Source organism: Virgibacillus sp. LDC1 (genome assembly GCF_025792345.1).
In the GTDB taxonomy this organism is placed as follows: Bacteria; Bacillota; Bacilli; order Paenibacillales; family Paenibacillaceae; genus Paenibacillus_AQ; species Paenibacillus_AQ lautus.
The window spans coordinates 2133844-2249186 of sequence record NZ_JAOXLZ010000001.1 but is presented as its reverse complement, the minus strand read 5'-3'; the positions used below and the strand labels follow the sequence as shown (position 1 = coordinate 2249186).

The following is a 115343-nucleotide window of genomic DNA, read 5'->3' as shown; positions in this document are numbered from 1 at the left end:
TGACCGGATCCGAAGAAGTGCTGAAGCAGCTTCGGCAAGTGACCAGACAGATGACAGATGATTTTCAGCGTTACGCCTGTGTATTCCTGCCGAACCGGGAAGCGATGGAGGAGAATCTGCTTGTCCATTTGAAGCCGGCTTATTACCGGATCATATACGGACTCGGCCTTGAAAATCCGCTGCTCGAAAATATCCTTTCCAAGTACAGGGAAGTATTCGAGCTGACCCGCCGTTCCGCGGCAGCGTTCGAACAATTGGTTGGACGTCAACTTGATGATAACGAAATCGGATATCTCGCCATGCATTTCGGCGGCTGGCTGCGCAGAGAGAACACGAAGCCGGCCGTACGGAGACAGGCCGCCATCGTCTGCGTCAACGGCATTTCCGCTTCGCGGATGTTGAAATCGCAGCTGGAGAACCTCTTCTCGGCAGTGGATATTACAGCGATACTCTCACTGCGGAATTACGAGTCGTTTGATGAAGAAAATGTTGATTTTATTTTCTCAACGGTACCACTGCCGGATAGCAAAGTGCCCGTTCTCTTAGTGAATCCGATTCTCAGCGACAAGGATAAGGAGCACCTGCTGAATCAGGTCAACATGGTTGCCGGCCGTAAATCAAAGACCCCGGCGTACTCGGTTCAAGCGCTGCTGGACATTGTCCATAAATACGCCGCGGTTAGGGATGAAGCAGGACTTACGGAGGAGCTTAACCACTACTTGTCCGTTGGGAAAACATGGCTGAGTGAAGCACGCAAGCCATCACTATCGGATCTGCTCACTGGGCAGATGATCCAAATGAAAAGAGAAGCGGCCGACTGGCGGAGCGCCATTCGCGATGCCTCCGAGCCCCTGCTGAAGGATAGGCGCATCGATGAAGCCTATATCGATGCGATGATCTCCAAAGTGGAGGCGCTCGGCCCTTACATCGTCGTTGCCCCGGGCATCGCGATTGCGCATGGCAAGCCGCAGGATGGAGTCCGGCGACTGGGAATCAGTCTGCTGCGACTGGAGCAACCCGTCGCCTTCTCAGAAGAAGCAAGGCATCAAGTTCAGATCATTCTGGTACTGGCGGCGATTGACGGCGAATCCCACCTCAAAGCGCTGTCGGAGCTGACCATCCTGCTCAGGGAGAAGGAGAACCTGATCCGTCTGAAAGAGGCCAAGACAAAAGAACAGATCCTGCAGCAATTACACACCGGTCTTTAGCATCGATTAGAATACCGGACTTGGGAGAGATGAGAATGAAATTTTTGGAACCGTCACTAATAGCCTTGGATGTGGAGGCCGAGACGGCCGAAGAAGCCATCCGCTTAGCAGGAGAACTGCTAGCGAAAGCGGGGGCGGCGGAAGAACGTTATGCCGATGCCATGGTCAAATCTTACCGTGACAGAGGCCCGTACTTTGTTCTTGCACCTCATATCGCACTTCCGCATGCCCGTGCGGAGGATGGGGTGAAGGAAGCGTCCGTCTCGCTGATTAAATTGAAGAAACCGGTCGTTTTCGGCCATGCGGCTAACGACCCGGTACAGCTTGTGTTTGCGCTCGGCGGCTCCTCTAGTTCGGAGCATATCGCCATGCTGCGCAAGCTGACCACCTTGCTGAGCAGCCCGGGGAGCATTGAACAATTCATGCAGGCAACTGATGTGGAGACAATCCAACAACTGATTAGGGGGAACGAACAATGAAAATTTTATGCGTATGCGGTCTTGGACAAGGAACGAGTCTGATTTTGAGAATGAATGTGGAGAATGTGCTTAGCGGAATGGGAATAAATGCCGATGTGGAGCATACCGACGTTTCAACGGCATCCGGAACCCCAGCCGAGTATATCATTACAAGCAACGAACTGGCCCAAAGCCTTCAAGGGCATGCGGCCCAAATCGTTATCGTCAACAACTATTTTGACAATAACGAAATCAAACAGAAGCTGGAAGAAGTGCTGTAAACCATTAGAAAGGGAGAGGGCATATGGACGTACTTTTTTGGATTGCCACCAACATTTTTGGAACGCCCGCCATTCTGCTCGGATTTATCGTTCTGGTCGGCCTTCTGCTTCAGAAGAAATCAACAAGTCAGCTTGTAAGCGGCACCTTTAAAGCGATCATCGGCTTCCTCATCATCGGTGCAGGCTCTGATGTCATCGTAAAAGCCTTGAATGTATTCGAGCCGATGTGGAAAGAAGTTTTCGGATTGGAGAGCGGATCCCTCGGTACCTTCATGGGGCAGGAGGCATTCAATTCGAAATTCGGGAGCGCTGTTACGCTCGCCATGCTTATCGGCTTTCTGATCAACGTTCTGCTGGCCCGATTTACCCGGTTTAAATTTATTTATCTGACCGGGCACATGATGTTCTGGACATCAACCGTATTTGCAGGCGTTATCGTTCATGCGGCCAGCGGCATCTCGATCTGGAAGCTGGTTCTGATGATCGCTGTCGTCCTTGGTGTGTACTGGACATTCCAGCCGGCGCTGGTTCAGCCGTTCCTGCGTAAAATTACAGGTAACGATAACATTGCGCTTGGTCACACCTCGGCCTCGGTTGCTTTGCTTGCTGCCTTGTTCGGTAAATTGTTCGGCAACAAAAACAACGATTCCGAGAAAATCAAAGTACCAAAGGGCTTTGAGTTCCTCCGCGATTCCAACGTCATCACGGCGCTCAGCATGGGGGTTTTGTTCCTGATCGGGGCCATAATTCTATCAACGAAGGGCACGCCGTCGGCTGCGGAACTGATGAAACAATCGGGTGACCAGAACTTTATTATCTACTCCATTATCCAATCGTTCACATTTGCAGGCGGAATCGCCATCGTTCTGATGGGCGTCCGGATGTTCGTCGGCGAGCTGGTTCCGGCCTTTAACGGGATCGCTACCAAACTCGTGCCAGGCGCCAAACCGGCACTCGATGCGCCAGTTGTATACCCTTACGCGCCGAATGCGGTGGTTCTTGGCTTCCTGGGAGCTTTCGCGGGAGCGATTATCTGGCTGCTTGTACTTGGCAACACCGTTGCTTACATTTTCGTGCCAACGATGATCGTCTTATTTTTCCACGGTGCTACGGCCGGGGTGTTCGGGAACTCGACAGGCGGTGTCCGCGGGGCCGTTATCGGCGGCTTCATCACTTCAACCGTTGTAGCCTGGGGACAGTTTCTGATGGTTCGCTTCTTCATCGCCTCGACGGTGCCGGATACGGCCATGTGGGCAGCTGATTCCGATATGTTCATCATTGGACCGATTCTGCACTTCCTGGCCAAGCTGTTCTTTTAGCAGGGATTTTTGAATTTTGAACACGCACTTTTTGAACACGCCTTTTTAGAAATCCGGCAGGTTCATATTTTACAGAGAGTGGAGGAGAAACGATATGGGCTTTATTCGTACTTTACATGGAGATATCAGCAAAGAGGAGCTGGGCTTTACGTATTCCCACGAACATATCGTATGCCGTCCGGCTTACTGGCAGGAGCGGGGAGAGGACGATTTGCTCCTGGACGATAAAGAGAAGTCCAAACGGGACGTTCTTGATTTTAAACAACACGGCGGACGCTCGATCGTGGACGCTACAGCCATCGATTATGGACGGGATGTTCAGGCGGTACAGGAAATTGCACTTGAAACCGGCATTCACATCGTAGGAACGGCGGGCTTCAATAAGAGCTTTCTGTGGGACGCCCAAATCAAAGAGGAGCTTAAACCGCTGACAGGCCATTATGAAACCTACGCACAGTGGATTGAAGCGAAAAGCATTAACGAGCTGGCGGATTTCGTCATCCGGGAGGTGGAAGAAGGGCTGGAAGGCTCTTCTTTCAAAGCGGGCCAGGTTAAATTTGGGACAGGCTATAACCGCATCACGCCTCTGGAGGAGAAGACGCTGCGTGCTGTAGCGCGTGCCCATCATGAGACAAAAGCTCCCATTCATTCCCATACCGAAGTTGGCACCATGGCGCTGGAGCAAATTGAGCTCCTCAAGAGCGAAGGCGTGGATTTGTCTTTTTTGAGCCTGGGACATATGGACCGCAATCCCGATCCGTACTACCATGAGCAGATTGCCAAAACGGGAGCTTACATGAGCTTTGACGGGATCGGCAAAATCAAGTACGCACCGGAAAGCACCCGCATCTCGCTAATTCTGGAGCTTGTCCGCAAAGGCTTCGAAGATCAAATTCTCATCAGCGGAGATACCGCCCGGAAAACCTACTACAAGCATTATGACCAGGGTCTCGGTCTGGAGTACATTATTGCCAAATGGGTACCGCGCTTTGTGGATGAGGCGAACCGAAGCGGCTTTGACGGACGAAAACTGGTGGAGAAATTTTTCGTAAGCAATCCGGCCAACTGCTTTTCATTTAAAAAGTAAGGGGTGCGCTCGCTATGAAATTCGAACTCGAAAATTCGGTTGAGGTGAAGGATAAAATTCGCCAACTCCGCGCTGCCATACTTCCTATTGGTGCCGTTGAAGCGCATGGTCCGCATCTGCCGCTGGGCACGGATAACCTGCTTGCGAGCAGACTCGCGGACAAATTGGCCGAGCGGACGGAAAGCTTTGTTCTGCCGACCCTGCCCTATGGCCAAGTGTGGAGCCTGCGCAATTTCCCGGGGAGCATCAACGTCTCAAACGAAGCGCTCATCCGGCTGCTTGCCGATATCGGTGAAAGCTTGTACCAGCAGGGATTTCGCATTTTCGTCATGGTCAACGGCCATCTCGGGAATGCGGTTGCGCTGAAGGAAGCTGCGAGAGTGTTATTCGAACGAGTTCCCGAACTGAAGGTATTCTATTTCTTTTATCCCGGCACGAAGGAAGTAACGGCTCTGGTACGGGAAGCTTCGGCTGCACACGGGAGTTACATGCATGCCGATGAGATCGAGACATCCTATATGCTCTATCTCGCGGGCGAATATGTGGACATGAGCAAGGCGATCGACGGTGCCCCTTATATCCCGATCGAAGCGGATTGCACACCAACACCGTGGGAGGAAATGACTTCCTCTGCCGTACTTGGGGATGCAACGCTGGCAACGAGAGAGAAGGGGGAAAAGATTATCGAGCGCAGCTTGGAAGTGATGGCCGATATGGTTCTCCGGGCTAAAAGAGCATTGTCAACCGATGGTCAACCGGAAGAGAACAGATAGCATTATAAATACACGAACAACGAGGTGAAAGCTACGATGATGAACACCTATTTTGATGTAATTGGCGGGTTGTTGAACAAAGTCCGAACCGAGCAGGCCAAGTCGATCCGTGAAGCGGCGGAGAAGGTGGCGTCCTGTATTCAGCAGGGTGGGATTATTCACTTGTTTGGCTGCGGACATTCGCATATATTGACCGAAGAAGTTTTTTACCGAGCTGGCGGACTCGTCCCGATTCGTCCAATCCTTGTAGAGAAGCTGATGCTTCACGAAGGCGCGGTCCGTTCGTCCGAGCTGGAAAGACAAAACGACCTAGCGGTCGATTTTATGAAGGAGCAGGATATTCGCGAAGGCGAGATTGTATTTGTACTGTCCACTTCCGGCCGAAATCCCGTTCCCGTAGATGTCGCTTTGATGGCCAAGGAGAAGGGTGCCTTTACTGTTGGTATTACCTCTCTGGAATATTCCAAAAGCATGAAGTCCCGGCACAGCAGCGGCAAGCACCTGGCGGATGCCGTTGATCTTGTGATCGACAACTTCTCGGTCAAGGGAGATGCCGTATTGAGCCATCCGGGGCTCCAGGTGCCTTTCACGCCGAGCTCGACGGTCGTTGGGGCCCTCATTTTGAACTCCCTGTTCGCCGAATCTATTGAGATTATGATTGAAAAAGGCTTCAACCCTCCTGTATTTCTCAGCGGAAATATCGATGGTTCCGATGAACACAACAAAGCGTTGGTTGAGGCTTATAAAGGACGGATCGCTTTACTGGCATGATGAGGTGTAGAGTGCGAGTAAAGAAAATATACGAGGTTTGCCATAGAAGAGCTGGATCTTGAACAACAAATAAAACATGCCGCCTGGCAAGGATAGGGCAGATGAACGGCAGGATACGGAAGAGAGCAGCCGTAACTTACGATTTCTGCAATTGAATTGCCTCGGCAGGCGGTTACAGGATGAGGAGGAAAGACATGTTCGCACAAACCGTAACCATACAAAATGAGCAGGGCTTTCATGTCCGTCCGGCTCAGCTTTTCTCGGAAAAAGCAGGACAGTTTGGAGCAGAGGTTCATCTAAAGACTAGCGAAGGACGCTCCGCGGATTGCAAAAGCATGCTGGAGCTAATGACGCTCGGGGTCGAGCAAGGAGCTGTCGTGACCATCGAAGCTGAAGGAGATGGAGAACAAGAGGTAGTCGAAGCTCTGATACAGCTAGTCGAAAGCAAGTTTGGTGAAGCCTGATGAAGAGGCTGCATATTCAAGGAATCGGCGTATCGGAGGGAATCCGGATCGCAAAGGCATACCTCTATAAGTCTTCGCAGGGGGCCAGCAGCGACAGCAGCCCTGATGAAAAGTTTATTCCGAATACCCCGGCCGCTATCGATGCCGAGCTTAACAAGCTCCGTGAAGCCAAAGCCGGCTGCGCGGAACAATTGGAGGCGCTGACGGAGAAAGCGAAGAAAGCCGTAGGTGAAGAACAAGCCGGCATTCTTGCGGGACAGCGGAAGCTTCTGGACGATCCTGCCTTCTATCCGAAGATGGAGGCCCGGGTCCGGGAGAAGCTGGAACCAGCGCCAAGGGCCGTTGCCGAAATGGTGAGCCAGGTCGCTGCCATGCTGGAAAGCATGAACAACGATTATATGAAGGAGCGCGCCGCGGACATCCGCGATATCGGCAGCCGTCTTCTCGCCTGTCTGTCGCCCGGAGAATCGAACGGCATTACGGGAATCACCGAACAAGTCATTCTGGTCGCTGACGATTTGGCGCCGTCGGATACGGTGCAGCTGGACCCTGCCTTGGTGATCGGCTTTATCACCCGGACGGGAGGAGCGACCTCGCATACCGCTATTCTCGCACGGTCGCTCGGAATTGCCGCCATCGTCGGCGCAGGTGCCGGCGTCGATGGCATTGAGGACGGCGACACGCTCGTCCTTGACGGAACAGCCGGGCTATGCATCGCTCGGCCGGAAGAGACGGAGGCCGAGCAGTATCGGCTCCGCATGCAGCAGGACCTCGAGCGCAGGCAGTCGCTCGAGGAGTACGCGGCGCGTCCGGCAGTGACCGCCGACGGCACGCGCGTGGAGCTCGCGGCGAACATCGGCAGCGCCGCGGAAGCCGAGACCGCCGTCCGGCAGGGCGCGGACGGCGTAGGGCTGTTCCGCACGGAGTTCCTGTTCATGAACGCCCCGGCCATGCCGGGCGAGGAGGAGCAGTTCCGTGCGTATCAGGAAGCGGCCCGGATGATGGAGGGCCGCCCCGTGATCATCCGCACGATGGATATCGGCGGAGATAAGGAGCTGCCGTATCTGCAGCTGCCAAAGGAAGCGAACCCGTTCCTGGGTTACCGTGCGATACGGGTAGGGCTCGTCCGCCAGGAGCTGCTTCGTACGCAGCTGCGAGCGGTGCTGCGGGCCAGCGCCTTTGGTACGGTAAAGGTGATGTTCCCGATGATCTCCGGCCTGCAGGAATGGAGGCAGGCGAGAGCCATCCTCACAGAAGTACAGGCAGAATTGAGGCAGGATGGCATCCGGTTCGACGAGAAGATGGAAGCTGGCATCATGGTTGAGATTCCCTCAACGGCCGTGTTGGCGGAACGATTCGCGAGCGAAGTCGATTTCTTCAGCATCGGTACGAACGACCTCGTGCAGTACACGGTCGCAGCGGACCGCATGAATGAACACGTTGCGCACCTGTACGATTATTTCCATCCAGCCGTGCTACAGTTAATCCGCACGGTTATTGAGGCTTCCCACAAGGCCGGTAAATGGACCGGCATGTGCGGCAGTATGGCGGGAGATCCGCTGGCGGCACCGCTCTTACTCGGCTTAGGGCTCGACGAATGGAGCATGGAGGCTAGCGGTCTCAGCCGAATGAAGGAAAGGTTCGCTAACCTGGATCGTCAGGAATGCCGTGAGCTGGCGAAGCGCGTTCTTCGCCTCGATACGCCCCAAGCCGTTCGTCAGGCGCTGGAGGAATTTCATAGCGCCCAAAAGGCTGCGGTATAGATTACGTTTTGACATGGCTTGACCTATATTGCAGGTGTTAAGGGTGTTTCTAGTTGTGGTAAGCCTGCATGAGAGCGCGCACACTTGGGTCAAATAGATGCTGCGAATAAAGAAAAGGCGGTACAGGGAGGGCTCCTGTGCCGCCTTTTCTTTAATTATTTTCAAATATTGAATGACTTGATTTGAGAGTAGTTTCTCATTTCTGAGTCCATTCCCGGAGGCCGTGATAAATGCGTCATTTCCTCCCTCACAAGATCCATTTTACAAAGCGGTTTGCTTAGCCTTTACGACGCAGCGCATTGGCAATTACGCCCACGATTAAGCCCCAAATCGCATTTACTGCAAAGACACTTACCATTGCCAGTGGATTCGTTAAAGGCCCTTGCAATTTTCCATCGAGAAGGGGGGAGGCAATACCACTTAGGATGATTGCAAATAAGGCATAACTCAATCCCGAAAAAACAAGAATGACAACGGGAAAAGCAGCTCTCTTGACAAGAACGATCATGAGCCAGGCCAAGGAGATAAGGACCGTCATCAGAATGCTGCCGAATGCTTGGCCGATCAGATCCATGATCCCGGTCATCTTCATGATGGGTCTGATAAGCGCTAAAGCACCCAGACCGAGAATCAAAAGCAGGTTTTCTTTCACGATATCGGTTGTTTTCATATCCAATCAGTTCCTTTCCGAAGTTGTGGATGATCTACGGCCTGATGAAGTCGATAAGCCACTGCCGATTCATCCCCCAACAAGTAAGAATCATGCCGATGCCCGTGCAGCCCGTGCTTCAACTTCCCCGGCTGCTGTTAACATTAACAAATCGATGTTGTGAACTTATGACGAGACTTTGTGATTTGCGTGAAATTTTTTCGATGGATTTTCCGGTCTCCCGACAGCCATAATATGCTAGACTACCTATATATTACTTTTAGGAGTCCATCATACGATGAAGACATTTACCATCTTGTACATTGAAGACGATCAGGAAATCGGTTCCTGGTCCAAGGATTTTTTAATCGGTCAAGGCTATGAAGTGATATGGAAGTGTTCAGGCCACGATGCGGAAGCAGCAATGGAACGTTGCGATCTTGTCATTTTGGACATTATGCTTCCGGGTCTGGACGGATTCACGGTCGGTCAGCGGCTAAAACGAATCAATCCCGCTGTACCCATCCTGATGCTTACGGCCAGAACCGCTATCGAGGATAAGCTTACGGGCTTGTCTTTTGCCGATGATTATATGACAAAGCCGTTTCATCCGGATGAATTGGCTGCCCGGATTCAAGTCCTTCTCAGGCGTTCTGTCACTGCGGAACCGGAACAGCTCCTGATCCGGCATTTAATCATCGACCGAAAAGGAAGTCGTATATGGAATTCTGAAACTGGGGAAGAGATTGTGCTTACAGGCAAGCAGTTCCATATATTCATGTTTTTCCTGGACCACCTGAACCACATACTGACCCAGAAGCAGATTTATGAAGCCGTTTGGGGCGAACCTCATCTGAACGGAGATAAAACGCTGACCGTGCATATCCGGCATCTGCGCGAGAAGATTGAGCGGGATTCAGGCTCCCCCCAAATTATCGAGACCATCCGTGGGGTAGGATACCGGGTGCGTTCATGAAGATCCGCGGCTCGTTAATGAGCAAATATCTGGTTCTTATTTTGACCGCCTTGCTGCTATGGCCGATCATTCCAGCCATGTTTTATTTACCTGGCTATATGTTTAGCGATCATCCCATGTATCGTCCTGAAGAGATAACCCGCATGTGGCAGCAGGAGGCAGTCAACCTGGACGGTGCAGGTAAGGATAGGATTGATACTAGATTGCGGGAGTTGAACGAGGACTATCCGAGTGCGGAGATATTCTGGGTGGACCCGTCAGGGAGAACGAATGCAGACAGTGACCTCTCGGGAGATATACCTAAGCAGTGGACTTATCTGGATATACTCTCTATTCGAGCGCAAGACCATAATCAAGAAACGCTGGTCTTAACTTCCCTCATCGGAAACGATCCGAAGCAAGGTTTCATGGTGATGCGGCTCCCGGAATCCCATATCCTTGACGCAGAAATGTCGCTCTCGGGAAACTTGCCACTAATCTTTCTGTTTTTGATGATCTGTGGAAGCTTCTTTATGCTGTCATGGCTGTTCTTCATTAAGCTTCGCAAAAGACTGGTCAGGCTTCAATCGGCAATGACCGTAAACGGAATGAAAGAAATTCCGAATGAAGTCCCGATTATCAAGGAAGACGAGATCGGAGAACTCGAAGGCTCGTTTAACCGGATGGTGAAGGAGCTCAAAGAAAGTCAAAAACGGGAGCGGGAGGAGGAGGAATTGCGTAAGCAATTGATTTCAACGATTTCCCACGATCTCCGAACCCCGTTGACTGTCATCCGGCAACATGTCCATACCGTTCGCAAAAACCCTGCTTCCTCCCAGGGGCAGTTTTCACTTTCTGTCATCGAGCATAAGCTGGATGACATCAGTAATCTGATGGATAACCTTCTGTCATACACGCTGTTATCGGCGGGGAAATATCCGATGCATAAACAGCCGATTGATATCGTAGAAGAAGTCCGGAATCGAGTGGCTCAGTGGTATCCAGTATTCGAGGCGAAGGAATTTGAAGTCCTTGTCGAGCTTCCTGATCAGACGTTACTTTGGGATGCGGATCCATTGTGGTTTAACCGTATCCTGGACAATGTGTTTCAGAACGTGGTACGCCATGCGGGAGAGGGTCGGTACATCGGCATTCAAATGATAGATCGTCAGAAGCAATTGATGCTCGTCATCCATGATAAGGGTCCTGGCTTCGACAACGAGTCACCTGAAAAAGGTGCAGGAATCGGTTTGTCCATTGTATCGATGATGGCCAGGGAGATGGATATGCAATGGGAAGTGAAATCCGATGAAAATGGAAGTGCATTTTATATTTGGAAGAGCTCATGTTATTGAAAATATAATATACGTTTGACATTAAAAGACCAGGGAAGAAGCTGCGTACAAGTCGCTCAGAATGACTTATGCGCAGCTTCTTTTTTGAATGTGAACGTACCTATATCGGAAAGAGAGCCGTACTGCTCTCTCGTAAAGGAATTTAACTCAAACTTAAACTTGAGGTCACTTTGCCTTTCGATAAGGGGGTTAGAATGAGGTGTAAGGTGAAGACAGAGTTATTTAAGGAGGTAAGTTTACCAACATGAAGATTGAGCATGAGCAAGTTTCAGCTGATCTGCAGTCACCGCAATGGATGAAGATACGTAGAATTTCTGGTTATGGCGCTGCCATAGCGGTGGCGCCGTATCTATTGATTAAAATGGCATGGACTTTCGGTTACTTCATACCAACCGAGCAAATGGGCGACGCTAGCTGGCGTGCGATCAACGCAGCTACCGCATTGCTAGCGGCTATCGGAATCCTGCTGGCCATGGCGTTCACCAGGCCGTGGGGCGAACGTATGCCTGCATGGCTGATTGCCTTTCCCGTATGGGTTGGTACCGGACTGCTCGTTCCCATGCTGGTCTTGGCGCCGGTGCTAGGACCGGCAGCTATGACTCGGGATCAGGAGGCGGGGGCCGCCGAGGTTTGGGTGTACGAACAATTTTTCGTCATGATTTCGCTGGTCGGCATCGGCATTTGTCTGCCTCTCGCCTTCGCAGGGTATGCGAGGACACGGTGGCCGGAGGCGTTCGGTGATTCGATCGACTATAGCAGGTTACCGGGCAATACTTGGAGATTGCAGCATACATTGTCCAGGCTGGTTGGAGCCGGCTGTGTCCTGTTAGGTATCATTAAGGTGTACTGGGCTGCCGGAGGCACTCTCGGCATTGACCCGGCCAGACTGGACGATCGTGATGTGTGGTGGCATCTGCTGACGTTGAGTACCGGAGCGTGGTCCATCGCGGGGGCGTGGGGATTGCTGGTGCTAACTTCCCGCCGCGGGCCGCAGCGATTTCTGTACCCGATGGCAGCGGCATGGATTTCGTCGGGCATGCTGTTCTCGTATAACCTATTTTCCGCGATTCGCACCGATTCGCAGTTCTCGCCAGAGTATCAGCTGCTGCGGATGCTAACGACGGAGGCCGGTATCGTCTTTGGCGTCATGATGTTCATAATCATTCTGTTCGTTCTGCACGATCGACGACGCGCCTTGTAGGTTTGCTTACCGGACGATCCGTTGGAACATCTTATGAAGTCGCGGTAATCGCGGCTTTTTTTGTTTAGCCGAATCCATACATACAGAATACATACAGACCAACCAGGTGAAATGATTGTTCAAAAGTATGATTTTAACAAAATGAAGGCATTCTATACACGATTGACTCACTTATATGAAAGTAGTGGAGGAAGACTATGCCTATTTTTAAACCATCGCAAATTGCGCGCTCGATTTATGAGATTAACGGAGAAAGACTCCAGCAGGCAGGTATTAAAGGGATAATCCTTGACTGGACCAATACTTTAACGACCAAGAAAGCTGACTCCATAACTGATTCGATGAAATCTTGGCTGACTAACATGCAGTCGAGATATGGAATTAAGGTGATCATCGTTTCTAACAGCAAACCTCCAATGGGTGACCACGGACAGGTCCATGAAATTCCAGCTTTGTTCGAAGCCGGTAAACCGAAGAAAAAAGCATTTTTAGCCGCATTGAATATGCTTGGAACCCGTAGTAACGAGACAGCCGTTATCGGAAACGGCATCATTACAGATTTATGGGGCGGAAACCGTCTGGGGATGTACACGATTTTCATATCTTCTTCATGGGCGAAACCTCGGATTTTAGGGGCTGTAAAACGACTATTCGTAAAGGTACTTCGAGTCTAAACGGACGTGCTACAGAATGAAGAAATCGTTCAAGTGAATATATGAATATATTGAACAATAATTGATGTGAATCGGCGGGGTGAATGGATTGGATTTTTACCAAAGTCAAGAATCGCTGACAACCATGGAATGGATCTTAAGAGGGGTTGTTAGCTTCGTTTTTTTACTTCTTGCAGCCAAATTAATGGGGCAGCGTTCCATTTCTCAATTGAGATTCCTCGATTTCATTTTGGCTTTAACGCTCGGCAATATTATTGCTCATCCGCTTTCAGATGAAGAATTGGGATTAAAGGGATCTATGATCACGACGATCGTTCTCGTCGTTTTATACATTATAGCGACGTGGTTGAGCCTAAAGTGGCCGTTCTTCAAACACTATCTAGATCCATCGCCCATCACACTCGTTAAAAATGGACTCATCCAGTTTCATAACTTATCTAAAGCCAGAATCTCTATTGATTTTTTATTTTCTGAGCTAAGAAAGGAAAAAGTAGAGGATATACAAAAGGTAGCCCTTGCCGTATGGGAACCGGGTGGAACCATATCGGTTTTTATGGACACCCCATACCAACCGGTTACTCCGGCAGATATGAGATTAGAGACGGGGCCGTTTACGATCTCAAGGCCGATCATCATAGATGGAAAAGTCGATATGTCGCTTCTTCAGGAAATGGGTAAGGATTTGGCTTGGCTTCATTCAAAAATAGCACCCGCTAATACGAATATCCACGATGTAATGCTTGCAACCGTTGAGAACGAGAACGTGCGAGTTTTTTCTGAACCCAAGAAGTAGGGGCGCTTCCGCTACGTTCCCTATTCTTATGATTGCGTTCACTACTTTAGATATTTTTAATATTTTCCATACTTTTTTCTTAAGTTATCTTCCCTAAACTGAATGCATCGGGGCGAGTAACATGGAACAGAAATGAAGGACAAACTAAATCGTGAAAGGATGGATCAAGAAAATCATGAAAAAATGGCTCCGTAAGGATGCTTCGGCGGCCATGTTCTTTCTCGTGCCAAGCGGTATCGGATTTGCACTCTTTTACCTTATTCCATTTGTCATGGGCTTGTACTATTCCTTTATGAGCCAATCGATAGACGGTCATTTTGTGGGACTCGATAATTACCTGGAGCTGCTTGGAAGTACCTCCTTCCGCAAGGCGGCATCCAACACGTTTTACTTCAGCGCGGTCAGTGTTCCGCTTATGGTCATGCTGTCACTCGGATTAGCAATGCTGCTCCACAAAAATACATATTTTCAAAAATGGCTTCGGACAGCTTATGTCATGCCGCTTGTTGTGCCCGTCGCCTCCATTATCATGATCTGGCAGATGTTATTTGATTGGAACGGCTCTCTGAACGCCTGGCTGAACAGCTTTGGAATGGGACGCGTGGACTGGATGAAGACGGAATCGGCACGTTTGGTTGTGATCATGGTGTATCTATGGAAGAACATGGGTTACAACGTTATTTTATTCCTGGCGGGTCTACAGCAAATTCCGAAGGATTATTACGAAACGGCCCGGATTGAAGGGGCTGGTCGTTTGCGGCTATTTCGAAGTGTTACGCTGGTCTATCTGACTTCCACGATGTTTTTTGTTGTGATTATGTCCATTATCAACTCATTCAAAGTGTTCCGGGAAACGTATCTGATCGCAGGCGATTATCCCCATGACAGCATTTACATGATGCAGCACTATATGAATAATATGTTCATTTCACTCGACATTCAGAAGCTGACCGCAGCTGCATCCTTGATGTTTGTCTGTATTCTGCTGATCGTCCTGGTGCTGTTTGCGATTGAGCGCAGGCATCGACAGTACATGGAATAGGAGGTGGAGCAAAGTCTGTGCGAGTCGTCAACATATTGAAAAAAAGTATATTAACATTCGTCATGGGTGTTATCGCCATGATCTTCATATCACCAATTGTGATTACATTCACAAATTCATTGATGACGGAACTGGAAATCCAGATCAATTATGGTCTCATCGGTCAAATGAATGAAGTGATTCCAGGTAGGGATGGCTCTTTCGCAAACCTGAAGCTAATTCCGGACAAGGTGTCTTTTGCACAGTATGGGAAAGTGTTCATCGACAACCCGAAGTATCTGACGATGTTTTGGAACTCCGTGTTCATGGTGGTGCCGATCATTGTGGGTCAGACTCTCGTGGCAGCACTGGCTGCTTATGCATTCTCCAAGCTGAAATTCCGCGGCCGGGATTCTATGTTTTTGGTATATGTCATGACGATGCTCATGCCATTCCAAGTCACGCTGGTACCCAACTATATTATGGTCGATAAGCTTGGCATGCTGAATAGTACGGCCGCCATCATCGTTCCCGGCATTTTCGCTGCTTTTGGCGTGTTTATGCTCAGACAGTTCATGCTGGACATTCCCTATGCCTACATTGAAGCTGCCAAAATCGACGGCGCCGGCCACTTGCGGATCTTTATGACGATGATCGTTCCGATGATCAAGCCGGGGTTGGCCGCACTAGTGATCTTGCTGTTCGTTGATTATTGGAACATGGTGGAACAGCCGCTTGTCTTTTTGGACGACCCGTTCAAGCAGCCGCTGTCCGTCTTTTTATCCAGGATCAAGGATAGCGAGCGGGGGATTGCCTTTGCTGCATCCATGCTCTATATGGCCCCGATGGTGATGTTATTTCTGTACGCGGAGTCATATTTCATTGAGGGCATCCAATTGTCAGGAGTTAAGGGCTAACTTTTCAGGGCGCTTTTTAGGAGGAGAAGAAAGGATATGGAGCTAGGAAAAGGGGCAGTTGACCAAAGACGAAAGCGAATCCTTCAATTCGTGTTCATGGGTTTTATGGGGCTGCTGCTGCTCTTTACATTGTTCAGTAACACGCTGCAGTCGCTGACCTTACCCAAGGTGACCACGGAACAGCCGAAAAACGGAGGCATTGCGCTATCGATCGAAGGAAGCGGAATGCTTCAGCCGATCGCTGAAGCCAAGCTCTCCAGTTCAACCGACTGGGAGGTTCAACAGGTTCTCGTAAAAGAAGGAGAACGTGTGAAGAAGGGACAGAAGCTTATCACCTATGACAACTCTTCGGCAAGACAAGAAATCGAACTTGAAGTAACGAATCTGGAAAAGCAAAGAATCGAGCAGCAAAATCTTCAGGACCAGTTTATTCAGTCGTCCATCGAAGAGGATGAGCTTAAGCTGCGCAGCGCAAAACGTGAAATTGAAAAAGGGAAACTTGATATTGCCGCGCAGGAACGCAAGATCAACGAGATGAAAGTACGGCTGTCAAAAGATCAGGTGCTAACCGCTCCGTTCGACGGTATTGTAACGAAGCTGAATGCGGTAGAAGGACTGGCATCTGGAGGTGAGCCGGATGTCATTGTTTCAAACAGCAGCCAAGGATACAGGTTGGAGGTTGGCGCGGATGCAAAGCGCTTGTCCAGCATTGGGATATCTATTGGAGAGCGGATCGAGGTTGAGGTCCATACAGATAAAGTGCAGCAAGCCATTATCATGGACGGCGTCATTGAAGAAATGTCCCATGCGGAGCCCCTTATAGAAGGGGCATCCGAAGGAGCGGAGACGATAACCGTCCCTCAAAAGATGATTCGTATTAAACTCCTCGATGCCAAGCTGAAGGGAGGTGAGCAGGCTCGGATTAACATCGAGAAAAGCTCTCTCGATCAAGGGCTGCTTGTTTCTAATGAAGCTATTCATCAGGACCGGGAAGGCATGTATGTTTTTGTAGTCGAAGAGCAGCCAGGCGCACTCGGTAATGTTTTTGTTGCCCGAAAAGTCAACATAACGTACAGCGAGCGAAATGACAAAGAAACGATGATCCAAACGGATAGCATCTATGAACAAGATAAGATCATTCTGAAAAGCAGCGAGCCTCTGCAGGATGGCAACCGAGTTCGCTTGGAATAGTGAGGCGTTGTAATCAGAACATATCAGGAGGAAATCATACAATGAAAAAATGGCTGCTAGTTATTTCTATGGGAGCTTTAATCGCGAGTTTAACCGCGTGCGGCTCAGGAGAAGGCGGGAACGTGGACAAGCCCGCAATGAAGGAGGGGAAAACGGTGCTTACCCTGTCATTGAGAGAGTCGACTCCATTCTATCAAACGCTCGAGAAAAAGTTCGAAGAGAAATACCCGGATATCGACTTGCAGATCCATGCATATAAAAGCATGGGTGAACAATGGGGACCCGGGGAATTCGAGAAGTATCGCACAACAACGAATACCGCCATGCTATCGGGAAAAGGGATGGATATCCTTCAAGTTGACAGCCTGCCCCTTAAAGAATACGTGACCAAAGGTTTTCTGTTCAATATGAATGATGTGTTCGAGCAGGACCAGACGCTCCATAAAGACGATTTACAAATGAATATTGTGGACGGTCTGAAGCTGAATGACGGGGTGTATACCATCCCGTTGGGATACTCCTTGAGAGTATTGGTTGGTAATGGGGACATGCTGGGTAACGCCAATGCTACGTTCGATGATACGACATGGGATTGGAAGGAGTTCGAGAAGGTTTCGAAAGAAGTGATCCAGAAGGCGAAGGAGAACGGTACGGATGAGATTTATGCATTAGCGTCCTACCCGCCGGAATACCTCTTTCAGGAGATGCTTTATGAGAACTATGCAGCATTTGTTGATTCTTCAGCTAAAAAGGCAACCTTCGACTCTCCGGCATTTGTGAATTTGCTCCAGCAAGCCATGAAAATGAATGATGACAAGATCATTACATCCGACGAAGCAAAGCCGGGCAATCAATTGTTCAGTTCCACCCCGATTAGGTCACCGCTTGATTTTATCGAAGGCCCTTATATGCTTTTTGATCATCCAAAGTTGATGCTGTTACCCCGAGCGGGAGACATCGCAGGCCGAAAAGGTGCGAGAGTTTTTACTTCTACCGAGTTCGCGATCCATGCTAAATCGCCAGCCAAAGAAGAAGCTTGGAAGTTTATCACCTTCTTACTATCCGAAGAAGCGCAATTACTGCAGGAAAGAGAAGGGTTCTCGATGCTTAAATCCGTGAATGAAAAGATGATCAATGACCTTCAGGACAAAGTGGGAAGTGGCGATTATACGCTTCCGAATGGGAAGCCCGCCAAAGTATCTGACGAACAATTCACCGTGTTTAAACAAATTGTTCAATCCGCGGATCAATATGTGAATCTGGACAGTAAGGTGATAACGATTGCCAGTGAAGAGTCTCTGGCGTACTTCAGCGGACAGAAAACAGCAGAAGAGGTGGCGAAGCTGATCCAGAACCGAGTAACCACCTATTTAAACGAATAGGTAGATCATCCAGGAAGCAGCTCACATTCGTGTGCTGCTTCCGATTTCACAGAAGAGGAACGGCGGAGAATAGACTTTTTGATTTTCTTTTTATACAGGGAGGTACATGTATGCACAGGTCAAAAAAGACATGCGCGGTCATCGTGCTCAGCGCCGCAATGTTGAGTCATGGGCTTGCCTATGGCGTGTACGGGGCATCCGCAGCAGACTACTCTGTTTCCATATCTGCTGCAGCCTCGTCCAGCCTGACATTGGATAAACTGGACTCGGTCACTTTGAAGCCAAACGTCAGTGTAAAGCTGACGGGGATGGATATTTTCACTCAGCCAGGCGGAAATATTCTCGTATATACACTTCGTTACAGTAACAACAGTGGCAGCAGAGTAGATCTTATCGATTATTTTTCCAAAGTTACCACGCCAAGCAGCACGACAAAAGGTAAGCAAGTTACGAGTGATGCTGTGAAACGAGCGGTACCAGCGAAGAGCAGTCTATCCGTGACGTACTATGCAAACATTGGAACATCGGATAAGGTGAACGGGATCGAGGTTTCCATGTTCGGATGGGACTTTGACAGCGCGAATTATCAGAAAAAACTGGGGCAAATCAGAATTCCGGCCGAGTACACTTCGGTAGTTCCGGTAGGCAAGAGCCAGAAGATCACGATGAATCAGCTTCCGGTTACGGCCAAGGCGGATACCTTGCAGAGATATACGATCCATGGAAAAGTATATATGCAATTGGGGCTCAGACTCTCGAATGGAGGAACAAAAGTGTTAAGCGACCCCGGATATAAAGCATATCTGAAATCTCCCGGCGGCTCGGTATTCGAACTCATCTCCGATTCAGCCAGCACCGGCTACAAGCTACAGCCTCAGGAGAGCAGCGTCATCTACTATTGGGCGGAGATCCCTCCCGCGATAAAGACGAATGGTATGATACTGCAGCTGGCGCAGGAAGACGAAGCATTGAAGATAAATCTTCCGGTGCAATCGTTCAAGCTTCCGGCGGCAGCGACGGATATCGCCGTGGCAAAGGGCAAAAGCGCAGAGCTGCGGATGAAACAGCAGCCTGTGACGGTCAAGGCGGAAAGTGTGAAGCGAATGAAGCATAATGGAAAAGTGTATATGAGAGTGGGGGTTCATTTTGCAAACGGAGGCAAGAAGGTGCTGAGCGATCCCGGATATAAAGTACAACTGAAGTCGGCCGGCGGCTCCGTATTCGATCTGATGCCAGAGGATGATACAGGGGGCAGCTTCAGGATCCAGCCAGGACAGAAACGAACGATTTATTATCTGGCTGAGGTTCCGTCCCAACTGAAAACAGATCAGATGACGATGCAATTCACCCGGGAAGACGAAGCATTGAACATGACGCTCCCGGTTAAAACCTTCAAACTTCCTGCAATTACCGCCGATGTGCCAGCGGCGGATTATGCCATCAAAAAAATATCGGTGAACCATCAATCGATGGAGACGCAGCTGAAACATGCTTCCGTATATGCAGAGAATGATACCGGCAAATGGAATCTTCAATTCCGCGTGAAAAATCTCGGTGAAAAATCACTGAAGCTGCCGGCTTATGAGCTTTCCATCCTCACGGATGAAGGGTACAGCATCCCGGTGAATGCCAAGGCGTTTGACCATGTTGCGTTGAAGCCGCTGGAGGAGAAACTCATCGATCTCAGTGCAGAAGTGCCATTGCATATGAAACAGAATAAATTGCAACTGCAATTGACAGAGCCTGCTGTGGAGGGGAAAATCAGCTTCCCGACTGCCCACTATAAAATTCCTTATGCTCAGGAAGGTAAAAGTCATCTGGGTGTAGAAAACATCATGGAGAATGCTCATGGAACATTCGGCGTCAAACTGAGCTCATATCAGCGCGTGCCGCAGGGAGAAGTGGATCAAATTGCAGCTAAAATCAGCATTCGTAATACCTCATCGTCGACCGTAGCGCTGCCCGAGTTCAAAGCTGTAGTTAAGGCAGGAATGCGCGATCTCAGCGGTACGGCCCAAATTGTGGTACCGAATGATCAAACAACCCTGGCACCGAATGAAACCATGGAGCTGTATGTACTTGCCCATGTGCCGTATTCCTATCTATTCAATCAACTCCGAGTTGATCTGCAAGAAACTTCAGGAGAGGACGTTCACAAATTTCTGTCGCTGAATACCCATTCGCTCAACAATGTCATGAAACAGGTCGCTGCCGGCGAATCTTATCTTATCCATACGCCGGGCAAGAAAGCGGAAGTCCGAGAACGTCTGACAACTGTTTACCAAGACAGCAGTTCCAATCTAATATATACGGAATTGGTGATGGCGAGTCAGGAAACACGCCAATCCAAACAGGCGCAGCTTTTAGCTTATTATAAAACACCGGAAAACGAGGTTTTTGAGGCAAAGATCAGTCAATCCGCCGATAAGACAAGTCCGAATGGGAAGAATCTGGTGACCGTTTGGAGCAAGCTTCCGCAGCATGTGAATCCTTCGCAGCTTGTATTGTATGTGGGGGAAGGGGTAGCAAACGGAAAGATGACAGATGTAGGGGAAGAATCAACGGGATCTATCAATACCGTGGGTTTAGCACTTAGCCCTAGAGTTGCACAACCAGCAACGAATCTGCAAAATGTGGAGTTGTTTCCGTACCATCTCACCATTACGAGAGGAGAAGGTACGCTTAGCGCAGGGAAAGATTTACTCAATACCGTTATTCACTATAATCTCTCGAAGAATGGGGATTATGAGACAGGTTCTTATGACCATAAGCTCATTATGGAGCTGATTGACCCGACCGGCCAGTCCACAGAGAAGGTACTAACACTCGGTACGGATTTGACCATTGGCAACAATAAATCATACTCCATTAACTTGAACAGCAACTTCAGCAAAATCGTAAGTGGAGGGGCGGTTCGAATCCATCTGTATGATGAGTTCCAAGGGCGGAGAATGCTGCTCGGAAGTCAAAGCTATCCATTTACTTATGAAGAGGACCCGGCCAAAAGAACAGATAGCGATTAATCGTACCAGCGACATACAACATACTATTATAGGACTACAACCCTGAAGATATATTATCTTCGGGGTTGTTTTATAAGGAGTGCGAATCCATGAGACAATCACTCGATCCTACATGGGCACGGCTAGGCTTTTCAGAAGCTCCGGATTTTACAGAATCCGGGAAGAACATTGGTATCGTCATCATTGATACAATTACCCCTCATCCTGCAATTCAGCATTTGGGCCATCGCCTAAAATACGTCACCGTTCATGACGACTTCTCCGTTACATGCCAAAATATTGCATTAGAAGAACCCGTTGAAAATGAAGACGCAAGTGGTGAGCACTAATGTGTTGGTGTGCGCTGCTGTATGTGGTGTGCATCTGATGTATGCGGACAGGAGGTCCGCTATTTCCCAACAACTGTGCCAAATTCAAGATTTCGCGGACACAGAATCCGTTATTCTCGGATTTTTCCCCGTTTTTAGTGTGATTTGCCGGCCATAGCGGAACCTGTGTCCGCTTAACCTTATGTTTAGCACCTTTGCTTACAAATAGCGGAATCACGGTCCACACGGCGTGGGTCGTATAGCTTCTTGCCCATAAAATCCCTCTAAGAATCATTGGTTTCCCATATGGGTTTCCAACAATGTCTACTCTAAGGGGGTTCACTTGTTTCTTCAGCCTCTGCTTCTATATGATCCCCGTCAGTAGTTTCGTCTTCGCCATGAATCCCCATCAACAGGAATGCTAAAACGCAGCTTATATGAGCAAAAAAATAAAACCGGCACAAGATGTGCCGGTTAATTCATATTGACCTAAAAAAGCCATAGATACATAATAGTTTATAAAAAAATTCAATATAAGTCTATTACTTTTTTTGGATAAATTGTATGTTATATAAGCGACCGCGGCGCAAAAACGATCAACCCAAGATACTGAAGGGAGAAACCTTGCATGATTACTCTCAGGAAAATCACGTTAGAAAACCGACGTGCCATATTTAATCTGGAGGTCTCAGAAGATCAACGGCGCTTCGTAGCGTCCAATTTGTCGAGCGTGGCTTCGTGTTATGTCCTTGCAACCAATGAGGGACATCCATTCCCATTTGCCATATACGCGGATGAACAGCCAGTCGGTTTTGTTATGATTACTTATAGAATCACCGGATACGATCTCCCGACAATCGCAGACGACAGCTATTGCATTCTGCGGCTGATGATTGACAAGCAATACCAGAACAGAGGTTATGGTCGGGAAGCCATGAAAAAAATCCTGGAATTTATCCGCACCTTTCCGGCAGGGCCCGCACAATTCTGCTGGATTCCTTATAAGGCTGAGAACGCGGCCGTCAAAAAGCTTTATGAAAGCTACGGCTTCCGTGACAACGGCGAAATTATCGAAAACGAGCAAATAACCGTTTTACGACTTTGATTCACTGCTTCAATGGATCAACCTTTGAAAGCCGCATGTTATGCGGCTTTTTTGCAATCGCAGAAATGGAATTAATGATGTTGGTTTTTTGCTCCCCACTCACATAACTGTTCCAAAACGGGTAATAGTGTTTCCGCTTTATCTGTAAGACTGTACTCGACTTTGGGGGGAACTTGAGGATACTCTTTCCGTGTCACCAGACCATCCGCTTCCAATTCTTTGAGTTGTGCGCTCAATGTTTTGTAAGTAATCGCTCCAATTTGTCTCTTCAGATCATTAAATCGAACCGGTTGGTTTTCTGCCAAGAGGTACATAATAACCATCTTCCACTTACCCCCAATAATCGAAATGGTATAACCAAAAGGTGTATCTTGAACATTCTTAACTTTACCTTTATATTCAGCCATACTCATACTTTACACTATCCTTTCGGGTAGTACCTATCATAATTGTGCGTACTACTTTTTTATTTGTGCTCAGTCTATACTAAGCTTACTTTGATGTAAAGGAGAGAAACAAATGACTACAAAAACAATACGACTGCTAATGCCACAATGGCAAGGAGGAAACAACCCGAACTACTCTTTTGGAGCCGAGCTGCTTGCTTGGCTAGCTCCCGAAAGTGATCAACCCCTTATCCACGTACCCGTTCAAGCTTATGATGGAACTCCGCTTGAAAACGAGAACGGCATGAATGGAAGAAAGCAGCTGCTTGAACAGCTAGAGGCTGCTCATCATCTTATTGAGGCTCATAAGCCGGATCGCATTGTTATGTTTGGTGGTGATTGTCTGGTTGAACAAGCTCCGTTTGCCTATTTAAACGAACGGTACGGCGGGGAGTTAGGTTTAATATGGATCGATGCTCACTCTGATTTGGTCAATTATGTCGGGTATGATAACGGACACGCATTGCCTCTCGGGAATCTTTTGGGTGAAGGAGATGAGGAGTTCGCAAAACATGTGAAAACCCCGCTTAAACCTGAAAACGTCTTTATTGCAGGATTAGCGGCTCCTACAGAAGAAGAAGTTGCAGTGATCTCAGAAGCGTTTCAAAGACTAGGTGTTGCACCTACAGAACCAGACACGGAAATGATTCAAAGACTTGGTATTCGAACGGCTGGAACGAAAGAGTTAGCGAGCAGCACTGAATCTATAAAAAAATGGATCAAACAAAGCGGCATTAAGCACCTGGCTATTCACCTTGATCTAGACGTGCTTGATCCAAATGCATTCCGTTCTTTATTATTCGCCAACCCTGAAGAACCCTTTCATTTATCTCCTAAGGGAACCATGCAAATGCCTCAACTACTGAGTTTGATTAAGGAATTATCTGAAGTGACAGATGTCGTTGGGTTAGGTATAACAGAGCATTTGCCGTGGGACTCCATCAACCTGAAGAATCTCCTTGGAGAAATACCTATTTTAAATAACTAAAGGCATCGATAAAATTTAATAGAATAATGAACGGCAAAATCATAAAAAATACACCCATGCATTTTAGGGTGTATTTTTATGTGGTGGAAAGAATATTGGAACTTTTTCATGATTGATGCGATTGGAGGGAACTTGAAAGTAATCCGAGTCTAACCTACCGTTAGTCCCAAAACGATGAGAATGCACGCAGCGCTCATCAAGATCCCGCCAGGATGAGGGCGGCGAATGGCCCAATGAGAAATGATCGCACCATACAAAAAAGAACTACCGGCAAGCAGGCTAATCACGAGCCTTGCGTCCTGTTCAATCCAGATGGCTGCGGCGATTAAGGCGAGTCCGCTCAGCAACCAGTTGAAAGTGCTAAATTGTAATAGCAGTGCCACAAGCTTTTGCAGCGGTCCAGAGATCCGCCCATTCGCTGCAAAATTCGCCTCGATTGGCCTGATAATAAGCCGTTTCATCAATATACCGTGAATCACCGCCGTGACGCCGCCGATGGCACCGGCCGCTGTCAATAGAATACTATTCAAGTCCATATTCATACACCTCCAGCATCCCATTAGTACGATTTCGTAGTAATTTACTGGGTTCAATTTACCATCCGATACGAAAGCGTGTCAATGAGGAATTTTGCCTGCCTGTCTGAATGCTTAATCACGTGATGCAAAAGGTGTCGATGCCAAGCTATTACTTGGTTCAAGAAAAAAATCCTATAGGTTATTGAAATTAATACGAAATCGTATTAAAATGGTCGCAGAAGTATTATTACGAAATCGTACGATAGGGAGTGACCGGTATAAAACACCTATATGACCTTTTCCTCAAGACCGGTCTGCGTCCGTTTGCTTTTATGACCGATACGCTTCAACTTGAACAAAAAGTGACTCGTTCAGATATGTCAACACTGCTCATATTGCTCCTCCGAGGGGATTTGACCATGTCTGAGTTGGCCGCCGAGATGGGGGCACCACTAAGTTCAATGACAAGCATTGCTAAGCGGCTTGAACGTAAAGGCTTGATCGCACGAGCTACGTCTGCACAAGACCAACGGGTTAAGCTCGTCACGCTGACGCAGGAAGGTCTGCAGCTGGCGAAAGAATGGGAGCAAATCATGATGGCGATGCTGGGCAGATTGGAGGCGGCATTTACGCCGGAAGAACTGGAGCAATTCACAACACTCCTGTTCAAGGCAGCCAGGGTTTTCCAGGATGGGGGACCTGTTACACCTCAAGAAGTAAAGCGCCTTCCCATAAAGATTCAGATTGAGGAATAACCGGTTTTAAACCGGATTTTTTCCGGCGAATTACTACGAAATCGTACTAAAAGGAGCGGGTGGACATGAGGATCATTATCTACACAGGTAAAGGCGGCGTCGGCAAGACGAGTATTGCGGCGGCAACGGCAGTGAAAATGGCAGAACAAGGAAAAAGAACTCTTATTCTGAGCACAGATGCGGCACATAGTTTAGCGGATTCGCTGGCGGTACCGATCGGGCCGGATCCCGTCCAAATCAGCGACAACTTGTGGGGACAGGAAGTGAACGCCATCCGCGAGACGGAGCGCAATTGGGGAACCGTCCAAGTCTGGCTCACCAAATTACTCGACAAAGCGCAGCTGAAAGATGTCACGACAGAAGAAATGCTTGTGTTTCCAGGCATGGAGGAGCTCTTCAGTTTACTGAAAATCAAGGAATACGCGGAAAGCGGACAATATGACGTAATGGTGGTGGATTGCGCCCCGACCGGAGAGACGCTTCGTCTGCTAAGCTACCCGAACGTATTGAATTGGTGGCTCGAGAAAATATTCCCGACCGAACGCAAATTGATCAAGCTTGTGCGGCCGGTAGCCAAAATTGTAAAGGATATAGAGCTTCCTTCAGATGACGTGCTGGACAGTATCGAGCGTTTGGCACGCGGTTTGGAGGATATGCAGCGGCTCGTTCTGGATCCGGAGATCACGTCGGTTAGAATCGTGCTGAATCCCGAAAAGATGGTTCTTGCCGAAGCGAAGCGCTCCTTTACATATTTGAATTTGTTCGGGTTCAATACGGATGCGGTGATCGTTAATCGGGTGCTGCCGGATGAGGCGGGAGAAGGATTTTTCGCACATTGGCGGGACATTCAAAAGAAATACGAGGAAGAAATCGTATTGAACTTCCAGCCGCTTCCGATTCTGAAAGCACCTATGATGCAAAAGGAAGTTATCGGACTCCCCATTCTTAAAGAATTAGCGGATATCGTCTATGTGGATCGGGATCCTTCTGCAATGTTTTACCATGGCATAACGGAGACAATTCGGGAAGAGGAGGGAGAGATGCTGTTGGAGCTGATGATTCCCTTTATCGATAAGAAAGATCTAAATCTAATGCAGACGGGCGATGAATTGACGGTAGATGCCGGTGCTTATAAACGCAAGGTCATTTTACCAAGAACGTTGATGGGACGCCAAGTTGTAGGCGCGAGGTATGCGGAGGATCGGCTTAGCATTCGTTTTGGCAAGCGGGAATTGGAAATGAGTGCGAAGGATCAATGAAAAGCGAGTGCTTAGGAGGGAACGAGTGATGGAAAGAATGCCTCGATTGGAGTTTTTATTGGAGAACTTGGAGCGGCATCAAGCCAAGAAGCATGTAAAAAACGCGGTTAAGGAATGGCTGCTTGCTTCGCGATCCGTGATCGACAGTGTCATCGACACGATGGAGGAGGAAAAAACTACTCCTGTTGCCCGCAAAATCAATATATCAAAGGAATAGCGATTGCTCGTAAAAAAAAGCAGATTCAAATGAAGGCCATTCCTTTGCCTTGGGGATGGTCTTCAACTTGCCGAGTCAAAAATAAAAGTAAAGCATTTCTTTGTCATAAGGAATGCTTTTTATTATTGTCAAAAATCATTGGGACATCTTTATAACAATATAAATATAATAAAAAACATCAAATATTTATTGCAAAACGATAAATTAGTTGATAAAATCAAATTCATAAATATCAAGTGAGGTGCTTTTTTATGAAACGAGGATCCACACTCTTTTTAAGGATTGCTGTTATTCTGATTGGGATTCCAGTTCTTGCTTTGTGCGTATTTGTGGTACCAGAGATAGCGAATTTTATGGCAGAATTGTATCCAGATCATACTTATTTGAAATATCTCGTTTTCATCGATTTGTATGCAACGGCGATACCTTTTTACTTTGCTTTGTATCAAGCTTATAAGCTTCTAGGCTATATTGATAAGAACAAAGCTTTCTCGGAATTATCCGTACGCGTTCTAAAGAATATAAAAAACTGTGCAGTCATAATCAGCAGCTTGTTTGTGGTAGGCATGCCGCTCTTCTACCTGATCGCGGAGAAAGACGATGCCCCAGGTATTATACTCATCGGAATGGCCCTGATCTTTGCGTCCATGGTGATTGCCGTTTTTGCTGCTGTTCTTCAAAAGCTTCTAAAAGAGGCAATTGATATAAAATCTGAAAACGATTTGACGGTCTGAGGTGATAACGATGGCGATTATAATCAATATTGATGTCATGCTGGCTAAACGAAAAATGAGCGTAACCGAACTTTCGGAGAGGGTTGGAATAACCATGGCGAACCTTTCTATATTGAAAAATGGAAAGGCCAAGGCCATTAGGCTTTCAACTTTAGAAGCCATTTGCAAAGCGCTGGAATGCCAACCTGGAGATATTTTAGAATACCAAAGTGAAGAGAACACGTAAGGATCATCATAAAGCAGGGATCTAAAAAAGTCGCCATTTTGGCGATTTTTTTTTTGCGATTCATAACCGATGGGATGGAGGTCTGATGAGAAACAAAGCTGGCAGGCCGTTTAGTTTGCTAAGCAGGCCAGGATCACGGTTCCTAATATGTGGTAGAATGGTTGTCGAGAACAACAGCTATCATGTGTACATGAGGAGGGTAAGGTGTGATGGGCGACTGCAATGAGGGAAATACTCAGGAAAATAGTGAGAATGATAATGATCAATGGCTCAGCGAAGTGGATCAGCTTCTTCACAAGATGATTGACAAGTTAGGTGTAGCATATGGCATCGTTAGGGAAAATAAGAACCTTGAGGAGCCATCGTCCTGGAATATTCGGATCGAAGATCATAAAACCGTACTTACCTCAGTTATTCTACTAAAATATATGAGCCGGAATAAAAACATAAAGGAAGCATTGTCCCTTTTTATGTGCGATCGGTTTCCGCACTTTACTTAAGGAGTGCATCCATGTGTAAAGATATTCAACTAACGGTTAGGAGAGCAAAGGAAAATTCAACTTTGAACTTATGGAGATGAAGCTCGTCATATAATGAAGGGGGCGAATATGATGATTCTTTTAAGAGGTATATTGATTGTACTATTCGTATCTTTAATCGGGTGTCAGCAAAATACAACGCAAACAGAAAACCTCACTACTGATTCAGGTCTAGATGGTTTTGTGGAGCCGGAACCTTCGGATTGGGTGAAATACATAACGCCAGTCAGAGAGTACATGTATTATAGAACACAAGCCGTGCTTAACAAGGATATTCATATTCTGTGGGATCATTACCCAGATCTAAAAGAGAATATGGACCACAAACAAGGAGTCAATGTTGAGAAGAATGAGGTTGAATCCTTAAATCAACATGTTCATTTGTTGGATGCTAATTATAATATTGAAGGTTATGAACGAATGAAAGTGAAAACGATAAACGATAATGAAGTGGAAGTTCTTATCCATGCAAGTATGATTTATTTGAGAGATGATTTTGATGAGTCCGGAGGAGAATATTTAATAAAGGTCTTCTTAGAACGTAAGAATAATCATTGGACCGTCGTAAAAACTGACGAATATACTTTACCAGAATACAAAGAATGGATGAAAGAAAAGGAAAAGATATAATCCCTTGTTAAGCAAACTAAGCTAATGGAAACCATTACTGAAGAATAAGTTGAAGGCAGCCGGGGCAGTATGATGGGCTGCCTTTATTTTAGGTGTGTAGATCGCAAAAAGCAGTTACTTAAACCCACTCGCCGAAGATTGTTCGAGCCTTATTCCAATCCACGCCCAGACTGCCTTGCCAGCCAGCCCAAGGCATCTCCATGTCGGAACGGCCCTTGGTGTTGTCCAGACTGAACTCGGCGTTGATGATCGACTCCATGTTCGTCCAGCGATCGGGGGCAAGCTCCAGGACGCGGTTGGGGAGCACGCCGACCATAGCTAACGCCTGGAGCATACCACGGCGTATGCCGCTATGCCCTTTGATGATTTTCTCGGACGTGAGCCGTTTCTCGTATTTCCCTGGTGTTTCGCCCGCTTCCGCCCGGTCCAGACTATGCAGCAGGTGGCTGAAGGCCTGCTTGTCTTCTTCCGTTGGTTGAATAGCGTCTTCCTCCAGCAGATTGACGAACTCGGTCATGTCTACATACGCGCCGAAGCTCGATCCGCTGTAATTATTGCCCAGATGCATCGCATAACGGATGTAGGACAGGTTGTCCCAGCCTTCGTCACGATGACTGAATGCGCACACCCTGCAGGCAAGAACTCGCTCAGATTCCTCATACGCATGCGCTCGAGCGTGTATCATGGAATGGTAACTGGCCAGCGAGGATATGGCTCGCGGGTAACTCCCGCCAACCCCGGCGACAAAGGCGCTGCCAACGCTGCTCCAGGAAAGGATGGGGTTTGACTGGAGCTCGATCAGCTTGTCGATGATCTCGTCATGACGGATGTATTGCAGATCGTTTGGGACCCACCCGCTGGCGTGGAGCAGCTCCTGCTCGGCCGGAGCAAGTGTATCCGTCTTATAGATGGAAACCTCGCGTTCCGGGTCATAGTTATTATTCGAGTGGTGGTACAGCTTTTTCAAAACGCGTATCAGCTTGTTATTCATGGATAACTCCTTTCAATCGAGCCGGGAATACACCCACTCATCTGACAACCTTGGGTTGCCATATTCCATTATAATAGTAACGGGAAACGTACTATATTTCTATTCTTGTAAGTCGCTTGTGGATCAGCCTCAAAAGTACATTAAAATATAGCAGGGGACTGGATCGGACGTTACTCCAAGCTGACCAGCATTCATCATCACTAGAAGCGCTTTGGTCTGCGTCCACGAGGATGAATTTCATGAATGAACAGAGCCGAGGAATGACAATATAAGAAAGTGGTATACATTTCATTTTCCAAAGGAGGATTTCTGTCATGGCTCACCAGAAGAGAAGGAAAGAAGCTGCCTGGAAGTCACGAAAGCAAGAACAGCATCCCCATGGTAAAATCAAATCGCTCAAGGAATTGTCCAGCGAATAGAATGAAGCGTATACTACTTGGAAGCGAAAGACTGTCGGTGTAAAATACCGGCAGTCTTCTTTCTTGTAGAAATCATTAGATATTGTGATTTACTTTCTACTTGCCCACAAAATATCTCTAAGCTTCTTGGCCGTTCGCCAATTAATTTGAGCATACATAATCAATGAAGGGTAATACTCATTGTCTTAATAAGGCAAAGGATGATCCTGGCGATTGCAATTGAATTTCACTAATCACGCATGCAAGCATAATGGATTCTTGTAGAGAGCTTTGCCGAATATCACCTAAATCAACGATCGTTGACCAGCCGAGATCGTGAAGAAGTACCTTGACCTGATCTTTGGAAGGTGCATGGTTTCCGGATACGAACATGATCGGTGAACCTTCTTTATATTGGGGATGACTCATGACTTTATCGCTAACTGTATTCAGTGTCTTAACAACATGACTCTCTGGTAAAATGGATTGGATGACTTCTCCTGCTGAAGTATTTGTAAGGAGCAAGCGCGGGCCATTGTCAAAATGGACGGCATTGCTTACATCAATAACCGTTTTGCTTTTTAGATACACAGGATCGATGGTTTCAATCACTTCTATCATACTGGACCAAGGGAGAGCCGCAATAATAACCTCGCCAAATTGAGCTGCTTCAGCAAATGATGCAATATCCCCCGCATCACCTACCTCGTGTTTCCAAAGATTGCGTTTCTCGCTATGAGGTGTTCGACTACTGATGAGAATTTGATGACCTGATTTCGCAAGTCCTTTTCCTAATGATTGACCTACATTTCCCGCTCCGAGGATTCCAATTCGCATGGATATCAACTCCTTTTTAAGTGTGATTGTATTCTCTTTTAAATATCGATAACAATTAGGCACTTTTTTGTATCCAAGCTTTAACTTAAAGAACCATGATACACTATGGATAAAAATGGAGGGGAAAACGAATGCCTGTACAACGAAATGAATGTCCGGTTGAAATCGTAATTTCCATGTTAAGCGGGAGATGGAAAATTCCAATCTATAGATATTTGTTTAAAAGCTCAATACCCGTTCGGTATAGCGAATTGCAACGGCATTTACCAGCCATTTCGAAGAAAATATTGACTGAGCAGCTTCGAGAGCTTGAGCGAGATGGAATCATCGATAGAAAATCGTATCCGGAGCCTCGGCCTAGAGTCGAATATACGCTGACACCGAAGGGACGAACCATGATTGAATTTCTAGATACGATGAGCGAGTGGGGGAAAAAGCACATCCTATCCGAAATGTGAGATACAGGCGCAAAAAAAGACAGCAACATGGCCTCGAGCTTGATTGAAGCTATCAAGCGCTCGCCAATAAAGGGACGCAATGGTTTAAACTGCTGAACAAAGAAGAGAGTCCGATCGAGATAGATCGGACTCTCTTCTCTATATAACATTAGAGTCACTTAGAAGGATTTTATTTTTCAGAAGAGCAAGTGAATGGATGAGCGAGGATCCGTTTCAGTCGAAATGGGCTGACAAATGAAATGTGTCGAAAGATAAATATAGAAAAACATCTTGACATTGGAGCTTACTCCAATGTTACTTTGAATTCATGGAAAAACTTTATTCTATACAAGAGGTTTCGCAGTTACTTGGGATTCCAAAGGATACGCTTCGGTATTATGACCGGATTGGAATCGTATCGCCGTCCCGTGAAGACAATCGGTACCGCAGGTATTCGAAGAACGATCTCATCGATTTGATGAATATTCAAATCATGCAGTATGCAGACTTCACTCTTGACGAAATCAAGGGAACGTTTGGATTCCACAGAATGGAGAATGTAGACCCTGCTTATTGCCGTGAGGTTGCTTCGTTCCTCGATGCCAAGAATGCAGAAACGCGTAGGAAAATGGCCCATCTGGAAAAGGTCAGTCAATTGCTCGACGTAGCAGCCGAAACGCTAAGGGACTTTAATCAAGAAAGCGACCAACGGCTGGCAGAAATCGTTCGTGAGCTTTACCGGTCTATTCGCAAGAAGGAACCAGGAATATCCGAGGAGGGATGTCATGGGCATCAAGGTTAGGAATTTTTATTTTCTGATCGCTGGCATTCTGGCGATACTGTTTGCCTTTACGCACGCATGGAACGGGCAAACCGCTGTACTGCCGACGCTTGATGTGAGTGCGATCACGTTGGACAACCGAATAGTATTCATGTATGTCTGGCATATCATCACGGCGGAAAATCTGGTCTTCGGCATCGTGTTCATTTTCATGTCATTCCAAAGCGAGCGATTGAAGATCCGGTATGCCGCATGGACCATCGTGTCGCTTCTAATCATCCGGTTGATCGTCATTCTTGGCATAACAGCATTACAAGACGTATCGGCACTCACGGATACGCTAATCGATTCGATTGCGATCATAATCTATGTCATCTTCATCATTATGGGCATAAGAAGGAAGCCAAAGGGGTTCGGAGATCAGACGCCGCAATCCGGTCAAGTGGAGTGAAGGGTACCAAGCCGGGAGAAAGCTTCGCTGGCAGCTATCAGCCGTGGATGGAAAAGACCGTGATAATCCATTGAAAAGACGATCCTTTCCCGGGTGGTCCAGTGAAAAGGATAAAGAGATAACTATGTTGAAGAGAAAGACTGTCGGCGAAATTCCCGGCAGTCTTCTTTATTGTAATAATCTTTTCATCTTGGCTAATCATTTTCGTCCTATTCCATGTTCGGTTATTAGTTCCTAAAATTGTAAAATAATCTAGATATCATGTTTAATTTGCTAAGTGTTATGTAATCGCTATCATCCTATAATTTACTTAGAAAGGAGGTAAAAGGAAAAAATAATTCAACAATATGAGGAGGTAGATTATGTTTAAGTTCAGTAGGAAAATGATGACGGTTATTCTTGCAGCTACCATGAGTTTTGGTTTGTTTGCAACAACCTCAAGTGCAGCAACCGACTATTGGCAAAATTGGACCGATGGCGGCGGAACGGTTAATGCTGTAAACGGCTCCGGCGGTAATTACAGCGTGACATGGCAAAATACCGGGAATTTCGTCGTCGGCAAAGGCTGGAATACCGGATCGCCTAACCGAACAATTAACTACAATGCCGGCGTCTGGGCGCCTTCCGGCAATGGGTATTTGACTCTCTACGGATGGACGAGAAACGCACTCATTGAATATTACGTCGTGGATAGCTGGGGTACTTATCGGCCTACAGGGACACATAAAGGGACGGTGACAAGTGATGGGGGCACATATGACATCTATACGACCATGCGATACAACGCGCCTTCCATTGACGGAACTCAAACGTTTGCCCAGTACTGGAGTGTTCGACAATCGAAAAGAGCAACCGGGGTCAACTCCTCCATTACGTTCAGCAACCACGTGAACGCATGGGCTAGCAAGGGAATGAATCTGGGAAGCAGCTGGTCATATCAGGTGTTAGCTACAGAGGGTTATCAAAGTAGCGGAAGCTCTAACGTAACAGTGTGGTAACCAATCGCCATCAGTAAACTCAACCAAGGGGCACGGTGGGGAACGTCTTTCACGATAAGCCCGGTTCGAGCGACCGAAATGGTTTAAACGAATCCAGCGAGTTGGAATCAGCAATCCTTGACAGGGAAACAGTCGGATGGACCGTTCCCCTCTGTTCTCCGCGTTAGTCCGGATACGTTGCGGGCCGTTATTCGCCAGACGAACGGCCTTCGACGTAAAGGGGAGGCGGGTTAAATGCCGTTATGGCCTATCATTTTCCCTATCAGCTTAAAGGAGATATACCAATGAGGAAGCTATGCATGTTCTTTTTAATAGCAACAATGGTGGTGATCGGCGCTTGTTCGCAAGATAAGCCTGAGAAGAAAGATGATTTTGTATTTGTGGAAGGCGGGACCTTTAAGAACAACCAGTCTAACTACGCTGAAATAAATGCAACCGTATCAAACTTTTACATCGGCAAATATGAGGTCACTCAAAAAGAGTGGGTGGAAGTCATGGGCAGGAATCCCTCTGCATTCAAAGGCGACCATTTGCCGGTGGAAATGGTGAGTTGGTATGACGTTGTGGAGTACTGTAATCAAAGAAGCATTCAAGAGGGCTTAAAACCGTATTACAACATAGACAAGGGCAAAAAAGATCCGAAGAATAGAAATGATAACGATCAGATCAAATGGACCGTTACGATCAATGAGGGAGCTAACGGTTACCGATTGCCTACAGAAGCGGAGTGGGAATATGCTGCAGGCGGAGGTCAGAACAGCAAGGATTACATCTACAGCGGAAGTAATAATGCCGACGAGGTTGCATGGTATTGGAAAAACGCCGGGGACAAATACCTATCTGGGGATTGGAACTGGCCTATCATAGAGAGCAATCATAATAGAACAAAATCGATCGGTACCCAGAAACCCAACGAGTTGGGAATTTACGATATGTCTGGCAACGTAAGAGAGTGGTGCTGGGACTGGCATGGCGACATAGATAGTCAAAGCGGTTCTTTCCGAGTAGTAAAGGGCGGCGGGTGGATCGGCGACGTTAGCAACAACGAGATATCCTTCCGAGGCAAGTTCGATCCCAATGGCTTTGGCCCCGATCAAGGTTTTCGTGTCGTTCGCGGAGAAATATGACATTTAATAGTCATATTTCTTTTTTTATTTTTATGCTTTGGATGAAATTCATAACAAACAATAGAGAGAATAAAATGTACGGTCAATGGCATGATCAGGGACGCCTACTAGATTACGAAGATGCGAAAGATGGATTGGAGTTAAATGGTTTGTGATCGTGTGGGAGTGAGGTACTAAATAAATGGAGGCGGAAATCATTGCAAACGAGGGTTGAATCATTTAATATGGATATCATATATCCATAAATAAGAGCGATCTTAAGAAGGAAGGAGAGAAAACATGCTTTAATTATGGATAATATAGATCCATTAAAGTCTTTTAAATCACCAATACTGGCGATTATGGCGGCTCGGCGGGCTTCTCGCCCGCAACCAGAAACTATAGCGGAAAGCGAGATGAAGGTTATGAACGATTTTTTTAATGAAGCGATTTGGGAAAAGGCTTGGAAAGAACATGGCGATAGCGTTGTGGACAAGATGAAAAAGGCCGGAATCAAACCGACCCGCGCCTTTGATCATAAGGCGAAGACTTTCAACGAGCAATCGTTTAATGAAGAGGGAAGAAAACGGACCACACGAATCATGAATTGGCTTGAAGGACAAGGGGTTCGATTCGACAACGCCTCTGTGCTGGATATTGGCGCCGCTTCGGGCGTATTTTCGGTGCCGTTTGCAGAGCGGGGGGCCCGCGTAACGGCCGTAGAATCCTCTCCACCGTTGATCGAACTGCTGAAGGAAAACATCGGAACATTCGCCGATGACCAGGTGAAGATTGTGCCTGAACCTTTTGAAGATATTGACGTGGCGGCCAGAGACTGGAGCAATGCCTTCGATCTTGTCTTTGTCTCAATGTGTCCCGTCATTCTAGATTGGGATAGCGTCGAGAAGGTACTACAATGCGCAAGGGATTATTGTTATATCAGTATGCCGGCAGGTTCCACGGAGCTCAGTTTGGTAAATGAAATCTGGCCGCTTATCACCGGTCAGCCCTTCAAATCGAAACACATGGAATTCGGATATTTGCTTCATTTGCTGTATCTCAAAGGCTATTCCTATGAGTCCCTTATAACACGGGAAACGAAAACGACGGAAGTCTCAAGAGAAGCGGCGTTACAGGAAATGATGAACTGGCTTCGCAGTCACGGTCTTCCTGCAGATGATCAGAATCGGAAGTTAATTGCAGACTATTTAGAGCAAGCGTACCCGTCCGGTAAAGTAATCATCCGGCAGAGTGGTCGTTATGGTAAAGTACTGGTTCGATTGCAGGATCAAAGCATGTACACAAGAAAAATTTGAATCAGGAATATTGCCGAAATATATCTTGAAGCAGCACACCGGCTCTAATTGAAGGAACAGAATGATAACTGTCTTCATGAATAGAAAAGAGATCTCAAAGGGATGACAATATGCATGTCTGGATATCGAGCAAGAGGTGCCTTTATTAATAGAGAAAAGTCAATTCCAAATTCGTCGTGACTTCAATGATGACCTCACTGTAATATAAATATGTACAGATAGGAGATGAGAAACGGTGTTGAAATTAGTAAAGGCTTTGCTGGTGGGATTGAGCATGATTGTATTTGGTGTAGATTCTGGAAATGTGCAATCTTCCGTCGTATCGGCAGCCGGTGCTGAATATTATGTGGCCACCGACGGGAGTGATTCCAATCCGGGGACGATCCGTGCGCCATGGAAGACGCTGCAGCATGCGGCTGACAAAGCTGATCCGGGCAGCATGATTTACGTTCGGGACGGCGTATACAATCAGAAGCTCAAGATAACACGCTCCGGTACAGCATCACAAGGTCCCATTACTTTCACGAGCTATGGTTCGGAGAAACCCATCATGGATGGTACAGGACTTTCAGTCAACGGGATTGAAGGGCTTATTGAGATAACCGATGTTAGTTACATTACCATTCAAAGCTTGGAGATTCGCAACTATGCCACTTCTTCCAGAAACGCGGTGCCAGTTGGGATCTATGTTCAAGGTTCAGGCGGCTTTATTAATCTGAGCAACAACAAGATCCATGATATCCAGAGTACGGCCACGCCAGCCGGCAGTGATTTGCTTGGAAGAGATGCTCATGGTATCGCCGTATACGGCACCAAAGCTCCGGAATCGCTTCACGACATTACGATTCACGGTAATGAGCTGTACAATCTTGTCCTGGGTTCCAGTGAAACACTGGTACTGAATGGTAATGTAGATACCTTTGCGGTGACGGACAATCTCATTCACGATAACGACAACATCGGGGTGGATATTATCGGTTTCGAGGGGACTGCTCCGGAAGAAGCTTACGACCAGGCACGTCATGGCTTGGTGAAAGGTAATCGGATATACAATATTTCTTCCAACCACAATCCTTCTTATGGGAAAAGACTTCCGAATAACAGTAATGCAGCCGGTGGTATTTATGTTGATGGCGGCAAAGACAGCATCATTGAACAGAACTACAGCTACAATAATGACATCGGCATTGAAATTGCCTCGGAGCATGCGGGTAAATCCACCAGTCATATTACGATCCGAAGTAACATGGTGCACAATAACCGGTTGACGGGCATCGCCATGGGCGGATACGACGACGAGCGGGGGTCAACGGTGAATTGCAAGGTAGTGAACAACACCATTTACAATAACGATATGATAGGCGAGGGTAGCGGCCAGCTCTATGTCCAGTATGATACGCGTAATAACGTGGTCAAGAACAATATCTTTGTGGCTAGTTCCACGGGCGTTCTGATCTACAATGAATATACAAAAAATTCAGGAAACGTCGTGGATTACAATCTATATTTTTCTCCAGGTGGTAGTGCAGATGCATTTTGGACATGGAAGAGCAAAGACTATACTGGCTTTTCCGCATACAAAGCGGGATCCGGCAACGATGCGCATTCTTTGTTCATGGATCCTAAATTCGTAAATGCTCCCGGAGGCGACTTTCATCTTCAGTCTTCGTCCCCAGCGATAGATGCTGGTTCGACGGATAACGCGATCATCGGGACGCAGGACATTGACGGGAAGCCAAGAGTGCAAGGGGCCGATGTAAACATCGGGGCAGATGAGTAAAAGCAACCCTTTTTTAGAAACGGGTAAAAAATAAAGCCGAAATATTAAAAGAGCCTCATAAGAAGCTGGATCGGCAGCAATCGGAACGTCCTTATTTTGGAGTACTTGGTATATATATTTTGAGCTGCAGCTTCGAACGCATTCATCAAAGAGTCGCCATTTTTGGCGGCTTTTTTGATATCAGGGAACTGACCCTGCCTAGGTGTTTGTATTGTAACGAGGGATATTGGATATCGACTTATCCAACATATAGCCCGAAGGAGCCATTTTCATATATAGACAATTAAGAGAAAATGAGAAAATCATGTAATAATACCGGTATCGTATGGTGGCTAGAGCAACAAATAGAAGGGAGGTTATTTGAAAGATGAATAAAACGGGAGTTTGGTTGTTTTTTGCATGGACTGTATCCGCTGTGGCAACAAGCGGAAGTTTGTTTCTTAGTGAAGTATGGCATTTTACGCCATGTGTCTTATGTTGGTATCAAAGGATCTTCATGTATCCATTAGTCATTGTCTTAGGAATCGCAGCATATCGGCAAAAGACGCACATCGTCCCATATATCCTCCCCCTAGTAATCATTGGCGGAGGCATATCCACATATCATAGTATCATTCAAAAACTCCCTAAAGATTCGGATATTGCCGCTTGCGGGCCAGTGTCCTGCTTGAATGACTACTTGAATTGGTTCGGCTGGTTGACCATTCCGATGCTGGCATTTGCCGCGTTCGTGCTCATCGCTGTGGCTCTATTGCTGGCGCTGCGCTCGCAGAAACAACAAACAAACCAGTGATGTAGCTGCAACTTATATTTGAATCGAAAAAAGGCCGGACTGGTTAACAGCCGGGCTTTTTTACTTTGTATAATAGCTATGCCGAATAGCTATGACGGTTTTGCCGTAATGGGTTATTGGGTCGCCAACTTGAGTATTACAAAATTTGGATATAGGTTATAATAGCCCGAGTACCTGTGCAGCCTGATGGTTTTACCTACCTGGCGAGAACGTTAATCGGCCAACAGCTTTCGGTCAAAGCCGCCGGAACGATTTTCCAGAGGATAGAACGTCTATGCGGGGGGATTACGCCCGATTCCTTCCTGTCTGTAGCAGAGGAGAGCTTACGGTCAGCGGGATTATCCAAGAACAAGCTAGGCTATATCCGGAACGCTGCTGAACAAACAAAAGAGGGAGTGCTTAATTTTCAAGCGTTTGCCAATATGGAAGACGAGGAAGTTGTTCGCTTGTTGACATCGGTAAAGGGTATTGGCCGGTGGACAGCGGAGATGTTCCTCATTTTCTACTTGGGAAGACAGGATGTTATATCTTTTGGCGATCGTGGACTTAACCGTGCTGCTGAATGGCTTTATGCAACAGAGAATAGCAGCGGTTCTTCTCCATTACTTTTTAAACATTTAGATTGGAAGCCTTACAATACGCTTGTTTCCTTATACCTATGGGAAGCCATTAATGTCGGCTTGGTTCAAGCTGGACCGTCTATAACTCAATTTGAAGAAAATAATGCATAGCTTAACGGGAATGGTCTGTCCATGTGGCTCCATGAGATTATAAGTGATCCCAACCTTTCTCCAACCATACAGGAGTTGGTTTTTTCTTTATGATTGCTTATTTGGACTTATAGGCGATGCATATCCGATTATTCTAGACGCAGACAATCCCATGTCTGTGTTTTTTTATTATTTCTGCAAGGGGAGGATGGCATTGACAAAACAAAATCGTATTTAGTTCATTACAGGGGCAAGCAAGGGACTGGCATATGCCTTCGCCCGTGCTGCTTCTTACTAAATGATCTGTAACAGCCGGCCTAAGGTTCGGCTGTTTTTTCCATCAACAATGAATGGTAATGATCAAATTTTTTATATCTTGCGGACTTATTCCATATCCCTATGCTTCAACAAGGAGCTTATGATACATTACTTAAAAATCATGATGAGGAGATGGAATCCGTTATGCACAAAGTAATCAATCCGAAAATCCATTACTTCGGGACTTCGGTCGTGTTGATCAGTACCATCAACGAAGACGGCACCCCCAATTTGGCTCCGATGTCCTCCGCCTGGTGGCTCAATCAATCATGTATGCTTGGTATGAGCAGCAGGTCCCAGACTGTTCAAAATATGATTCGTGAAGGCGAGTGTGTGCTTAATCTCCCGTCGATTGACTTGATTCCCGCAGTTGATCGTCTGACCCTGTTAACTGGTCGCAACCCAGTCCCAGAGTCGAAAGCATCGAGGGGATATAAGTTCGAGGCGAATAAATTTGGTGTCGCAGGGCTAACTCAAGTTCAGTCCCATGTTGTTCAAGCGCCGCGTGTGAAAGAATGTCCCGTCCATCTGGAAGCCAGGTTGGTAAAGCTCCATCCTTTTGAAGAACCAAGTTCGCTTGTAGCCATCGAAGTGCGCATTGAAAAAGTTCATATCGAAGATGAACTTCTTATGGACCCCAAATCAAACTATATCGATCCTTCGAAATGGAATCCGATGATTATGAATTTTTGCGAATATTTTGGTCTAAGCGAGCAATTGTCCGCATCAAAATTAGCGCCGGTATTCGGACCTGGTTCAGTAGAAAATATGAATAAGAAATGAGTGGTGTGGAATATAAGAGTATGCCATGTGTATCTAGCTTTGGTTTGAACTCAACAAGCATGCAAAATTAAAGCGACAGAATTCAACCTGCCGCTGGCCTCTATTCTTAATATTCGCACACCTTCATACAATGAATGGATGCGTGATCCTATGAAGAACGGCATATAAGGTGCGCCGGGAAGGGGGATGGAATGCTTCGTCGAGAGAAATTACGTATGTGTGGGAAATCGGAAGTGGCTGGAGTAAGGCTTGGACAGAAGCTGAAGCAAAAAGCAGAAATTCGAATGGCAGCCAGCTCTTTACTGGATGCCGGTCATTCGCTTGGACCCCAGTTATCGGTACAACGGGTTTTAAGAAAATGGCCTTAACGGGGAGCGGATTACTGTTAGTAGCACTGACAGGCTTGATGGGGGCGCCGCATTGCCTGGTGATGTGCGGGGGGATCGTTTCTTCTCTGGCCCTTCGAACCATCGTCTCCCCGCTTGCTTCTACGTTAGCCTACAACGCTGGGAGAGTGACAACGTACACGGTGATCGGAGGCTTTATGGGGATGGTTGGCTCCTTTCTGGATGTGGCTGGCAGCTTTGTAGGCTTCCAAGGAGCGGCCAGCATCATTGGCGGACTGCTCATACTGCTGTGGACCTTTCGCCGGTACACATTGCCCATTTATAACGCGCATCTGCCGAGACATTCTTTTTTTCACCTGAAATTGGAACGGCTTGGTCAGCGGCATGAGCTGTTTGCGACTTTTCTAACCGGCCTTCTGCTCGGTTTTCTTCCATGCGGCTTGACCTATGCGATGCATATGAATGCAGCGGCATCCGGTTCTGGTCTGCAAGGCCTCTTGATCATGCTGGTATTTGGACTTTCGACTTTTCCCATTCTGCTCCTAACGGCGCTGTCTGCCGGCAGTCTAACGAAAAAGTGGCGCAGAGGAATGCGCAAATTCGGCGGTTTTCTGGCCTTTTTAATGGGGATGCTGTCTATATTAAAGGGACTAAGCGCCAACGGATGGATTCCGGGTATTCACCCCTGGTTATGGTAAGTAAGCAGGACTAACGAACTTTGAACAAGGTCCTTACCGTGACATGCTGATTCTCCCAACGAAGGACCGCTTCCGCCTGCCAAAGTCCTTGCATAACAGGTACAGCCGTTGCGGTATATACACCCGGCTTTGATTCGACAATTGCTGCGGGGAATACACCACAAAACATATCGGGCATAGTAAGGTTGAGTTCAATATCGGCGTTTATAACAGGCTTCTCAGGTAGCTCCGTAATGATAACCTGAAAGGATGTCTCCTTCATGGGTTTTGCAACAGATTGAACGGATTCTATTTCCATACGAAGCTGCCCATCCGTATAAAGATCTTCTGCTTTGGAACGATCATGAACCTGTCGGTACAGAATCAGAACCACAATCATAAAGAGCAACAACAAAGCAATGCCCCATCTTGTCTTCATGATATCCCTTCTTTCGCCTGAAAACATGAGTATTCTCTCATAGGTATGTAAGAAAAGGTCAGAACATGCACATATTGATGTGGCTCTAGTTCCGAAATAGCGCCCGAACTCTAATATGGGCAAGAAATTCGTACCGAAACTAAATCCCCTCTGCAACCTTCTAGGGATATAGGAACTTCCCTGTGACATGGTTGTGGAGTTTTTTTGTGCAATCAGCATAAGTTATATCCCGGAATATAGACACTTTTGAATAGGAGTGGCTGTTTTCCCGGTTTGTTTGGGTTTTGGCATGGAATATTATGATGAATGGTAAGCATTTGTCTAATTTTTATAGGCATGTTAGGATATCCAATATTATTGTACGGAAAAACAACAATACATGAATGCCTGAGAGGTCTGAACATGTCAAAAAAGATACTGATGGTGAAAGAGGAGCCATATGATATGGAAATCAAGATGGATGCCTCACTCCATAACCCATTCCGAAGATTTGAGGAGCAGCCATGAAAAGAGGGATTGTTCTCAAGCTGTTTCTATTAACGACCGCATTATGCATGCTCATTATAGCTGTTATTTTCATTGGACAAACCCTATTCTTTAAACAATTCTATGTGCATCAAAAGGTGGGAGATGTGAAGGCGGCTCTCCAATCTTATAAAAAGGACTACCTGAAAAATGCCACGGACGCACAGACTGCTTCCAGACTCGAGCGCGAATTTGATCAAACGTATAACACCTGGATTGCGGTATTGGACTCCAAGGGTAATTTGCAGAATACCGAGGATTATTTCATGACGATCAGGCTGGACCGTATGGACGACAATCCCGAGTTTTCTGGACGTGAGATAAAGATCCCGCTATATAAGTTCATGAACGTGGAAGATTTTTATAGTGAGAATACGTTTATCTATCCATGGATCAAGGAAGGGGAACCCATCGTTGTTGAAGGTCTGAATATGGACAAGCAGCTGGTTATTCAGCGGATGGGTAGGAGTGTCGCTAATCTTCGACAGGAAGACCAACTGGAGAATCGACAGATGGTGAGCAAAGAGTACGAGGTTGTCCCCCGATTTCCAAGCCCGGTTCAGTACCACGAAAAGTATCCCAACGTCCTGGCCTACGGAACGGTTACGGACTTACATATACCGGAAGGCGCTGAAAGCTCGCGATACACGAATCACTTGTTTCTTGACCGTATCAAGGCTTTTCAGGCTGAACTGCTGTACGGCGACTATGATCATGCCAGGAATGCGAATCACATGATGGATTATGAAGAAAATCACTTGAAATACAAAATATTCGTGAACCATATCGAAGACATAGACGGAAATCCCGCATACCTTTTCGCGATGACATCGATGCAGCCTGTAAGTGAAGCCGCCGGGGTCATGCGACATTATTATGTCTACGTTGTCATCGTCACCCTGCTGCTCGTGCTGCTGGCATCGTTCTATTATTCCCGTCGGATCGCCAGGCCGCTCCTGCGTATCAACCGTACGACGCAGCAAATGGCAGGCCTTGATTTTTCAGAAAAAATTCCGGTCACGACCAAGGATGAGATCGGTGATTTGTCGCGCAACATTAACGAACTTTCCGAGCGGCTGCAATCCCATATCCTCCGGCTCAATAAGGACATCGAGAAAGAAAAGCAGCTGGAGCATACGCGAAAAGAATTTATATCCGGTGTATCGCATGAGCTGAAAACACCGTTAAGCGTCATTCAAAGCTGTCTTGCGATTGTGAAGGACGAGGTTGCAATTCATAAACGGGATTATTATTTTAAGGCTATGGAGGACGAAGTTAAAAGGATGGATCTGATGATCTCGGATATGCTGGAATTGGCGAAGTATGAATCGGGAACTTATCAAATGCACACGGAGTCCTTTTATATTGATACCGTTATCGAACGGATATGCGCAAAATTGGCTGTGGATATCTGGGACAAGCAATTGCATCTGCATACTTCACTTGAACCTGTGGAAGTGGTGGGGAACGAGCTCCGAATTGAGCAGGTCATTGTCAATTTTCTCACCAACGCGATTCGTTATACGCCGAACCAGCAATCCATTATCGTAACAACGACGGAAGAGAGGAACAGCGTTAAAATTTGCATTGAAAATAAAGGAACACACATTGAAGGCGAGCAATTGGAAAAGATCTGGGATCGATTCTATCGTGGCGAAGCTTCCCGCCAACGGTCGACCGGAGGAACGGGGCTTGGACTCGCCATTTCGAAACAGATTCTGGAGATGCATGGCGTATCTTATGGGGCAACCCATTCACCGGATGGGGTCATCTTCTATTTTTATTTGAATAAAAAAGCATAGACCTCGAGGCTGCAGTAGATTTAAAATTTTGCCTGAAATGAATGAAACGAGACATTACTTGACAACGTAATAACGAAAGGGAGTCATGGAACAATCAAAACTGGAAAAAACCTCTGGTGTTTTAACTGGAGATTACACGTTTTTAGCCAGAAGTTGAACTATGAACATTCTCACATAAGAGAGGAGAACTACTGTTGGAGTCAATTTGGTTGGAGTATGCATGGGCATTACTAATTCTTATTGGATTGGAAGGTTTACTATCAGCGGATAATGCCCTTGTTCTGGCAGTTATCGCGAAGCACTTACCGGAGGACCAGAAGAAGAAAGCGATCAATTATGGGATCATTATGGCTTTTGTTTTTCGCTTCGCTGCTCTGTTTGCGATATCGTTTATTGCGAACGTCTGGCAAATACAGGCGATCGGAGCTGCTTATCTTCTATACCTCGGCTTAAAGCACATAATCAAAGCACGGTTCGGTAAGGAAAACAAGAATATTCGCGAGGACATAAAGAAAGATGCTGCCGGTAAAGGCTTTTGGCCAACGGTAAGCAAAATTGCGATTGCGGATCTCGCCTTTGCGATTGATTCCATTCTTGCTGCAGTGGCTCTGGCACTGGGTCTCCCGGACTCACCGCTACCGGATTTCGGTGGTATGGACGGAGGACAATTCTTGGTTGTCGTGCTTGGCGGAATCGCCGGGCTCGTTCTGATCAAATTTGCAGCCACATGGTTTGTAAAGCTGCTTGCTCAACGACCGGCACTCGAGACCACGGCTTATGCCATCGTGGCATGGGTTGGTGTCAAGCTTGCTGTGATTACTTTGGCCCATGAAGATATCGGGGTGTTAGATCATGATTTCCCACATAGCACAGTCTGGACCATTATCTTCTATGGTGTCTTGGTGGCGATAGCCCTTCTCGGTTGGTTTGCGCCTGGGAAAAATAAACAGTCACAGACGGGTCAACTCTAATTCCGTTTTTTCCATCATTCCTGACAGATGGCCTTCCCGTAAGGGAGGGCCATTTTGCATGCCGGGTTATGGGATCAGTTGTTTTTTTAATAGTCATAAATAGAAAGAATTATCCTAAATGCGTCCTTGATAATCTAAAAAATCGGTGATCAGAATTAACAGTAATCTTGTATTATTTAAGTGGGAAAACGGTGAAACATCATGAAATGATTAGTTGTACTAGCATTATTAAAAGTGTCTTCATCGTGGGTTAAGAAAGGAGGGAGTTCGAGTATTCAACATTTAACGCGCGGTTTCTTCGTTATTCCCAAGCGGTGGCTAAAATTTCACAATTCAATGAATTTCATGGTGTTTTTCACATAAAAGTACTTTAAATAAAGGCGTCATGCTGGGGGCGGTTAAAGGAAGAGCGAGCTTGTTGAGGTAAATAAAATCGGATATGAGGTGGCAATAAGATGAATAATGAACCGAAATATGTAGCCCATCGCGGCTTAAGTATGCACGCTCCTGAGAATACCATCGCAGCCTTTGAGCTGGCGGGCAAATCGGGCTTTTGGGGCATTGAATGCGATACCTATTGCACAACGGACGGCCGCTGGATAGTCCATCATGATCGTACCGTTGACCGCATGACAAACGGGACGGGGAAGACAAAGGACTTCTCATTTGCGGAAATCCGAAGCTTGGATATCGTTGCAGGGAACGGAATTGGCGACTATCCCGGTCTGCAAATTCCGACGATGGAGGAAGTGCTAGATGTCTGTTTGTCCTATGGTATGCACGCTTTTATCGAAATTGAGGAATATCATCAAGAACGGGATCTGGAAGTGCTGGTTGAGCTTGTTCGCCGCGCTGGCATGCTTGAGCAAAGCAGTTTCATTTGTTTCAATGCCAATGATCTGCTCAAGGTGCGAACGATTGACGATCGGGTGCCGCTTGGGTTTCTCTCATCCCAATCACCAACCGCTGCAGATCTGGAGCTAATCGCCCGGTTACAGCCGGCCTTCCTAGATTACGATTATCACGTGACGACACCGGAGGACATACGAAACATCAGGAGAGCCGGAGTGGAAGTCTCTCTTTGGACCGTTAACGAACGGGAGATTTCGCGGCCGTTTGAAGCGGCGGGGGCTGCTTACATCACGACGGACACGATCTTGTGGAAATAATGGAGCCAGGGTGACCTTGAAGAGTACCTCCAATAAAAGTTACGAGTTGACACGACACTAATTAGTTTCCTATAATCATTGCGTCACTAAATGGTGTCCAATTTGGATGGAGTCATTTGCAAAGAAATTGGGGCCTGAATAAGTTTCGCCTGAAACAAGTGCTTGGGCCGATAGTTATCCAGTGCCGGAAACTCCGCCAGTTATAGATGAGCAAGCGCAGGCATTTTCACTGAAATGACGGGCGCAGCTGCATCACAACATTCGTGTGAGACGACAGGGCCTATACATACCATATATTCTATCAGCTCTTGCTTGGGCTCGATCGTTGAACCATGAACCGAATCAACATAAACCGGCTGCATGTCTCTTGCAGCTGGTTTATGTCTCCTTAGAACATCTCGTAACACATCTGGTCAAGTATGGGCATCCTAATTTGTTCTGTATAAACCATTTGAACAATGAATCAAGTAGAAAATAACTCGACCGGAAGGATGTTAGCCATGAGCGAATCGAATCAGGAATATATCGTCATCTCGGCTGCGAGGGAAAACAATCTCAAGAACGTATCCCTGCGCATTCCCAAGCGGAAGATCACGATATTCACCGGGGTATCCGGATCCGGCAAGTCATCAATCGTCTTCGATACGATTGCCGCAGAATCCACGCGTTTGCTGAATGAGAACTTCAGCATGTTCGTGCGTAATTTTCTTCCTCGCTATCCGCAGCCTGACGCGGACGCGATCGAGAACCTGAGCATGGCTGTAATTGTTGATCAGAAGCGGCTGGGCGGCGGTTCCCATTCCACAATGGGCACGATTACCGATATTTCTCCCATTCTCCGTCTTCTGTTCTCCCGGGTTGGGCAGCCCTATGTCGGACAAGCGAACATGTTCTCGTTTAACGATCCCCAAGGCATGTGTCCCGAATGCAACGGGATCGGTCGCAAATTAGGCGTTGACATGAGCAAGGCGCTGGACATGTCAAAGTCGCTCAATGAAGGGGCGATTATGCTGCCGGACTATTCGGTGAACGGCTGGGAGTGGAACATGATTGTTCAGTCGGGAGACTTTGATCTCGACAAGAAGCTGAACGACTATTCCGATGATGAACTGGAGCATCTGTTGTACGCCAAGGCAAGGAAAGTGAAGATGGATTTCGCCGGCAAGGCAACGAATATTACCGTGGAAGGCGTCATTGAGAAGTTCACGAACAAATACATCAAGCAGGATGTGAAGACGAAGTCCGAACGCACGCAAAAAGCTGTTGCACCTTACATCTCCGAGGGTCCCTGCTCCAGCTGCCGAGGTGCCAGATTAAGTCAGGCAGCCCTTAGCTGCAGGATCAATGGACTCAACATTGCGGAGATGTCCTCCATGGAGGTCGGTCAGCTCATTCGTGTCATGCGGGAGATTGACAATGCGATCGCCGCGCCGATGGTCAAATCTCTGACGGAGCGGCTGCAGCATCTGGTAGACATTGGACTCGACTATCTGACGCTGGACCGTGAAACAGACACATTGTCCGGCGGTGAGTCGCAGCGCGTCAAGATGGTGAAACACCTGAGCGGCAGTCTGGTGGATGTCACGTACATCTTCGATGAGCCAAGCGTTGGCTTACACCCTCGTGATGTACACCGGTTAAATGAATTGCTTCAGAAGCTGCGCGACAAGGGCAATACCGTGATTGTTGTCGAGCATGATCCCGATGTGATCAAGGTGGCGGATCATATCATTGACGTAGGGCCTCACGCCGGCAGCCGCGGCGGTACGATCGTGTATGAGGGAAGCTTCCAAGGATTACTGGAATCAGGTACGCTGACCGGCACCCATATGAAGCGGCCGCTGCAGCTGAAGCACGATTGCAGGCAGCCCACCGGCAAGCTGCCCATCCAGGATGCCTCACTTCATAACCTTCGGAACGTGAGCTTAGATATTCCAACCGGCGTACTGACTGTCGTTACAGGAGTTGCCGGCTCGGGCAAGAGCACGCTGATTAACGAAATATTCCTCAGCCATCATCCGGATGCGATCGTCATCGACCAATCGGCGGTAGGCGTGTCAACACGCTCGAATCCCGCGACTTATACGGGCATTATGGATGATGTGCGCAAAGCGTTTGCTTCCGCAAACAAGGTCAGCCAAGGCTTGTTCAGCTTCAACTCCAAAGGGGCTTGCGAGAACTGCCAAGGGCTGGGTGTCGTTTATACAGACCTTGCATTCCTCGAGAACGTGAAGCTGCCATGCGAAATATGCGGAGGCAGACGGTTCAAGGAAGAGGTGCTCGCGTACCAGCTGAACGGCAAATCCATTGCAGAAGTGCTGGAAATGACAGTGGAGCAGGCATTGGAATTTTTTGAACTAAAAGAGGTTGTACGCAAGCTGCAAGCGATGAGTGATGTAGGATTGAACTATATTACACTCGGCCAGCCGCTCAGCACGCTCTCAGGCGGGGAATGTCAGCGGATCAAGCTGGCAAGCGAGCTGCATAAGAAAGGCAGCATCTATGTGATGGACGAGCCGACGACTGGCCTGCATATGTCAGATATCGGTGACCTTCTAGGGATCATGAACCGTCTCGTGGATGCCGGCAATACGGTGATCGTCATCGAGCATAACCTCGATGTGATCAGTCAAGCGGATTGGATCATCGATATGGGACCGGACGGAGGAAGCAGGGGAGGCCAAGTGGTATTCGAAGGCACACCTTCCCAGATCATCCAAGCGGAGCAGTCGATTACGGGAAAATACTTGACGTAATCTACATCCACACGGGGATTGTTAAGTCAGCGAAGGCTTACCTGGATGTCGCCTCGTCATCGGATGCCGAACGACCGAGACAAGCCTTTTCACTCGAGAGGTTTTATAGTATGCTAACCATAAAAAGGAGGAGTGGAAAATTATGGTGAAACAGCTGATCGTTGGTGACGCCAGCCATGAGCTGGCAACTACACGCCGCATTCTGGAGCGATTGCCCGAGGAGCATATGACGTGGAAGCCGCACGTCAAATCCATGACGCTCAGTGGACTTGCCACGCATCTGATCAACATCCTAAACTGGCAAATCGCAATTTTTCTGTACCCTGAATTCGATCTTTCGTCTGTACCGCTTCGGCGGGAAGCCTTAGCAAGACGCGATGACGTGTTGGAGGAATTCGACGCTAACGTTGTCAAGCTTGAAAAACTGTTAGCCGAATGCGACGAGAAAACGCTCGGCGAGGAATGGACCTTACGGAATGGCGACCATATCATCCTGCGCCAACCGCGGGCGATCGCGTTTCGCACCTTCGGATTAAGCCACATGGTCCACCACCGTGCGCAGCTCGGAGTTTATTTGCGTCTGCTTGATATTCCGGTGCCGGGCATCTACGGTCCCTCGGCCGACGAGGAAGGTAAGTGAACGAAAAACGCTGAAAAGTCTCAAGGCATTGTCAGAGAACAAAGATATATACACAAACCAAGTCGCGGAAATCGCGGCTTTTTTTGTCAGCCGATACGGGCAAGAGGTTATTTTACTAACCGTTTAATTAATACTCTAATTCCAATCGATCTTGCCAGCCAAACATGAAGATAACGGGTAGTTTTATTGAAGGCATTATTAAGGTAATCGGCGTTTCCGGATGGAATGGTTGAATTATTCAAGAGAGCAATCTGTAAGAAATCAATGCATGATTCATTTGCTATGATTGAAAAAAGGAGTAGTCAATAACTCAAATTCATTTTGGAGGGCTGGACATGAACCAGAATAACGAAACAAGCGAGACCGCAACGCAAGTAGGTGAATGCGAGTTTGTGGTCACCCGTGTATTTGATGCTCCACGGGATCTTGTGTTTGATGCTTGGACGAAAGAGGAGCATCTGTCGAAATGGTGGGGCCCTCAAGGTTTTACGATGACTATTCACCAGTTTGACATGAAACCGGGCGGTACATGGGAGTTTATCATGCACGGTCCTGATGGCGTTGATTTTCCCAACACTAACGTCTTTGTTGAGATCAATAAACCCGAGCGGATCGTTTTCAAACATGCTGTGTTCCTTGCTGGTTGAATGAGATGGTACTTAATGTCATAAGCAGTTCGAATATTGTATATGTAATTTCAGTCTTAAGGAGGAGGTCAACGAAGATGAGGTCCGTATAATAAGGATTGGAAAGGAGAGACATACCAATACTCAAGATGGGCATTTTTTAAAGACTAATTGGAGGTTGAAAAGATTGAATAGGCACGACAAAAGCACAAATGCACCAAGCCTTCTTCGCAATCGGTTCCTGCAGACGATTTTATTATCAAGCGTGCTCCTGCAGATCGGCATCTGGGTACGTAATTTCGCAATCCTCCTGTACGTTGCGGATAGAACAAACAATGATCCATACGCCATTTCGCTAATCAGCGTAGCAGAATTCGCACCTATTTTTGTTTTTTCGTTCATCGGAGGTACATTTGCGGACCGCTGGAGACCAAAGCGAACGATGATCTGGTGCGATTTATTATCCGCGGTATCGGTATTCGTGGTGCTTCTGACCATACATTACGGTTCTTGGCAATCCGTCTACCTTGTCGCATTCATCTCGGCTATTCTTTCGCAGTTCTCGCAGCCTTCAAGTATGCGGTTGTTTAAGTATCATGTGTCCGAGGAACAACTGCAGCAAGGGATGGCTCTATTCCAATCGCTGATGGCCATATTCATGGTGCTTGGACCTATGCTGGGCACCTTCGTATACAGCACGTTTGGCCTTGAAACATCGATCGCTGTAATGGGCGTTGTTTTTCTGCTTTCCGCACTCGTCCTGGTTCGACTGCCTGAGGATAATATGAAATCTCAAACGGCCGCAGTAAAAGGCCAATTCCGCAAAGATTTCGTTGAAGGCTTTCGCTATGTTTGGCAAAGCCAAGTGCTGCGTATGCTCGGACTCGCGTTTATTCTCGCGGGACTCGCTGTTGGCGTAGCCCAAGCTCTCAACCTGTTTATCGTAACGGAGCGATTGGGCAGGAGCGAGGAATTCCTCCAGTATCTGCTGATGGTGAATGGCGCAGCCATGCTGATCGGCGGCGGGATCGTAGCTGTTTTTGCAAAGCGGGTTCCACCGCAGCTTCTTCTTGCCATAGGCATGCTTGCAGGCGCGGTCTGTACAGCCATCGTCGGGTATTCGACGAGTGTTCCTGTCACGCTGACCGTTCAATTTCTGAATGGGCTTGTTTTCCCTTGCATTCATATCGGGATCAGCACCATGATCCTGAAATGGTCACATGCTTCCATTGTCGGTCGGGTGAATGGAGTTCTGAATCCGATGTTTGTTGGCATGATGGTCATTTCCATGTCTTTTGCTGGCGCATTAAAGGACGCCTTTTCGCTGAGTACGATCTATAGCGGAGCCGGATTCTTATTTCTTCTTGGCGCAATGGTCATGGTGCCGATCATGAATCAAAAAGCGCCGGATAAAGTACTTACTGCACAAGAAACATAATCTCGCGATTTCTATTTGACTATAATGCAGAAGAGCAGGCAATGAATAATTTGTCGGTTCTTCTTCTGCATTCCTAGTGATAAAACCCAGCAAAATACCAGTAAGAATAGGGATGGTTATGATATATCCACATCCGAAGTCGCGGAAATCGCGGCTTTTTTTTGATTTAACGATGTAAGTTTCCTGTTCCCATTTATGGGCCAGAACTTACTGGACAAGAACTTATAGCAATCGATTTCGCAGGCCATTAAGATATGGGCAGCATGGCGTGATTCGCAACCTATCCATCGTTCAAAACCGCCATTATAATCAGAAGATTGCAGCTGTCCATTTTGTTATAATCATAGCTAATAGGAGCCTGCTTGATTTCGTTCAAAAAATGAATGTGAGGTGGTTGCATGGAAAACAAATTATATAATCGCATTAAGGGTGGCCTGTACGGAGTGGCTGTTGGAGACGCACTTGGGGGAACGACGGAGTTTATGAGCGAGCGGGAGATCAAGGAGAAGTATGGCTATTTGACGGAGATCGTTGGCGGCGGGGTGTGGCAGCTGGAACCGGGGGAAGTGACCGACGATACGATGATGACGCTTTGCGTGGCGGCAGGGATAATCGAAAATCCTGAGGAGCCTATGGAGGCGATCGGGCGTTTCTTTATGGAATGGTACCAATCACGGCCCAAAGACATAGGGAATATCATCCGTCATGTTTTTCAAAAATACGAGGGAGACTGGTTCGAAGCCGCCTTTGTTGCGCACATGGATATGGGGCAAAGCGGCGGGAATGGATCCCTCATGCGATGCCTGCCGGCGGCACTGGCCTACAAGGACCCAGCGGACATTGACCGAGTGACAATCATGCAGTCACGGATGACGCATTATGATCCAAGGTGCGCCGAAGTCTGTGTCATGTACAACCGAATGGCGCAACGCCTTCTACAAGGCGAAGATTTAAGAGCAGCCATCATGGCCGAGGTGATGGGAAGCGAATACGAAGGTAACATTGAAGCTCAGCCGGATTGCCCGGCAAGCGGTTTTGTGGTGCATACCATCCGGTGGGTACTACATATTTTGCTCCATACGTCAGATTTTGCAGGAGTCGTACAGAAGGCGGCAAATCTAGGAGAGGATTCTGATACGATCGGCGCCATCGCCGGTGGATTGGCAGGCATTTACTACGGATATGAGGGCATTCCTGCCCGATATGCGGAAGCGATCCTCATCCAAGAGAGACTCGATCGGATAATTTCGCAACTGTATGCATTCAAAACTTCATAGAGATGTTTGTCACCCTGCAGAGGTTGAATGTTGGCCATCATCATATATAAATTCGTAATCCTGCACCGAAATCTGCAAACTAAGGTTTCCATTTGTAATTGATACAAATAAGAAAATAGTGTATTTTTAAGGAAGTATAAACCTCTTTTACCATATACGAGTAATTGTAAAAAATCTGTATGTTAGTCCTGAGTGATACTGGCAGCTATTTTAGAGAGGGGTGACTTTAGAATGCTCATTATGAGTATCATTTTGTATGCGATCGTATTCGTCTCCGGGTACTTATGGATCAAAAAAAAGCTGAAGGTATCCCACGATTCAGATAAGCTGCTGTATAAGCATATCAATCGATTTCATCTAATTGGTGAGCTCATCCTCGTAGCTGGTTCCCTTATCGCCATTTACTATATGAGATTTGTTTGGGAATGGAGAGTGGAGGCATATCAGGACGTTATTCTTGTGACAGCTGTTCTACACGCTTTCCGATCTGTTATTGAAAGACGCTACAAGAAGGATTCCAAACAATACCTCCTCAGTGCTTATGCAAGTGTTAGCGGTTTGCTCCTTTTCCTTGCTCTTGAGTTATTTGTGTGACCACACAAGAAGAACGGAAGTTCTATAAGAAACGGTTCATCTAAAACAAACCAATCATAAAACAGATTAAGCTTTTTATAATCGCCCGAACGGGTGACTATGGAAAGCTTTTTTTATCGGCTTCCGGAAATTTTATAAATCCAAGTTCTTAATGATTGCCGTGCTGGAGCTAAAATGCTGGAATAGAAAACAAATGGGATATGTGTGTTGCATGCGAAAAAAACAGTTGTCATATTCAACTAAATGCAGATAAAATGTATATAGTTGGTTATTGATACTATTGGAGTTGAATAAGATGAAAAGACATGAATACCAGAACGAATCGTATGGAAAAGAAATAACCGCGATCAATCGTCATTTACATTTGTTGCTAACTCCGCGGCTTGCGACGCATCGCTTGGGATTTGGGCAGCATATGTTTTTGCTAATGCTTTCAATGAAAGAGGAGGTGAATCAGAAAACATTAAGCGAGCAACTGATGGTCGACAAGACAACGACGGCAAAGGCGATCCGCAAGCTTGAATCTGAAGGTTATATTCGCAAAGAGATTGACCCCATCGATTTACGGAACCAAAAGATTTATTTAACTGATGCTGGAAGGGCTGTCGTTCCTAAGATTGAGGATGCGCTAGCAGAAGTGATGGATATTGGAACGGAAGGCATCTCAGCAGAGGAGTACCTCGAATTAATAAGGTTGTTAAAGATCGTATTAAACAATTTGAACAAGCATATACAAACTTCAACTCGCCAGTGAGTCTAATGAGTAGGGGAGATGGATATGAGAATAACCGTCATCGGTTCAACCAGCCCGACAGGGCTGGAGGTTCTAAAATACGGCATGAGACGTGGACACAAACTTATTGCGTTTACAAGACGTCCGCAGTTGTTAAATATGGATCAAGGCTTAGACAAGATTGTAATTGGAGACGGACTTCATAACTCTGACGTTCTTCAAGCGATTGACGGTACGGATGCAGTTATTGCGATTATAGGCGGGAAAACCGATGTAGCTGGCGTTACGCAAACGATTATCAGAGCGATGCAGGAAGCCAAAACCCGGCGCTTCATTTTTGTCAGCTCTTATTTGCTTGAAGCCAAACACCCCAGGATCTTCTCATCCGTCGCTAGGTGGATCTACCGTCACGAATTGACGGAACTTGATAAGGCCGAAAAACTCATCCAGGAGAGTGATCTTGATTGGAGTATCTACCGCCCAGCTCAACTAAATAATGACTCTGCAACCGGGAAGATAAGAGTCCAGGAGCAACGCCATGGTTTCCCTTTTGGTCCATATCAAATATCTAGAGCAGACTTAGCTACGGTATTAGTCGACGCTCTTGATAACGATGCGAACTTTAGGCGAGTATTTTGTGTTACTTGGAGCAAGGAATAGAGGAGGGGATGATGAGATGCATTACCTTTATACATCATTGTTAGTCTTCCATATACTATCAGCGATTGTTGGAGTTGGACCCGTGTTTCTGTTCAATATGATTTTGAAGAGGGCGGCGTCGGTGGAACAGCTGAAATATGCTCATCATATCGTTGAAAAATTGAACCGAAATGCCAATTTTTCTTTTGGCGTTATCCTCCTATCAGGATTATTGATGGGCTGGATGAACCCTTACTTGTTTCAATCGGAATGGTACATTGTTTCGCTAGTTTTGTTTTTTATCTCAGGAATGTATGCGATCTTTGCGGTTGAACCGATCCTGAAACAAATGCAAGGAATCGCGTTGAATCAGTCAGTGTCTAGCGAGATTTCCTCAGAATATAAGATGTTATTTCAGAGAAAACAATCCCGAGATATGCTGGCAAACCTAATTGCAGTCATTATTATCCTTCTTATGGTGATTAAGCCTGTATTTTAAGATATGTGCATACAAAGTCGCGGAAATCGCGGCTTTTTTTATATGGAGGAGGAGAATCAAGTTTTGCTTTTTCAATATCCAGCGCGGAATTGTGAATCGTAACTCTAAATCGATCCATCGCTTTATAGAACAAGCGGATTGCTCGTTGGCAGCGATTACGGTAACGTGCACCAGCACCGCTTTCTCTGACCTGGCCATTAAATCTATATCTAATGTACTTTTATATAACAAAAATGAGCTTTGTCGCAAAAAGAGGAAGAGGATCATGATAGTAAATTAAATGAGCAGGTCGTCATATGACAACGAAGAAGTCGGATAAACGGTAGATCGCACGGATGGAAAGAGGTAGAATATCGTCACCGAAGAAGCGTTAAGGAGAGAAGCATATTGATTTTGAAAATTGTAAAATGGATGCTGTCCATCATGGTTTTTGTTATTATAGGAGGGCTTCTGCTAGTAAATCTGACTCCCGTTCCATTTATCTATTGGCTTCGCAGCCAGCCAGAGGCAGAGCCCGCTGCACCTTCGAATTGGGCAAAGCTTCAGCAGGTGGTAGAGGTTCATAAAGACCTCACCTATCCTTCGACGTTCAAATCCAACGAAATGGACATATATCTTCCCAAAGATCATGCCGGCAAACTCCCGACGATCCTATGGGTTCACGGCGGTGCATTTGTGTCAGGGGATAAATCGGGTACCGCCTATTGGTCTACGATGATGGCCAGCAAAGGCTATGCAGTCGTCAGCATGAACTACGAGGTGGCTCCTGAGGCACGATACCCGGCACCTGTCCTTCAAATGACGGAGGTCTATCGGCATCTGAAGGAACTTAAGGGCTACCCGTCCTTAGATTTGGATCGCCTTATTGTCGGCGGAGATTCAGCTGGCGCCCAAATTGCATCCCAATTCATCGCAATTCAGACCAATGCCGACCTCGCGAAGCGAACAGGTATTTCACAAGTGGTTCCGGAGGATTCCATACAAGCGGCGCTGCTATATTGCGGTCCGTATAACGTCAAACAGCTGGCCAGCGTAACCGGCAGATTGGAGAAGTTTTTTCTGAATCAGCTGGGGTGGGCCTATATGGGAACACGGAATTGGAAGGATGGGACCGAAGTGGAAGATGCTTCAACAACAAACCATGTAACGAGTGATTTTCCGCCAACCTTTATTACAGACGGCAACACCGGTTCATTTGAAAAACACGGTAAGGAATTGGAAGCACGACTTCAAGAAGCGAACGTACCCGTGAAGTCATTGTTTTACCCGCTGTCTCATGGCGTAGTGCAGCACGAATATCAATTTCAGCTTAACACCCTAGAGGCCATGGAGTGCTTTGATATGACGTTATCCTTTTTAGAGGAGCAATTGTAAAAGCCGGGATCACCAATGACAAAGACTGGTGCTTCAACACTTGACGGGAGAAGTAGTAAGATGGGGATAGCTCTACACCAGGGAGAGGAGTCACATCATGTACAGCCATATCAAGGCAATTCCTTGGAATTCGATTCGCGTCAAGCTCGTGCTTGGCCTTCTGGGCGTGTCCATCCCTTTAATCGCCTTACTGATCTATATGAGTTATTACAGTGTCAACGTCATTCATAACCAGGTAGCGGTCTCCAATAAAAATATGATCTCCATCCAAATGAGGCAGATCGATAACCAGCTCTCGGAGATCGAGCGGCATCTGGTGAATCTGTCCAGATCGGAAGTCAGTGTGCTTACGATGAAAGATGCTGTGCCGGACAATACGTATATGATGGCCAAAAGCGATGTTTCCCGAAAACTGTCCTCTGATCTTTCGGTTTACCCTTACATCGACGGGCTATTCGTATATTCTTTGCCGCGTCATGATTTTGTGGAAGCCTACAAAGGGTCCATGACCTATAATGGATTATTAAAAATGCGAGAATACCTTCAACAGAGCAGTACGAGCCAAAACCGCTTCTACGGAATGGAGGCGTACTGGCAGCTGCAAGAGATTGAAGGGACCTATTATGCGATCAAAGTGCTCAGGGATGACAATATCAGTATTGGATCCTGGGTGTCCCTCAAGACATTGATGTCGCCGATGTCCGTACTGAACACGGGTGAAACCGGAGCGATGCTGTTCGTTGACGGCCATGGAAAGCGGCTCTATAGCACGAAGCCCTTGGAGGATGAAGCGTTGGATTTCACCCATGGTTTCAACAGCTATTACATGTCAGGTAAGGACAAAGACTATCTCGTCGTGGGGGAGACTTCAAAGAAAGCGGACCTCAGCATGGTCGCCGTTATTCCGGACAAGTTGACCCTCGAAAATCTACCATATCTCAAAAAGACGGCCGCCATCCTCTCCGCATTCGCTATTCTGCTTCTGCCGGTCAGCTTGTGGTTCCTGCGAAAGGTGCTGTTACGGCCGCTGCAAAAGATCGTTCAATTGATGCGGAGAATCGGGGAAGGGAACTTCAATTTGCGAATCGAGAAGATTCCGTCCGCTCCCGAGGAGTTTCAGCTGGTATACCGTACCTTTGATCACATGGTGTCACAAATTGAAAAGCTCAAGATCGACATCTATGAAGAGCAATTGAGCAAGCAGCGGGCGGAGCTGAAGCAGCTTCAACTCCAGATCAACCCGCATTTTTTCATGAATTCCCTGAATATTTTGTACCATCTGGCACAGGTGAAGCGATACGAATTGATCCAGGAGATGACGCTGTGTCTGGTTCAATATTTCAGGTATATGTTCCAGAGCAATAACCAGGCGTTGGTTCTATTAAAGGATGAGCTGCAGCATACGAGAAATTATTTGCGGATTCAGCAGCTGCGGCTTCCCTATCAATTCGAAAGCGAGATTCATGTTCCGGATTATCTGCTGGAAACCCCTGTTCCTCCTCTGATGCTTCAGACGATTGTAGAAAATACGATCAAGCATGCCGTAAGGGCAGATGTACGGACGATGCTGATCATTGAAGCGGTCCTCGACGATCTGGCGGAAGAGCCGATCGTTTGCTTGACCGTTCGAGATACCGGAGAAGGATTTTCGGAAGAGGTATTGGAGGCGATCCGCTGCGGCGGACAAGAGGCAGACGCCGGGAGAGAGCATATAGGCTTGTGGAATGTAAGAGAACGGCTGCGCCTGCAGTACGCGAATCGGGCGACGATGGATTGCTATAACGACGATCCCCACGGGGCGGTCGTCGAGCTGGTCATACCGTTAAGCCCTGGACAGGATGGGAAGGAGCTGAGCACCTATGCGTCATTTACTGATCGTGGATGATGAAGCGATTGCTGTAGAGGGGTTGAAAGAGGGTGTAGAATGGGCGCAACTGGGTATTTCCACGATTTTCACTGCGCATAGCGCCGGCCAGGCCATGGAAATCATCCGGCGGGAGCATGTGGATCTTCTGTTATGCGATATTGAAATGCCTCAAGGGTCCGGCTTGGAGCTATTAGAATGGGTGCGGGGATATAATCCGGATATCGTTGCGATTTTTCTTACCTGTCATGCCGACTTTCAATATGCCAAGCAGGCCATTCAGTTGGGCAGCTTTGATTATTTACTGAAGCCCGTCCCATTTGCCGATCTTGTATCCGTTGTACGGAAAGCGATCAAGAAACTCGAGCAGAAGCGTGAGCAATCCGAATTTAGTCAGTACGGGAAGTATTGGATGCAGCATCAGCCCCTGCTGGTCGAACGATTTTGGCTTGATATCCTCAATCAGTCGATCCCGAGCGGCTCCGCTGCCATTAAGAAAGAGGCAGAGGGTCGGAATATTCCGTATTCGGAGGATATGATCTTTACCCCCATACTGATTCAGATTCGGCGATGGTATAAGGAAGTCACGCTGCGGGATGAGAAAATTATTGAATACGCGATACGCAAATCTGCTGAGGAGCTCATCCAGGAGCGGTCCGAGCATGGCATGCTGGTGCCGTTGGAGAAAGGACGATGGCTCGCCTTGATCAACAGGGATCCGACATCGGCGGATGATGAGACAAGCAAGGGCAGGTGCGAAACGTACATCGAAGCTTGCAGGAAATACTTCTATGCTGGGGTTTCCTGTTATATCGGGGAGTCGGCTCATGGCCATGACGTTGCCTCGATGTATATCCAATTGGATCGGATGAACGAAAGCAACGTCGCTTACGATCATCATGTCTTTATGTTAAAGGACGAGAAGCCGTCATATGCCTACCAGCAAATTCTTCCCGATATGAGCATGTGGGCGGTCCTCTTAAAAGAGGGGGCGAGCGGACAGGTGTTGAAGGAAGCGGAAGCCTACATCAGCGCTCAGGTCGAAGGTAACCTGCTGACATCGGATTTACTGAATCAATTCATTCAGGATTTTCAGCAAATGCTCTATTATGTCCTCCAGTTGAAGGGCATCCAGGCGCATCAGCTTCTGAGGGACAGTCGTTCCCTGGAGTTATATGCCAGGTCAGCGCGCTCATCTACGGATTCGTTGGCCTGGATCCGCCATATCGTTGAAAGGGCGATGGATTTTGCGTCTTCGGTGGAGCATTCGCCGAGCGTAGTAGAGAGAGTAAAAGTTTATATTCGCGAGCATTTATCTGAGGATTTGTCGAGGGAGGATATCGCGAGCCATGTGTTTTTAAATCCTGATTATTTGACCCGAATCTTCAAGAAAGGGACCGGCATGTCCATCTCGGATTACCTACTCCAGCAGCGATTGAGTATGGCGGCCGGGCTGCTCGCGAATACCGAGCTGTCCGTCAGTTCGATTGCGACCCGGATCGGTTATGCCAACTTCTCTCACTTTTCCCGCATGTTCAAAAAATATATGGATAAAAGTCCATTGGAGTACCGACAGGAGCATTACGCAGCGCAAGCTCTAGGTGAAAGTCGGTAAAGTGACAGCGAAAAGTCGTTAAAAGAGCAGTGCATGAACTCGTCCCCTCTTACAATAGAGCTAGAAACACATAAATGACAAAGGCGGGGGAACAGATGAAAAAATCATTAGTTGGACTATCCTCGATGCTCTTGAGTGCCGTCCTTATATTGTCGGCATGCGGGGGCGGTAAGGCAGCCGACCAAGGCAAAGAGACGACCGGCGAACAAAAAGACCTCACGGAGCTGACGGTTGTGCTGCCCGTGGCAGGCTCCATTCCGAAGGATATGCAGCAGGTGGAGGAAGCCATCAACAAGATCACGGTCGAGAAAATACAGGCCAAGGTGAAATTTGAGCATATTTCTGTCGGAGACTGGGAACAGCAGACCAATCTGATGTTTGCAAGCGATGAGAAAATGGATCTTCTGTACTTATCCGGCTATAACTTCAGCAACATCGTCGCGAAAGGTCAGCTGAAACCGCTGGATAGCCTGCTTGAGCAGCATGGTCAGGGGATTGTCGACTCCTTGGGTAAGGAATATTTACAAGCAACGCGGATCGGTGGCGAGATATTCGGAACGCCGACGGTGCGGGATTTGGCGGCAAGCTACGGGCTGACCATGAGCAAAGACTTGGTTGATAAATACAAGATTGACGTTGCCTCGATCAAGTCGCTCGATGATGTGGAAGCCGTGCTGCGAAAGGTTAAGGAAGGGGAAGGACCCACGATGACTCCTCTGGTTACTGGTGCGGCAGGGCAGTCATTCCGAGAAAATTATGTAAACTATGACAGCTTGAACGATACGATTGGTGTGCTTCCGAATTATGACAATGACCTTAAGGTTGTCAATTATTACGAAACGAAGGAATACGCCGATTTTGTCAATAGAATTCGCGGGTGGTATCTCGACGGATTGATTCCGCAGGATATGGCAACGACGCAGGCAACACGGTTTGATATGATCAAAGCCGGAAAGGCCTTTGCCTATATGGCTATGCAAAAACCGGGCTTTGCGGAGAGCGAGAAGAAGTTATCCGGGTTGGATCTGGTTACTGCGGAGCTCGTGCCTCCTGTAGGGACGACGAGCACAGTAACAGGCGCGATGTCGGGCATTCCAGTCAATTCCAAAACCCCTGAGAAAGCGATGGAATTTTTGAATCTGATGTACACCGACAAGGATATCGTGAACCTGTATGACTGGGGGATCGAAGGCACGCATTATGTGAAGGTGGACGGCTACGACAATGTGATCGATTACCCTGAAGGCGTTGATTACAACTCGGTAGGCTATAAAATGCCGCTGGGCTGGCTGTTCGGCAATCAGTTTCTGTCCAATGTCATGAAAGGCGACGATCCGGAAATTTGGACCAAGATGGATCAATTCAACAAGAGCTCCAAACGCTCGAAAGCCATGGGCTTTCTGTTTGACGCCTCTCCGGTGAAGACCGAGTACGCAGCCGTAAGCAATGTCATTACACAATATAAAATGCCGCTGGAGACGGGCAGCGTAGACCCGGAACAGATTTTGCCGGAGTTCATTTCCAAATTGAAATCGGCCGGAATTGACAAGATCATTGCGGAGAAGCAGAAGCAATTGGATGAATGGGCTAAAACCAACGGCGTGAAGTAAGCTCTAATGCGAACGGTCACGGATAGCATTCGAGTCCGCCTCCGTTGTGGATGATGCAGAGGAATCATAAAAATATCGATAAAGTTAAAAGCATAGCAGCAGGCCGCTCAAGGGTTAATCCTTGGCGGCCTGCTTTTTTACGTGCAGGAGAAAAGCTTCCGATTCAATTGAGATATTCCATTACAACTTCCCGTCCCTTGGTTCTACTTTGATGCCGGTGAAGTCGGGAAAGCACAAATGTGAAGTCGTCTAAGCGGTAGTGCCCCGGCGGCATGCTCTTTAAAATGAAGATATAGATTCGGCTATTAGGCCACAAAGGGGGGAAGTGCGGTGACAAGTACAACACGTAAGGGACGGGGATCCCTTCGGAAGTACATTCCGCTATACATCATGATGTTGCCGGGTCTCATCTACCTGCTCATCAATAATTATTTGCCGCTGTTCGGTCTTAGCATCGCTTTTAAGGATGTGAACTACAGCAAGGGGATATGGGACAGTGATTGGATCGGCTTCAAAAACTTTGAGTACCTGTTCAAAACGGATGATGCGTTCATCATTACGAGAAACACGATTCTATACAATGCCGCGTTTATTGTGCTCGGCTTGATCGTTTCGGTCGGTATCGCGATTTTGCTGAACGAGATCCGCAACAAAGTAGCGTCACGCTTTTATCAAAGCGTGATCATTCTGCCGTTTCTTATCTCCATCATTATCGTCAGCTACCTGGTATATGCCATGTTCAGCGTGAATACGGGAATGGTGAACAAGACGCTGCTCCCGGCACTTGGGCTCGATCCAATCTCATGGTATACCGAGCCGAAATATTGGCCTTTCATTCTGACTTTTGTCCATATATGGAAGGCGGCAGGGTATTCCTGCATCGTGTATCTGGCAGCCATCATCGGCATCGATCCGGAATACTACGAGGCAGCGAAGCTGGACGGAGCCTCCAAATGGATGCAGATCCGCAAGATCACACTGCCGATGATTACGCCGGTGATCACCATATTGACACTGCTCGGCATCGGACGTATTTTCTATTCCGATTTCGGATTGTTCTACCAGGTGCCCATGGATTCAGGCGCTCTATTCTCGACCACCAATGTTATCGATACCTACGTATTCCGCGGGTTGATGCAGCTCGGAGATATCGGGATGTCCTCGGCAGCGGGATTCTACCAGTCGCTGGTCGGCTTCGTTCTCGTGCTGGTATCCAATTATGTCGTGCGGAAAATTGATAAAGACAATGCTTTGTTCTAAGGAGCGATCCATATGAAAAACGAATCTCGAGGCCTGCAATGGGCTGCACACATCATCATGATCATTTTTTCCCTGGCGTGCATTCTTCCGTTCATCCTGCTGTTTATCTCATCGATCACGGATGACCACACGATTGCAATGGAGGGCTACTCGTTCTTTCCCTCCAAGTTTAGCCTGGGCGCTTATGAATATTTATGGAGAGAATCGGCGCAGATCCTTCACGCATACGGGATTACCATCCTGATCACGGTGATCGGCACGAGCGCCAGCCTTGTCATGACTTCACTGCTGGCGTATCCGCTCTCCCGAAAGGATCTTCCCGGCGGCGTTGTACTGTCGTTCATTGTATTCTTCACGCTGCTGTTTAACGGGGGATTGGTTCCGACCTATCTGGTCTATACCCAGCTGTTCGATTTGAAAAACACGCTATTTGCCCTGTTGATCCCTTGGCTGCTCATGAATGGCTTCAATGTGCTGCTGATGCGGACGTTCTTCGCCACCACGATTCCTGCGGCGGTACTGGAATCGGCCAGCATGGACGGAGCCGGCGAGTTCAGGATGTATTACAAGATCATTCTGCCGCTGTCGCTTCCGATTATGGCCACAGTCGGCATGTTTCAGGGGCTGGCATACTGGAACGATTGGAATAACGGATTAGTGTTTGTAACGGATCCGGAGCTGTTCAGTCTTCAGAATCTTCTGAACCGGATCATGAGCGACATACAGTATTTGACTCGCAACAGCAGCATGAATTCAGGGAATGCATTGGAACAGCTGCCGAGCGAGACTTTCCGGATGGCGGTGGCCGTCATCGGCGTGGTGCCGATCCTCGTTGCCTATCCGTTCTTCCAGAAATACTTTGTCAAAGGCATGACCATCGGTGCGGTGAAGGGCTAAATCTAACCGTATAAAAACACGATGATTAAGAACAGGAGTGAAGCAGATATGATAGGCATTTGGCATTGTATGATTGACAAGCCGCGAATGAAGATACAGTTTAAAATCAGCAAAAAAGCTGCCTACACCCTCGATGCTGTAATGGAGCCCCTTCCGGTTCCACTCTCATTCCCGACGGTTACGGTGAAGGGCAACCGAATACGGGGATTGGGCAAGGTGTTTTGGAAGCCGGATGAGGATCTTTCCGTAGAGCTGGCGTTCGACGGGGATTCATTCACTGGCGAGCTCCGCATCCCATCCTTCGGGAGCTTCCCGCTTAGGGGCAACAGGGGGCGGGGGCCTTATCTCGCACAATCCTTGATAGAGGAAGCAGCAGCGTACCGAAAGGGCGGGATTCGGGAACGCGCGGATGAAGAAATCGCAGAGTCTGTTGAAGCTTTGCTTGCCGACATGTCGCTGGAGGAAAAGGTCGGTCAAATGTGTCAATGCCAGGCCTCCAATTTCTCCTTCGGGAATGCGGTGGAATCCGACCTGCCGGAGAAGCTGATTGCCGAGGGCAGAGCAGGGACGGTACTGGGAGCCTTCGACATTACAAGAGTATTCGAATTGCAGAAAATAGCCGTCGAGCAATCGCCGCACGGGATTCCGCTGCTCTTTCATGCGGACGTGATCCACGGCTCGCAGACCATATTCCCGATACCGCTGGCATGGTCCTGCAGCTGGGAATTGGAAGCGATACAAGAAGCGTGCGCGATTGCTGCTAAGGAGGCCAGTGCTTCCGGTACGATATTCAATCACGGCCCGATGATCGACATTACCCGTGACGCCCGCTGGGGCAGAGTGTCGGAAGGAGCGGGCGAGGATCCGTATTTAGGGGCGTTGATTGCCACAGCTCAAGTTGCAGGGTACCAAGGAGAGTCCCTGCATAGTGAAGAGACGCTGGTTGCCTGCCTGAAGCATTTCATTGCCTACGGCGCCGCGGAAGCCGGCAGAGATTACAACAGTGTGGATATTTCGGAGGGGACTCTGCGCAACGTATACCTCCCGCCGTTTAAGGCTGCCCTGGAAGCGGGAGCCGGCTCGGTGATGAATGCCTTTAATATTTATCAGGGAGTTCCGGTTGCGTCCAATACGTTCGTACTGAAAAAGCTGCTGCGCGAGGAGCTGGGATTTGACGGGATCCTGATTTCCGATTACGGCTCGGTAGACGAGATTCGGGTTCATGGACACGCGAAAGACACAAAGGAGGCTGCGCAAAAAGCGGTTCATGCCACGATGGATATTGAGATGGTGACTCGCGCTTTCGATCATCTGCCCGCGCTTGTCCGGGAAGGTAAGGTGACCGAGCCGCAGATCGATGATGCCGTTCGCCGCATTTTATATTTGAAGTACAAAACAGGCATCATGGACGACCCGTTTCGATATATTCGACCAGAGAAGGAAATCGAATATCACTTTAACGCAGCACATCTTCAGGCAAGTCGGGAGCTGGCACAGAAATCGATTGTTCTGCTCAAAAATAATGGCGTGCTCCCGCTCGTAAAGGAAGCCGGCAAGGTCGCGCTGATTGGTCCGTTTGCCGATAGCAAGGACCTGCTCGGACCGTGGCAGTTCTCCCGATATGGTCATGAAACCGTGACCCTGTATGAAGGAATGCTGGAGAAAGGCATCGCTGCGGAGCGCCTCCTGTACGCCCAGGGGAGCGGCGTAAATGAATCGATAGACGGCGGAATCGAGGCAGCGGTCATGCAGGCCCGCAAGTCGGACTTCGTCGTTCTGGCACTAGGTGAGAGCAGTGATATGTCGGGTGAAGCGGCTTCCCGTATGGATATCGTCATCCCCGAGGCGCAGCAGCGGCTGGCGGAAGCCGTGATCGCGGAAGGCAAACCGACGGTTCTTGTTCTGACGAACGGCCGTCCGCTGGTGCTGGACTGGTATGAGCAGCATGTCGATGCCATTGTGGAAACCTGGTTCCTCGGCTCGCAGGCAGGTCACGCCATCGCAGATGTGTTAACCGGGGATTACAACCCGTCAGGCAAGCTGACGATAAGCTTCCCTGCCCGCATTGGACAGGTGCCGGTATATTATAACGGCTTTAACACCGGCAGACCGCTTACCGAAACGAACCGAATGGATAAATTCATAACCAAATACTTAGATGGCCCGAATGACCCGTTATATCCTTTCGGACATGGGCTGAGTTTTACGAGTTTTGAGTACTCAGGGATCACGCTGGACCGCCGCGAGATGACGGCGGACGATACGATCACGGTATCGGTGAAGGTGACGAATACGGGCGCTGTTTCCGGGGAGGAAATCGTCCAGTTATACATTCAGGACTGCTGCGGGACTATCGTGAGGCCGGTCAAGGAGCTGAAGGGCTTCCGGAAAGTATCGTTGGCACCGGGAGAGAGCCGGGAGATTACGTTTAAAATTACCGACGAGGAATTGACGTTCTGGTCGCCGGTATCCGGCTACAAGGCTGAGCCCGGCACATTCAAGGTGTATATTGGATCCAGCAGCCGGGATGTATCCGATGGCATGGAGTTTGAATTGCTGGATCGATGGAATCAAACGGAGGGGGAATGGAAATGAGTGAGCAGCGGGATATCAAAGCATTGATTTCGCAGATGACCTTGGAGGAGAAGGCGAGTCTTTGCTCCGGCCTGGACAATTGGCATACGAAAGGGGTGGAGCGGCTGGGGATTCCATCCGTCATGGTGACGGACGGACCGCACGGGCTGCGTAAGCAGCGGGCCTCGTCCGACCATCTGGGCTTGTTCGACAGCGTGCCTGCAACATGCTTCCCGTCGGCGGCGGGCGTAGCGAGCTCATGGAATCGCGACTTGATCCACCGGATGGGCGAAGCGCTGGGCATAGAATGCCAAGCGGAGAATGTAGCCGTACTGCTGGGGCCGGGAGCGAATATCAAGCGTTCCCCTTTATGCGGCCGCAACTTTGAATATTTCTCGGAAGATCCTTATCTATCTACGGAGATGGCGACTCACCACATCCAAGGGGTGCAGAGTCAGGGGGTAGGGACCTCACTTAAGCATTTCGCGGCCAACAACCAGGAGCATCGGCGAATGACGTCGGACTCCGTGGTCGACGAACGGACGCTGCGTGAAATTTACCTAGCCAGCTTTGAGGGAGCCGTCAAACAAGCACAGCCATGGACCGTTATGTGCTCATACAACAAAGTGAACGGGGAATTCGCTTCCGAGAATGAAACCCTGCTGACCGATATTTTGAAAAATGAGTGGGGCCATGAAGGCTTTGTCATTTCGGACTGGGGTGCGGTCAATGAGCGGGCGAAGGCGCTCGCGGCAGGCATGGAGCTGGAGATGCCGTCAAGCCACGGCGAGGGGGATGCAAAAATTGTGGAGGCCGTCAGAAGCGGTCAGCTGCCCGAAGGTAAGCTGGACGCGGCGGTAGAGCGTCTGCTTACCGTGATCTTCAAAGCGGTGGATCAGCGGAAACCGGATGAGGCGGCCTTTGATCAAGCGGAGCATCACCGTTTGGCGCGCGAGGTGGCTCAAGAGAGCATGGTGCTGCTTAAAAATGAAGGCGGGATGCTGCCATTGGCCCGAAGCGGCCGTATCGCCGTGATCGGCGCATTAGCTCAGGAGCCGCGCTATCAGGGCAGCGGCAGCTCCAAGATTCGCCCGACACGGGTGGACGATATATTGGAGGAATTGGAAGCATCGTCCGGCAATGCGCAGATCCAGTACGCGCCTGGCTATAAACTGAACGAAGAGGACAGCGACCAACAGCTGCTACAGGAAGCGCTGACCATCTCATCCGACGCCACCGTTGCCGTTGTATTTGCCGGCTTGCCGAGCCGCTATGAATCGGAAGGATTCGATCGGAAGCATCTGCGGATCCCGCCGAATCAGATCGCGTTGATCGAAGCGGTAGCGAAGGTCCAGCCGAATGTGGCTGTGGTGCTCAGCAACGGCGCACCGGTGGAGATGCCGTGGCTTGGAGAAGCCAAAGCGGTGCTGGAAGCGTATCTGGGCGGTCAAGCGCTTGGCGGAGCAATCGCTGACATTTTGTTTGGTGACGCGAATCCTTCAGGGAAGCTGGCGGAGACATTCCCGGTTGCGCTGAGTGACAATCCTTCCTATTTGTTTTTTCCCGGGGAAGGCGACCGGGTGGAATACCGCGAAGGCTTGTTTGTCGGGTATCGTTATTATGATTCGAAAAAGCTGAATCCTTTGTTTCCGTTCGGACACGGGCTGAGCTACACCACATTCGAATACTCCAAATTAACGGTCGATAAGAAGCAGCTAAAGGATACGGAGAAGCTCAGCGTTTCCGTGGACGTAAAGAACACCGGTACTCAAGCAGGCAAGGAAATCGTGCAGCTCTATGTTCATGATAGGGAGAGCAGCGTGATACGGCCGGATCAGGAGCTGAAGGGCTTTCACAAGGTGGAATTGGCACCAGGAGAAGCCAAGACCATTACCTTCGAGCTGGATCACAGAAGCTTCGCCTATTATGATATCGAGCTGAAAGACTGGGTCGTGGAGAGCGGCGAATTTGAGATTCGAATCGGCAAGTCTTCCCGGGATATCGAGCTCACAGAAATCGTTGAGCTGCAGTCCACAACCGAGCGGCAGATTGTATTCCATCGCAACTCCACCGTATCCGATCTGAAGAAGACCGCTAAGGGCGCGGCTTTTGTAGAGGATTTTATCGGCAAGCTCCCGTTTGCATCGGCGATTGAAGACAAATCCCATGCGGAAATGTTCAGAGCATTTCTGGATGCCATGCCGCTGCGCGGCTTGCTGTCGTTCAGCGGGGGCAAAACAACAGAGAAGCAGCTGAGTGACCTCATTGACTTCCTGAACAGCTGACGGGTGACTTCAACTTCAAGCAGCTGAATCAAAAGTTTGACAGTGGGACGCGATAAAGGTCGTGATAGAACACAAGATGAATACAGTTAAGCGCGATGAAACACAAGGGAACGCGAGGAACAGAACAGCAATGAAGCGAGAATTTCCCGTAGCCTCAACCACCATACAAATTACAAAGTGTTATTCGCGTATCGGATTAGGGGAAAGGAAGTGTCTATTCAATGAAACAAGAGCAACTCATGCCGTTGTATCCACAGCCGCGTCTTGTGAAATGGCTGGGTGGGGAGAAGACTTGGTCAGCCAGCGTTACGTATGACATTCAGGAACGAGCAGTTCCAGCCGTGGAGCAGGTGAGACTGAACACTCGATTGGTGCAGGCATTGGCAAGCTCTTCTCAGCATGGTGCCTCCACAGATTCGTCCATTCATATAGGGGTCTCTTTACGGGAGGGACTACACCCGGAAGGCTATGTTTTGCAATGGGATGAAGAGGGACTCCGAATCGAGTACAGTCAACCGCCCGGATTGCATTATGCAATGGTTACCATGGAGCAGCTTCTCATTCGCCGAGGCCTTACATGGAGCTGCTTTCGGATTGAAGATGAACCCGACTTTCCGGTACGCGGCTTGATGCTGGATATCGGACGCAGCAAAATTCCGAAGCTGCCCGAACTGTTCCAACTGATCGACCAGATGGAGAGGTTAAAGCTGAATCATCTGCAGCTGTACATGGAGGGATACTGCTTCGAATATGAGCAGCACAAGGAAACGTTCCCGGAGAGCACGCCGATGACAGCAGAAGAGTTCCGCAGGTTGGATGCTTACGCCGCAAGCCGATTTATCGATCTGGTGCCGAATCAGAATTGCCTGGGTCACATGGGAGAATGGCTGAGTAAACCGGCGTACCGTGAACTTGCGGAGCATCCTGACGGAATGGCGATCGAATCGCCGCATTCGTTGACGTTCCCACCCACCACTTTGAACCCCGTGGACCCGCGTTCCCTGGATTTGATTCGGGGGATGTTGGACGAATTGCTGCCTGCGTTTACATCCGATTGGGTTAACATCAATATGGATGAGCCTTTTGGTCTTGGAACCGGCAAAAGCAAGGAGCGATGTGGTGCGATCGGAATGGGCCCGCTATATATGGAGTATACGGAGGGCGTGATGGACATTGTTCGAAGTCACGGGAAGAAAGTGCTGATGTGGGGAGATGTAATAACCCGCCACCCGGAGGTGGTCGAACGGATTCCGGGTGATGTGACGGTCCTCGACTGGAATTATGACAGCAGCATTTCTTTTGCGGAGCACTGCAGCATGCTGCAAACGACTGGAGTATCATATTACGTCTGTCCTGGAACCAGCTCTTGGTCCTCCCTTTCCGGGCGTACTGACAATATGCTGAACAATATCACCGACGCAGCGGTCCAAGGTCGGAAATATGGAGCCAGAGGACTTATCGTGACGGATTGGGGAGATAACGGACATTGGCAGGTTCCGGCCATCAGCTATCCTGGGTATGCCTATGCAGCCGGTTTAAGCTGGTTTACGGAAGGCAACCTGAATCGGGAGGGTGAAATGGAGAGCTATCTGTCGGAGTACGTATTTAAAGATGCCAGCGGCGAGATCGGGCATTTCCTGATGGAATTGGGACGGTACTACCATTTGGAGAACAGCTCGCTTGATAACGGCACCTATCTGACTGCTTTACTGACCCGCGGATTGAAGAGCCGGGAGAGGCTGGAGGAAGAGCTGAGTTTATTTTTGCGGATTTTTGCAGAGCTCAACCGAACGACTGTCGGCTCATTTCAGCTGGATTTTCAATATCATGACATGCTGGAGTGGCTGAAGAAGCGTAAAGAACAGCTTGCAAGGCTTGATCTTCAAACTCCCGATGCGGATGTAATTACTGACGAACTGCGGAATACCCTTCGGTTGATTGAACAGGCGGTAGGCATTCACCGATATATGTGCCGGATTGATATGTCTAATGAGGAAGATGAGTTCAACTTCATCACGGATCTGGAATCTCAGCTTAAGCAGGCTATTGAAGAATTTAACCGATTATGGCGGATCCGAAATCGGGAAGGTGGTCTTGCGGCCAGCAACCAAGCGATGTACAGGCTGCTTGACCAATACGAAGGAACTCGGCGACTTAAGTAAAGCTTTAAAGCAGCAGTCTGCGAGTGGGTTCATTAGCAACCATGAAAATCCTCGTCAAAATTAAAAAAAGAGGTTGTCCTACAAGTCACCAAACGTGACTTCGGACAACCTCTCTCTCATTTTATGTGGTTTGAATGTGATCTGAGGTGTATTGATATAGGTGGTTAGTCATGAGAATTTTATTTCATGTTGACCTTGAGTTAACTCCAGGTGATAGACTAGATTTAAGGAGGGATGTTCATGGAATATGTGAAGCTAGGGAATACCGGACTCGACGTATCCCGCATCTGTCTTGGATGCATGGGATTCGGCGTAGCAGAGCGATGGATACATCAATGGGTGCTTAATGAGGAGAACAGTCGTCCCATTATTAAAAAGGCATTGGAGCTCGGCATTAACTTTTTCGATACAGCAAATGTGTATTCAGACGGTACGAGTGAGGAAATTGTAGGCCGCGCATTGAAGGATTACGCCAACCGGGATGAAATCGTCCTCGCGACTAAAGTTCATTTCCGTATGCACGAAGGTCCGAACGGCATGGGGCTGTCCCGGAAATCCATCATGAGTGAAATCGACAAGAGCCTCAAGCGTTTGGGTACCGATTATGTCGATCTGTACCAGATCCATCGTTGGGATTATGATACGCCGATCGAAGAAACGATGGAGGCCCTGCATGATGTGGTGAAAGCCGGAAAGGCCCGCTATATCGGAGCTTCGGCCATGTATGCATGGCAGTTTCTCAAAGCGCAGCATGTCGCAGAGAAGAATGGCTGGACCCGGTTCGTTTCGATGCAGAACCATTACAATCTCATATACCGCGAAGAAGAGCGCGAAATGCTGCCGCTGTGCAAATCCGAAAAAATTGGCGTGATCCCATACAGTCCTCTAGCATCAGGACGATTGACACGCGATTGGTCGGAAACGACGCACCGTTCCGAAACAGACATGACTCAAAAATCCAAGTATGATGCCACTGCCGATGCCGATCGGGTAATTGTGGAACGGCTTGCAGTCATTGCAGCAGAGCGAGCCGTTCCCCGCTCGCAGGTTGCTCTTGCCTGGCTGCTGCAAAAACAACCGGTTACAGCTCCCATTGTCGGTGCGACCAAAATGTCGCATCTTGAAGATGCGGCAGCCGCTCTCTCGGTCAATCTCACCCTGGAGGAGATCGCCTCCCTCGAAGAGCCGTATGTACCTCACCGGGTAGTGGGCGCGTTATAGCCTAAGCATATCAGGAAACGGTATTGAAAGAAGAGAAGGTGAATCAAGGCATGGCGGTGACGATTAAAGAAATCAGCGAAAGGTTCGGGCTTTCCCAGGATACTCTTCGCTACTATGAGCGAATTGGGCTGATTCCGCCTGTAAACCGGAATCAAAACGGTATCAGGGAATATACGGAGGAAGACATCAAATGGGTCGATTTTATTAAATGCATGCGTCAAAGCGCGGGGCTTCCGGTCGAGGTGCTTATCGAGTATGTTACGCTCTTTCAACAAGGAGACGACACGCTCGAAACACGAAAAGGGCTACTGATTGAGCAGCGCAGTCGGCTTGCGGACAAAATCGAAGAAATGACGAACACGCTGGTACGGCTCAACGATAAAATCGCAAGATATGAACAGACCATTATAAAAAAAGAAAAAGCACTCAGAAAGCCGGCGGACTAACATTTGACAAAACCGGGTTGGGGAACCTCTTCCCACAACCCGGTTTTTTTTGCGTTAACGATAGCTTGACAGTGGATACCATCGGAATCCAGAAATAAAATCAACTTGTTGTAATTGATGTGAGAGGAGGGGACGAGCGAGTTTGTATTCTACGGGAAAACAAAAAAACTTGGCAGATATGCCAAGAAAAAAATGATTGAACGAGAAAAAGCGCCGTGATATAATCGGTAGCGCGATTGAAAAATCATATTAAGCTGGTATAATAATTACTTTTCCTAATTTTATTTTACACCAGTGATTTCTGATTTGTCAATGCTCTTTTTTTCAGACCAGATTGAAAAGGAGTGTGTTCAGGAAGACATGGAAGCGAAGGAATGGCGGACAGAACAAGAACGGCTGGATCAGGTAAGGGAAAAGCTGAAGGCGAGGATCGACGAGTTGGAACCGGACGTTACCGGGCTGCGCGATCAGGCTGCTGAGATTCGCAGGCGATTCTGGGAAGAGGTTACGGTCAACACGAGCTCGGACGAAGATTTTGAAGAAACATTTTATACGATTAAACAACAGGCTGCGGTGTTATCTGAACGTGAGCGCCGTCATCGGCTTCTGACGCAACAATGGAGGAGCTTACATCGGCTGTTGCCTTCACCCTATTTTGGGCGCATCGATTTTTTAGAGGACGGCCTGAACGTGAGCGAGCAGATTTATATCGGCGTATCTTCCTTCATTGATGAAGATGGATTGAGCTTCCTGGTGTATGATTGGCGCAGTCCCATCGCGAGTCTCTACTACGACCACTCCCCCGGTGCGGCCTCTTACGTCACGCCGGTCGGGCAGATCACGGGCACGATGGAGCTGAAACGGCAGTATCAGATTCACAATGGACAAATTCTTCATATGTTTGATGCGAACGTAACGATCGGTGACGAGCTGCTCCAACAAATGCTGGCCAAAGGCGCGGACTCGCAAATGAAGAGTATCGTATCAACTATCCAGAAGGAGCAAAACGCCATTATCCGAAACGATCATAGCCGGCTGCTTATCGTGCAGGGGGCGGCTGGGAGCGGGAAGACCTCCGCGGCCTTGCAACGTGTAGCGTATTTGCTGTACAAAAACCGCGATTCGCTTAAGGCTGACCAGATTGTACTATTCTCACCAAATCAAATTTTTAACAGTTATGTATCTTCCGTTCTTCCTGAGCTCGGTGAGGAGAACATGCAGCAGACGACTTTGCAGGAATATCTAGAATATTGGCTGGGTTCATCCTTGCGTCTGGAGGATCCCTTCGATCAGATCGAATATGTGCTGACTGCACAATCCTCTCCCGAATATGGAGCTCGCCTTCAGGGGATGAAGTACAAAGCTTCCGAGGCCTTCTTGAGAGCCCTGCAGAACTATGCGCAGTGGCTGGGGCGCGAAGGCATGCTTTTCAAAGGCATTCATTTCCGGGATCGTGATCTGATCACCGCGGAGCAAATGAGATCGCAATTTTACAGTTATGACCCTTCCTTGAGCTTGGCCAATCGTGTCGATCTCCTGCAGAAGTGGCTTTTGAAGGAACTTTCACTATTGGAACGCAAGGAGCGCGGGGCGTCCTGGGTTGAGGAGGAGCTTCATTACTTGGACAACGACCAATATGCGGAAATTTTCAGCGAGCTGCATAAAGATAGGGAAGTGTTTGACATTGCCGAGCGTTACGCCGAAGTTCACGAGAAAATAACCAAAAAGCGCCGGGAAGATGAAGGTGACTTTGACTTCGCCGAGCGGGAGGAGGAATTGCTCAGCCAAAGGATCGTGAAGATGAGCTTCAAACCGATAAGACAAAGCGTGAGGAAATTATCGTTTATCGATGTCCAAAGCCTATACGTCCAATTGTTTGACGATGAAGCGGCTTATCAAGAGAAGACGAAGGAGACCGAGATCCCTGTTCTATGGCCTGAAATCTGCAAGCAGACCAAAGAAAAGCTGGACCGGCTCGAATTATTCTATGAGGATGCGACTCCGTATTTGTATTTAAAAGAACTGATCGAAGGCGTTCGGACGAACACGGAGATTCGGCATGTCTTTGTCGATGAGGGGCAGGATTACTCGACGTTTCAATATGAGTATCTCAAAAAACTATTTCCTCGTGCCCGCATGACGGTACTCGGCGATTTCGGGCAGGCGATTTTTACGCAGTCTACAAAGCTGCAGGAGTCCGATTCGCCGCTGGTTCAGCTTTATGGTGAAGCCGAAACAAGCTTGATCCGCCTTGTGCGCAGTTATCGTTCAACTCGTGAGATTGTGGAATTTACGAAAATGCTGCTCTCTGATGAGTCGGAAATCGTCCCCTTTGAAAGGAGCGGACCGAAACCTCTTCTCGCTAGGTTAGAAGGTGGGGAGAAGCGTGACGCACGAATATTGAAAGACATCGCGGCACTGCAAGCCGAAGGCTTTGAATCTATTGCCGTCATTACGAAGACTGCGGCTGAAAGCCGCACAGCCTTTGAATCATTACGGGAGCAAGGAAGCGAGACATTGCAGCTCATTACGAAGGAGACGGTCACCTTTGATAAAGGAGCGATGGTTATTCCCGTGTATCTCGCGAAGGGTGTTGAGTTTGATGCGGTTCTGATTTATGAGGCTTCACCTCAAGCTTACAGCCGGGAAAATGATCGCAAACTTCTGTATACAGCATGTACAAGGGCCATGCATCGGCTTCATGTTTACACGACGGGCGATTGGTCGCCGTTCGTGCAGGCATTGCCTGTTGATTTGTATGAGAAAGCAGCATACTAACGGATCGGGAATGGCGCTCTTTCGCGATTAGCTGCAGCTCATGATTCAGCAAATCTTCGAGAATTGATCCATGTGTTCTTCAATTATCATTTTTATCCAAACACAACTCGACGAGAAGTAAGCAGGATCATGTCAGCTCCTATGCAACAATTACGCCGAATTGCTCGTAGTAAACATGCAAACAGCCTTGGCCGTTCGTCGGCCAAGGCTGTTTTTTACTGCATGTTAGTCTGTGCAGTACGCTTTATAAGCACAAGGGACTTTCATTGCCGGCACGGCTCAGTGCGGCTTGTCGTTAGACGACATAGCTCATTGTCTTAGCCGACGTTAAACGCTGACGGTAGGTTCAACTGTAGTAATTCTATTATTGACTGAATCGAGATTCACGGTTGCGCCAATCGGCAAAGCGGCTTTATAAATACCATGTCCTGTAGCCAGGTTCGTTATAAGCGGCTTACCGAGAGGGACCACAAATTCGTTGATTACATCTTCATAGGATTTGCCATAAGCCGCCTGGCAGCCCGAGCATTCCCCCATAATAATGCCGATGCAGTCACGAAATTTTCCGGCAAGCTTCAGATCATTCAAGTACCTGTAAACGGTATTGGTAGGTTCATGTGTTTCTTCGAGAACGAGAATTTTACCGCGTGTATCGATTTCAAAAGGCGTGCCTAGCGTATCGACAAACGATGTCAGATTACCGCCCACAAGCTGCCCCGTAACGTTGCCCGGAACACGGCTTATCAGCGGCATCCCCGGCGGATTCAAGATTGACCGCGTTGATGAATATACGGATGTTGCGGAAAAAAACTGATCGAAATTATAGGCGGGCGTTTCAGGCTTAAAGTCAATAAGCAGCAGACTATGGAATGTTATTAAATCCACATATTGATGCAGTGCATTTAGTAGTACCGTGATATCGCTGTAACCCGTAACGATTTTTGGATTATTTCGTATCTCATTATAATCAAGGTACGGAAGAATTCCGGCCACTCCTGTACCGCCTCGTGTGGGCAGTATCATTTTAACCTGCTCATCTCGAAACATCATCATTAAATCGGCTGCCCGCTGCTCGTCTGTGCCGGCAAGAAACCCGTTTTGCGCATATACATATTGACCCAATACAACATTAAGCTCCATTGCTCTCAAATATTCGATTCGTGCATTAATGATGTCAGCAGCGAGCGGGCTACCCAAGGTGACGATTCCAACGGTATCGCCCCTCTGCAAGATTGGCGGACGTATCGGCATATCCTTTTCTTCCTTCCCTGATTATAGAAGAAGCCATCATGATCATGTCTATAAAATATATTGACAAAGTCCGCAGTACAGTACTAAAAAGTAGCTTGTTTCCTTATTTATGAAGACTTCGATTGTTGGATAGCTGTTTCGATGTAGGCTCTCAAAGTCTTGATGAAGGTGCGCATGGCGTATCCGACATACCTATCGCTGCGGTAGATCAGGCAAATGTCTTGAGAAGGCGTAGGGTTCCTCAGGTGCACCACCTTGATGTCTGGATTGTGCAGATTCTCCAGCAGAAGTCGCGGCAGAACACAACCGCCAACTCCGCTCTGTACCATTTGAAGGAGGGAAGATAATGTTGTCGTCACCATATGCGGCTGTAGAGAAAACCCGTTGTCCATGCAAAAGCGATCGATCAGCTTGCGGCATTGGTGGTCTGCTGGAAACATGACCATCTTTAAGGCTTGCAGTCTGTTCAAGGGGATGAAGTTCTCCGTGGCAAGAGGATCATTCATACTCACCGCCAATGAGAACTCCTCATGAAACAGGGGAATTGACGTGACACGTTCATCGATAACAGGTCCAATGGTTACGCCGACATCGATGCTTCGATCCAGAACTTGTTCTGTTACTTTCGTGGTCTCCAAAAGGGACAGCGAGATAGTGGGATAGGTCTGATGGAAGTTTAGCAGCATGGCGTTGAACATGAGATCCGCGTCACCGGGCAAGACCCCGATCGAAAGGGATCCGCCTTGCATTTGCTTCAGATCTGCGATGGCGTCGCCCGCTTGCTGCAGATGCGTGAATACGGCAGCACCATGTTCACGAAGAATCGCTCCAGCGTCTGTAAGGACAATTGTTTTTCCCACACGATCGAACAAAAGAACCCCTAATTCTTCTTCTAATCGCCTTATCTGCTGGCTGATGTTGGGTGCGCTGACTCCCATTTTTTCGGCTGCTCTCGTGAAATGAAGCTCTTCACAAATAGCCATGAAATATTGCAGTTGTTTTAACTCCATCGCTCACACCTGCTTTCTATTGCCTGTTTGGGTGAATGTTACAGATTATTGTTACTTCATCTTCCTTATCCTGTCAATGCATCATCATTAACTTATACTTAACGTTCCGGTAACGCCCACTGCATTGATGGAAAGTTCCAAGAGACCTATATTAAGAATAGTTCAAGTGTTTCTCATGAAAAGGAGGAAATCAACATGTCTGAAATGATGATCAACACGGCAAAAACCGCACGTCAAGTGCTACTGCAGCAGGTGCAGGCGATCCCTGAGGAACTGTTCGACGTTCAACCGGCTGGTTTCAACAATACAATCCGTTGGAATGTTGGTCATATGATTTATTGGATGGATAAGTACTCTCCCTTGATCTTCGGCTCACCATCGGGCATACCGGACTTGTATGATACGCTGTTTAACTCCGGAACAAAGCCTTTGGACTGGACGTTTGCTCCTCCATCGAAGGAAGAGTTGGTCGAGATGTTAACCGCGCAGCTTTCCCGCTTATCGGAGTTGAAACCTGAAATGCTGGGCGAGAAGCTTTCAACTCCGTTTGCCTTGGGACCGTTCCAATTTAACTTCTCTGGTGAGTTGTTAAACTTCATTCTGTTTCACGAAGCTTTTCACCTTGGAACGATAGCGAGCCAGTTAAAGGTTTTGTCGCGCTAACCTATGAATAGCTAGAGTCCTTTATCTTGCCGGCCTCACCAATCCAAACGACTTGATGGAAACAGCGACAGCGACCAGTCAACCATAATGAGGAGGAATCTTTCATGGAAAAATCCTTTAGCTCGGTCTCATCCCGAACTAGCGAAGCGTTTGATGCTTTTAGGCAAGCTTTAGAAACAGGGCATACAGAAGATTTTCTTAAGAAAGTTACGGAAGATTTCCATTTCTTCGTTCCGCTTCCCCTAGAGGGGTGGAATCACGAGCAGAAAGGCAAAGAGCGGTTCGAGGAATTGATCCGGTTCGAGCGCTCCGTATTTAAGATGCAGCTGACTCCACTCATCGTGCTTGAGAACGAGGACCACGGGGTTGTGGTATTTCGCTCGGAAGGTTTGCTGAATGGGCGGCCTTTTCGCAATGAGCTTGCAATCGTCTTCGAGTTTGAGGCAGAGCGGATCCGATCCTTCCGTGAATATGTAGGTATGCCGTTAAAAAACTACGAGACACCATAATCGATACTACCGTGAAAAAGTTACGATTCATTTTATTAGATCTATAAATTGATTCGTTTCTATAATAGAATATAAAAAACCATCAGTGATCATCATGATGGTTTTTTTATTAATGAATGGCGTTACTAGAAGTTCCGGAGTTGCTGAATAGGCCACTAGTCGCCTCATTCATAACCGGAGTGTATCTATGCAGGTTAAGAATATATTATATTTATGCGGCGGCTTCGAATACAATGAACGTATAGCTAAGCACGAGATCACGTATGAAGCAAGCGATCCGTCCTGAACGCTTTAGAGCGCAACCCGGGCGGTGTTCACGCGTGAATCGAACGCAATACAAGTTCATCGGAGGGGATTCGAATGGGAAAACAATTTCCGGCCATGCTCCCCGAGCATACGGACTTTATCCGAAAGCAGCACCTGTTCTTTGTCGGAACGGCGCCCATGTCGCGGGATGGGCATGTCAATCTGTCGCCGAAGGGATATGACACGTTCCGGATTTTATCCGATCGTAAGGTCGCGTATTTGGATTTGACCGGGAGCGGCAATGAGACCAGCGCCCATCTCGAAGAGAACGGCCGAATCACGATGATGTTCTGCGCATTCCAGGGTCCGCCGAACATCCTGCGCCTGTACGGAACCGGAACGGTTATTCTGCCGGGGGACAGCGAGTGGGAGCGGGTATACGGAATGTTCGAACCGCTGCCTGGAGTCCGGCAGATCATTACGGTCGATATACATAAAGTCCAGACGTCCTGCGGTTATTCGGTGCCATTCATGACGTACGAGAAGGAGAGGGATACGCTCCAGCGGTGGGCGGAGCACAAAGGGGAAGAAGGCTTGCACAGTTACTGGCAGGAAAAGAACTTGAGCAGCCTCGACCGATTGCCGACGTCTCTAGGGAAACGTATAAGGACATAGCAGTAGTATCTCGCGTTGGGCGATGGAATAAGTGAGGAGGTTGAAGATGGAATATGGAACATCCCCAAATCGTACATACAATCCTTGCGAAATTAGGAAATGAACGTTTGATTAAGGAACTGACGACAACATTGTCGCATTCGGAAATGACGACGCTTCTTCTCGCGCTTTCAAAAGAAATTACGGCTCAAAGTTCTCCCGTCGATTTGCTCAACAAATATACAACGAATCGTTTTGTAAAGCCTTCCGAACTCAGTCCCATAAAGCTGAGGAAAATAGAGCTTGATATGCTCGAATTGGCTGAACATGGTGGATTTACCACACTGGAACTTTCTCCAGCTAGCCCGCTGGGAAGCTGTTCGGTGATTGCGAAGGTAGATCAAAACAAGGTGATTTCAGCGACAAGAGGCGTCGAATTGATGTCGGACAGCACCAATATGCTTGCGATCTATCTGGCGAATGGCATAAAGAACAAAACAATAAACAACAGCGTCAGCGATGTGCATGTTTGCGCGGCCAGCAGAGTCACTCGAGGGCAGTGGTTTAAAAATGCCAATGTCCTTCCTCATTTCGGTTTATTTACCTTGGTTAGTTCAGGAAAAGATACCGGTTCTTATCGCTTCGAAAAAGATTCGCTGACCCGGCATATCGATTTCTATCTCAATTATTACGGCGAGAAACTAGGTAAGGAGATTAAGGTATTTCTTCATATGCGGAAGGGCTATACCGATTCAGAAGGTTTGTTGGATAGATTGGTCGATCATTTGAATGTAAAGTCTCCCTCCTGCTTATTGATTGAAGACAGGGTAGATAGCACCAACCAGTATTACAAAGGCCTGAACTTCGAAGTGTATGTGGATGGAGTGAATATTGTGGATGGCGGTTTCGTGGATTGGACCCAGCAGTTACTCGGGAACAAGAAGGAACGATTGTTAATTAGTGGAACGGGTATGGATTTGCAGCTGATCACAGGACTGATCCAATGAACGGGTCAGTTACGATCAAAAACGTTTCCGATGCTATTGAAAATTGACCTAGCGTTAACAGAACCGAAGCTGTGATTGGCGACAAAAACACATCGAAGTGACGATAGAAAGTCGTAGGACAAGAGCATAACACATACAAAGTCGCTGAAATCGCGGCTTTTTTGTTTTAACCGATGTGAGCTCTTGTCCCGAGCTGAGGACAAGTACTTGCATTGTTAGTCGAAATGGGCAAGAACTTATATTCACCTCCGATTAGATGACGCTCTAATCAGTTCATTCAAATTCTGTAACAAGATATTTATAGCAATTGCCATTAATTGAGACTCATGAATGTTGTCCTATTGTGAAAAAATAACAAAGGGTTGCGGGGATAAGCTTGGTTTTAGATTTCATCGTTTCCTTTGGAATATTAGCTTTTATCTCTATCGTAAACTACACGAATGTTACATAATACGGAAAAGGTGAATTCTATGGATGACAACATCAATCTGAAAGTGATGTCCTACAGTATACGGCATGGAAAAGGATTAGATGGGAAAGCCAGTTTGAGCCGCATAGCGGAAGTAATCACAAAAGCCCAACCGGATATTGTTGCATTGCAAGGGGTGGACCGTTTTATGCCCCGAAGCGGCTTTCGAGATCAGCTGAAAAGGCTGGCTAAACTGCTCGGGATGCACGCTTGTTTCTCTCCTAGCGTTAATCTCATTATCCTTCAATATGGAAACGCCATTTTAAGCCACTATCCGATAATTTCAAAAGAAATTCAGTATATTGGCGGGTCTAAAGAGAGAAGGAGCATCTTAATGGTAAAGCTGCAAATTAATGATGCCGTGGTCACAGTAGTAAATACCCATTTGGGAGTACATATGAAGGAACGGATGAAACAGAACCCCATTCTTTGGAGTGCTCTAGAGAAACTGGAACAACCGGCGATCCTGGCTGGGGACTTTAATATGGATATGGACGATCCATTCATGAAACGGTTGAGCTCCCGATGGACAAAAGTCACTCTTCAGAACAACCTGCCTACCATGAAGAACGGTATGGAGATCGATCACATCTTTGTAAACATGCCGACAGAACGGGCCACAGCCAGGGTTCTTCCTTACGACGCTTCGGATCATTATCCGGTCATTGCAGATATTCGCTGGCAGTAACTTATGGACTTTATGGAGAGTAAAATGGGGGGGATGGTGGCTCTAGAATATGTTGCGCTTGAATCAACTTCTAGGGGATAATGAAGAATGATTTTAACAATATCTATGGATTTTCAATTCAGGAGGGGGATCTTGATGATCAAAGGTGAGAGGAATTCAAAGATTGATCCTTATTTTAACAAGCTTAAGAAGTGGAAGGAAGAATTCAAGCTGCTGAGAGAAATCGCTCTTGACTGCGGGCTGACCGAGGATTTTAAATGGATGCATCCTTGTTACACGTTTGACAATAAAAACATCGTTTTGATTCATGGATTTAAGGATTACTGTGCGCTTCTGTTTCACAAAGGCGCATTGTTAAAAGATCCCCAAGGGATCCTAATCCAACAAACCGCGAATGTTCAGGCAGCGCGTCAGATCCGGTTCACCAATGTTCAAGAGATCGATGAAATGCAACTTATCTTGAAAACATATATTGATGAAGCCATTGAAGTTGAGAAGGCCGGTTTGCAAGTGACCTATAAAAAGAATACGGAATACATCATACCGGAAGAATTAGAAAATAAATTCGTGGAAATCCAAGGCTTAAAGACGGCTTTTGAAGCATTGACGCCGGGACGACAAAGAGCATACCTTCTCCATTTTTCTACACCCAAGCAATCCAAAACCCGAGAATCTAGGGTTGAAAAATATATCCCGCATATCCTAGCTGGAAAGGGATTAAATGATTAATAAATGTTATCTCTGTGGAACGATTAGATTATACATAGACAATACTGGCGACAGTCCATATTTTTATATCATGATGGAGACGCTGCAAGAGAGTAATTCATCCATCAGATATTAAAACATACTCATATAAAGAGTCTGTAATTGGAGTAGAGGATTGTCGGAGGATTAGAACATATACGCATAGGAAGTCGCGGAACTCGCGGCTTTTTTGCTATTACGATGTAGCGACATGTATATATTCAGAAAGACAATATGTGTTCAAGTGGCGATACATGTAGTTGTTTTTTACCAAAATAAAAAATTTCGATTGCACCTAACGTTACGTCATCTTTTATACTTAATCTACCGGTACATAGTTAGCGCTAACAAAGGAGCACTTATGAAACGAAATTGGAAGGTGGGGGATCTTGCCAAACAAACGGGACTCACCGTGCGGACTTTGCGATTTTACGATCAAATCGGTTTGTTCTCGCCATCGGGCAAGACGGAGTCCGGACATAGGCTGTACGATGAATCTGACCTGTCACGCCTGCAGCAGATTATATCGCTTAAGGAATTAGGCTTATCTTTGGAGGAGGTCAAGTCCGTCCTGAACGACGAGCAGATGAGTCCAGTAGAGATCGTCAACCTGCAAATAGCCCGAATCAAAGAACAAATCAAGCTGCAGCAAATGCTCCTTGAACAGCTTCATCATGTATCCAAGTCGATGCAGGGGAAGGCTCCCTTAGCAGTGGAAGACTTCACCGATCTCATGCAAGCGATTAAAAAGAGCCATGAGAAGTTAGTGATCGAGCGGAGAACGAGCTGGGAGCACCATCTGGATTTATTGGGTGATTTCATTGCCGAGGAAGAGATAGAATCGAAATTTAGGGAGGAATAACCGTGAACGAACGATTTGTCAAACATGCTACCTTCGTTGTGGAGCGGACTTATACAGCTTCGCCTGCAAAGGTCTATCAAGCTTGGGCCGATCCGGCTGCCAAAGCAAAGTGGTTCTCAAAACCCGATATTTTCGAATTCCATGTCGGAGGACGCGAATACAGCAGAGGAGGCCCGCCAGAGGGTCCCATCTTTACCTTTGACGCATGCTACCAAGAAATTGTGCCGGAAGAGCGCATCGTCTATAGCTACTCCCTGGATTCGGACGACATTCGTATGTCCGTTTCACTCACAACAGTCGAATTCATCCCGACCGAGGGCGGCACAAAGCTGGTCTTCACCGAGCAAGGGGCATTTTTCGACGGGTATGATACGCCGGAAGTGCGTGAGCATGGAACGAATGAAATGCTTGATACACTTGGCAAAACACTCGAATAGGAGGTATACCCATGAAATCTACTATGGGTGAGAACGAAATTATATCTTCGCGAGAATTCGATTTTCCGCGTGTGCAGGTCTTTGAAGCCTGGACCAATCCGGATCAGTTGGCATGTTGGTGGGGACCGAATGGATTCACCAATACCTTTCATGAATTCGATTTAAGGCCGGGTGGTACATGGCGGTATGTCATGCATGGGCCGGATGGTGTGGACTATCCCAACCATAACGTTTTTGAGGAAATCTTGCCGTTGGAGCGAATCAAACTCAGGCATTTGTCAGGCCACGAATTTCAGTTGACGGCTACTTTCGAGGAACTGGGCGACCGTACAAGGGTCATTTTTCGCCAGCTATTCATGAAAGCGGCGGAGTTCGAAGAAGCTAAGCAATACTGCGTCGTGGCCAATGAACAAAACTTAGATCGGCTGAACGCTGTGCTGGAAGAATGAATGGTGTAGATTTTGAGAATATGCAGAAGGTATTTCTTTTCCCCAACAACCGAAAGTAGTTATTACCAGAATACGTCGATGAACATGTTAACCCCCACTGATCAACGAAGAATCAGTGGGGGTCTTGTATCTTGAGAAGAGGAAATCGACACCTTCTCGCATAATTACATTTGAAGACAGAGCCAGCTAGAAGGATTATCCATTAGGTTCCTATTACTCTTTTCGACTTACAAACTCATTCGGAACATCTTCGCCATCCGGGTTATTATTTTTAATTTGGCTAAGACGTCCATTGCGATACTCCCCACCATGTACTTTGTTCTGCCGCTGATCATTATTATCCGTATGATCATGCTGATTATGATTATAGTTGTTGTTATTTGCCATTTCACATTCCACCTTTTTTCTAAGCTGTACAATATAGAATGTGTATTGAGATCGGATTTATGCAGAAAAGGGATGGGAGAGTTGCTGACAAGGCAGCTGCGTATTGATACGGAACCATGCAGTGAAACGGGAAGAGGACAAATCAGCCGCATCATTAGAGGCACCCAAACAAGAGAAGCAAATAAGGAACGCAAACAGATTCGACTTCTTTCACAGAATACGGATAATGGAACAGGTTGGTCATTAGGAACGGCTGCTTTTTGTTAAAACTTACGGCCAGTATAGTTTAGTTAATAACGAATCTTTACCAGTCATGATCTCCAACATTTTGGTATTCTATGTGATAGAACATTTTATCGCGGAGCTTTATTAAAGGGGGATGAAAGATACGATGGAGCACTCTGTAGTTATGCAAGCAGAACGAATTACAGGCGATTTTCTGCTAGAACAACCGAAAATGTCATACCAGATCATAGGTAAAGGTATCGTAAATCAGGTTTGCGTAGTGGAAACAGAGAGTCATAAAGTCGTCGTCCGCATGAACGATAAAGATACATTTTCAAGCTTTATCAAAGAAAAATGGTGTATCGAGCAAGCAGCCGCAGTTGGCATTCCTGGGCCTGAGGTGTTGTCCATTGGTATCGTTGATGAAACAGCATATATGATTCAAACATTTATACATGGCGACAACGGATTAGACAGTACGGTATCCAAGTCCGAAGTTTGGAGGCAGCTTGGCGAATATGCCAAGCTTATTCATTCGATTCAAGTGAAAGGTTTTGGAGGGAATCTGATTGATCCAGTCCATGGTGAGTTTCAGTCACCTTCTCATGCAGGATCAGATGGCAGTTGGCACGGGTACGTGCAGTATAATATCAATAGTTTGACAGAGCATGATCGCTTGATTAAGCTTGGCGTAATTTCGCAGGTGGAATCGCAGAGAGTGAGAAAGCTGTTCGAGAATTTGAAGAAAGAAACGTTCCGCTTCGGTTTAAATCATGGAGATATCTCTTTAAAGAATACGATGGTCAATCAGGCAAACCAAGTTATATTGCTGGATTGGGGCAATGCAGAAGTAAGCGCGGTACCGCATGCAACTGTTACTCAATTGATGCAGTACCAAATATTAGGACTAGAAGAAGGCCCGAATATTAAGGAATTCAAAGCGTTTTTAGACGGGTACGGGATACGTGAACAAGACCTTGATGACATGAGGCATTTGCTGCTATTAAGGGCTTTCGATAACCTCAGGTGGGCTATCGATCAAAGTCCTGATCTGATCGAGCCCTATGCTGCGTTTGCGAAACAAGTCGTTGACATGATTTTGGATTAGCAGAAATTGATCCGTGTTTCTGTGTCTCAATTCAGTTTACGAAACATGCGATTTCATTTGATATTCGCTTGACCTTTATGCTTTAGGCTTTTAGAGGAAAAAAGCATAAAGGAGGAGCACATGAAGCGAAAATGGATCGCCGGATTATTATCCGGCATACTGATCAGCAGCAGTTTTTTTGAGCTTACGCTTGCAAGCACTCCGGCCTATGCCGCCCCATCGGGAGCGATGCCGGTGTTGATCTCGGAGATTTATCCCGATGACCGGTCGAATCAGCAAACGATCGAGGGGGCAGGCGGAGCCGATCTGTTCGAATATGTTGAGCTCTACAATCATTCGGGGGCGCCGATCTCGTTTAACGACGAGTTCAACATTCGTTACGACTACAATACGGGTATGAAGACGTTAACGGTGACCGACACGGTTTACGGCAATCCGGATGGGGCGGTCATCCCAGCGGACAGCCCGGCCGTGCTCTGGGTAGAACGCACAAGCTCGTCCATAACCGGGGCAGCCGCAGCCTTGAAGGAATCCGATTTCCGCCTGTACCACTCGGTTCCCGACCACGTGCCGGTATTCAAGCTTCGGGGGCAGGACGGCCTCAACAACACAGACCGCGGCTTATACATAACCCGAAAAGGCGATGACGCCGATGTAATCAGCGGCTTCTATTATACCGCCGAAGATGTCGGTGACGGCAAGAGCGTGCATCTCCAGCCTCCTAATGGCGGCTTGGACATGATCCCTTATGCCAGGGAAGCCTTGCCTTCCGCTGGAATCATCGACCCGGGGCAGCTATTGCCGCCTGACAATCACGTCCCGGAAATCAGACACACGCCCGTCGCCTCGGACGAACGGACGCAGCCGCTGACCGTAAGCTCAAGCGTCTATGACGCCGACGGAGATGCGCTAGAAGTTAAGCTGTATTATAAAACGGCCGTCAATAGCCCCTACAGCATGATCGACATGATCGATCGCGGGGGGAACCAATTCGATGCCGTCATTCCGGCCGATCAGCTGACCGGCGATAAGCTGCACTATTATATAGAGGCAGCAGATGGGCTTCAGCGGTCGAGATCCAGCGAGTATGAAACGGCGTTAACCGGAGGAACCGCCGGCGGGGACGTTCCGCGTATCCTAATCACTGAGATTCTTCCGAACCCGGCCGGGGATTACCGCTGGGGTAGCGGCAACCAGTATGAATACGTCGAAATCTACAATAATTCGGATCAGATATTGGATCTCAAGGATTACACGCTTTCGTACCTATATCCGGGTACAACAGCGCCTAAGCATTGGACGATACCGGACCATACCTCGATCGAACCATACAGCGCTGCCGTGATCTGGTTCGCGAAGGAAGCGGTTGCGAACGGAAAGGGATATACCACGACGGGCGACTTTAATCTGCATTTTAACAGCACGCTGAAGGATAATGACATCATTTTCTACGATAATTCGAAAGCATCGGATTTCAATCTTCCGAATTCGCTGCATCGCGGGATTGCCTTGTCCGCGCCGGGACAGGCCAATTCGTACATCGTGCAGGCCTGGTACGATCCGAGCACGCCGGACAGCCCGGACAGACTGGTCAACGACGTCCGCAATGCGGTCGTACGATATGCTTACCCCGATGCAGGAACAACCATGAGAAGATTGGATAACCGGATGTACGCCAATCCCGGCAGCATTGATCCCGGTCAGGTGCCGCCTGTGGCAGGCGTCGACATGATCGCTCCAGTACTGCAGCATGAGCAGACCGCCTATAATATGGGCAAGAGCCAGGCTTATCCGATTTCCGTGATCAGCGATGAGCCTCTTGCTTCCGTAGAAGTACTGATTGGAGCGGCTACCGAGGAGCCGACGGTGTTTACGGACAAGCATGCGCTTACGCTTGCATCCCAGGATAACGGCCGTTACGTCTACCAAGGCTCGATCACGCTAAATGAGATCGGCGTTTATCGTTATATCATCGATGCGGCCGACGACAGTGGCAACCGCACGCGGGTACCCTATAATTCCAGGGGGGGCCTCCTAACGGTTAACAAAGAAAGCACGGGAACGGAACTGCCGGATCCGGGCCTATCCTTGGCAAACGGCAGCATGCTCAGCGGGAAGGCATTCTTCTACGCATACGGCTCCCGGGCCGAGGATGATATCGAAATCCGCTTTGACGGCAATCCGCTGCCGCTTCGCAAGGCGCTGCCAGGTAAGGTGCAGCTGGGCATGCAGACCCGTGGCATCGATCAGATTTACCAAGCGTCGGCAAGCGCGCTGGACGCAAGCGGGGAGACGGTATTTTTCGGACGCATCCTGCCCAAATACATGGACGGCGCCTGGTCGATGTTCGACATGACTCCAGAGCTTTTCGTGACCGGTACAACCGTTTCCGTGCATACCGGGAATGAGAATGCGCCGTATCAAGTCAAAGATCACGACAAAGTATTCGGCAAGAACAACCATGACGATTTCGAAGTGATGAATCTTCATCTCGTGCTGCCGGACAGCTCTGTGGTCAAACCGGACAAGGTGCTGAACTACCTGGGCAACCTCGGGCAATCGACAGTGGATTACCGGGAGGATACGTATTACGGATTCGGGGACGCAGATTACGGCAGCAATCCGAACAAGCCCATGATCAGCGATTTTCATTTTCCGATTCCGCAGGACAAGTTCACGGCGAGATATTCCGAGCTCGACACCGATTCGGTAGAGGACGGGATATATTCCCTTAGCATGTTGATGAACGGACAAGACTTCCAATCTATCGACGTGACGGTAGATAATACGGCTCCCGAGATTGAGGGAATAACGTATGGGGAAGGGCAGCTGTTGGCGGATGCCATGCAGCTCAAAGGGCCTTTCACACTGGATGTGGTCGCTTTGGACAATTTGACCGGCGTAACCGACATTACGGCGGAGCTTGATGGCGAGCCGATCAAGTTTCCTTACGAAACGTCTTCTACGCAGCTTGCGCCTGGCGAGCATATTCTGAAAGTGACCGTTCATGACGGCGCCGGCAACTCGGCGGATATCTCTCGTACTTTCATGATTGAAGACGAGAAGCCTCTTCTTCCGGGCGAAGTTTCCCCAGCCGATTTCGCGGAGAATGTAAATTTGAATCCGAGCCTGAGAGCGCGACTCAGCGATCCGAGCGGAGATTCGATGGACGTTCGCTTCTTGGAAGGGGATAAATACGATTTTGCCCGCGAAGACGGGATCGAAGGCCACATCAACGTTGCAGACCGGGAGCCGCCGCTTGTGCTGGAGCCGGACGGCGAGAAGGGGATCGGCAAGGAGGATGCAGACAAAATTGCATACCCGGACGGTGAGTACCTTATCACGGATACGGATTCCGGATTCCCTTATCATCGATTCGAAGTCCAGCTGGACGAAGCGTGGTCGCAGCGAGATGCGGTAGAGCTGCACTGGCAAGGGCGCACACTTCCGGGGCGCATCGTGACGCTGTATGCTTGGGATTATGAGACCGGCAAGTGGACGGGGCTGGAGTCGGCCACCGGCAACGAAACGGAATCCGATATCACGCTGTCTGCCGAAGTGGAGCCAAACCGTTTCGTACGAAACGGTAAAATTCAGGCCATGGTCCAAGATGAAGTGAAGAGCGCGAACGCGCCGTTCAACATTTTATGGTTTACGGACACGCAGTATTATGCGGAGTCGTACCCGGACATTTTCGATAAGCTGGGCGATTGGATCACGGAAGAATACAAGAAGGGTTTGTTCAGTTATGTGATTCATACCGGCGACATTGTGAACGTGGCCGACGACGAGAAGCAGTGGGCGGTAGCCGATCGCAACCTAAAGAAGCTGGACGAAGCAGGAGTACCGTATGGCGTGCTTGCGGGCAATCACGACGTCATCATTGACGGTGTGGATTACTCCTACTACGGAAAGTATGTCGGGGCTGACCGGTACAAGAACAATCCGTGGTATGGCGGCGAAATGGATAACAACCGCAACCATTACGACCTTTATTCGTTTGGAGGCCATGACTTTATTTTCCTGTATATCGGCTTTGGACTGGAGGATACGCCGGAAACGATTGCTTGGGCCAACGAGGCGCTGAAGAAGCATGCGGACCGCATCGCGATCGTGGGCATGCACGCTTATCTGGAGAGCAACGGCACTCTGTCCAATATGGCGCAGAGCGTTTTTGACCAGGTCATTGCACCGAACAAAAACGTGCAGCTCGTGCTGAGCGGACATTATCATGCTGCCAACCGGGTCGTGAAGACGGTGACACATCCGGATGGATCGTCAAGACAGGTCATCGAAATGCTGGCGGACTATCAGGGAGGACCGAACGGAGGAAACGGTTATCTGCGTCTGCTGAAGTTCGATCCAACCTCCGGAACGCTGGATGTGGATACGTATTCGCCTTACTTAGACGACTATAATTTCTTTGACGACGCAATCGAGGATTTTACTGAGCCGTTTGCGTTCAGGGACATTCAAAAACGGGTGGCAACCGATTATTTTGCGGTCAACGTGTACAAAGACACGCTGATCGGCGAGCAAAAAGAGGTGAAGTCCGGAGAAATCGCCTCTGCCGCATGGGATGGACGAAAAGTCGGTGAGACGTATTACTGGTATATGGATATTACCGATGAATTCGGCGCCAAGCGGCTTAGCCAAATCTATCGCTTTACGACCTCAAAGAAAACCTCTCCTCCGGGCGGCGGGAATGACGGAGGAGGAAACGATGGCGGAGGCAATAACGGCAACAATGGAAATAACGGAAACAACGGAAATAATGGTGGCAGCAGCAATCAACCGGGCCAAGGCAAGCCTGGGGGTACGCCGCCGACTACGGGTCCTTCCAAACCGGGAACGATTACGGTCGGAGTCACCATAAGTGGTCAGAGGGCTCAGGCATCAGTCAGCGATTCGGATCTGAGCACTGTCTTCGAAAGCGTCGCTGCTGACCGGAGAGGGATCAAGACCGTAACCATTCAAATGGACGATAATGCCCGTTCGTTCAACGGCGAATTTGTCATCCAGATCCCGTCGGCTTACTTGAACAGAAATCACGCACAGGAGCGGATCGAGATCGTGACCCCGCAGGCAACCGTGAAGCTGCCTTCCGATATGCTGAACCAACTGCCGGAAGCAGGGCAGTTCACGGGCCTCGTGATTCGGCCGGGCAACCGCAGTGGACTTTCCGCGGACCGACTTGCCGGGATCGGGAACCGACCGGTCGTGGAGCTGCTTCTGCAGATCGACGGCAAGATGGTGGAATGGACGGGAAGCGGAACGAATGTAAGGCTATCGCTCCATTACGATGCGGAGGCGGCCGAACGCTCGGACCAGCTGGTTGCGTGGGAAGTCGATGCAACAGGATCGGTACCCGCCATGATGAACGGATATTACGATACCGGGCTTCGCGCCGTGACCTTCGATACGAACAAGCTCGGGACCTATGCAATCGCCTACGCGCAGGTGTCCTATCGGGATGTGGAGCCGAGCAGCTGGTATGCAGACGCCGTACATTTCCTCTCAGCCCGAGATATTGTAAAGGGTGCAGGGGGAGGGCGATTCCTCCCGCAGGAGGAGATCAGCCGGGCCGACTTCCTGGTCATGGCCATGAACGCCTTCGGCATGAAACCAGGGAACGCGGAGGACGACGGTAATTTTGCCGATGCGGGCAGCCGGTACTACACGCCGTATTTGTCTGAGGCGAAGAAGCTTGGGCTGGTCCATGGGACGGGAGATAACCGGTTTAGGCCGGAGGACTCCATCACGCGTCAGGATATGGTCGTCATGCTCCATGCGATGATGGAATCGGCCGGGAACGAGCTGCCGGGCGGAGGGAATGGCATCGATCACTATTCCGATACGAAGGACGTATCCGGTTATGCGCGGGAAGCGATGGACATCATGCTGGATACCGGATTGATTAAAGGCACCGGTGGAGGCAAGCTGTCTCCGAAGGCTGTTACCAATCGGGCCATGGCAGCAGAACTGATGTACAACTACCTGGTGAAAATCCGGGAGACATCGTAAAAATGAGAATCAAGCAAGCAGATATCATTTAAGCGTACTCACATCATTAGAGCGGGAGAAGCCTCCCGCTCTTTTAATTGCGCGGATGTGTGGTGCAGATATGTAGTCGATTAGATTATCTAATGCAACAGATTTATGGCATGTCATTTTTGATCAAGATGGTAAAATATGATTCATTTTTAGGATCGAATCAGATATGGATCAACAATATCATTATTGGTGATTTACGAGTGGGAGAATTTGGGCTTAACATAACATGAGATCCATTTTTTAAAATGAACCATGTCTGACTATGTCTTACAATGGACAAATATAAAACATTTCAATTAAAAGTGCCAGGTAACCACTGCAGCCCCTACGAATCCAATTCATACGAGCCCTTCATAAAAATATTTTTCAGGTTTAAAACGCAAATAAGCTGACGCCACCTGATGGCTCAGCTTATTTCGTAATAAGCAATGTGCGCCGATTTTCGAATAACGGATGAACAAGAAAAAGGATGTTTTCAAACTCCCGGTGATCTGTTATAACGGCAGGAGAATTGATTATCGTTCCGAAAGGAAATAACTTAGGTTTTTTTTGATGATCAAACGAAGGGAGGCTAACGACAGTAGAACCATTCAATATTTCCCCAGTTTCAATATTTCTTATAATGCTTTTATAAAAAACTCATACATATGAAAGCGCTTTACTGATTTGTGTTGATTCTAGTACAACCAATTAAAGGATGGAGGGGTCCAATGAAGCGAATTCCGATGATGATGCAATTGGCATTGATCCTATTTTGCATCATGGCCATTCCGATGGCAATTTTAACCTGGTACAGCAGCTCTCAGATTCTACGGAATTCGGAGCATGCCTTCGCGGAAACTTCGCTTGCAGAACTAAATGCCAATCGCGAGCTAAACGAGAACGCTCTTAACAATTTGTCACAGAATACGGTACGCCTTGGCGGCACTGATATCTTTGATCGAATCCGCCCGTTTAAGTCCCTTGCCGGGCTCAAGAAGGATTATATGAATGTGAGCAAGGCGATGGCGGTGCTCAAGGAATTGTTAAATCTGAATCAGAGCGTCGATGGGGTCTATTCGTCTTTCTTTTACCTCGACGATGCGAATTACGTGATTTCAACGGATAAAGGCATTACGAGTTTGGACAAATATGAATCCATCGACTGGCTGAACGAGGCGCTTCTTGAGCAAAAAGGGATCCGCGGCGTGTGGTATCCGCGCAGGCTTGATTCGGGAGTGAACGTAATATCGTTTGCGCTGCCTCTAAACCGTCTTTCAACCGCTACTCGCGGAACGATTGTGGTCAATTTGAAGGAGCGTCAAATCGAGCAGTATTTGCGATCAACGAAATCGGGGAAGCAAGGCTATTTGCTCATGAAGCCAAGCGGTGCCATAATCTCCCATCATGACAAGAATTTGTTGCTCAAGAACGCCTATGAGGAGGCGTTTATTACCGAAATCGCCAGGCAAGAATTGTCTGAAGGCTACATGTTTCGGGAGCTCAGCGGTGAACGATTGCTGTACGCGTGGTCCCGTTCGAACGAATTCGGTTGGACGAACGTGAGTATATACTCGGTCGACGAACTGATGAACAAACCCCACTCTTTGCAGAGAGGTATCATCTTGCTTACGATTGTTATTATTTTTGCGGGATCCATACTGACCGTATTTATTGCAACATGGTTGTCCAAGCCGGCCAGAGAATTGGTCCGAACGATTCGCGGACGCGTCAATCCAGGGGTACAGGATAAAAATGAGCTTGTATTCCTCGAGGCGGCCTTCAGACGAATGCAAGAAGAGGAGGAAGGACTTTATAAGCTGCTCAGCATCCGCGAGCAGGATGCCCAGAGCCACGCCATTCATAGTTTGCTGCGGGGGGAAGTGACGCCTCAGGCCGAAGAAATCTTCCCGGCTTCGCACTTTCTTGTTGCCGTCGTTTCTATTGATGGCTATCGAAAGTATATCAGTCGGAACAATCCGGAAACTCGCAGCTACCATCGCTACCTGCTTCTCTCGACGTGTGATCATTTGTTTCCGGAAGAGGTTTATGCGCGCTGCGTCTATCATGGTGACGGTCACTTTGTAATTCTGATCAACTACAGACAGGGGGAAGATGACAACCATAGAATCGGCATTCATAACGCTCTGAATAGGATGAGGAACACTGCGGACGAATTGCTGGAGTACTCCGTAACGATCGGCGTAAGCAGTCCGGCAGATTCGATCCGTCTGGTCTCCGATCGACTGGGGGAGGCCTTGGAAGCGATCAAGCAGCGAATGATCGCCGGCAGCGGCGGCATCACATACTGGAGGGAGGAGGAAGCACGGGACAAGAAATATATCTATCCTGCTAACAGTGAAAGGCGAATTCTCAACTTCCTCGGACATGGCGATCTGGACAATATTATCGAAGAATTGAGAATCATTCGTGACGAAATCCGTTCTGCCGAATACGTGTCCTACGATAATATCTTGTTCATCTATCATCAATTGGTTGGCGTGACCATTAAACACCTTAGAGAGAATAATGTCAGCACAGCGCGGATATTCACGAGGCGGGGGAACATTTACGCTGCCTTGGCTTCTTTTGATACGCTTGATGAGCTTGAAGAATATGTTATTGGATTTTACAGCGAGATTGTTCATTACCTTACGCGCTCGCCGGGCGCATCCAACAGATACGCCGAGCGAATTATTCATTATTTGAATGAGCACTACCGTGAAGAAATCGTATTTGAAGAGATGGCTAAAGAAATCGGAATCAGTTACTCCTACATGCGAAAAATTGTCTATGAACAAACGGGGAAAAGTATATCAGACTATCTCAACTTGCTGAGAATCGAGAAGGCAAAAGAGCTGCTTCTGAACAGTAACCTGTCAATCGCGCAGATTGCATCCGAGGTAGGCTGCATGAATGTACGAAGCTTCAATCGTCTGTTCCGAAAATTTGAAGGGATGCCGCCGAGCAGCTATAAGATGCAGAGGTCCAGAACATCGTGAAGGCTCAACCAATCCAATTTCACAGGTATAGCGAAGCGATATATATCGCAACATTTGATTCGATTAGTCAATACTGATTCTTGCACTCACTTGAATATCGAATCGGCTAAATATGGAATCAATCATGACGGAAATGTATCAATATTCGGCGTTTACCTGCGGACCATCGGGGCGATATGATAAGTCCAACCTCGAGGTCACCGAACTAGGGAACCGAGTCGGGGAGATCGTGAATGGAGGAGGTGAGATTTTGAAAGGTCTAGTCACTGCATCCAAAAATGAAACCGCTTCAATCTCCTTAACAGATAAGAAACTGGGGGTTCTCTATTATCTTCGTCGGGATTGGCAGCTCTACTTCCTGCTCCTCATTCCTCTATCGTTTGTGTTGGTGTTTAAGTACGCGCCGATGAGCGGTCTCGTGCTTGCATTTAAGGATTTTAAGATTGCCAAGGGATTCTGGGGCAGCGAATGGGTCGGATTTGAAGTGTTTCAAGACATATTCGCAAAATCCGAATTCAGTCGCGCAATTCGCAACACGCTTCTGCTGAATGTATCGGACCTCTTATTTAGCTTTACAATGCCGATTGTGCTCTCATTATTACTTAATGAGGTCAAGAATGTTCTATTCAAGCGCGTAAATCAGACCCTGCTCTATTTGCCGCACTTTCTGTCCTGGGTCATTATCGGCGCAATCGCCTATCAACTATTGGGTGAAGGAACCGGTATGATCAATAATCTGATCGCGCATCTGGGTGGGACGCGCATCCCGTTCCTTCAAGAAGACGTCAATTGGCTGATCAGTTATGTCTTCATTGGCGTATGGCAGAGCATGGGGTGGGGGACGATCATCTATCTGGCCGCAATAAGCGGCATTAACCCAGAGTTGTATGAAGCGGCGGTCGTGGATGGTGCAGGCCGGTGGCGGAAAATGTGGAACATTACCCTGCCCTCGATCCGAGTAACGATCGTGACATTGCTGATTTTGAACTTGGGCCACGTGATGGCAGGTTCCTTTGAGCGTGTCTTTGCCTTAGCGAATAAAGCCACTACGGAGTTCACTACAACCATTCCCGTTTTGGTATATCGCTGGGGCATTGAAGGCGGGAACTTCAGCCGAGCAACCGCTCTCGGGTTGTTCCAGGCTGTCGTGGGGCTCGTCCTTATATTAATTGCTGATCGGGTTGCCAAGAAACTGGGCGAAGACGGTGTCATTTAGAAAGGAGGGAAGCGATGAAAACAACCGTTAGCAGCTATGCCGTTCGCCGTACCAGGAAACTGGACATATGGGATATCCTGATCCGTCTCTTTCTTGTTGCTGCCTCACTTGCTTGTTTGCTTCCATTCGTTCATGTCGTTGCAAAATCTTTAAGCGAAGACGCTTACGTCATTGCTAACAAGGTGTTTCTCTGGCCAGCGGGTTTCACTCTGGAGGCCTACGGCAAAGTTTTCGCTGATCAGAGTATCCTGAGGTCTCTTTATGTAAGCGTTGTTATTACGGTGCTGTTCACCATGATCGGCATGATCGTCACCATTTGTGCGGCATACCCGCTATCGCGAAAGCAGCTTAAGGGCCGTTCTTTTTTTACCTTCGTTTTTATGTTTACGATGTTTTTTGGCGGCGGCATGATTCCCGAATATATGCTGATCAACAGCCTGGGGATGCTCGATACGATATGGTCCCTCATCTTGCCGCTGTCCTTTAGCGCGTTCAACCTGCTGATATTGAGAACTTCGATCTCCAGCAATATTCCGGTCAGCCTGGAAGAGTCAGCTCGGATGGATGGGGCGGGGCATTTCCGGATCCTGTTCAGCATCGTACTGCCGCTCTCAAAGCCGATTCTGGCGACACTTTCCCTTTTTTACGCGGTCGGACGCTGGAACGCTTATCAGGATGCCCTATTCTACATTAAGCATAATGTCGATCTGAGGCCCTTGCAGTTGAAACTGTATTACTTGGTTGTTCAGGCAAGCGAGAGCTTTCAACTTGAGATGACGCAAGTCTCGCTGAGCAATCCGGAAGTACTGAAAGCAGCATGTGTTGTATTTGCGACATTGCCGATCATTTGCGTCTATCCGTTCATTCAGAAGTATTTTGTCCAGGGAGTCATGCTTGGGGCTATCAAGGAATAGTGCTCGAGATGCTTTTGCAGCGATAGGATGAGATTTAAAAAGGGGGATATACGATGAGCAAACGGAAAATCATGTCTATGTTCATGGCTTTACTATTCATTGCCGGTCTTATGGCCGGCTGTACGGGGAATAGCACCAATAGCTCGAAGGAGCCTTCTCCATCGGATGAGGGTACCACCCCAAACCAAAACGCCGCAGGCGGCTATCCCGATTATTCGCAAGGTTTCCCGGAACGAGTTACCATGGAAATTCCCGTGTATGAGCGTGCATTCGAAGGCTGGAACGTAACCGATAACTATTACACGCGCTGGATTCAGAAGGAATTCGGCGACAAATATAATATCGAAGTGAAGTTCACCCCGATCGCCCGCACAAACGAAGTTACGAATTATCAGCAGCTGCTCGCAGCTGGCAAGGCGCCGGATATCATTTTCCACTATGACATGCCACAGGCGCTTGCTTACTACGGAGAAGGTGTTATGCAGGAGTTGGACTGGAAAGAGATTGAACACTATGCGCCAACCTATTGGAGCAATATGAGCGAGACGATTCAGCAATATGGCGTCGTTGATGGAAAAAATACATTTGTCTTCGGTAAGCGTCCGGACTTAAACAACTATGGCAACTTTGTTAATATCATTCGTAAAGACTGGGTGGAGAAAGTGGGGATGAAGGTCGAGGACTTGACCTCGCTCGAGAAGTACAATGAAATGCTCATGAAATGGAAGGAAGCAGGAATCGGCGTTGCCGGGGCCGGTCTGACACGAAATGTGTTCAACTACAGCTATGGCTTCCGGGATTGGCCGACCGACCCGAAGGTCCACGCACTTTATGCAGATCTATCTGTTGCGGACTTTACGACCTCGGCTACCGAAGGATGGTTGCGTAACTTAAGTTATCAATATCATAACGGACTTATTGACAAAGAGTTCTATCTTCGCGACGATGATAACAAGCTCAAGGCCGAGTTTGTTGCGGGCAATACAGGCACGTACGGACTTTACATTACCAACAACACCGACGTGTTTGCAGCTACACTGAAGAACAATCCGGGAGCTGAATTTGCCGTCATTCCTCCAGGGACTGGCGTGCCGGAGGGCAATGTGCCGCAAGGCCGCGCCGACTGGACGTTTGGCTTGATCATGGGCATCAACCATGCATCAACGGCGGAGGAGCGCGCAGCCGTATGGATGTACCTCGAGTGGATGAGCCAACCGGAGAACCTGATGTTCCTGCAGAACGGAGTAGAAGGGGAAAACTATACGCTTGATTCCGATGGCCTGCCGGTAAAAGACCCGGATTTCAAGGGCGAATCCGTACTATCCCAGAACAATAACAAGGACTATTGGGCGCTTATTACGGAAGCGCCTACATTTGAAACGCCTGAACTCACGCTTAAAGCCAACAAAAACAACTGGACGCCTGCCGGTTACGAGCAAATTGTCGAAGACATGATAAAATATCGGCAAGAAATAAAGCCGTATCAGATCCAGGACCCGCTGTTCACCGTAGTTCTTGAGAAAGTAAACGAGTATAAGGCAGATTTAAACAACCTCTTCCAGGAGCTGTATCTGGACATTGTCCTTGCGCCGGAAGACCAGTTTGATGCGAAGTACGAAGCGGCCAAGCAGAAATTCCTCGATGCCGGCTATCAAGAAATCTTGGACGAGAAGCAAGAAGCGATTGATGCCGGCCAATTCCGGTAATCGCGATAATCCTAACTAAAACTTAGGGGCTCCTGCCGTAAGCGGGGGCTCTACATAAAATGGAGGGTATGATGAAGCTGAAAATGGATATCACTTCGGAAGATTTAAAGCAAGCCGCGAAGCGCGTTGCCACCTATACGTTCGGGATGGATTTGACATGGGACTGGCCGGGCGGTGTCGCATTTTATGGCGTCAGCCGTATGTTCGACGTGACTGGCGAGCATTTCTACCTGGAACGGATGATCGATTGGGTCGAGGAATACATGGAAGCGGGCCTGCCAGAAGGATGGACCGTGAATAGCTGCGCGATGGGGCACATGCTGCTTACCCTTTATGAACAGACGAAGGAACAAAAATACCTGGATATCATTTTAAGTAAAATCGATTATCTGGAACATCATGCTTTGCGGTTCGGAGACCGGGTGCTTCAGCATACGGTGTCGGCTAACAATGATTTTCCCGAGCAGTGCTGGGCGGATACCCTGTTCATGGCGGCATACTTTGAGCTTCGGGTCGGCGTGCTGCTAGGGAAGAAGACGCTCATTGACGACGCCTTGCATCAATTCGAGCGGCATATTCATTACCTGCAAGACGAGAATTCCGGTCTATGGTATCACGGCTACAACCACGTTAATGAGGATCATATGTCCGGTATCCATTGGGCGAGGGCCAACGCGTGGGCGGCCTATACGATGTCGCGTGCAGCAAGGGGGCTGCCGGAAGGCTATCTTTATCCTCCAATGATGCACATATGGAGCTCTTTACGCGATCAGCTCGCGGCGATCAAAAGGCTGCAGAAAGAGGACGGCTTGTGGGGCACGGTGCTCGATTACCCGGAAGCCTACGGCGAAGTATCGGCGACAGCGGGTATTGCGGCAGCGATGGTGATGCAGGGCAATCCGCTTCATGCGAAGCATGTCCGGAAAGCATTAGACGGCGTCCTTGCCAATATTGCTGACAACGGGCGGGTCTTGAACGTGTCCGGGGGAACGGCTGTCATGAACGACATTGAAGGATATCTCGGTATTGACCGAAAGTGGGCACAAGGATGGGGACAAGGATTGACACTTGCGTTCCTGGCTGCGGTCATCCAAGTTGTCGAATCGCAAGAAAAATCGCAAGCATAACATCGGTAGCGATCCAATCGTTTAAACGTCGAAGAAGTCGGGAGGCAGATGGACACTCAATGCAAAATTCAAAAAATACCGAATCTTTGTACGGATATCTGATCGTTCATTTTACCGGTGAGCAGGAGGACGGCGAGCAAATTTATTTCGCTCTGAGCCAAGACGGACTCCATTGGAAGGATCTGAACCGGAACCAACCTGTCTTGCGATCTGTTGTTGGGGAACAGGGAGTTCGTGATCCCTTTATACTTCGGAGCGTGGACGACAGTTGTTTCTATTTGCTTGCAACCGACCTTAGTATTTATCATCGCGGCGGTTGGCAGAATTCCCAGGCCACGATAACCGGCAGCCGCTCGCTGATCATCTGGGAATCACCGGATTTGGTGCACTGGTCTGAACCGCGCATGGTAGAGCTGGCTCCCGAGGAGGCGGGCTGCGCTTGGGCACCGGAAGCGATTTATGATGAGGAAGAAGGCGATTATCTGATATTCTGGGCTTCCAGCCGGGACGCTCGCGCCGGTGATGGCCGCGGGATGCATATTTATTGCTGCAAAACGCAGGATTTCCGTACGTTTACGCCGGCCGAGCTTTATATAACCCGCGGTGAACAACGTACGATTATCGACACAACGATGATTAAAGCCGGCGACAAGTATTTCCGTGCTTCCTGCGACGGGCAGATTACCATCGAGACAAGTGACCGACTAATGGGAGATTGGAAAGTGATTTCGACGCTAGAGTCACTCGGGCTTACGCTGACGGGAAAGGATGTCGAAGGTCCGGAGTTTTTTAAATTCAATGGCGAGGAAAAATGGGGGCTACTCGTTGACCAATATTCAACTAGCGGAGGATATTTGCCAATCATAACGACGGACATCGGCGAGCCGACAGGAGCATGCTGGAGGAAGCCTGAACCGGAAGAATATGATTTCGGCATCCTAAAAAAACGTCACGGTTCCATTCTGCCGATTACCAAATCCGAATATGAAGCTATCCAGTCCAAATGGGGATCCCAGCAGTAAGCGAGGTCTATAAGTTCTTTCCCGAATCATAATTTACTACAATTTGGAATTATGATACCCTATGTGAAAGGAGATGTACGAAAGGAGCATGGACCGAAATGGGAGATATCCTTTAATGGTTAAGGAGTTGAATGGATTTGTTGATCCCTTTTTGATTGAAGGGGTCATTTGGCCATTTTCAGTTAAACCATTATAGGATCGCTGGGTTCATGTGCTATAAACACACCGAGCGAATGCCTTTTTTAGGGTGTTCGTTTTTTTGAATGGTGAGCATACATCTCCGTTAGCACGTTGTTCAGCGTTTTTCGCGAGGAGATGCTTTTAATGAAACGATTAATGAATAAGATCGCGATTGTTACTGGAGCTAGCCGAGAAAAGGGTATCGGTACTGCAATATGCCGAGCATTAGCCAGAGAAGGCGCAGACATTTTTTTCACGCATTGGTCAAAGTATGATCGTGGTATGAACTATTTTATGGATCATGACGCAGACTGGTCGCAACATCTTATGGAGGAGATCCGCAGCTATGGAGTAAGGTGCGAATCCATGGAATTGGATCTTTCACAATCAGAAGCACCGAGTATGCTGCTTGATGAGGTTCATGAGAAACTAGGTTCCCCATCCATTCTTGTGAATAATGCAACGCATTCCGTTGACGTAGATTTTCGTTCCATCAATGCAGATAACCTCGATGCTCATTATCGTGTGAACATTAGAGGAACGTTTCTTTTGACGGTTGAGTTTGCTCGTCATATAGAAGGAAAACATGGTGGTCGAATTATTAACATGGTATCAGGTCAAGACAAGTCGCCTCAGCCTGGGAATTTGGCATACGTAGCAACAAAGGGGGCTGTTTCTACTTTTACGAAATCCGTTGCAATTGAACTAGCGCCGCTTCACATTACGGTTAATGCCGTAGATCCTGGACCAACGGATAGTGGATGGATGAACAGTGAATTGAAAGAATACTTGTTACCAAAATTCCCGATGGGGCGAATCGGTGAACCTAAGGATGCTGCAAAGCTAATCGTTTTTTTAGCAAGTGAAGAATCCGAATGGGTTACGGGACAAATTATTCATTCAGATGGAGGGTTCTGGTGATATAACCATTGTGATTGCCAGAGCTCACAAAGGAAAGCTGCCGATCCATGGTTGACTCGGCAGCTTTGCCGCGTTATAAGAAAGCGCGGCGAACAAAAAAGGAGATAGCAAGATGGTAACCAATCAAACGATTCGTTTGGCAATCGAAGAATCTATACGATTTCTTGAATCCACTTCGCAATGGGAAACCGCCCACGGTGAGCACACCCGTCGAAAATGGGATGGAGCCTGGTGGCATATGTCTGTGCTTTATGAAATGGGAGAAGTGAGGCAGATTCCTGAGTCTGTGATCGCCAAAGCCAAACATTTACTCGAAACTCAGGTGTGGCAGACCTTCGTCATTTCCGTCGATGACCAGCCAATCTCGGAAACCGATAAGATGAAGATGGATTGCTGCCATTGCGAACTTGCCGTATTTTATAAGATTCTCATGGCGCATGGCTGTGATCTGGACAGAGAACTGCCATGGATTCGCGAATGGCTTCTAAAGCATCAGCTGCCTGACGGCGGACTGAACTGCGAGCCTGATGCTAATACATACTCCAGAAAGAGCTCTATCGTTTCTACGCTTCCTCCGCTTGAGGCGATCTTATGGCATACCGACCAGGAATATACCGAACAGGAAGCCGCATTCTTGGATGAGGGCGCCCGTTATTTAATGGAGCATCGTCTTGTATGTTCCAAGCAAACGGGGAACGTCATCGATAAGGAGTGGCTGAAGCCTTGCTTCCCGAGATTTTTCGAATACGATATATTGCGCGGCATGTCCTATTTAGCAGCATGGTCCCTGCGGAGGAACAAAGCGCTGCCGGTCGGTCTGCTTGTTGAAGGTTTGGAACGATTAAACTCCTCGATGACAGCAGAAGGCTTGCGAGTCGGCAGACAAGTCTTTGATCCGCAAGGTCCGTGGGGCGGGCAAACCTTCCCATTGTTAGAAGCAGTGAGCGGGCTTGGCGAAGTTTCGCCTTATCTAACCCGGCAATTGGACCGAGTTCTCGAACGATTGGGTCCGCAGCATGCCGACGTATAAAAACAGCCACATAGTAAAAGGCATAGGTGAGGTGCAACGAACCTGTCTATTCGTTGGGTATAGCTGGATAGTCCCTACCCCGGGAGACAATAACTTTATACATCCAAGAAGTCGCCAATCGGTGGCTGTGGCGATGCGTTTACCCCGCGATATTATGTCATGAAATACGGCGGAGCTTCAAGGCTTATCGATAACCCCGATGGGAGTAACAAAACTTGAAATCCCGTGTTATTTTATTATGGGGAATATGACTACATGATTTCAACGAATGCAGCAAAAACGTATTTCCACAGCATGGATGCTGATTTAAAGGAATTTATCGCTTATGAGCAATCCGCACATTACCCTCAATTCGAAGAGAAGGAAAAATTTTATCAATGGATGACCGAAACATTTATAAATTGAACCGCCTCTCATGGAAGTTTAATCATAAGGGGAATATCGTAAGAAAACCGGCTTGTTGTTAATATGACATAAGATGACATATTGATGGTCTATAATGAGTGGTAAATCCCGAAAGGAGTAACAAACCATGAGACGAAAAATCATTTTAGATTTAGCAGTTACATTAGATGGCTTTATTGAAGGGAAAAATGGGGAAGTAGATTGGTGCATTATGGACTCTGAGATGGGGTTTATAGATTTCTTAAATCAAATTGATACCATTTTATATGGAAGAAAAAGTTATGACTTATGGGGGCAATTCACTCCAGAAATAGATCATACGGATACTGAAAAAGAATTATGGCGAATCGTTCATAGTAAAGAAAAATATGTGTTTTCCAGGACACAGAAAGCGACCGATCATAAAGCAATATACATCAATGATCATATTATTGAAGAAGTAAATGCGTTAAAGAATAAGCCTGGCAAAGACATCTGGCTATATGGTGGAGCAAGTCTTATTACAACTTTTATTCATTTAGAGCTTGTTGATGAATTCAGATTATCTGTTCACCCTGTTGTTCTGGGAGAAGGAAAACCGTTGTTTATGGATATTAACAAAAGGTTGAATTTAAAACTGGTTAATACAAGAACGTTCTCCTCTGGCGTTGTGCAGCTAATCTATCATTCGAACGGGAAATAAGTTACCCGCGTTTCTTATTCGTACGATTACGATGTCACAAATCAGCGCCTTATATTGTTTTATGTGCAAAATGTAAAGGAGCTGAGGAATGATGAACGACTTGACATGCATCATTATTGGAGGCGGCCATGCAGGGCTATCAGCGCTCAAAGCAATAAAAGAAACGACCCGGGGCCTGGCGAACGGACGGCGGATTCGGTTTGTTTTATTGGATAAGCAGCCCGGACATGTGCGTAAAATGCTGTTGTTCCGGCCGGCCGTAGGCGAGGAAGAGATTATGATTCCCTGGATGCATTATAGTTTTTCACAAGGAGTCGAATTCGTGCAAGGTACGGTTACGTCTGTCGATAGCGGGAGGAAGCAGATTCAATATAAGGATGCAGAAGGAAATGAGGCCTGGACTCGTTATGATCTTTTAGTTGTGGCGGTCGGTAGTGTCGCTCGGCGCCCTGATCCTGATCGGGGTGGCATTTCTTTAACCGATCTGCAAACCGCAGCAGTCATCCGGGAGCGCTGGCGCGCCAATCTACGGCAAGCTGTTGGCGAGACAAATCCTAAAGAACGTAAGCGACTGATGACCGTCGCAGTTGCGGGGGCGGGCATCAGTGGCGTTGAGACATCCGCTGAGCTGGTAATTGAGATGCAGAAGGAAGCATCTTCACTAGGACTTAATTTATCCGATGTTTCCGTCTATTTGCTGAATGCAAAAGAGCGGCTGTTCCCGGAAGCGCCAGAGAAAGTTGGATACAAGCTGGAACGGACGCTCAACAAATGCGGAGTGACAGTGCTTCACAATCGTAAGGCGATCAGAGAGGAAGCGGGAATGGTGACGGTCAGCAATGGTGATCGTATGCCGGTTGGTCTGTGCATATGGACGATTGGTCTGATTCCGAATCCGCAGCTTCGCAGTATGGGCTTGCCACTAACTCCGGACGGTCAAGTGCTGGTGGATGGATCTTATCGCGTTCAAGGGGCACCGGGTGTATACAGCATCGGCGACTGTACGAGAATCGTCGATCCGAGAAACGGCAAAGCAGATCAAATGACGTGCAAAGAAGGCGGGCTACAGGGGGATCGACTGGGGAAAATTGTCTTGGCCGATTTGGAGGGACGCCCCGCCCCGATTCACAAGAAGGTTCCCTTGGATTTCTTCTGCATTGGACTTGGGGAAAACCGCGGATTGGTGTGGGGACGCAAACAAGGGTTTAATATGATCATAACGGGAAAGCTCGCGTGGAAATTCAGGAATATTGCATGGAAAGCAGGCAGTAAACTTCTATAGAAACAAGGAAGAGATCTAGCTTGCAGCTAAGAGAAGGTGAGACGCCGAATGGAAGAACTGTACGATCAATATAAAGCGCTGTTATTCACGCTGGCCTATCAGTTAACTGGATCTGCGGCAGACGCGGAAGATGCGGTGCAGGACGTGTTTGTTAAGGCGTACGACGTACATCCCGAACGTCTTGCAGAGCCAAAGGCGTATTTATGCAAAATGGTAACCAACCATTGCCTCAATCAACTAAAATCGGCGCGGACGAAGCGGGAAATATACGTTGGTCCGTGGCTCCCCGAACCGATTCGGACGCCTGAGGCGGATACGATCGAGACAACCGTCGTCCGTTTCGATCTGCTGTCTTACGCCATGCTCGTATTGCTCGAGCGGCTGACCCCGACAGAGCGGGCGATTTTCGTCCTGCGTGAAGCGCTCGGCTTCGATTATTCCGAAATTGCCGACCTGATCGGCAAGCGAGAGGCAAATTGCCGCAAGCTGATGAGCCGGGCAAAAAACAAGATGGGGATTTCCGAGAATGAGTCCGTAAGGGCCGATGGGGACGAAAAGGAATGGATCAGTCGCTTCCTCATGTCCCTTGAGCAAGGTAATATCGATCATTTGTTGTCTCTGCTCACCGAAGACGTCACATTCATCGCCGACGGAGGCGGCAAAGCCCAAGCATACAAGCGCCCAATTCAAACGCGCGATCACGTGGCCTCAGTATTGCTCGACGGGTTCCAAACTATTCAGGGCAAGTTTCAATTTGAGCCTGCACCACTTAACGGTGAAATTGGCTTCGTAATCCGTTCGGGGGACGAAATTTTGGCCGCGATATGCATACAGCTCCGACACGGAAAGCTTGCCAGAATGTATGCTGTACGAAACCCGGATAAGCTTGCTCGTGTTTAGGGAGTCGATTGTAAATTCAATCTAATGACCATTTCGATGAATCAGAACATTTCACTGAAATGGTCATTTGTTCATGTATGGAGTCTAAAAATGACGTACTCTTCTCAAACCGAGGTCAATGCGCACATAAGTCAAGTGAATCAATGATATCGGGGGAGTCAATGCATGGAGGGAATTCTGCGTGAGATCGGAATGATCGCAAGGGCATTAGATTCGATAAGCAATATCGAATTTAAAGAATATGATCTGACAAAAGGACAGTACTTGTACCTTGTTCGAGTATGTGAAAAGCCAGGAATCATTCAAGAAAAGTTAGCTGAGATGATAAAAGTAGATCGAACAACTGCAGCCCGAGCTATAAAAAAGCTTGAACTTCATGGCTTTATTGAAAAGAAAGAAGATCAGTTTAATAAAAAAATCAAAAAACTCTTTCCAACAGAGAAAGGGAAACAGGTTTATCCTTTAATAAAAAGTAGAACATGATTATTCCAATAGGGTTGCATTAGAGGGTTTTTCCGAAAGCGAAGCGGAAACTATGTTGAATCTCTTGCAGAGGGTCAGAAAAAACGTTGAAAAAGATTGGGAGTTTGTAAAAAAGGGGAACAAGAGGTTGTATTGAATTACACAAGGGAGGAGAAGCCAATTGACTTTAGAAATAAGAAAGTGCACATGGGGGATGAAGAGCAGAAGGACTTTATCATGACCAAAACATGTATGCAGCAATGAAATGGCGTTCCGGATGCCTCACCCGGTTCGTGGGAATACATATATCACTCGGCAGTATCTTGAAGCGAAAGGATTTCCTGTGCTCGAGTTGAGAATTCTTAATTCCATTCCACGTCGCTATTGCTCTCTTCAATTTGGTAGCGTAGAACTTCAAGTTCTTCGCTTTTTTTATTATCACTGTATTTTTTAAATTGTATGAAAAAAAACTTATTTTTAAAGAAAAAAAATTATTGACATTATAGGGTAGGGGGGTATACTATAAATACGAAACTCACCGGTAAATAATGGATTGAAATTAACTTAGTCTCTAAGGCGGCCGTCGAGAGCGTTAATTTATCGAATCAAAAGAACCTGGTGATATGTAGCTAAAGGAGGTTGAATATATAATGTCAAAACAAGGGCAGGTTCTTTTACAAGCAGATCCAAAACGATGGTTCGCACTAGCATTGTTGTGTCTTGCGAATTTTATGGTGATTATGGATACATCGATTATCGGAGTTGCATTGCCAGCAATCAAAGAAGCGCTTGGATATACTCAGGAAAGTTTACAGTGGGTCTTTAATGCTTATGTGATTTTCTTTGGTGGTCTATTACTACTCGGTGGCCGATTATCAGACCTCTTTGGACAACGGCGCATGTTCATGTGGGGCTTTATGATCCTTACAGTAGCATCCTTACTCGCTGGTTTTGCATGGAACGAAGAGTCACTAAACATCGGTCGTGCACTGCAAGGATTCGGTTCCGCATTAATAGCACCTTCAGCTCTAACCATCGTGATGATGTTATTCAGCGGTAATCCTAAAGAATTGGGTAAAGCATTGGGGTTCTGGGGTGCTTCGGCAGCTGCTGGAGGATCGGCAGGGGTATTTCTGGGTGGTGTTATAACGGAGTGGTTAAGTTGGCAATGGACCTTCTTAATTAATGTACCTGTCGGGGTAGTCGCCTTACTTTTATCTCCTGGTCTTTTAGCAAAAGGTATACGTAGAAAAGGAAGCATTGATGTCGCAGGCTCCATCTCAGTAACAGCATCATTGGTTCTAATCGTTTACGGTATCGTAACGGCAGAACATAATGGATGGGGAGCAGCAATCACCCTGTGGACACTTATCGCTGGGGTAATACTGTTTATCCTTTTCCTCATTATTCAGCTAATCAAAAAGGAACCGCTTGTACCTCTTCGAATCTTTAAGGTGCCTAATCTGGCCGCTGGTAATATCGCGCTCATCATGTTATCTGGCGGTTGGATACCGTTATGGTACTTCCTAAACCTGTATATGCAGCAAGTACTCAAGTTTTCAGCTTTCGCTGGAGGGGTCGGACTGCTTCCGATGACGATTTTGATTGCCATCTTCATGATTGTTATTACGGGCAAATTGATCGGTAGATTCGGTATAAAAGCTAACATCGTGATTGGATTGACTGCCCTCGGATGTTCAATGCTTATGTTCTCGACCAATACGCCTGTGGATGGCAGCTTCCTTATTCATGTACTTCCAGCTTCACTATTAGGTGCTCTCGGAATGTCTTTAGCCTATATTCCTTCTATGATGGCCGCTATGTCGGGAGCTAAGCCTGATGAAGCGGGGCTGGCTTCCGGACTTGCTAATACAAGCTATCAGATAGGATCAGCCATAAGTCTTGCTATCATGGTAGCGATCGCTGCATCAACGACTGCTTCCATATCAGATTCTAATCCTGTAGCAGCACTTAATCATGGTTTTCAGCAAGCTTTCCTTTGGTCTGGAATCGTTGCTTTTGCAGGTGCGATATTAGCCTTGATGTTTATCCGTTCGCCTAAACAGACAGACTCAAACGTACCGAAAGCGATGTAATCGTTGTTCAACAAAACGGAAGAGATGGGTATCCAGAGAAATGGCTGCTGTTTTTCAACTTATGCGTAAACAGCGGGACTGTCGCAAACCACTCAATAGTTCAAAAACAAAAACGATGACTTTATGGCATCGTTTTTGTTTTTGAAGTTTGAATTTATTCAACCGTCGGCAAACAAAAACTAATGTACCTGCCGATTAAATGTGCTTAATGTTGAATAGCTTTGGTCCGCTCGATAGGCAGCTTCATTGATACCAAGGCATTTTTTTGTATATCGGCGGGTTCCATGCTTTAGCAATCGTGGATGATTTACCAGCCTACACGAATGATCAGGCCTTTCGGATCGCCCACTTCAAGGTAAGCAGCCTGACCGTTGACATCGTCATATGGAAACCCGTAGGCCAAGCGGTTCATGCTGTGGTCGTGCCAGAATTTAGCGTAATAGTTAGCAGGTGCGGCTTGATAGTAATTCGACACGTTATTCCAGTCGTTAGTCGTATATACGTGACGATTGATGGCTGCACAAGTTGTCGCATCCGTTAAAGCGCCGTCGCAACGGAAAATATCCTGTGTACTGTATGGAGCGTATCCGCTGAAATAGTTCGCATTAGCACCACCCTGGGCGAAAGAACCGTGAATCGGCGCGACGATGCGATAAGGCGCTTGAATCGTGGCCAGTGATTTGAAAGCACCAGGAACTTCCGCCTGGAATTTGGTGAAGATTCCGTTTCGGGTTTCGGATTCGAGCTCACCCACGGTCTGATCGAAGGAACCGGATATGTTGATCAGTCGATGCTGGAGGGGAAAACCGAATCCGTCAACCCGGGTCGTATTGCCGTGATAGCCCGCCGCGTCAATCGTGAATTCGACGAAATCGAAATAGATGTCGCGGTTGGGATCGGTCGGATTGTTCAGATCGGGGCCGGCGAACCCATCGTTATAAGTCTTCATGTACATTGGAGTGCCAACGCTAAGGAACATTCGGCCCGACGTGATCCGGGGTAAGGTGATCCAGGAAGCATCGCTGGCCTTGTGATAAATGTTGGCGTAGCTGATACCGTTCTTGGTTAGATGTCCCGGCGCATCATTCAAGGCGCTGGAGATGGGGATCAGATTGCCATTGAGGTCCAGATAGCTCCACTGATTGTTGACGGGATTGATACCGAGAACGCCCCAGTATATTTGCTGGTCGGTATAAGCGCCATGGGTACCGTTCAGGATCTTCACCGAGACGGCGCCGTTTGGCGGCATGGGAATTGAGGATGGATGAATGTCATAAATGGAGCCGGAAGAAGAGGGAGGTGGCGTGGAATCGGCGGTGTACGTAAAGACACCGGTGTCGTAGGCTGGGGTTCCATTATTGTAAGTGAAAGAATACGTAATCACGTGGCCTGCTGCAATGCCTGAGATGGCCTGTTCGTATCGGGATTTGCCAGCGTTGTAAGCCATTCTGAAATTTTGCTGTACGCCGTCGTTCCCTTTATAATGGACATCGACCCAACTCGTGTTAACGGTGGATTTGAACCATACAGTGGCTACGCTTCCGGATAATTCGACGCCCTGCGTATAGTCCGCAGCCTCTGCCTTCGTACCGAAGAGGGTGCAGCAGGTCAACAGCAACGACAGGATCAGCAGATAAGGTATTCCCTTTCGCATCATCAAAGTTCCTCCTTTAGAATGGGGATAAAAGCAACTTCGTAATTGGGTTTGAAACAGCATTCCTCCTTTGTGTTGACGGCTGTATTTGGCTGTCTGACATTAGAATCCATGTGATTACAAAAACGATTATAATCCGTTTTACCAAAATATAGGAGTATTGGAATTTCGGGAAGGGGTTCGCAATTTCGGATGAGGGGGCCATCTCTTGTAATTATCCAATAGAGCACAGTGATGTGTTTTACACATAGGTTGTTTAATAGGAAGGGCGCGGTCATCGCGAAATAATGTCAATTGAAGGCAAACCTAAAGGCAGCCAATCCTACGGATTAGCTGCCTTTGTTTTCTCCAAACACCCCTGCCTCCTGGACGTATATGGCGAGAGAGAGGATTAATCCATAACCACGACATCATCGTGCAATCTGCGCAGGCGGTAAGCGTTCATGGCGAATTCGTTGAGCTCATCTAGAATCGTGTAATTGGCCCATGCGCCTGCGATAGCGCCGATCCCGGGAACCATCTGCAGCATTTTCCGGAAGTCAATGGCGTCGCGATACTCGATCTGAAATGTCTCCCAGTCCATATTTCGGGAGTATTCGGCGTCGGAGAGCCATTGTTCCTTTTCCATATGCCAATGCTTGATGGAATAGAGCAACCTGGCACGGTTTTCCGGTCCCGAAAACGTCATTTGAAAAACCTTGAGAATGAATACCCGCTCGGAGAAGTGTTTGGTGTCATAACCGTAAACATGCGCCAGCTCGAACAAAAATTTCATCTTGATCGCAATTAAAGCTGGAAAGTCTACCATGCTGAGCATTATGCCGCCAGCTCCCGTTCCAGCGCCTTCGGCAACCGCGATTTTTTGGTATAGGGCAAACAACTCTTTCGCTTCTCGATCGGCAGACTCCAGTTCCAGAGTATGCTGCACCGAACGGCTGGGCGTATATTCCGCACCGAACAGCGCCGTGCGCACGATCGATCGTATGGTGGTCGTAATCATGCTGTGCACCTTCGGGGGAATCAAATGATTAATTCGATTGCCGATGGTTTTCGATGTTTTTTCCAGCCATCCCGGCGGTTTGAACATTTTTTGTTCCCAGTTGGCAATTTCCCTCTGCACTTTATGTGCGTAATTCATGATCAATCGCTCCTCCAAAAGTCTTTGCTATATTGTAACGAATTTCTTCGTGAATCGGAACAGACTACGGCAGGTAGTGGACCTCGACTAAAGTCCAGTATCGAACATACAGCCCTTAGAAAAGGTGATTTGAATATACTGTTGATCAACCAAGAGCGAGTAATTGGGAGAAATTCGCTATAATCATTTTTTGATTTGTAGTCATATGTAAAAAAGGGTTATTCTGTAAGTGTGTATTGAATTGTTAAAGGAGAGATGCTATGAATTATAACGAGGTTGTTAACATCGGTGATACATATTTACTTCCATTAATATCAGAGTTGTACGGGTTGGAGGGCTATGATATCCGGCTGATTCCGCCACATGAAGGAGGAAGGAATGTCGTATATACCTGTGAGAAAGAAGGGAGCCATTCAAAAATACTCCGAATCGCTTTTTTACCTGACAGGAGCCGGAATGATTTTCTGGGTGAGGTGAAATATGTTCGGTATCTATTTGATCATGGAGGCAGTGTCTCCAATGTAATCAGCTCCCGAAAGGGGAATCTGCTGGAGGAGATCACTCACAATAATCATACCTTTTTTATCTGCTTATTTGAAAAAGCTAAGGGGAATATGCTTGTAGAAAATCATTACCGGTACCGGGAAGGTGCTCCCATTACCGAATATTATTATAATTGCGGTAAAGTCCTGGGGAAACTGCACCAAATCTCGAAAGGGTATACTCCTGTCCATCGCCGGTTTCATTTCTTTGACAGATTCAATGCCGAATATATCGATAAACTAATACCCGACTCTTTATCTATGCTCAAGGAGAAGCTGACAGAGCTCCTTACTACCTTGGAAGGCTTGGACAGAAACCAGGAAACTTTCGGTATGATTCATTTTGATTATAACGATGGGAATTATTCGATAGATTATGATACCGGGCAAATAACCGTATATGATTTCGATAATTCATGTTTCGGTTGGTATATGTTTGACTTGGCCAGTATCTGGGGAAACGGGGTGGGCTGGATACAATTCGAACCAGACGCTGGTAAACGCAGAAAGTTTATGGATGATTATTTTGAAACCGTCCTCGCGGGTTACAGATCCGAGACCAAGATCGAAGAATCGATGTTGGATATGCTGCCCTTATTTATCAAAGTAACCCTCATGGAAAATATTGTCGATACATTCGAGGTGATGCAGAACCATGGTGAGGAACCGAAGTGTGACGAGGAGTTATCGTATCTCATAAAATGTTTGGAAGACGATATCCCGTATAAAGGATTTTTCCATGAGATTTACTCGAGTGAAGAACCCTTTGAGTATGAGGAACGAACGATTTAGTCTTTTAGCAAGCCTTTGATAATATACGGTGTCCGATATTTAGTCAGACTAAGTCAGAAACCTCTGTAAATAGGGATGGAGAGCTAAGTTCACATGAGGTTACTAATTTGCTGCTTGGTTGGCTCCGCCGTGAAATAAATTTCGTTATATAACATGCACTTTGTAAACTTCTTTATGACCTCACATTCGTATTGCCCTTTTTGAAATAAATTTAGGTAACTAATCTCGCCGCGGATGTATTTCCCATCATCGTACCAGTTCATAAATCGATTGTTAAATGTTCTGTTCATACAAAAATACGGCTCCATGACGATAACCTTCCCACCCGGTTTCAAAACTCGCTCAAACTCGATCAAATATGAACGAATCTGATCATCTGATATATGATGAAGAACAGCTACGACAAAGATATAGTCAATGGTGTTATTCTCTATAGGGATCTGGTATTCATCAAATATTTCAAATTTATGGTTAGGGTACAGCCTTTTGGCGAGACGAACCCGATCCATATTGGGTTCAATGCCAAGATACCGATCTGCATGACAAAGAGAGCAATTGGCTCCAGTACCCGACCCAAAATCAAGAATGAACTTATTCTCCAATTGGAAATGGTTTTGGATATGGTCATGGATGTATTTTTTTGTAATCCATTGGGGACGGACAAACCAGTGATACAGGCGCGGGGATAGAGGCATAGTGTAAACAAGTCACCACCTTATTTTATGTAACTCAAAAGTTAATTTAACTCATTGAGGCATTCGATATACTTAGAAAACATAACCGGTTTCCTTCGTTTTAAGAAAAGCAAACCGTTTGATAAACAAAGCAGCCGGAGTTTTGAATCCGACTGCTTTATTCTTTTTACTGTTCAAGAAAATTATTGAATAGACCTCAACATTCGACCCCAAGCATTTCTATTCGACCTGCGTCTATATGCCATCCCAATGAGTGTGGCACCGACACCTACAGCTAATAAAGACATGACGGTTTTCTGATTATTGATTTTGAAAGGGATCATCCGCTGCATACTATTTCACTCCTTTTTCTGGGATATTTGTTCGGGCTCCGAACTATCGTATTATGGGTAGGTTTTTAACTCTTCATTCAGAAAAAGTATGGTTAGTGGGTATTAATTGGGATATCATTTGACAGTTGCAGCGGTCGATGTTAACATACGACTATTATTGAAGAGGAGGATTGCGATCAATGGTTCACTCCATGCGTTTATGGTAAGCAAGCGATAAAAAAGCGGATTTCCACTGAGGTGGGCTTTTTTTGAGCTGCTTATTTTACGTATGAGGACATTGATTGCGACCCGGACGGCATTTTTGCTGTGTCTTGTTTCGCTCTGTTCTGGCACGTAATTCATGCAGATCCAAGCCCACTTGTGGACTTGGATCTGCATTTTTTATTGCTATCGTGCTTGGCACGTAACGATCAAAGTCATTTATTTGAAAAGGAGGCATGACGATGCAAAGGATACACTGGTACTTCTTTATATAATCCTCCCTTTGCGAATCGCGGGTCAACCTGCGAACGGAACAACGGAAACTGCGATTTTCGAAGGAGGATAATACATGTTATTAATAAAAGCTAAGGA

At 47.6% G+C, this 115343-nt stretch carries 101 protein-coding genes and 3 pseudogenes (2 of these 104 only partly in view); 92 read left to right on the top strand and 12 right to left on the bottom strand.

The annotated features are described in order from the left end of the window. From OHJ21_RS10060 to ptsP, 9 genes are all read left to right on the top strand, one after another. Positions 1-1208, top strand: the 3' portion of a protein-coding gene (locus OHJ21_RS10060; RefSeq protein WP_486021027.1) for a BglG family transcription antiterminator. Its footprint begins 907 nt before the window's first position; 1208 of the gene's 2115 nt are visible here — the last part of the coding sequence; its start codon lies off the left edge, out of view; its stop codon occupies positions 1206-1208. A 35-nt stretch (positions 1209-1243) separates the two neighbouring features. Then, positions 1244-1687, top strand: a complete 444-nt coding sequence (locus tag OHJ21_RS10055; RefSeq protein WP_100537506.1) for a PTS sugar transporter subunit IIA — start codon at positions 1244-1246, stop codon at positions 1685-1687. Continuing rightward, positions 1684-1947 carry a PTS sugar transporter subunit IIB gene (locus OHJ21_RS10050; RefSeq protein ID WP_486019982.1) on the top strand — a complete coding sequence of 88 codons (264 nt, stop codon included), beginning with the start codon at positions 1684-1686 and terminating at the stop codon, positions 1945-1947. Before OHJ21_RS10055 ends, OHJ21_RS10050 begins: the two co-directional genes overlap by 4 nt. Positions 1948-1970: 23 nt before the next feature. Continuing rightward, entirely contained in the window at positions 1971-3266 is a 1296-nt protein-coding gene (ulaA, locus tag OHJ21_RS10045; protein ID WP_486019981.1) for a PTS ascorbate transporter subunit IIC, read from the top strand. 94 nt (positions 3267-3360) lie between these two features. Further along, positions 3361-4353 (top strand): phosphotriesterase family protein, encoded by a 993-nt coding sequence (locus OHJ21_RS10040; protein WP_486019980.1) that lies wholly within the window; start codon positions 3361-3363, stop codon positions 4351-4353. Between the two features lie 14 nt (positions 4354-4367). Then, complete coding sequence (locus OHJ21_RS10035; protein ID WP_486019979.1) at positions 4368-5126, top strand: creatininase family protein; 759 nt, start codon at positions 4368-4370, stop codon at positions 5124-5126. 36 nt (positions 5127-5162) lie between these two features. Beyond that, positions 5163-5897, top strand: a complete 735-nt coding sequence (locus tag OHJ21_RS10030) for an SIS domain-containing protein (RefSeq protein ID WP_100537501.1) — start codon at positions 5163-5165, stop codon at positions 5895-5897. A 194-nt stretch (positions 5898-6091) separates the two neighbouring features. Next, positions 6092-6361, top strand: coding sequence for an HPr family phosphocarrier protein (locus tag OHJ21_RS10025; RefSeq protein WP_486019978.1), 270 nt, complete (start codon positions 6092-6094; stop codon positions 6359-6361). Then, positions 6361-8124 (top strand): phosphoenolpyruvate--protein phosphotransferase, encoded by a 1764-nt coding sequence (gene ptsP, locus OHJ21_RS10020; RefSeq protein WP_486019977.1) that lies wholly within the window; start codon positions 6361-6363, stop codon positions 8122-8124. Before OHJ21_RS10025 ends, ptsP begins: the two co-directional genes overlap by 1 nt. Positions 8125-8401: 277 nt before the next feature. On the opposite strand, the gene OHJ21_RS10015 is transcribed toward ptsP, so the two are convergent. Next, on the bottom strand, positions 8402-8794 hold the full coding sequence (locus OHJ21_RS10015; protein ID WP_100537498.1) for a hypothetical protein: 393 nt from the start codon (positions 8792-8794) through the stop codon (positions 8402-8404). Between the two features lie 277 nt (positions 8795-9071). On the opposite strand from OHJ21_RS10015, the gene OHJ21_RS10010 reads away from it, so the two are divergent. From OHJ21_RS10010 to OHJ21_RS09955, 12 genes are all read left to right on the top strand, one after another. Continuing rightward, positions 9072-9749 carry a response regulator transcription factor gene (locus OHJ21_RS10010; RefSeq protein WP_486019976.1) on the top strand — a complete coding sequence of 226 codons (678 nt, stop codon included), beginning with the start codon at positions 9072-9074 and terminating at the stop codon, positions 9747-9749. After that, positions 9746-11083 (top strand): HAMP domain-containing sensor histidine kinase, encoded by a 1338-nt coding sequence (locus OHJ21_RS10005; RefSeq protein ID WP_486019975.1) that lies wholly within the window; start codon positions 9746-9748, stop codon positions 11081-11083. The genes OHJ21_RS10010 and OHJ21_RS10005 overlap by 4 nt, the downstream gene beginning before the upstream one ends. Before the next feature lie 244 nt (positions 11084-11327). Further along, positions 11328-12284, top strand: a complete 957-nt coding sequence (locus tag OHJ21_RS10000; protein ID WP_326120457.1) for a hypothetical protein — start codon at positions 11328-11330, stop codon at positions 12282-12284. Positions 12285-12481: 197 nt separating this feature from the next. Further along, positions 12482-12958 carry a YqeG family HAD IIIA-type phosphatase gene (locus tag OHJ21_RS09995; RefSeq protein WP_326120459.1) on the top strand — a complete coding sequence of 159 codons (477 nt, stop codon included), beginning with the start codon at positions 12482-12484 and terminating at the stop codon, positions 12956-12958. Between the two features lie 88 nt (positions 12959-13046). Continuing rightward, entirely contained in the window at positions 13047-13751 is a 705-nt protein-coding gene (locus tag OHJ21_RS09990) for a DUF421 domain-containing protein (RefSeq protein WP_100537494.1), read from the top strand. Positions 13752-13926: 175 nt separating this feature from the next. Then, the gene (locus OHJ21_RS09985; RefSeq protein WP_394055389.1) at positions 13927-14793 is read left to right on the top strand and encodes a carbohydrate ABC transporter permease; all 867 of its coding nucleotides are present in this window, start codon (positions 13927-13929) and stop codon (positions 14791-14793) included. 77 nt (positions 14794-14870) lie between these two features. Continuing rightward, positions 14871-15689, top strand: coding sequence for a carbohydrate ABC transporter permease (locus OHJ21_RS09980; RefSeq protein WP_486019974.1), 819 nt, complete (start codon positions 14871-14873; stop codon positions 15687-15689). A gap of 36 nt (positions 15690-15725) precedes the next feature. After that, a complete protein-coding gene (locus OHJ21_RS09975) occupies positions 15726-16880 on the top strand; it encodes an efflux RND transporter periplasmic adaptor subunit (protein WP_326113396.1) in 1155 nt (384 codons plus the stop codon). A 41-nt stretch (positions 16881-16921) separates the two neighbouring features. Next, positions 16922-18262: an ABC transporter substrate-binding protein gene (locus tag OHJ21_RS09970; RefSeq protein ID WP_486019973.1), complete on the top strand. Its 1341-nt coding sequence runs from the start codon at positions 16922-16924 to the stop codon at positions 18260-18262. Between the two features lie 110 nt (positions 18263-18372). Then, positions 18373-21285, top strand: coding sequence for a hypothetical protein (locus tag OHJ21_RS09965; RefSeq protein ID WP_486019972.1), 2913 nt, complete (start codon positions 18373-18375; stop codon positions 21283-21285). A gap of 89 nt (positions 21286-21374) precedes the next feature. Further along, positions 21375-21614, top strand: coding sequence for a hypothetical protein (locus OHJ21_RS09960; protein ID WP_486019971.1), 240 nt, complete (start codon positions 21375-21377; stop codon positions 21612-21614). Positions 21615-22221: 607 nt separating this feature from the next. Beyond that, complete coding sequence (locus OHJ21_RS09955) at positions 22222-22698, top strand: GNAT family N-acetyltransferase (protein ID WP_486019970.1); 477 nt, start codon at positions 22222-22224, stop codon at positions 22696-22698. A gap of 71 nt (positions 22699-22769) precedes the next feature. Here OHJ21_RS09955 and OHJ21_RS09950 read toward each other — a convergent pair whose 3' ends face one another. Next, on the bottom strand, positions 22770-23111 hold the full coding sequence (locus OHJ21_RS09950) for a winged helix-turn-helix transcriptional regulator (RefSeq protein WP_486019969.1): 342 nt from the start codon (positions 23109-23111) through the stop codon (positions 22770-22772). 106 nt (positions 23112-23217) lie between these two features. Between OHJ21_RS09950 and OHJ21_RS09945 the strand changes: the two genes are divergently transcribed. Further along, entirely contained in the window at positions 23218-24132 is a 915-nt protein-coding gene (locus OHJ21_RS09945; RefSeq protein WP_326120469.1) for an arginase family protein, read from the top strand. 149 nt (positions 24133-24281) lie between these two features. On the opposite strand, the gene OHJ21_RS09940 is transcribed toward OHJ21_RS09945, so the two are convergent. After that, on the bottom strand, positions 24282-24668 hold the full coding sequence (locus OHJ21_RS09940) for a class I SAM-dependent rRNA methyltransferase (protein WP_100537485.1): 387 nt from the start codon (positions 24666-24668) through the stop codon (positions 24282-24284). A gap of 314 nt (positions 24669-24982) precedes the next feature. On the opposite strand from OHJ21_RS09940, the gene OHJ21_RS09935 reads away from it, so the two are divergent. The 7 genes from OHJ21_RS09935 to OHJ21_RS09905 all read left to right on the top strand — a co-directional run bounded on the left by OHJ21_RS09935 (position 24983) and on the right by OHJ21_RS09905 (position 29010). Continuing rightward, entirely contained in the window at positions 24983-25405 is a 423-nt protein-coding gene (locus OHJ21_RS09935) for a MarR family winged helix-turn-helix transcriptional regulator (RefSeq protein WP_326113741.1), read from the top strand. Positions 25406-25470: 65 nt separating this feature from the next. Further along, entirely contained in the window at positions 25471-26664 is a 1194-nt protein-coding gene (locus tag OHJ21_RS09930; RefSeq protein ID WP_486019968.1) for an ArsA family ATPase, read from the top strand. 28 nt (positions 26665-26692) lie between these two features. Beyond that, positions 26693-26881 carry a hypothetical protein gene (locus OHJ21_RS09925; RefSeq protein WP_326113405.1) on the top strand — a complete coding sequence of 63 codons (189 nt, stop codon included), beginning with the start codon at positions 26693-26695 and terminating at the stop codon, positions 26879-26881. Positions 26882-27132: 251 nt separating this feature from the next. Next, positions 27133-27615 (top strand): DUF2975 domain-containing protein, encoded by a 483-nt coding sequence (locus OHJ21_RS09920; RefSeq protein ID WP_100537481.1) that lies wholly within the window; start codon positions 27133-27135, stop codon positions 27613-27615. Positions 27616-27625: 10 nt separating this feature from the next. Then, positions 27626-27841 (top strand): helix-turn-helix domain-containing protein, encoded by a 216-nt coding sequence (locus OHJ21_RS09915; RefSeq protein WP_127593026.1) that lies wholly within the window; start codon positions 27626-27628, stop codon positions 27839-27841. A gap of 209 nt (positions 27842-28050) precedes the next feature. Next, positions 28051-28341, top strand: coding sequence for a hypothetical protein (locus tag OHJ21_RS09910; RefSeq protein WP_326113406.1), 291 nt, complete (start codon positions 28051-28053; stop codon positions 28339-28341). A 111-nt stretch (positions 28342-28452) separates the two neighbouring features. Next, the gene (locus OHJ21_RS09905; RefSeq protein WP_486019967.1) at positions 28453-29010 is read left to right on the top strand and encodes a hypothetical protein; all 558 of its coding nucleotides are present in this window, start codon (positions 28453-28455) and stop codon (positions 29008-29010) included. A gap of 118 nt (positions 29011-29128) precedes the next feature. On the opposite strand, the gene OHJ21_RS09900 is transcribed toward OHJ21_RS09905, so the two are convergent. Then, positions 29129-30001, bottom strand: coding sequence for a hypothetical protein (locus OHJ21_RS09900; RefSeq protein WP_486019966.1), 873 nt, complete (start codon positions 29999-30001; stop codon positions 29129-29131). Positions 30002-30315: 314 nt separating this feature from the next. Between OHJ21_RS09900 and OHJ21_RS09895 the strand changes: the two genes are divergently transcribed. Further along, entirely contained in the window at positions 30316-30420 is a 105-nt protein-coding gene (locus tag OHJ21_RS09895; protein WP_015735743.1) for a DUF6254 family protein, read from the top strand. A 177-nt stretch (positions 30421-30597) separates the two neighbouring features. On the opposite strand, the gene OHJ21_RS09890 is transcribed toward OHJ21_RS09895, so the two are convergent. Further along, positions 30598-31236, bottom strand: coding sequence for an NADPH-dependent F420 reductase (locus OHJ21_RS09890; protein WP_394055410.1), 639 nt, complete (start codon positions 31234-31236; stop codon positions 30598-30600). Between the two features lie 131 nt (positions 31237-31367). On the opposite strand from OHJ21_RS09890, the gene OHJ21_RS09885 reads away from it, so the two are divergent. The 11 genes from OHJ21_RS09885 (at position 31368) to OHJ21_RS09835 (ending at position 41754) form a co-directional block, all read left to right on the top strand. Beyond that, complete coding sequence (locus OHJ21_RS09885; protein WP_100537475.1) at positions 31368-31694, top strand: winged helix-turn-helix transcriptional regulator; 327 nt, start codon at positions 31368-31370, stop codon at positions 31692-31694. A gap of 307 nt (positions 31695-32001) precedes the next feature. Then, entirely contained in the window at positions 32002-32475 is a 474-nt protein-coding gene (locus tag OHJ21_RS09880; RefSeq protein ID WP_100537474.1) for a MerR family transcriptional regulator, read from the top strand. Beyond that, positions 32459-32905, top strand: a complete 447-nt coding sequence (locus OHJ21_RS09875; protein ID WP_486019965.1) for a hypothetical protein — start codon at positions 32459-32461, stop codon at positions 32903-32905. Before OHJ21_RS09880 ends, OHJ21_RS09875 begins: the two co-directional genes overlap by 17 nt. A 362-nt stretch (positions 32906-33267) precedes the next feature. After that, a complete protein-coding gene (locus OHJ21_RS09870) occupies positions 33268-33903 on the top strand; it encodes a glycoside hydrolase family 11 protein (protein WP_394055415.1) in 636 nt (211 codons plus the stop codon). Positions 33904-34187: 284 nt separating this feature from the next. Beyond that, entirely contained in the window at positions 34188-35030 is an 843-nt protein-coding gene (locus tag OHJ21_RS09865) for a formylglycine-generating enzyme family protein (protein WP_486021026.1), read from the top strand. Between the two features lie 404 nt (positions 35031-35434). Beyond that, positions 35435-36325, top strand: coding sequence for a class I SAM-dependent methyltransferase (locus OHJ21_RS09860; RefSeq protein WP_100539409.1), 891 nt, complete (start codon positions 35435-35437; stop codon positions 36323-36325). Positions 36326-36560: 235 nt separating this feature from the next. Next, positions 36561-38105, top strand: a complete 1545-nt coding sequence (locus OHJ21_RS09855) for a right-handed parallel beta-helix repeat-containing protein (protein ID WP_207797467.1) — start codon at positions 36561-36563, stop codon at positions 38103-38105. A 367-nt stretch (positions 38106-38472) separates the two neighbouring features. Then, positions 38473-38898, top strand: a complete 426-nt coding sequence (locus OHJ21_RS09850; protein ID WP_100537471.1) for a disulfide oxidoreductase — start codon at positions 38473-38475, stop codon at positions 38896-38898. 176 nt (positions 38899-39074) lie between these two features. Further along, the gene (locus OHJ21_RS09845; RefSeq protein ID WP_165789650.1) at positions 39075-39629 is read left to right on the top strand and encodes a DNA-3-methyladenine glycosylase family protein; all 555 of its coding nucleotides are present in this window, start codon (positions 39075-39077) and stop codon (positions 39627-39629) included. Between the two features lie 441 nt (positions 39630-40070). Beyond that, positions 40071-40709 (top strand): flavin reductase family protein, encoded by a 639-nt coding sequence (locus OHJ21_RS09840; RefSeq protein WP_486019964.1) that lies wholly within the window; start codon positions 40071-40073, stop codon positions 40707-40709. 358 nt (positions 40710-41067) lie between these two features. After that, positions 41068-41754: a sulfite exporter TauE/SafE family protein gene (locus OHJ21_RS09835; protein WP_486021025.1), complete on the top strand. Its 687-nt coding sequence runs from the start codon at positions 41068-41070 to the stop codon at positions 41752-41754. A gap of 10 nt (positions 41755-41764) precedes the next feature. On the opposite strand, the gene OHJ21_RS09830 is transcribed toward OHJ21_RS09835, so the two are convergent. Next, positions 41765-42172, bottom strand: coding sequence for a FixH family protein (locus OHJ21_RS09830; protein WP_486019963.1), 408 nt, complete (start codon positions 42170-42172; stop codon positions 41765-41767). A gap of 503 nt (positions 42173-42675) precedes the next feature. On the opposite strand from OHJ21_RS09830, the gene OHJ21_RS09825 reads away from it, so the two are divergent. The 24 genes and pseudogenes from OHJ21_RS09825 (at position 42676) to helD (ending at position 75927) form a co-directional block, all read left to right on the top strand. Beyond that, on the top strand, positions 42676-44499 hold the full coding sequence (locus OHJ21_RS09825) for a sensor histidine kinase (RefSeq protein ID WP_486019962.1): 1824 nt from the start codon (positions 42676-42678) through the stop codon (positions 44497-44499). A gap of 194 nt (positions 44500-44693) precedes the next feature. Beyond that, on the top strand, positions 44694-45470 hold the full coding sequence (locus OHJ21_RS09820; protein ID WP_100537467.1) for a TerC family protein: 777 nt from the start codon (positions 44694-44696) through the stop codon (positions 45468-45470). Between the two features lie 455 nt (positions 45471-45925). Then, entirely contained in the window at positions 45926-46639 is a 714-nt protein-coding gene (locus OHJ21_RS09815; protein ID WP_326120488.1) for a glycerophosphodiester phosphodiesterase, read from the top strand. Between the two features lie 500 nt (positions 46640-47139). After that, positions 47140-49395 carry an ATP-binding cassette domain-containing protein gene (locus tag OHJ21_RS09810; RefSeq protein WP_486019961.1) on the top strand — a complete coding sequence of 752 codons (2256 nt, stop codon included), beginning with the start codon at positions 47140-47142 and terminating at the stop codon, positions 49393-49395. A 142-nt stretch (positions 49396-49537) separates the two neighbouring features. Continuing rightward, positions 49538-50035 (top strand): DinB family protein, encoded by a 498-nt coding sequence (locus OHJ21_RS09805; protein WP_100537464.1) that lies wholly within the window; start codon positions 49538-49540, stop codon positions 50033-50035. Between the two features lie 335 nt (positions 50036-50370). Continuing rightward, positions 50371-50670, top strand: a pseudogene (locus OHJ21_RS09800) (SRPBCC domain-containing protein); the annotation flags it as partial. 178 nt (positions 50671-50848) lie between these two features. After that, on the top strand, positions 50849-52099 hold the full coding sequence (locus OHJ21_RS09795) for an MFS transporter (protein ID WP_100537462.1): 1251 nt from the start codon (positions 50849-50851) through the stop codon (positions 52097-52099). 398 nt (positions 52100-52497) lie between these two features. Beyond that, positions 52498-53376, top strand: a complete 879-nt coding sequence (locus OHJ21_RS09790) for an ADP-ribosylglycohydrolase family protein (protein ID WP_486019960.1) — start codon at positions 52498-52500, stop codon at positions 53374-53376. Between the two features lie 231 nt (positions 53377-53607). Then, positions 53608-53970: a DUF4181 domain-containing protein gene (locus tag OHJ21_RS09785; RefSeq protein ID WP_100537460.1), complete on the top strand. Its 363-nt coding sequence runs from the start codon at positions 53608-53610 to the stop codon at positions 53968-53970. Positions 53971-54265: 295 nt separating this feature from the next. Continuing rightward, the gene (locus OHJ21_RS09780; protein WP_100537459.1) at positions 54266-54724 is read left to right on the top strand and encodes a MarR family winged helix-turn-helix transcriptional regulator; all 459 of its coding nucleotides are present in this window, start codon (positions 54266-54268) and stop codon (positions 54722-54724) included. Positions 54725-54748: 24 nt separating this feature from the next. Beyond that, positions 54749-55363: an NAD(P)-dependent oxidoreductase gene (locus tag OHJ21_RS09775; protein WP_486019959.1), complete on the top strand. Its 615-nt coding sequence runs from the start codon at positions 54749-54751 to the stop codon at positions 55361-55363. Continuing rightward, positions 55317-55841, top strand: a complete 525-nt coding sequence (locus OHJ21_RS09770) for a DUF2269 family protein (protein ID WP_100537457.1) — start codon at positions 55317-55319, stop codon at positions 55839-55841. Before OHJ21_RS09775 ends, OHJ21_RS09770 begins: the two co-directional genes overlap by 47 nt. Positions 55842-56228: 387 nt before the next feature. Next, positions 56229-57215, top strand: a complete 987-nt coding sequence (locus OHJ21_RS09765) for an alpha/beta hydrolase (RefSeq protein WP_486019958.1) — start codon at positions 56229-56231, stop codon at positions 57213-57215. 97 nt (positions 57216-57312) lie between these two features. Continuing rightward, entirely contained in the window at positions 57313-59100 is a 1788-nt protein-coding gene (locus OHJ21_RS09760; protein ID WP_394055447.1) for a sensor histidine kinase, read from the top strand. Next, positions 59075-60694 (top strand): response regulator, encoded by a 1620-nt coding sequence (locus tag OHJ21_RS09755; protein ID WP_486019957.1) that lies wholly within the window; start codon positions 59075-59077, stop codon positions 60692-60694. The genes OHJ21_RS09760 and OHJ21_RS09755 overlap by 26 nt, the downstream gene beginning before the upstream one ends. Before the next feature lie 95 nt (positions 60695-60789). Further along, positions 60790-62304: an ABC transporter substrate-binding protein gene (locus OHJ21_RS09750; protein ID WP_486019955.1), complete on the top strand. Its 1515-nt coding sequence runs from the start codon at positions 60790-60792 to the stop codon at positions 62302-62304. A 390-nt stretch (positions 62305-62694) separates the two neighbouring features. Beyond that, the gene (locus tag OHJ21_RS09745; protein ID WP_215157170.1) at positions 62695-63564 is read left to right on the top strand and encodes an ABC transporter permease; all 870 of its coding nucleotides are present in this window, start codon (positions 62695-62697) and stop codon (positions 63562-63564) included. Positions 63565-63576: 12 nt separating this feature from the next. Further along, positions 63577-64461, top strand: a complete 885-nt coding sequence (locus OHJ21_RS09740) for a carbohydrate ABC transporter permease (RefSeq protein ID WP_394055453.1) — start codon at positions 63577-63579, stop codon at positions 64459-64461. 48 nt (positions 64462-64509) lie between these two features. Beyond that, positions 64510-67056 (top strand): glycoside hydrolase family 3 N-terminal domain-containing protein, encoded by a 2547-nt coding sequence (locus OHJ21_RS09735; RefSeq protein WP_486019954.1) that lies wholly within the window; start codon positions 64510-64512, stop codon positions 67054-67056. Continuing rightward, positions 67053-69320, top strand: a complete 2268-nt coding sequence (locus OHJ21_RS09730; RefSeq protein WP_486019953.1) for a beta-glucosidase — start codon at positions 67053-67055, stop codon at positions 69318-69320. The genes OHJ21_RS09735 and OHJ21_RS09730 overlap by 4 nt, the downstream gene beginning before the upstream one ends. Positions 69321-69541: 221 nt before the next feature. Continuing rightward, positions 69542-71482, top strand: coding sequence for a beta-N-acetylhexosaminidase (locus OHJ21_RS09725; RefSeq protein WP_486019952.1), 1941 nt, complete (start codon positions 69542-69544; stop codon positions 71480-71482). A 240-nt stretch (positions 71483-71722) separates the two neighbouring features. Then, positions 71723-72703, top strand: coding sequence for an aldo/keto reductase (locus tag OHJ21_RS09720; protein ID WP_100537455.1), 981 nt, complete (start codon positions 71723-71725; stop codon positions 72701-72703). 50 nt (positions 72704-72753) lie between these two features. Further along, entirely contained in the window at positions 72754-73149 is a 396-nt protein-coding gene (locus OHJ21_RS09715) for a MerR family transcriptional regulator (RefSeq protein WP_394057381.1), read from the top strand. Positions 73150-73509: 360 nt separating this feature from the next. Beyond that, a complete protein-coding gene (gene helD, locus OHJ21_RS09710) occupies positions 73510-75927 on the top strand; it encodes an RNA polymerase recycling motor HelD (protein ID WP_100537454.1) in 2418 nt (805 codons plus the stop codon). Between the two features lie 327 nt (positions 75928-76254). On the opposite strand, the gene OHJ21_RS09705 is transcribed toward helD, so the two are convergent. Together OHJ21_RS09705 and OHJ21_RS09700 are read right to left on the bottom strand one after the other, a co-directional pair. Further along, on the bottom strand, positions 76255-77178 hold the full coding sequence (locus OHJ21_RS09705) for a S66 peptidase family protein (protein ID WP_486019951.1): 924 nt from the start codon (positions 77176-77178) through the stop codon (positions 76255-76257). A gap of 107 nt (positions 77179-77285) precedes the next feature. Further along, positions 77286-78188 carry a LysR family transcriptional regulator gene (locus tag OHJ21_RS09700; RefSeq protein ID WP_326120495.1) on the bottom strand — a complete coding sequence of 301 codons (903 nt, stop codon included), beginning with the start codon at positions 78186-78188 and terminating at the stop codon, positions 77286-77288. 195 nt (positions 78189-78383) lie between these two features. Between OHJ21_RS09700 and OHJ21_RS09695 the strand changes: the two genes are divergently transcribed. The 9 genes from OHJ21_RS09695 (at position 78384) to OHJ21_RS09655 (ending at position 84919) form a co-directional block, all read left to right on the top strand. Continuing rightward, positions 78384-78851, top strand: a complete 468-nt coding sequence (locus OHJ21_RS09695) for a DinB family protein (RefSeq protein WP_486019950.1) — start codon at positions 78384-78386, stop codon at positions 78849-78851. A 104-nt stretch (positions 78852-78955) separates the two neighbouring features. Then, a complete protein-coding gene (locus OHJ21_RS09690) occupies positions 78956-79360 on the top strand; it encodes a nuclear transport factor 2 family protein (RefSeq protein WP_100537450.1) in 405 nt (134 codons plus the stop codon). Positions 79361-79720: 360 nt separating this feature from the next. Further along, entirely contained in the window at positions 79721-80281 is a 561-nt protein-coding gene (locus tag OHJ21_RS09685) for a pyridoxamine 5'-phosphate oxidase family protein (protein WP_486019949.1), read from the top strand. Between the two features lie 53 nt (positions 80282-80334). Beyond that, positions 80335-81267 carry a hypothetical protein gene (locus OHJ21_RS09680; RefSeq protein ID WP_486019948.1) on the top strand — a complete coding sequence of 311 codons (933 nt, stop codon included), beginning with the start codon at positions 80335-80337 and terminating at the stop codon, positions 81265-81267. A 470-nt stretch (positions 81268-81737) separates the two neighbouring features. Next, a complete protein-coding gene (locus OHJ21_RS09675; RefSeq protein WP_486019946.1) occupies positions 81738-82424 on the top strand; it encodes an endonuclease/exonuclease/phosphatase family protein in 687 nt (228 codons plus the stop codon). Positions 82425-82559: 135 nt separating this feature from the next. Then, the gene (locus OHJ21_RS09670; protein ID WP_486019945.1) at positions 82560-83153 is read left to right on the top strand and encodes a YdeI/OmpD-associated family protein; all 594 of its coding nucleotides are present in this window, start codon (positions 82560-82562) and stop codon (positions 83151-83153) included. Positions 83154-83532: 379 nt separating this feature from the next. Then, positions 83533-84033: a MerR family transcriptional regulator gene (locus OHJ21_RS09665; protein WP_100537445.1), complete on the top strand. Its 501-nt coding sequence runs from the start codon at positions 83533-83535 to the stop codon at positions 84031-84033. A gap of 2 nt (positions 84034-84035) precedes the next feature. After that, positions 84036-84470 (top strand): SRPBCC family protein, encoded by a 435-nt coding sequence (locus tag OHJ21_RS09660; RefSeq protein ID WP_326113440.1) that lies wholly within the window; start codon positions 84036-84038, stop codon positions 84468-84470. 11 nt (positions 84471-84481) lie between these two features. Then, on the top strand, positions 84482-84919 hold the full coding sequence (locus OHJ21_RS09655) for an SRPBCC family protein (protein WP_486019944.1): 438 nt from the start codon (positions 84482-84484) through the stop codon (positions 84917-84919). A gap of 213 nt (positions 84920-85132) precedes the next feature. On the opposite strand, the gene OHJ21_RS09650 is transcribed toward OHJ21_RS09655, so the two are convergent. Further along, positions 85133-85306 carry a hypothetical protein gene (locus OHJ21_RS09650; RefSeq protein ID WP_165789646.1) on the bottom strand — a complete coding sequence of 58 codons (174 nt, stop codon included), beginning with the start codon at positions 85304-85306 and terminating at the stop codon, positions 85133-85135. Between the two features lie 379 nt (positions 85307-85685). On the opposite strand from OHJ21_RS09650, the gene OHJ21_RS09645 reads away from it, so the two are divergent. From OHJ21_RS09645 to OHJ21_RS09570, 16 genes and pseudogenes are all read left to right on the top strand, one after another. Beyond that, a complete protein-coding gene (locus tag OHJ21_RS09645; RefSeq protein ID WP_486019943.1) occupies positions 85686-86639 on the top strand; it encodes a phosphotransferase family protein in 954 nt (317 codons plus the stop codon). A 120-nt stretch (positions 86640-86759) separates the two neighbouring features. Further along, positions 86760-92663 (top strand): S-layer homology domain-containing protein, encoded by a 5904-nt coding sequence (locus OHJ21_RS09640; protein WP_486019942.1) that lies wholly within the window; start codon positions 86760-86762, stop codon positions 92661-92663. 740 nt (positions 92664-93403) lie between these two features. Continuing rightward, a complete protein-coding gene (locus OHJ21_RS09635) occupies positions 93404-95674 on the top strand; it encodes a helix-turn-helix domain-containing protein (protein ID WP_486019941.1) in 2271 nt (756 codons plus the stop codon). Between the two features lie 124 nt (positions 95675-95798). Further along, positions 95799-96890, top strand: coding sequence for an ABC transporter permease (locus tag OHJ21_RS09630; RefSeq protein WP_486019940.1), 1092 nt, complete (start codon positions 95799-95801; stop codon positions 96888-96890). Positions 96891-96904: 14 nt separating this feature from the next. Beyond that, the gene (locus tag OHJ21_RS09625; RefSeq protein ID WP_486019938.1) at positions 96905-97804 is read left to right on the top strand and encodes a carbohydrate ABC transporter permease; all 900 of its coding nucleotides are present in this window, start codon (positions 96905-96907) and stop codon (positions 97802-97804) included. Positions 97805-97857: 53 nt separating this feature from the next. Beyond that, positions 97858-99510, top strand: a complete 1653-nt coding sequence (locus tag OHJ21_RS09620) for an extracellular solute-binding protein (protein ID WP_486019937.1) — start codon at positions 97858-97860, stop codon at positions 99508-99510. A 71-nt stretch (positions 99511-99581) separates the two neighbouring features. After that, positions 99582-100637, top strand: coding sequence for a glycoside hydrolase family 88/105 protein (locus OHJ21_RS09615; RefSeq protein ID WP_486019936.1), 1056 nt, complete (start codon positions 99582-99584; stop codon positions 100635-100637). Between the two features lie 59 nt (positions 100638-100696). After that, positions 100697-101659, top strand: a complete 963-nt coding sequence (locus OHJ21_RS09610; protein ID WP_486019935.1) for a glycoside hydrolase family 43 protein — start codon at positions 100697-100699, stop codon at positions 101657-101659. Positions 101660-101983: 324 nt separating this feature from the next. After that, the gene (locus tag OHJ21_RS09605) at positions 101984-102760 is read left to right on the top strand and encodes an SDR family oxidoreductase (RefSeq protein WP_486019934.1); all 777 of its coding nucleotides are present in this window, start codon (positions 101984-101986) and stop codon (positions 102758-102760) included. A gap of 112 nt (positions 102761-102872) precedes the next feature. Continuing rightward, the gene (locus tag OHJ21_RS09600) at positions 102873-103790 is read left to right on the top strand and encodes a prenyltransferase/squalene oxidase repeat-containing protein (RefSeq protein WP_486019933.1); all 918 of its coding nucleotides are present in this window, start codon (positions 102873-102875) and stop codon (positions 103788-103790) included. Positions 103791-103919: 129 nt separating this feature from the next. Then, positions 103920-104195 (top strand): annotated as a pseudogene (locus tag OHJ21_RS09595) (alpha/beta hydrolase); the annotation flags it as partial. Positions 104196-104322: 127 nt separating this feature from the next. Beyond that, complete coding sequence (locus OHJ21_RS09590) at positions 104323-104877, top strand: dihydrofolate reductase family protein (RefSeq protein WP_486019932.1); 555 nt, start codon at positions 104323-104325, stop codon at positions 104875-104877. 91 nt (positions 104878-104968) lie between these two features. Further along, a complete protein-coding gene (locus tag OHJ21_RS09585) occupies positions 104969-106159 on the top strand; it encodes an NAD(P)/FAD-dependent oxidoreductase (protein WP_486019931.1) in 1191 nt (396 codons plus the stop codon). 48 nt (positions 106160-106207) lie between these two features. After that, on the top strand, positions 106208-107059 hold the full coding sequence (gene sigJ / locus OHJ21_RS09580) for an RNA polymerase sigma factor SigJ (protein ID WP_486021024.1): 852 nt from the start codon (positions 106208-106210) through the stop codon (positions 107057-107059). 165 nt (positions 107060-107224) lie between these two features. Beyond that, positions 107225-107678, top strand: a pseudogene (locus tag OHJ21_RS09575) (MarR family winged helix-turn-helix transcriptional regulator). Between the two features lie 493 nt (positions 107679-108171). Next, entirely contained in the window at positions 108172-109617 is a 1446-nt protein-coding gene (locus tag OHJ21_RS09570) for an MFS transporter (RefSeq protein WP_486019930.1), read from the top strand. A gap of 307 nt (positions 109618-109924) precedes the next feature. Here OHJ21_RS09570 and OHJ21_RS09565 read toward each other — a convergent pair whose 3' ends face one another. Both OHJ21_RS09565 and OHJ21_RS09560 read right to left on the bottom strand, forming a co-directional pair. Then, on the bottom strand, positions 109925-111274 hold the full coding sequence (locus tag OHJ21_RS09565) for a glycoside hydrolase family 64 protein (protein WP_486019929.1): 1350 nt from the start codon (positions 111272-111274) through the stop codon (positions 109925-109927). Between the two features lie 388 nt (positions 111275-111662). Next, positions 111663-112409 carry an EcsC family protein gene (locus OHJ21_RS09560; protein WP_394055497.1) on the bottom strand — a complete coding sequence of 249 codons (747 nt, stop codon included), beginning with the start codon at positions 112407-112409 and terminating at the stop codon, positions 111663-111665. 260 nt (positions 112410-112669) lie between these two features. Between OHJ21_RS09560 and OHJ21_RS09555 the strand changes: the two genes are divergently transcribed. Next, positions 112670-113743, top strand: a complete 1074-nt coding sequence (locus OHJ21_RS09555; RefSeq protein ID WP_486019928.1) for a phosphotransferase enzyme family protein — start codon at positions 112670-112672, stop codon at positions 113741-113743. 89 nt (positions 113744-113832) lie between these two features. Here OHJ21_RS09555 and OHJ21_RS09550 read toward each other — a convergent pair whose 3' ends face one another. Further along, positions 113833-114345: a class I SAM-dependent methyltransferase gene (locus tag OHJ21_RS09550; protein WP_486019927.1), complete on the bottom strand. Its 513-nt coding sequence runs from the start codon at positions 114343-114345 to the stop codon at positions 113833-113835. Positions 114346-115320: 975 nt separating this feature from the next. On the opposite strand from OHJ21_RS09550, the gene OHJ21_RS09545 reads away from it, so the two are divergent. Continuing rightward, positions 115321-115343: the 5' portion of an Msr family ABC-F type ribosomal protection protein gene (locus OHJ21_RS09545; RefSeq protein ID WP_486019926.1), read on the top strand. It continues 1438 nt past the right edge of the window; 23 of the gene's 1461 nt are visible here — the first part of the coding sequence; its start codon is at positions 115321-115323; its stop codon lies beyond the right edge, outside the window.

Bases quoted from the DNA above. Each gene is read 5' to 3' on its own strand.
- OHJ21_RS10055 (WP_100537506.1), top strand. From the start codon at position 1,244: ATGAAATTTTTGGAACCGTCACTAATAGCCTTGGATGTGGAGGCCGAG.
- OHJ21_RS10050 (WP_486019982.1), top strand. From the start codon at position 1,684: ATGAAAATTTTATGCGTATGCGGTCTTGGACAAGGAACGAGTCTGATT.
- ulaA (WP_486019981.1), top strand. From the start codon at position 1,971: ATGGACGTACTTTTTTGGATTGCCACCAACATTTTTGGAACGCCCGCC.
- OHJ21_RS10040 (WP_486019980.1), top strand. From the start codon at position 3,361: ATGGGCTTTATTCGTACTTTACATGGAGATATCAGCAAAGAGGAGCTG.
- OHJ21_RS10035 (WP_486019979.1), top strand. From the start codon at position 4,368: ATGAAATTCGAACTCGAAAATTCGGTTGAGGTGAAGGATAAAATTCGC.
- OHJ21_RS10030 (WP_100537501.1), top strand. From the start codon at position 5,163: ATGATGAACACCTATTTTGATGTAATTGGCGGGTTGTTGAACAAAGTC.
- OHJ21_RS10025 (WP_486019978.1), top strand. From the start codon at position 6,092: ATGTTCGCACAAACCGTAACCATACAAAATGAGCAGGGCTTTCATGTC.
- ptsP (WP_486019977.1), top strand. From the start codon at position 6,361: ATGAAGAGGCTGCATATTCAAGGAATCGGCGTATCGGAGGGAATCCGG.
- OHJ21_RS10015 (WP_100537498.1), bottom strand. From the start codon at position 8,794: ATGAAAACAACCGATATCGTGAAAGAAAACCTGCTTTTGATTCTCGGT.
- OHJ21_RS10010 (WP_486019976.1), top strand. From the start codon at position 9,072: ATGAAGACATTTACCATCTTGTACATTGAAGACGATCAGGAAATCGGT.
- OHJ21_RS10005 (WP_486019975.1), top strand. From the start codon at position 9,746: ATGAAGATCCGCGGCTCGTTAATGAGCAAATATCTGGTTCTTATTTTG.
- OHJ21_RS10000 (WP_326120457.1), top strand. From the start codon at position 11,328: ATGAAGATTGAGCATGAGCAAGTTTCAGCTGATCTGCAGTCACCGCAA.
- OHJ21_RS09995 (WP_326120459.1), top strand. From the start codon at position 12,482: ATGCCTATTTTTAAACCATCGCAAATTGCGCGCTCGATTTATGAGATT.
- OHJ21_RS09985 (WP_394055389.1), top strand. From the start codon at position 13,927: ATGAAAAAATGGCTCCGTAAGGATGCTTCGGCGGCCATGTTCTTTCTC.
- OHJ21_RS09980 (WP_486019974.1), top strand. From the start codon at position 14,871: ATGATCTTCATATCACCAATTGTGATTACATTCACAAATTCATTGATG.
- OHJ21_RS09975 (WP_326113396.1), top strand. From the start codon at position 15,726: ATGGAGCTAGGAAAAGGGGCAGTTGACCAAAGACGAAAGCGAATCCTT.
- OHJ21_RS09970 (WP_486019973.1), top strand. From the start codon at position 16,922: ATGAAAAAATGGCTGCTAGTTATTTCTATGGGAGCTTTAATCGCGAGT.
- OHJ21_RS09965 (WP_486019972.1), top strand. From the start codon at position 18,373: ATGCACAGGTCAAAAAAGACATGCGCGGTCATCGTGCTCAGCGCCGCA.
- OHJ21_RS09960 (WP_486019971.1), top strand. From the start codon at position 21,375: ATGAGACAATCACTCGATCCTACATGGGCACGGCTAGGCTTTTCAGAA.
- OHJ21_RS09955 (WP_486019970.1), top strand. From the start codon at position 22,222: ATGATTACTCTCAGGAAAATCACGTTAGAAAACCGACGTGCCATATTT.
- OHJ21_RS09950 (WP_486019969.1), bottom strand. From the start codon at position 23,111: ATGAGTATGGCTGAATATAAAGGTAAAGTTAAGAATGTTCAAGATACA.
- OHJ21_RS09945 (WP_326120469.1), top strand. From the start codon at position 23,218: ATGACTACAAAAACAATACGACTGCTAATGCCACAATGGCAAGGAGGA.
- OHJ21_RS09940 (WP_100537485.1), bottom strand. From the start codon at position 24,668: ATGGACTTGAATAGTATTCTATTGACAGCGGCCGGTGCCATCGGCGGC.
- OHJ21_RS09935 (WP_326113741.1), top strand. From the start codon at position 24,983: ATGACCGATACGCTTCAACTTGAACAAAAAGTGACTCGTTCAGATATG.
- OHJ21_RS09930 (WP_486019968.1), top strand. From the start codon at position 25,471: ATGAGGATCATTATCTACACAGGTAAAGGCGGCGTCGGCAAGACGAGT.
- OHJ21_RS09925 (WP_326113405.1), top strand. From the start codon at position 26,693: ATGGAAAGAATGCCTCGATTGGAGTTTTTATTGGAGAACTTGGAGCGG.
- OHJ21_RS09920 (WP_100537481.1), top strand. From the start codon at position 27,133: ATGAAACGAGGATCCACACTCTTTTTAAGGATTGCTGTTATTCTGATT.
- OHJ21_RS09915 (WP_127593026.1), top strand. From the start codon at position 27,626: ATGGCGATTATAATCAATATTGATGTCATGCTGGCTAAACGAAAAATG.
- OHJ21_RS09910 (WP_326113406.1), top strand. From the start codon at position 28,051: ATGGGCGACTGCAATGAGGGAAATACTCAGGAAAATAGTGAGAATGAT.
- OHJ21_RS09905 (WP_486019967.1), top strand. From the start codon at position 28,453: ATGATTCTTTTAAGAGGTATATTGATTGTACTATTCGTATCTTTAATC.
- OHJ21_RS09900 (WP_486019966.1), bottom strand. From the start codon at position 30,001: ATGAATAACAAGCTGATACGCGTTTTGAAAAAGCTGTACCACCACTCG.
- OHJ21_RS09895 (WP_015735743.1), top strand. From the start codon at position 30,316: ATGGCTCACCAGAAGAGAAGGAAAGAAGCTGCCTGGAAGTCACGAAAG.
- OHJ21_RS09890 (WP_394055410.1), bottom strand. From the start codon at position 31,236: ATGCGAATTGGAATCCTCGGAGCGGGAAATGTAGGTCAATCATTAGGA.
- OHJ21_RS09885 (WP_100537475.1), top strand. From the start codon at position 31,368: ATGCCTGTACAACGAAATGAATGTCCGGTTGAAATCGTAATTTCCATG.
- OHJ21_RS09880 (WP_100537474.1), top strand. From the start codon at position 32,002: ATGGAAAAACTTTATTCTATACAAGAGGTTTCGCAGTTACTTGGGATT.
- OHJ21_RS09875 (WP_486019965.1), top strand. From the start codon at position 32,459: ATGGGCATCAAGGTTAGGAATTTTTATTTTCTGATCGCTGGCATTCTG.
- OHJ21_RS09870 (WP_394055415.1), top strand. From the start codon at position 33,268: ATGTTTAAGTTCAGTAGGAAAATGATGACGGTTATTCTTGCAGCTACC.
- OHJ21_RS09865 (WP_486021026.1), top strand. From the start codon at position 34,188: ATGAGGAAGCTATGCATGTTCTTTTTAATAGCAACAATGGTGGTGATC.
- OHJ21_RS09860 (WP_100539409.1), top strand. From the start codon at position 35,435: ATGAACGATTTTTTTAATGAAGCGATTTGGGAAAAGGCTTGGAAAGAA.
- OHJ21_RS09850 (WP_100537471.1), top strand. From the start codon at position 38,473: ATGAATAAAACGGGAGTTTGGTTGTTTTTTGCATGGACTGTATCCGCT.
- OHJ21_RS09840 (WP_486019964.1), top strand. From the start codon at position 40,071: ATGCACAAAGTAATCAATCCGAAAATCCATTACTTCGGGACTTCGGTC.
- OHJ21_RS09835 (WP_486021025.1), top strand. From the start codon at position 41,068: ATGGCCTTAACGGGGAGCGGATTACTGTTAGTAGCACTGACAGGCTTG.
- OHJ21_RS09830 (WP_486019963.1), bottom strand. From the start codon at position 42,172: ATGAAGACAAGATGGGGCATTGCTTTGTTGTTGCTCTTTATGATTGTG.
- OHJ21_RS09825 (WP_486019962.1), top strand. From the start codon at position 42,676: ATGAAAAGAGGGATTGTTCTCAAGCTGTTTCTATTAACGACCGCATTA.
- OHJ21_RS09815 (WP_326120488.1), top strand. From the start codon at position 45,926: ATGAATAATGAACCGAAATATGTAGCCCATCGCGGCTTAAGTATGCAC.
- OHJ21_RS09810 (WP_486019961.1), top strand. From the start codon at position 47,140: ATGAGCGAATCGAATCAGGAATATATCGTCATCTCGGCTGCGAGGGAA.
- OHJ21_RS09805 (WP_100537464.1), top strand. From the start codon at position 49,538: ATGGTGAAACAGCTGATCGTTGGTGACGCCAGCCATGAGCTGGCAACT.
- OHJ21_RS09790 (WP_486019960.1), top strand. From the start codon at position 52,498: ATGGAAAACAAATTATATAATCGCATTAAGGGTGGCCTGTACGGAGTG.
- OHJ21_RS09785 (WP_100537460.1), top strand. From the start codon at position 53,608: ATGCTCATTATGAGTATCATTTTGTATGCGATCGTATTCGTCTCCGGG.
- OHJ21_RS09780 (WP_100537459.1), top strand. From the start codon at position 54,266: ATGAAAAGACATGAATACCAGAACGAATCGTATGGAAAAGAAATAACC.
- OHJ21_RS09775 (WP_486019959.1), top strand. From the start codon at position 54,749: ATGAGAATAACCGTCATCGGTTCAACCAGCCCGACAGGGCTGGAGGTT.
- OHJ21_RS09770 (WP_100537457.1), top strand. From the start codon at position 55,317: ATGCGAACTTTAGGCGAGTATTTTGTGTTACTTGGAGCAAGGAATAGA.
- OHJ21_RS09760 (WP_394055447.1), top strand. From the start codon at position 57,313: ATGTACAGCCATATCAAGGCAATTCCTTGGAATTCGATTCGCGTCAAG.
- OHJ21_RS09755 (WP_486019957.1), top strand. From the start codon at position 59,075: ATGCGTCATTTACTGATCGTGGATGATGAAGCGATTGCTGTAGAGGGG.
- OHJ21_RS09750 (WP_486019955.1), top strand. From the start codon at position 60,790: ATGAAAAAATCATTAGTTGGACTATCCTCGATGCTCTTGAGTGCCGTC.
- OHJ21_RS09745 (WP_215157170.1), top strand. From the start codon at position 62,695: ATGATGTTGCCGGGTCTCATCTACCTGCTCATCAATAATTATTTGCCG.
- OHJ21_RS09740 (WP_394055453.1), top strand. From the start codon at position 63,577: ATGAAAAACGAATCTCGAGGCCTGCAATGGGCTGCACACATCATCATG.
- OHJ21_RS09735 (WP_486019954.1), top strand. From the start codon at position 64,510: ATGATAGGCATTTGGCATTGTATGATTGACAAGCCGCGAATGAAGATA.
- OHJ21_RS09730 (WP_486019953.1), top strand. From the start codon at position 67,053: ATGAGTGAGCAGCGGGATATCAAAGCATTGATTTCGCAGATGACCTTG.
- OHJ21_RS09725 (WP_486019952.1), top strand. From the start codon at position 69,542: ATGAAACAAGAGCAACTCATGCCGTTGTATCCACAGCCGCGTCTTGTG.
- OHJ21_RS09720 (WP_100537455.1), top strand. From the start codon at position 71,723: ATGGAATATGTGAAGCTAGGGAATACCGGACTCGACGTATCCCGCATC.
- OHJ21_RS09715 (WP_394057381.1), top strand. From the start codon at position 72,754: ATGGCGGTGACGATTAAAGAAATCAGCGAAAGGTTCGGGCTTTCCCAG.
- helD (WP_100537454.1), top strand. From the start codon at position 73,510: ATGGAAGCGAAGGAATGGCGGACAGAACAAGAACGGCTGGATCAGGTA.
- OHJ21_RS09705 (WP_486019951.1), bottom strand. From the start codon at position 77,178: ATGCCGATACGTCCGCCAATCTTGCAGAGGGGCGATACCGTTGGAATC.
- OHJ21_RS09700 (WP_326120495.1), bottom strand. From the start codon at position 78,188: ATGGAGTTAAAACAACTGCAATATTTCATGGCTATTTGTGAAGAGCTT.
- OHJ21_RS09695 (WP_486019950.1), top strand. From the start codon at position 78,384: ATGTCTGAAATGATGATCAACACGGCAAAAACCGCACGTCAAGTGCTA.
- OHJ21_RS09690 (WP_100537450.1), top strand. From the start codon at position 78,956: ATGGAAAAATCCTTTAGCTCGGTCTCATCCCGAACTAGCGAAGCGTTT.
- OHJ21_RS09685 (WP_486019949.1), top strand. From the start codon at position 79,721: ATGGGAAAACAATTTCCGGCCATGCTCCCCGAGCATACGGACTTTATC.
- OHJ21_RS09680 (WP_486019948.1), top strand. From the start codon at position 80,335: ATGGAACATCCCCAAATCGTACATACAATCCTTGCGAAATTAGGAAAT.
- OHJ21_RS09675 (WP_486019946.1), top strand. From the start codon at position 81,738: ATGGATGACAACATCAATCTGAAAGTGATGTCCTACAGTATACGGCAT.
- OHJ21_RS09670 (WP_486019945.1), top strand. From the start codon at position 82,560: ATGATCAAAGGTGAGAGGAATTCAAAGATTGATCCTTATTTTAACAAG.
- OHJ21_RS09665 (WP_100537445.1), top strand. From the start codon at position 83,533: ATGAAACGAAATTGGAAGGTGGGGGATCTTGCCAAACAAACGGGACTC.
- OHJ21_RS09655 (WP_486019944.1), top strand. From the start codon at position 84,482: ATGAAATCTACTATGGGTGAGAACGAAATTATATCTTCGCGAGAATTC.
- OHJ21_RS09650 (WP_165789646.1), bottom strand. From the start codon at position 85,306: ATGGCAAATAACAACAACTATAATCATAATCAGCATGATCATACGGAT.
- OHJ21_RS09645 (WP_486019943.1), top strand. From the start codon at position 85,686: ATGAAAGATACGATGGAGCACTCTGTAGTTATGCAAGCAGAACGAATT.
- OHJ21_RS09640 (WP_486019942.1), top strand. From the start codon at position 86,760: ATGAAGCGAAAATGGATCGCCGGATTATTATCCGGCATACTGATCAGC.
- OHJ21_RS09635 (WP_486019941.1), top strand. From the start codon at position 93,404: ATGAAGCGAATTCCGATGATGATGCAATTGGCATTGATCCTATTTTGC.
- OHJ21_RS09630 (WP_486019940.1), top strand. From the start codon at position 95,799: ATGACGGAAATGTATCAATATTCGGCGTTTACCTGCGGACCATCGGGG.
- OHJ21_RS09625 (WP_486019938.1), top strand. From the start codon at position 96,905: ATGAAAACAACCGTTAGCAGCTATGCCGTTCGCCGTACCAGGAAACTG.
- OHJ21_RS09620 (WP_486019937.1), top strand. From the start codon at position 97,858: ATGAGCAAACGGAAAATCATGTCTATGTTCATGGCTTTACTATTCATT.
- OHJ21_RS09615 (WP_486019936.1), top strand. From the start codon at position 99,582: ATGAAGCTGAAAATGGATATCACTTCGGAAGATTTAAAGCAAGCCGCG.
- OHJ21_RS09610 (WP_486019935.1), top strand. From the start codon at position 100,697: ATGCAAAATTCAAAAAATACCGAATCTTTGTACGGATATCTGATCGTT.
- OHJ21_RS09605 (WP_486019934.1), top strand. From the start codon at position 101,984: ATGAAACGATTAATGAATAAGATCGCGATTGTTACTGGAGCTAGCCGA.
- OHJ21_RS09600 (WP_486019933.1), top strand. From the start codon at position 102,873: ATGGTAACCAATCAAACGATTCGTTTGGCAATCGAAGAATCTATACGA.
- OHJ21_RS09590 (WP_486019932.1), top strand. From the start codon at position 104,323: ATGAGACGAAAAATCATTTTAGATTTAGCAGTTACATTAGATGGCTTT.
- OHJ21_RS09585 (WP_486019931.1), top strand. From the start codon at position 104,969: ATGAACGACTTGACATGCATCATTATTGGAGGCGGCCATGCAGGGCTA.
- sigJ (WP_486021024.1), top strand. From the start codon at position 106,208: ATGGAAGAACTGTACGATCAATATAAAGCGCTGTTATTCACGCTGGCC.
- OHJ21_RS09570 (WP_486019930.1), top strand. From the start codon at position 108,172: ATGTCAAAACAAGGGCAGGTTCTTTTACAAGCAGATCCAAAACGATGG.
- OHJ21_RS09565 (WP_486019929.1), bottom strand. From the start codon at position 111,274: ATGATGCGAAAGGGAATACCTTATCTGCTGATCCTGTCGTTGCTGTTG.
- OHJ21_RS09560 (WP_394055497.1), bottom strand. From the start codon at position 112,409: ATGAATTACGCACATAAAGTGCAGAGGGAAATTGCCAACTGGGAACAA.
- OHJ21_RS09555 (WP_486019928.1), top strand. From the start codon at position 112,670: ATGAATTATAACGAGGTTGTTAACATCGGTGATACATATTTACTTCCA.